At 31.7% G+C, this 93,608-nt stretch carries 91 protein-coding genes, 2 tRNA genes and 1 pseudogene; 54 read left to right on the top strand and 40 right to left on the bottom strand.

The annotated features are described in order from the left end of the window. Nucleotides 1-110: 110 nt before the first annotated feature. Nucleotides 111-1,094 (bottom strand): thioredoxin-disulfide reductase, encoded by a 984-nt coding sequence (trxB, locus tag ASC44_RS14485; protein WP_055448341.1) that lies wholly within the window; start codon nt 1,092-1,094, stop codon nt 111-113. 130 nt (nt 1,095-1,224) lie between these two features. Next, the gene (locus ASC44_RS14480) at nt 1,225-1,887 is read right to left on the bottom strand and encodes a MopE-related protein (RefSeq protein ID WP_055448340.1); all 663 of its coding nucleotides are present in this window, start codon (nt 1,885-1,887) and stop codon (nt 1,225-1,227) included. Nucleotides 1,888-2,199: 312 nt separating this feature from the next. Here ASC44_RS14480 and ASC44_RS14475 point away from each other — a divergent pair, with 312 nt between their 5' ends. Together ASC44_RS14475 and ASC44_RS14470 are read left to right on the top strand one after the other, a co-directional pair. Continuing rightward, a complete protein-coding gene (locus ASC44_RS14475; RefSeq protein ID WP_055448339.1) occupies nt 2,200-3,231 on the top strand; it encodes a helix-turn-helix domain-containing protein in 1,032 nt (343 codons plus the stop codon). A 185-nt stretch (nt 3,232-3,416) separates the two neighbouring features. Continuing rightward, a complete protein-coding gene (locus ASC44_RS14470; protein WP_055448338.1) occupies nt 3,417-4,457 on the top strand; it encodes a helix-turn-helix domain-containing protein in 1,041 nt (346 codons plus the stop codon). Between the two features lie 76 nt (nt 4,458-4,533). Here ASC44_RS14470 and ASC44_RS14465 read toward each other — a convergent pair whose 3' ends face one another. The 5 genes from ASC44_RS14465 to ASC44_RS14445 form a co-directional block, all read right to left on the bottom strand. Continuing rightward, nucleotides 4,534-4,986, bottom strand: coding sequence for a ferritin-like domain-containing protein (locus ASC44_RS14465; protein WP_055448337.1), 453 nt, complete (start codon nt 4,984-4,986; stop codon nt 4,534-4,536). Nucleotides 4,987-5,255: 269 nt separating this feature from the next. Continuing rightward, complete coding sequence (locus tag ASC44_RS14460) at nt 5,256-5,690, bottom strand: hemerythrin domain-containing protein (RefSeq protein ID WP_055448336.1); 435 nt, start codon at nt 5,688-5,690, stop codon at nt 5,256-5,258. 148 nt (nt 5,691-5,838) lie between these two features. Further along, a complete protein-coding gene (locus tag ASC44_RS14455; RefSeq protein ID WP_055448335.1) occupies nt 5,839-6,045 on the bottom strand; it encodes a hypothetical protein in 207 nt (68 codons plus the stop codon). After that, nucleotides 6,045-6,392 (bottom strand): hypothetical protein, encoded by a 348-nt coding sequence (locus tag ASC44_RS14450; RefSeq protein ID WP_055448334.1) that lies wholly within the window; start codon nt 6,390-6,392, stop codon nt 6,045-6,047. The genes ASC44_RS14455 and ASC44_RS14450 overlap by 1 nt, the downstream gene beginning before the upstream one ends. A gap of 3 nt (nt 6,393-6,395) precedes the next feature. After that, nucleotides 6,396-6,728, bottom strand: coding sequence for a YtxH domain-containing protein (locus ASC44_RS14445; protein ID WP_055448333.1), 333 nt, complete (start codon nt 6,726-6,728; stop codon nt 6,396-6,398). A 198-nt stretch (nt 6,729-6,926) separates the two neighbouring features. Between ASC44_RS14445 and ASC44_RS14440 the strand changes: the two genes are divergently transcribed. Both ASC44_RS14440 and ASC44_RS18205 read left to right on the top strand, forming a co-directional pair. Continuing rightward, nucleotides 6,927-8,291 (top strand): NAD-dependent succinate-semialdehyde dehydrogenase, encoded by a 1,365-nt coding sequence (locus ASC44_RS14440; protein ID WP_055448332.1) that lies wholly within the window; start codon nt 6,927-6,929, stop codon nt 8,289-8,291. 16 nt (nt 8,292-8,307) lie between these two features. Further along, nucleotides 8,308-8,460, top strand: coding sequence for a hypothetical protein (locus tag ASC44_RS18205; RefSeq protein WP_169787494.1), 153 nt, complete (start codon nt 8,308-8,310; stop codon nt 8,458-8,460). A gap of 319 nt (nt 8,461-8,779) precedes the next feature. Here ASC44_RS18205 and ASC44_RS14435 read toward each other — a convergent pair whose 3' ends face one another. Both ASC44_RS14435 and ASC44_RS14430 read right to left on the bottom strand, forming a co-directional pair. Next, a complete protein-coding gene (locus ASC44_RS14435; RefSeq protein ID WP_055448331.1) occupies nt 8,780-10,159 on the bottom strand; it encodes a hypothetical protein in 1,380 nt (459 codons plus the stop codon). A gap of 18 nt (nt 10,160-10,177) precedes the next feature. Next, entirely contained in the window at nt 10,178-12,625 is a 2,448-nt protein-coding gene (locus tag ASC44_RS14430; RefSeq protein WP_055448330.1) for a TonB-dependent receptor, read from the bottom strand. Between the two features lie 105 nt (nt 12,626-12,730). Between ASC44_RS14430 and ASC44_RS14425 the strand changes: the two genes are divergently transcribed. After that, nucleotides 12,731-13,714: a helix-turn-helix domain-containing protein gene (locus ASC44_RS14425; RefSeq protein WP_055448329.1), complete on the top strand. Its 984-nt coding sequence runs from the start codon at nt 12,731-12,733 to the stop codon at nt 13,712-13,714. 188 nt (nt 13,715-13,902) lie between these two features. On the opposite strand, the gene ASC44_RS14420 is transcribed toward ASC44_RS14425, so the two are convergent. Next, nucleotides 13,903-13,977, bottom strand: a tRNA-Pro gene (locus ASC44_RS14420). Nucleotides 13,978-14,086: 109 nt separating this feature from the next. Between ASC44_RS14420 and ASC44_RS14415 the strand changes: the two genes are divergently transcribed. The 14 genes from ASC44_RS14415 (at nt 14,087) to ASC44_RS14355 (ending at nt 28,008) form a co-directional block, all read left to right on the top strand. Then, nucleotides 14,087-15,190 (top strand): PQQ-dependent sugar dehydrogenase, encoded by a 1,104-nt coding sequence (locus ASC44_RS14415; protein WP_055448328.1) that lies wholly within the window; start codon nt 14,087-14,089, stop codon nt 15,188-15,190. A 7-nt stretch (nt 15,191-15,197) separates the two neighbouring features. Beyond that, the gene (locus tag ASC44_RS14410) at nt 15,198-15,617 is read left to right on the top strand and encodes a c-type cytochrome (RefSeq protein ID WP_083476318.1); all 420 of its coding nucleotides are present in this window, start codon (nt 15,198-15,200) and stop codon (nt 15,615-15,617) included. A 51-nt stretch (nt 15,618-15,668) separates the two neighbouring features. Next, nucleotides 15,669-16,277: a uridine kinase gene (udk, locus tag ASC44_RS14405; protein ID WP_055448326.1), complete on the top strand. Its 609-nt coding sequence runs from the start codon at nt 15,669-15,671 to the stop codon at nt 16,275-16,277. Further along, entirely contained in the window at nt 16,277-16,579 is a 303-nt protein-coding gene (locus tag ASC44_RS14400; protein WP_055448325.1) for an FtsB family cell division protein, read from the top strand. Before udk ends, ASC44_RS14400 begins: the two co-directional genes overlap by 1 nt. After that, nucleotides 16,572-17,915 carry a methylmalonyl-CoA mutase subunit beta gene (locus ASC44_RS14395; protein ID WP_055448342.1) on the top strand — a complete coding sequence of 448 codons (1,344 nt, stop codon included), beginning with the start codon at nt 16,572-16,574 and terminating at the stop codon, nt 17,913-17,915. The genes ASC44_RS14400 and ASC44_RS14395 overlap by 8 nt, the downstream gene beginning before the upstream one ends. Before the next feature lie 11 nt (nt 17,916-17,926). After that, complete coding sequence (locus ASC44_RS14390) at nt 17,927-18,637, top strand: hypothetical protein (RefSeq protein ID WP_055448324.1); 711 nt, start codon at nt 17,927-17,929, stop codon at nt 18,635-18,637. A 2-nt stretch (nt 18,638-18,639) separates the two neighbouring features. Beyond that, on the top strand, nt 18,640-20,793 hold the full coding sequence (gene scpA / locus ASC44_RS14385) for a methylmalonyl-CoA mutase (RefSeq protein ID WP_055448323.1): 2,154 nt from the start codon (nt 18,640-18,642) through the stop codon (nt 20,791-20,793). Nucleotides 20,794-21,131: 338 nt separating this feature from the next. Beyond that, nucleotides 21,132-21,281, top strand: coding sequence for a hypothetical protein (locus ASC44_RS18125; RefSeq protein WP_161805029.1), 150 nt, complete (start codon nt 21,132-21,134; stop codon nt 21,279-21,281). A 42-nt stretch (nt 21,282-21,323) separates the two neighbouring features. Further along, entirely contained in the window at nt 21,324-21,788 is a 465-nt protein-coding gene (locus ASC44_RS14380; protein WP_055448322.1) for a GNAT family N-acetyltransferase, read from the top strand. A gap of 156 nt (nt 21,789-21,944) precedes the next feature. Beyond that, nucleotides 21,945-23,174: a hypothetical protein gene (locus tag ASC44_RS14375; RefSeq protein ID WP_055448321.1), complete on the top strand. Its 1,230-nt coding sequence runs from the start codon at nt 21,945-21,947 to the stop codon at nt 23,172-23,174. Nucleotides 23,175-23,338: 164 nt separating this feature from the next. Continuing rightward, the gene (locus tag ASC44_RS14370; RefSeq protein WP_055448320.1) at nt 23,339-25,183 is read left to right on the top strand and encodes a hypothetical protein; all 1,845 of its coding nucleotides are present in this window, start codon (nt 23,339-23,341) and stop codon (nt 25,181-25,183) included. Between the two features lie 105 nt (nt 25,184-25,288). Beyond that, nucleotides 25,289-25,795 (top strand): hypothetical protein, encoded by a 507-nt coding sequence (locus tag ASC44_RS14365; protein WP_055448319.1) that lies wholly within the window; start codon nt 25,289-25,291, stop codon nt 25,793-25,795. A gap of 192 nt (nt 25,796-25,987) precedes the next feature. Then, nucleotides 25,988-26,443 carry a DUF2750 domain-containing protein gene (locus ASC44_RS14360; RefSeq protein ID WP_055448318.1) on the top strand — a complete coding sequence of 152 codons (456 nt, stop codon included), beginning with the start codon at nt 25,988-25,990 and terminating at the stop codon, nt 26,441-26,443. Between the two features lie 314 nt (nt 26,444-26,757). Then, complete coding sequence (locus ASC44_RS14355) at nt 26,758-28,008, top strand: metallophosphoesterase (RefSeq protein ID WP_055448317.1); 1,251 nt, start codon at nt 26,758-26,760, stop codon at nt 28,006-28,008. Here the strand turns inward: ASC44_RS14355 and ASC44_RS14350 are convergent. Further along, complete coding sequence (locus ASC44_RS14350; RefSeq protein WP_055448316.1) at nt 27,973-29,427, bottom strand: CotH kinase family protein; 1,455 nt, start codon at nt 29,425-29,427, stop codon at nt 27,973-27,975. The two genes, ASC44_RS14355 and ASC44_RS14350, sit on opposite strands and share 36 nt — an antisense overlap. Before the next feature lie 275 nt (nt 29,428-29,702). Between ASC44_RS14350 and ASC44_RS14345 the strand changes: the two genes are divergently transcribed. The 9 genes from ASC44_RS14345 to ASC44_RS14305 all read left to right on the top strand — a co-directional run bounded on the left by ASC44_RS14345 (nt 29,703) and on the right by ASC44_RS14305 (nt 38,022). Beyond that, nucleotides 29,703-30,467 carry a ParA family protein gene (locus ASC44_RS14345; RefSeq protein WP_055448315.1) on the top strand — a complete coding sequence of 255 codons (765 nt, stop codon included), beginning with the start codon at nt 29,703-29,705 and terminating at the stop codon, nt 30,465-30,467. Nucleotides 30,468-30,470: 3 nt separating this feature from the next. Beyond that, a complete protein-coding gene (locus tag ASC44_RS14340) occupies nt 30,471-31,379 on the top strand; it encodes a ParB/RepB/Spo0J family partition protein (protein ID WP_055448314.1) in 909 nt (302 codons plus the stop codon). Next, on the top strand, nt 31,369-31,983 hold the full coding sequence (locus tag ASC44_RS14335; protein WP_055448313.1) for a DUF5683 domain-containing protein: 615 nt from the start codon (nt 31,369-31,371) through the stop codon (nt 31,981-31,983). The genes ASC44_RS14340 and ASC44_RS14335 overlap by 11 nt, the downstream gene beginning before the upstream one ends. 76 nt (nt 31,984-32,059) lie before the next feature. Then, nucleotides 32,060-32,761, top strand: coding sequence for a 4-hydroxy-tetrahydrodipicolinate reductase (gene dapB / locus ASC44_RS14330; RefSeq protein WP_055448312.1), 702 nt, complete (start codon nt 32,060-32,062; stop codon nt 32,759-32,761). Between the two features lie 77 nt (nt 32,762-32,838). Continuing rightward, a complete protein-coding gene (gene lepB, locus ASC44_RS14325; protein ID WP_055448311.1) occupies nt 32,839-34,560 on the top strand; it encodes a signal peptidase I in 1,722 nt (573 codons plus the stop codon). A 3-nt stretch (nt 34,561-34,563) separates the two neighbouring features. Further along, complete coding sequence (locus ASC44_RS14320; protein WP_055448310.1) at nt 34,564-35,868, top strand: ATP-binding protein; 1,305 nt, start codon at nt 34,564-34,566, stop codon at nt 35,866-35,868. After that, a complete protein-coding gene (locus ASC44_RS14315) occupies nt 35,868-37,097 on the top strand; it encodes a tetratricopeptide repeat protein (RefSeq protein WP_055448309.1) in 1,230 nt (409 codons plus the stop codon). Before ASC44_RS14320 ends, ASC44_RS14315 begins: the two co-directional genes overlap by 1 nt. After that, nucleotides 37,097-37,714, top strand: a complete 618-nt coding sequence (locus ASC44_RS14310) for a WbqC family protein (protein WP_055448308.1) — start codon at nt 37,097-37,099, stop codon at nt 37,712-37,714. Before ASC44_RS14315 ends, ASC44_RS14310 begins: the two co-directional genes overlap by 1 nt. Next, entirely contained in the window at nt 37,714-38,022 is a 309-nt protein-coding gene (locus ASC44_RS14305; protein ID WP_055448307.1) for a DUF6122 family protein, read from the top strand. Before ASC44_RS14310 ends, ASC44_RS14305 begins: the two co-directional genes overlap by 1 nt. A 202-nt stretch (nt 38,023-38,224) precedes the next feature. Here ASC44_RS14305 and ASC44_RS14300 read toward each other — a convergent pair whose 3' ends face one another. The 8 genes from ASC44_RS14300 to ASC44_RS14265 all read right to left on the bottom strand — a co-directional run bounded on the left by ASC44_RS14300 (nt 38,225) and on the right by ASC44_RS14265 (nt 44,738). Beyond that, nucleotides 38,225-39,247 carry an endonuclease/exonuclease/phosphatase family protein gene (locus tag ASC44_RS14300; RefSeq protein ID WP_055448306.1) on the bottom strand — a complete coding sequence of 341 codons (1,023 nt, stop codon included), beginning with the start codon at nt 39,245-39,247 and terminating at the stop codon, nt 38,225-38,227. A gap of 1 nt (nt 39,248) precedes the next feature. Continuing rightward, complete coding sequence (locus ASC44_RS14295) at nt 39,249-40,133, bottom strand: rhomboid family protein (RefSeq protein ID WP_055448305.1); 885 nt, start codon at nt 40,131-40,133, stop codon at nt 39,249-39,251. Then, a complete protein-coding gene (locus ASC44_RS14290; protein ID WP_055448304.1) occupies nt 40,133-40,888 on the bottom strand; it encodes a rhomboid family intramembrane serine protease in 756 nt (251 codons plus the stop codon). The genes ASC44_RS14295 and ASC44_RS14290 overlap by 1 nt, the downstream gene beginning before the upstream one ends. Next, complete coding sequence (gene mutL / locus ASC44_RS14285) at nt 40,888-42,744, bottom strand: DNA mismatch repair endonuclease MutL (RefSeq protein WP_055448303.1); 1,857 nt, start codon at nt 42,742-42,744, stop codon at nt 40,888-40,890. The genes ASC44_RS14290 and mutL overlap by 1 nt, the downstream gene beginning before the upstream one ends. Nucleotides 42,745-42,751: 7 nt before the next feature. Further along, a complete protein-coding gene (locus tag ASC44_RS14280; RefSeq protein ID WP_055448302.1) occupies nt 42,752-43,024 on the bottom strand; it encodes a hypothetical protein in 273 nt (90 codons plus the stop codon). A gap of 5 nt (nt 43,025-43,029) precedes the next feature. Further along, the gene (locus ASC44_RS14275; RefSeq protein WP_055448301.1) at nt 43,030-43,254 is read right to left on the bottom strand and encodes a hypothetical protein; all 225 of its coding nucleotides are present in this window, start codon (nt 43,252-43,254) and stop codon (nt 43,030-43,032) included. 196 nt (nt 43,255-43,450) lie between these two features. Continuing rightward, complete coding sequence (ribH, locus tag ASC44_RS14270; protein WP_055448300.1) at nt 43,451-43,933, bottom strand: 6,7-dimethyl-8-ribityllumazine synthase; 483 nt, start codon at nt 43,931-43,933, stop codon at nt 43,451-43,453. A gap of 28 nt (nt 43,934-43,961) precedes the next feature. Further along, nucleotides 43,962-44,738 (bottom strand): tetratricopeptide repeat protein, encoded by a 777-nt coding sequence (locus ASC44_RS14265; protein WP_055448299.1) that lies wholly within the window; start codon nt 44,736-44,738, stop codon nt 43,962-43,964. Between the two features lie 125 nt (nt 44,739-44,863). Between ASC44_RS14265 and recF the strand changes: the two genes are divergently transcribed. The 4 genes from recF to ASC44_RS14245 all read left to right on the top strand — a co-directional run bounded on the left by recF (nt 44,864) and on the right by ASC44_RS14245 (nt 47,282). After that, entirely contained in the window at nt 44,864-45,943 is a 1,080-nt protein-coding gene (gene recF / locus ASC44_RS14260; RefSeq protein WP_055448298.1) for a DNA replication/repair protein RecF, read from the top strand. Between the two features lie 81 nt (nt 45,944-46,024). Further along, nucleotides 46,025-46,441 (top strand): hypothetical protein, encoded by a 417-nt coding sequence (locus ASC44_RS14255; protein ID WP_055448297.1) that lies wholly within the window; start codon nt 46,025-46,027, stop codon nt 46,439-46,441. 41 nt (nt 46,442-46,482) lie between these two features. Further along, nucleotides 46,483-46,779, top strand: a complete 297-nt coding sequence (locus tag ASC44_RS14250; protein WP_055448296.1) for a DciA family protein — start codon at nt 46,483-46,485, stop codon at nt 46,777-46,779. A gap of 311 nt (nt 46,780-47,090) precedes the next feature. Further along, nucleotides 47,091-47,282 (top strand): cold-shock protein, encoded by a 192-nt coding sequence (locus tag ASC44_RS14245; protein ID WP_055448295.1) that lies wholly within the window; start codon nt 47,091-47,093, stop codon nt 47,280-47,282. A gap of 130 nt (nt 47,283-47,412) precedes the next feature. On the opposite strand, the gene ASC44_RS14240 is transcribed toward ASC44_RS14245, so the two are convergent. Next, nucleotides 47,413-49,983, bottom strand: a complete 2,571-nt coding sequence (locus ASC44_RS14240; RefSeq protein ID WP_055448294.1) for a M4 family metallopeptidase — start codon at nt 49,981-49,983, stop codon at nt 47,413-47,415. Between the two features lie 110 nt (nt 49,984-50,093). Continuing rightward, nucleotides 50,094-50,513, bottom strand: a complete 420-nt coding sequence (locus ASC44_RS14235; RefSeq protein WP_055448293.1) for a nucleoside-diphosphate kinase — start codon at nt 50,511-50,513, stop codon at nt 50,094-50,096. Between the two features lie 250 nt (nt 50,514-50,763). Between ASC44_RS14235 and ASC44_RS14230 the strand changes: the two genes are divergently transcribed. The 4 genes from ASC44_RS14230 (at nt 50,764) to ASC44_RS14215 (ending at nt 54,216) form a co-directional block, all read left to right on the top strand. Then, the gene (locus tag ASC44_RS14230) at nt 50,764-51,783 is read left to right on the top strand and encodes a DHH family phosphoesterase (protein ID WP_055448292.1); all 1,020 of its coding nucleotides are present in this window, start codon (nt 50,764-50,766) and stop codon (nt 51,781-51,783) included. Continuing rightward, nucleotides 51,776-52,318 carry a gliding motility-associated peptidyl-prolyl isomerase GldI gene (gene gldI / locus ASC44_RS14225; RefSeq protein ID WP_055448291.1) on the top strand — a complete coding sequence of 181 codons (543 nt, stop codon included), beginning with the start codon at nt 51,776-51,778 and terminating at the stop codon, nt 52,316-52,318. The genes ASC44_RS14230 and gldI overlap by 8 nt, the downstream gene beginning before the upstream one ends. A gap of 31 nt (nt 52,319-52,349) precedes the next feature. After that, entirely contained in the window at nt 52,350-53,561 is a 1,212-nt protein-coding gene (locus ASC44_RS14220) for a peptidylprolyl isomerase (RefSeq protein ID WP_055448290.1), read from the top strand. Between the two features lie 214 nt (nt 53,562-53,775). Continuing rightward, complete coding sequence (locus ASC44_RS14215; protein WP_055448289.1) at nt 53,776-54,216, top strand: hypothetical protein; 441 nt, start codon at nt 53,776-53,778, stop codon at nt 54,214-54,216. Between the two features lie 434 nt (nt 54,217-54,650). Here the strand turns inward: ASC44_RS14215 and ASC44_RS14210 are convergent, their stop codons facing one another. Together ASC44_RS14210 and ASC44_RS14205 are read right to left on the bottom strand one after the other, a co-directional pair. Beyond that, on the bottom strand, nt 54,651-55,955 hold the full coding sequence (locus ASC44_RS14210) for an amidohydrolase family protein (RefSeq protein ID WP_055448288.1): 1,305 nt from the start codon (nt 55,953-55,955) through the stop codon (nt 54,651-54,653). A gap of 87 nt (nt 55,956-56,042) precedes the next feature. Next, nucleotides 56,043-57,503, bottom strand: coding sequence for an aminoacyl-histidine dipeptidase (locus ASC44_RS14205; protein ID WP_055448287.1), 1,461 nt, complete (start codon nt 57,501-57,503; stop codon nt 56,043-56,045). A 96-nt stretch (nt 57,504-57,599) separates the two neighbouring features. Between ASC44_RS14205 and ASC44_RS14200 the strand changes: the two genes are divergently transcribed. The 5 genes from ASC44_RS14200 to ASC44_RS14180 all read left to right on the top strand — a co-directional run bounded on the left by ASC44_RS14200 (nt 57,600) and on the right by ASC44_RS14180 (nt 63,989). Further along, nucleotides 57,600-58,667, top strand: a complete 1,068-nt coding sequence (locus tag ASC44_RS14200; protein WP_055448286.1) for a DUF3810 domain-containing protein — start codon at nt 57,600-57,602, stop codon at nt 58,665-58,667. 69 nt (nt 58,668-58,736) lie between these two features. After that, a complete protein-coding gene (locus ASC44_RS14195) occupies nt 58,737-61,733 on the top strand; it encodes an amidohydrolase family protein (protein ID WP_055448285.1) in 2,997 nt (998 codons plus the stop codon). 96 nt (nt 61,734-61,829) lie between these two features. Beyond that, nucleotides 61,830-63,128 (top strand): amidohydrolase family protein, encoded by a 1,299-nt coding sequence (locus tag ASC44_RS14190; RefSeq protein WP_055448284.1) that lies wholly within the window; start codon nt 61,830-61,832, stop codon nt 63,126-63,128. A 70-nt stretch (nt 63,129-63,198) separates the two neighbouring features. Further along, nucleotides 63,199-63,513: a GIY-YIG nuclease family protein gene (locus ASC44_RS14185; protein WP_055448283.1), complete on the top strand. Its 315-nt coding sequence runs from the start codon at nt 63,199-63,201 to the stop codon at nt 63,511-63,513. 110 nt (nt 63,514-63,623) lie between these two features. Beyond that, nucleotides 63,624-63,989, top strand: coding sequence for a hypothetical protein (locus ASC44_RS14180; RefSeq protein WP_055448282.1), 366 nt, complete (start codon nt 63,624-63,626; stop codon nt 63,987-63,989). Between the two features lie 63 nt (nt 63,990-64,052). On the opposite strand, the gene ASC44_RS14175 is transcribed toward ASC44_RS14180, so the two are convergent. From ASC44_RS14175 to ASC44_RS14165, 3 genes are all read right to left on the bottom strand, one after another. Continuing rightward, nucleotides 64,053-64,844 (bottom strand): DUF6503 family protein, encoded by a 792-nt coding sequence (locus ASC44_RS14175; RefSeq protein ID WP_055448281.1) that lies wholly within the window; start codon nt 64,842-64,844, stop codon nt 64,053-64,055. 118 nt (nt 64,845-64,962) lie between these two features. After that, nucleotides 64,963-65,772, bottom strand: a complete 810-nt coding sequence (locus ASC44_RS14170) for a DUF6503 family protein (protein ID WP_055448280.1) — start codon at nt 65,770-65,772, stop codon at nt 64,963-64,965. A gap of 99 nt (nt 65,773-65,871) precedes the next feature. Then, nucleotides 65,872-67,350 (bottom strand): T9SS type A sorting domain-containing protein, encoded by a 1,479-nt coding sequence (locus tag ASC44_RS14165; RefSeq protein WP_055448279.1) that lies wholly within the window; start codon nt 67,348-67,350, stop codon nt 65,872-65,874. 192 nt (nt 67,351-67,542) lie between these two features. On the opposite strand from ASC44_RS14165, the gene ASC44_RS14160 reads away from it, so the two are divergent. Beyond that, nucleotides 67,543-68,343 (top strand): TrmH family RNA methyltransferase, encoded by an 801-nt coding sequence (locus ASC44_RS14160; protein WP_055448278.1) that lies wholly within the window; start codon nt 67,543-67,545, stop codon nt 68,341-68,343. A gap of 57 nt (nt 68,344-68,400) precedes the next feature. Here ASC44_RS14160 and ASC44_RS14155 read toward each other — a convergent pair whose 3' ends face one another. After that, nucleotides 68,401-69,783 carry a T9SS type A sorting domain-containing protein gene (locus ASC44_RS14155; protein WP_055448277.1) on the bottom strand — a complete coding sequence of 461 codons (1,383 nt, stop codon included), beginning with the start codon at nt 69,781-69,783 and terminating at the stop codon, nt 68,401-68,403. A gap of 84 nt (nt 69,784-69,867) precedes the next feature. On the opposite strand from ASC44_RS14155, the gene ASC44_RS14150 reads away from it, so the two are divergent. From ASC44_RS14150 to ASC44_RS14130, 6 genes are all read left to right on the top strand, one after another. Next, complete coding sequence (locus tag ASC44_RS14150; RefSeq protein WP_055448276.1) at nt 69,868-71,100, top strand: M48 family metallopeptidase; 1,233 nt, start codon at nt 69,868-69,870, stop codon at nt 71,098-71,100. A gap of 112 nt (nt 71,101-71,212) precedes the next feature. Beyond that, nucleotides 71,213-71,887, top strand: a complete 675-nt coding sequence (locus tag ASC44_RS14145) for a hypothetical protein (protein WP_055448275.1) — start codon at nt 71,213-71,215, stop codon at nt 71,885-71,887. A 267-nt stretch (nt 71,888-72,154) separates the two neighbouring features. Further along, a complete protein-coding gene (locus ASC44_RS14140) occupies nt 72,155-72,532 on the top strand; it encodes a hypothetical protein (protein WP_055448274.1) in 378 nt (125 codons plus the stop codon). A gap of 190 nt (nt 72,533-72,722) precedes the next feature. Further along, entirely contained in the window at nt 72,723-72,914 is a 192-nt protein-coding gene (locus ASC44_RS18385) for a hypothetical protein (protein WP_241491437.1), read from the top strand. A gap of 60 nt (nt 72,915-72,974) precedes the next feature. Continuing rightward, nucleotides 72,975-73,397, top strand: a complete 423-nt coding sequence (locus ASC44_RS14135; RefSeq protein ID WP_055448273.1) for a DsrE family protein — start codon at nt 72,975-72,977, stop codon at nt 73,395-73,397. Between the two features lie 4 nt (nt 73,398-73,401). Continuing rightward, the gene (locus tag ASC44_RS14130; RefSeq protein ID WP_055448272.1) at nt 73,402-74,418 is read left to right on the top strand and encodes a TQO small subunit DoxD; all 1,017 of its coding nucleotides are present in this window, start codon (nt 73,402-73,404) and stop codon (nt 74,416-74,418) included. A gap of 166 nt (nt 74,419-74,584) precedes the next feature. Here ASC44_RS14130 and ASC44_RS14125 read toward each other — a convergent pair whose 3' ends face one another. Continuing rightward, a complete protein-coding gene (locus ASC44_RS14125; protein WP_055448271.1) occupies nt 74,585-75,250 on the bottom strand; it encodes a M15 family metallopeptidase in 666 nt (221 codons plus the stop codon). Nucleotides 75,251-75,294: 44 nt separating this feature from the next. Here ASC44_RS14125 and ASC44_RS14120 point away from each other — a divergent pair, with 44 nt between their 5' ends. The 5 genes from ASC44_RS14120 to ASC44_RS14100 all read left to right on the top strand — a co-directional run bounded on the left by ASC44_RS14120 (nt 75,295) and on the right by ASC44_RS14100 (nt 81,225). Next, nucleotides 75,295-75,657 carry a DoxX family protein gene (locus tag ASC44_RS14120; protein ID WP_055448270.1) on the top strand — a complete coding sequence of 121 codons (363 nt, stop codon included), beginning with the start codon at nt 75,295-75,297 and terminating at the stop codon, nt 75,655-75,657. A gap of 4 nt (nt 75,658-75,661) precedes the next feature. Continuing rightward, on the top strand, nt 75,662-76,255 hold the full coding sequence (locus tag ASC44_RS14115; RefSeq protein ID WP_055448269.1) for an alpha-ketoglutarate-dependent dioxygenase AlkB family protein: 594 nt from the start codon (nt 75,662-75,664) through the stop codon (nt 76,253-76,255). Between the two features lie 383 nt (nt 76,256-76,638). Next, the gene (locus ASC44_RS14110) at nt 76,639-77,562 is read left to right on the top strand and encodes an alpha/beta hydrolase family protein (protein ID WP_055448268.1); all 924 of its coding nucleotides are present in this window, start codon (nt 76,639-76,641) and stop codon (nt 77,560-77,562) included. A 1,641-nt stretch (nt 77,563-79,203) separates the two neighbouring features. Beyond that, complete coding sequence (locus ASC44_RS14105) at nt 79,204-80,469, top strand: DUF819 family protein (RefSeq protein ID WP_055448267.1); 1,266 nt, start codon at nt 79,204-79,206, stop codon at nt 80,467-80,469. A 54-nt stretch (nt 80,470-80,523) separates the two neighbouring features. Further along, entirely contained in the window at nt 80,524-81,225 is a 702-nt protein-coding gene (locus tag ASC44_RS14100; RefSeq protein ID WP_055448266.1) for a DUF4369 domain-containing protein, read from the top strand. A 637-nt stretch (nt 81,226-81,862) separates the two neighbouring features. Here the strand turns inward: ASC44_RS14100 and ASC44_RS14095 are convergent. From ASC44_RS14095 to ASC44_RS14050, 10 genes are all read right to left on the bottom strand, one after another. Continuing rightward, nucleotides 81,863-82,816, bottom strand: a complete 954-nt coding sequence (locus ASC44_RS14095) for an ISAon1 family transposase (protein ID WP_055448265.1) — start codon at nt 82,814-82,816, stop codon at nt 81,863-81,865. Nucleotides 82,817-82,841: 25 nt separating this feature from the next. Next, a complete protein-coding gene (locus ASC44_RS14090) occupies nt 82,842-83,195 on the bottom strand; it encodes an ISAon1 family transposase N-terminal region protein (protein ID WP_055448112.1) in 354 nt (117 codons plus the stop codon). A gap of 171 nt (nt 83,196-83,366) precedes the next feature. Beyond that, nucleotides 83,367-83,440, bottom strand: a tRNA-Thr gene (locus tag ASC44_RS14085). Nucleotides 83,441-83,497: 57 nt separating this feature from the next. Beyond that, on the bottom strand, nt 83,498-83,764 hold the full coding sequence (locus tag ASC44_RS14080; protein ID WP_055448264.1) for a hypothetical protein: 267 nt from the start codon (nt 83,762-83,764) through the stop codon (nt 83,498-83,500). 86 nt (nt 83,765-83,850) lie between these two features. Then, nucleotides 83,851-84,828: a type I phosphomannose isomerase catalytic subunit gene (locus ASC44_RS14075; protein ID WP_055448263.1), complete on the bottom strand. Its 978-nt coding sequence runs from the start codon at nt 84,826-84,828 to the stop codon at nt 83,851-83,853. Nucleotides 84,829-84,830: 2 nt separating this feature from the next. After that, the gene (locus tag ASC44_RS14070; RefSeq protein WP_055448262.1) at nt 84,831-85,238 is read right to left on the bottom strand and encodes a 6-pyruvoyl trahydropterin synthase family protein; all 408 of its coding nucleotides are present in this window, start codon (nt 85,236-85,238) and stop codon (nt 84,831-84,833) included. After that, nucleotides 85,222-85,758, bottom strand: a complete 537-nt coding sequence (gene idi, locus ASC44_RS14065; protein ID WP_055448261.1) for an isopentenyl-diphosphate Delta-isomerase — start codon at nt 85,756-85,758, stop codon at nt 85,222-85,224. The genes ASC44_RS14070 and idi overlap by 17 nt, the downstream gene beginning before the upstream one ends. Before the next feature lie 156 nt (nt 85,759-85,914). After that, a complete protein-coding gene (locus ASC44_RS14060; RefSeq protein ID WP_055448260.1) occupies nt 85,915-87,837 on the bottom strand; it encodes an OmpA family protein in 1,923 nt (640 codons plus the stop codon). Between the two features lie 17 nt (nt 87,838-87,854). Further along, complete coding sequence (locus tag ASC44_RS14055; RefSeq protein ID WP_055448259.1) at nt 87,855-88,787, bottom strand: PorP/SprF family type IX secretion system membrane protein; 933 nt, start codon at nt 88,785-88,787, stop codon at nt 87,855-87,857. Between the two features lie 60 nt (nt 88,788-88,847). Next, nucleotides 88,848-89,699: a gliding motility-associated C-terminal domain-containing protein gene (locus ASC44_RS14050; RefSeq protein WP_083476315.1), complete on the bottom strand. Its 852-nt coding sequence runs from the start codon at nt 89,697-89,699 to the stop codon at nt 88,848-88,850. A 118-nt stretch (nt 89,700-89,817) separates the two neighbouring features. On the opposite strand from ASC44_RS14050, the gene ASC44_RS18120 reads away from it, so the two are divergent. Beyond that, complete coding sequence (locus ASC44_RS18120; protein ID WP_055448257.1) at nt 89,818-90,120, top strand: hypothetical protein; 303 nt, start codon at nt 89,818-89,820, stop codon at nt 90,118-90,120. On the opposite strand, the pseudogene ASC44_RS18515 reads toward ASC44_RS18120, so the two are convergent. Together ASC44_RS18515 and ASC44_RS18510 are read right to left on the bottom strand one after the other, a co-directional pair. Next, nucleotides 90,060-91,760 (bottom strand): annotated as a pseudogene (locus ASC44_RS18515) (beta strand repeat-containing protein); the annotation flags it as partial. The gene ASC44_RS18120 and the pseudogene ASC44_RS18515 sit on opposite strands and share 61 nt — an antisense overlap. A gap of 5 nt (nt 91,761-91,765) precedes the next feature. Continuing rightward, nucleotides 91,766-93,400: a beta strand repeat-containing protein gene (locus ASC44_RS18510; protein WP_420835945.1), complete on the bottom strand. Its 1,635-nt coding sequence runs from the start codon at nt 93,398-93,400 to the stop codon at nt 91,766-91,768. Nucleotides 93,401-93,608: the final 208 nt, after the last annotated feature.

Below are 93,608 nucleotides of genomic sequence, written 5' to 3'. Positions count from 1 at the left end.
TTTTTTTGTTATTAAAATATTGCTTTTCAACTTTTGAGTTCCAACCTGCGTTAGAATAAATTTGACTAACACTAAGTCTATGTACTAAGCCTTAGATTATAAAGTCTTATTTAATTATAATTAGAAGTGCTAACCTCAAACGTAGAATCCTTAGCTGCTAAATAACGTTCTGCATCTAAAGCTGCCATACAACCTGTTCCTGCAGCTGTAATCGCTTGTCTGTACACGTGATCTGCTGCATCACCACTTACAAAAACACCATCTACATTAGTTTTAGATGTTCCTGGCTTTGCATACTTAATATATCCAGTTTCATCTAAATCTATAAAACCTTTAAAAATATCGGTATTTGGCTTATGCCCAATAGCTACAAAAAATCCTGTTGCAGGAATATCATGCGCTTCATTTGTTTTATTATTTTTTACACGTACACCAGTTACTACTTGTCCGTCTCCTAAAACTTCTTCGGTTTCAGTATTAAATAGTATTTCTATATTCTCTGTGTTTTTAACTCTTGCTGCCATGATTTTAGAAGCTCTAAACTCATCACGTCTTACTAACATTGTTACTTTTTTACAAAGCTTAGATAAGTAGTGCGCTTCTTCACAAGCACTATCTCCTGCTCCAACTAAAACAACTTCGTGATTTCTATAAAAGAAACCATCGCAAACTGCACATGCCGAAACGCCTCCACCAAGTTTTAAATATTTTTGTTCAGACTCTAAACCTAAGTATTTAGCACTTGCTCCTGTAGAAATAATTACAGTCTCAGCGTGTATCTCTTTCTCTTCGTTTACCCATACTTTATGTACATCTCCTGAGAAATCTACTTTAGTAATCCAACCATCTCTTACATCTGTTTCAAAACGTTCTGCCTGCGCTTGAAGCTCCATCATCATTGCAGGTCCAGTAATTCCTTCTGGATAACCAGGGAAATTTTCTACTTCGTTAGTTGTAGTTAACTGTCCTCCAGGTTGTGTTCCTTGGTATAATACCGGTTTCATGTTCGCTCTGGCAGCATAAATGGCAGCAGTATATCCTGCTGGTCCAGATCCTATTATTAGGCATTTTACTTTTTCTATTGTATCAGACATGTTCTTTAATTTATACTACAAAAGTAGTTTTTTTGATAGAAACCTTACAGTTAAGTTATCAACAGTTATTATCGAAAAATAAGAATAACTTATACAAGAAAATAGTAGCTTAAATTGACGTTTAAAATCTCTAATTTCTAGTCATTAAGCTCCAACTAAAACCACCGCAACCAGTATCTAAATCACCAGGATTTGTAGTATCTGTAGCATTTTCAATAAATGCTTGCGATGGACTGTCGTAAAATGATTGACAAAGATTAAACATGTTAGTTGAAATATTAGTAAAAACAAATTTACTATACAAGCCAGCATTAAAAGGATTATTTAAATCATTTAAACAAATAACATAGTTACTCTCAGTTTCCAAAATATGATAAAGATAAATTGCATTACTGTTTGTACTAGTTGTTATACTTGTATTAGTAATGGTATGTACTCCGTTAAAATTATCTATCCAACTCCCTGATATTTGATTAAGCAAACTGCACTCGTCAATTTCTCCATTCCCGTTATTATCTATAAAATCATTACATATTTCTTCTGCTCCTGGATAAGTTGTTGCATCGTTATCATCAAAATCACTATTATTTAGAATATAACCGACTGGTTGTGTACACGATTGCTCAAAACTGTTAGGGTTTCCAAAACCATCTTGATCTAAATCTTGATACCAAATTTGTTCTGTACAATTATCAATAGCTTCATCGACGGCATCATCTTCACTACAAGAGTTAAATGCACAAATCCCAATTGTAAATACTATTACTAAGCATCTATTTTTATTCTGTTTCATAATTTTTGGTTATTATATATTAATAGTTTCTACTTAACGTTAATATGTTTAAAGCTTATTAACACTACCTCTTTATGTGAGCATTCCTAAAAGGTTAACATGACTACATAAAAAAAACACCATATAGCCATTCTTCCATCTAAAAGAAGACTTGAGCTATTATAAAAAAGAACGAAAACAGCATTTAATTAATAACAATCACGTGTTTTCCTCTTGTGTATAAACCAAAAAAAAAATAAAAAAAATAAAATCTAATTAGGTCAATAGTGTTAACTTTGATAGTCTAATGATTAAGTATATATACTATTAATTATGCCTATAAAAACCACACTCGTTCACGATTCTATAAAATCTATAGTTCTAGAGTTATCTAAAGCAGTTAAAGCTAAACACGATGAAGATAATAATGAGCTATGTTTTGATTTCCCTAAAGAAGTAGGTGATGGTTACATTAAGGCAATAGAGTTTGATTTTGGTATAGGTATTATTATAGCAGACTTTCTACTAAAAGAAAACCTTTCTATTACTTTTAAGAAGGAGAAAATAAACCCTCTAAAGTTCTTTTTCAACCTAGATTCTAAAATAGAATTTATAGGAAGTGAAAACCAATTAAAATTAAATAGGCTCGAAAGCTTAATGCTAGGGCCGGGAACCAATGAGTCTCAAACCTTTAATTTTTTCAAAAATAAGCCAACAACTTTTCTATACATACAGGTAAACCGTAAACGCTTTGAAGAAAAAATAGAACAGTTTATAAATGATATGAGCGAAGATCTAGAAACGCTATTTCGAGATCTAAATGGTATTAATAAATTTTATCATAAAGGATATTATTCTTTAGAGATAGCATCAATAATAGAGGACTTTAAATCTTGCGAGCTTACAGACTTTATGCAATCTATCTATTTAGAAGGTAAAACTTATGAAATTATCACCCAATACCTTCAGCTTTATACCAATAAAAATAACAGGCCCGACAACCACAAGCTTTTAAGAAAATCGACTGTCACTAAAATAGAAGAAGCTGTTAGTATTATTAAAAAGGAATTAGATGTTAGAATAAGCGTAAATACTCTAGCTAAGCGTGTCGGCTTAAACCAAAACACTTTACAATGTGGTTTTAAACAATTATTCTCTACCTCCGTAAACGAGTATATTCGAGATCATAAAATAGAATATGCAAAAAACCTTTTAGAGAATTCTGAATTAAACATCACAGAAATAACCTATAAAATAGGCATAAATTCTAGAAGTTATTTTTCGAAATTATTTAAAACAAAATACGGCATAACACCAAAACAATACATTGCCCAATCTAGAAAAGAAGATAACAAATCAGCATAAAAAAAAAAAAGATTTAAAAAAAATAAATATTAACTCAAAAAAGCATAAAAATAACACTATCAATTTTTTAAAATGCACTTAATAGTGTTATTCATAATTTCAATTTTGTTAATCGATAAAGCATAAAAAAAGTTCTTTTGTAACATAATCTTAAATCATAATTTAATTTAAAAGATTGTAACGTTATGAAAAAATCAAAAATTATGGATTCTTTACCTAAAGCAATGCTTAGGTTAAATGAAAAATTAGGAGGTATTCTTATCGAGAAATATGGCATCTACACCCTAAAGTTCGATAACGCTTTTGGAAAAGGAATTATTAAACAGTATACTTTAATTAATAATATAACAGTAACGGATTTTGAAATTGTTTTAAATCAAGATCTCGTATACAACATTGGAGATAAAGAAAACAATTTATTATATTTTATCTACTGCACAGAAGGTCTCGGCTATTTTAAATCTAAAACAAACGAAAAATACAATAGAATAGAAGAGCTTAGGCCCGGAATTATTGGCTGTAACCGTAATTCTAAAAATCAAATAAATATAAAAAAAGACGTTCCTTTTATCCTTAATTTAATCTCAATAAATAGAGACTCATACTTTAAACGATTCTCTAAAAGTGTGTTTGATACTAATTTGGAATTAGAGAAGTTATTAAACTCTTTTGACTCTTTAGAATCTAAGTTGTATTTGAGTACTTTTAATTTAAAAATTTCTAATAAATTAAGGGAAGTAAAAGAAGAATTGATGGTACTCCCTCTTTCTGGTCTTTTAAAGATGGAAAGCTCCTATGCGTTAATCTTAGCATTACATCTTGAACAATTTTATAAAGAAATTTATGAAGAAAGACCTATTGCTTCTTTAACAAAGTCGGAACTTCAAAAAATAAGACGTCTTACAGAGTATATAATTGAAAGTCCAGAAATACAGCATTCTATTAATAGTTTATGCACAAAAATCACAATGTCTCCTGCCAAATTACAGGAAGGTTTTAAAGGTATGCACAATACAACCGTCGCAGATTTTGTGAGAAACATTCGTATTGAAAAATCTGAAAAACTCCTTGTAGAAACCGACTTAAACATTTCGGAAATAGTATATACAATAGGCCTAACTAGTAGAAGCTATTTTTGTAAAATTTTTAAAAGCAAATACGATTGCAGTCCTAAACGTTACAGAAAAATAATTCGAACCAAACCAATTAGCAGTATTACAACTTAACAATTAAACTAAAAAAAAAGGATATCTACATAGATATCCTTTTTTGTTTATAATTATTTAACCAACAAAAAAATAATTAATCAACAATGTCCTCTAAGCCTTTAATGGTATTTAAACCCACTTCAATTTTAGATTTTTGATTTTGTAAGACTGATTTTGTAGAAGATGGTAAATTTACATCTCCCAAAACATCACTATATTCTTCAACTGCCGCTTTTTCTCCTCTAATGGATTCCTCAAGCATACTTTCTTCGTTATTACTTGAGAACAAAGCCTTGGTATCCATCCATGCACGATGTAATGTACCAGCTACGCTTCCTCCTTTATCTACTTCTTGACCAAAAGCTTTTATTTCTGTTTTTAATTCATGACCAAAATCGTAACGTTGTTGTGCTTTGGTGTTGAAATAATTTTTTAAACCAGAATGATCAACATTCTCTGCCGCTTTTTTATATCCTTTTTCGGCATCATATGTTCTTTCAATTAAATCATTTAATTTTTTTCCTACTTCTTCTGTGTAAGTTCCCATAATAGTCTGTTTTTAAATTAATATTATTCTAACAAAGACAACAAATACTGTTACCTTCAAAGTAAATTTATAACAAAAAAAGCGACTAAATTTGCTTCATTAAATACATTTTTAATCTAAAAAATTACTAATGTTTTTAACATAATTAAACGTTAAACAAGCGTGTTATATGTATTGTTATCATTCTCTTAAGACTCTCGATAACAAAAGTAAATTCAATACATTATATTCTGTACAATAATGAATGCGAATGCTATTTATAAAAGCTACTATCTTTGCTCTTTAATATAATTTTGATATTCTAAAGCCAAGGACATTTTAAGCTTATCTGTTAATACCTTACCAGCCATTTGAAAGATTTTATGCTCTTCCTCCTCTAAATGGTGCTCTACTTCATGCTTTAGCTTCTTTGCAATCTTTAACCAACCAGACGAATCGTAATCCATTTCTTCTAACTCTGCAAGAAGTTCGTCGATTTCATGATGCTCCGCGATACCATGTCTAGCTAATTCTTGAGTTAAGTCATCTTCTATAAGCGGAATGTAAAAGAAGCGTTCTTCTGCATCCTCATGGATTACTAATTCGTGCTTAACCGCTTTAAATATTTCATCTCTCCTTTTGGTATCTCCAGAAGTCTCTACTAGTTTGTTTAATAAGTCTCTCTGTATTTCGTGATCCTTTCTAAGTGCTTCAAATATATTCATGATCGTTTTGTTTTTTAAAATTAAAATCTACTTATAAAAGTAAAATAACAGCCTGTTTTATAATTGCTGCATCGCATTAAATAGTAATGTTTTTAAATAAAAAAATCGGCATATAGCCGATTCTTAATTAATTTAATATTGTTATTATCTACTTCCTAAAAAGCTTCTTAAGTAAAACCATAGAGCCTATTTTACCTGCTACTTTAACACCTGTTTGCATCCATTGAGCTGGTTGTAAACTCTCCTTCAAATCTTCTCTTACAGATTTCACTTCTTCTTTAGCAATTTGACGCTCTAGGTCTAATCGCATAAGATCATCTTCTATCTCCTTAAAATTTCTGTAACCTTGCTTCATTATTTAAAAAATGTTTTAGACAGTTTCTGGATAACCTTTGTATCGATGTAGCTTCTAAATAAAAACATTAGTAATGCACATATTGAGAATAATAAACCCACTATAACAAAACCTAAGGTGTAACTATTTAAAAGAGCACCTATGTAAAATGCTAATGAAATAGACAAAAACACTAATCCAATAAGAAATAAGCCGCCAATAGCAACTGCTTTAAATATCATACTTACAGATATAGAAAGCTGTTGAAAAATCTTTAGCTTATAAAAGTCATGAGATTTCTGCAAATATTCTTCGGACTGGTCTAGAGCTTTATTTGAAGCTTCATTTAGCGAATCTATTACAGACATATATTATGATGTTTTCTGTAACTTCTTATTTCTGGCTTTCAATATCTCTAACTTCTTTTCTAAAGTTGAAATAACATCATCTGCTTTATAACTTGCATTTTGCACTACACTCTCTAACTGAGACTCTAGAGTTGCTTTTCCAGATACTACGTCGTGTGTAAATTGATCTTTAAGTTCTATTGCTGTAGACGCCACTTTCTCTTTCGCTGAAATAGCTTCGTCAGTTAATTTTTTTCTTGTGTTACTACCTTTATCTGGTGCAAATAAAATCCCTAAAGTTGCTCCTATAGCAGAGCCTAATAATAAACCTAATGCTGCGTTTCCGTTGTTGTTCATGATAGTTTGTTTTAATTGTTAATATTACATTTTTTGAGAGTTAACTAATATGACGCTAACTCCTACACAAAGTTACAACACAACTTCTAAAACTCTCTTAAATTTAACTTAAATGAATTGTAAAAAATTGTTAATATAATAATATAAGCCTTTTTTTTAAGAAATTTTATATAAATTCATCAAAGAAAACATTGATTTATGAATAATACTATAACAACAACTAATCCATTTAATGGTGCTGAATTAAATAAATATGAGCTCTTTTCGGATAATAAAACACAACAAGCTTTAAATACCGCTGAGAAAACCTTCCAAGACTGGAAATTAACGCCTTTAAAAAAGCGTTCAAAATTACTTAGAAAACTTGGCGATGTTTTAAACGATAATATCGAAAAGTACAGCGAATTAATTACTCTTGAAATGGGTAAGCCTATAAAAGAAAGTCGCGCTGAAATAAAAAAATGTATTTCATTATGCGATTTCTATGAAAAAAATGCAAAACATTTTCTTGCAGAGCAAATAATAGAAACCGAAGCTCATGAAAGTTTTATTAGTTACGATCCATTAGGTGTTATACTTGCAGTAATGCCATGGAATTACCCATTTTGGCAAGTTTTTAGATTTGCAGTCCCAACACTAACTGCCGGAAATACAGCATTACTTAAGCATTCGTCCAACGTTACGGGCTGTGCTTTAATTATTCAAGACTGTTTTGAAAAAGCAGGATACCCAATAGGTTGCTTTCAAACCGTATTGGCAGATCACGATGCTATTGAAAACTTAATTCAAAATGAAAAAATTAAAGCAATATCCCTAACAGGTAGTGAGAAAGCAGGAATAAGCATAGCAAAAACAGCTAGTAGCGTTTTAAAGAAATCTGTTTTAGAGTTAGGTGGAAATAACGCCTGTATTGTATTAGATGATGCAGACTTAGATAAATACTTAGACGTCATGGTAAAGGCAAGGTTTCAAAACTCTGGACAAAGCTGTATTGCGGCAAAACGCTTTATAGTAACCGCAGGTATTTACGATAAGTTTGTAAAACGTTTTAAAGATAAAGTCGAAAATCTAAAATATGGGGATCCATTAAAAGAATCAACCGACATTGCCACACTTGCAAGAACAGATTTAGCTAAAGATTTAGAGAAACAAGTTGAAGACTCTATAAAAAAAGGCGCTAAAGTTTTAATTGGAAACAAAACCGATAAAACGTATTACGCTCCCACAATCCTTACCGACGTTACAGAAGACATGGCCGTTTTTAAAGAAGAAACCTTTGGACCAGTTGCTCCCATTATTAAAGCCAAAGACTTAGACCATGCTATTCAATTAGCATCTAATAGTAGGTTTGGATTAGGGACTATGCTTTTTACTAAAGATGTAGAAAAAGCAAAACAAAAAATAATACACATTCCAGATGGCGCTTTTTTTATTAATGAATTAGTAAAATCGGATCCAAGATTACCATTTGGAGGCACGAAAGCTTCTGGGTACGGAAGAGAATTATCAAAAGAAGGTATTCACGAGTTCGTGAATATAAAGACAGTATTTATTAACAAATAAAAACAAACAAAAAATCATGAGTTTAATTAAAGAAGAGAACGAAGAAAGAAAAGACTACCTATTACAAAAAGATAAAACAACAAAAAAGGTCACTACCATTGTAGTTATTGCGTTAGTAATCTTAGTAGCAGCAGTCGTTGCGTCAGGTTTCTTTTTTAAATGGTTTTAAACACAACTACACATTAAACACTAACTTTTAGGCCTAAAAAAAAGCTCAGTAAAACTGAGCTTTAAAAGTCGGGGTGGCAGGATTAATTATAATTATCAATCACTTATACAAACCGCTCTGTTATAATGCTTACCTCTTTTTACTCCTCATTGCTCTTTGCAAATTAAAAAGAACAAATTATTACTTTAATAACCATTAATACACAAGTTTAATTAATTAATTAATTGACTCTCTATTAAACCCTTGAAAAAAAGTTCTCTTTATAAAAGAGAAAAATAAAGCAGGTCATAATAAATTATGCCTGCTTTAAATAGTATTATTAATAGGCTCCTATATAATAACTACCTGAAATAGTTTTTAATTTAGCACCTTTTGTAATTTCTTTTGTTAAGGTATTAATAACATAAATAGATCCGTCTTGACCAGAAGGTGATAATGGAACATATGCTTTATCTCCAACAAGTCCAATATTTTGGTACTGACCAAATGTAGTTGACAAATCTGCATTAGCCTCAACATCTGTAGGTAATTGAACAGAGTTTGACGGTGTGTTTAAATCGATTAAAGCAACATATCCTCCTTCTGTATCTGCTAATGTGTACAAAACAACACCTATTCCATTTTTAACATACCTCCAAGCTTTAATTGATGCTCCCGTAACACCTATTGCCGAGTTTAAATCGAAATGAAAACTTTGGTCGTACTCATTAGTTGTACTATTAATACGAAGAATATCTGCACCCGACGTAGCTGTCGCTTGGTAAATATGTCCATCTGTACCAAGATATTGTGTCATTGTACGGTATGAGTTGTTAACTGCTATTGAATTTGTAGAAGTAATAACGCTTGGATTATTGAATGAAGGGTAATCTAACACTAACGTTTTTGTACCTTCTATTTCATCACTAGGCCATTCTGGAATACCATCTTCATCTAGAACAGGTGTTCCTGTAGGATCTATTTTTCTTGTTCTACAACCAATAAAAACTTTGGTTTGCGCAGCGTTTAAGATAGGCACATCTACACGACCTACATTATATCCAGCTGCTCTTTCTTCGTCTGACCAAGGAAAATCGAATATTGCTGTGTTAGTAATTCCTGTATTCACTAAATCTATTAAAGCTACTTTTATTTCACTATCACTACCCACAAATGTAAAATTTGGAGCCTCTCCTTCATATGCTACATCATATGAACTTGCATAAACACCAATACCAATACCTTCTGCTGCTTTCATCCAACGTGGTGCTGTTCCTAAAATTGCAGCTGTGTTTAATTCTGGTCCTTCTTCTTGAAAATTAAGTCCGCCACCAACAGTGTATTTATTGTACACACCACCTTCTGTACCTGTATATTGTATGTTATACAACAGTTTACCATCTTCTGAACCTTGTACACGAGCAGTACGGCTAGATTTTAAAGCAAAACCATTAACAAATGTTGCATTTTCTATTTTAAAAATATCTACTTCATAATTTGGGTTAGCCGCATCCGCTTCTGTTAAAGCGTAGGCAAGTGTACCTCCATTCCCTCCTGTTCCAGCATCATCAGGAAAAGATCCTGTTAGTGTAATCCAACGTGTCGAATCTACCGGATCAGTAGTTCCTGGATCAGTTGCTCCTATTGTATCATCATCACTACAGCTTCCTAAAGCTAAAACGATGCTTAATAATCCTATTTTAAATAGATTTTTTTTCATGGTATTCCTTTATTTGATTTATAAAATATTCTTAATTGTGTAATTTAATTTGAAATAGATACCTCTTCCTGGTTTTTGGATATTAAAATTATCATAGACTTCGGCATTAAACATGTTTTTTACGTCTATACTAGCTACCCATTTTTGGGAAGGAAAGCGATAGCTCACTCCAATATCATGCGGCATTTGACTAGGCGTTTTAGACCATTCTGGCTGTCCCCAAACCGTGTAGTATTCGCCCACATACCCAACAGAGTAATAAGCGTTTAAGATGGATTTCTTTTGAAATACATCATTAAATCGATACTGTAAATTGGCGTTAACGGTAAAAAAAGGTTCATTAGGTATTTGCATACCATAAAGCGAATGCTGACCTCCATTTTCGTCTAGTTGCTTAAAAACATTGTTGAATTTTGAAAAATTTAAAGATGCATTTAGTCTATTATTATAATTATAGATAACCTCTGCTTCAAAACCTCGTGATTGTGTTTTACCAAGATTTACGTATTTAGTTACTGCTATATCGGCATCTGCTTCTACTTCAATTTCTGATTCGTCAACCGCTTGTTTATTAATTTTATCGATACCATTACGCCAAAAAGCATTAGCATAAACCGATATCCTGTGTTTATCAAACTCTAATGCTCCCAAACGGAAACCTAAATTGTAATTAATATTTTTTTCAGCTGTTAATTCTGGATTCGCGAGAATATTACTTTCAGCATCTCCAAATAATTGATATTCACTAGGCGAAACATACGAACTCTCTGTAGAGGCTAGAATATATAAATCGGGAACTACATTATAGGATAAAGTACCTCCATAACCAAAATTAGAATTGGTTGAAAGTGTATCGGTTTTTACTATGGAGTTAACACCATCTGTCTCAACAATGTCATAGATTATTTGGCTCGTGCGATTATGTGTGTATTTACCTAAAAAATTTGTTTTTAATTTCTTATTAAAAGTTTCAGCTTCATAATTCATAGAAATTATGTTTTGAGAAATTGTACTTACAGTCGCTAAATCGCCATAGCTAGTATCTAATAAGTCTGTATCTTCTCTATCTGTAGCTTCGTATTTATGATTTAAAGATACACGATGCCTATCGGCGATCATATAAGCCAAATTGGAACGTATATTAGTAATTTTCCTATCGGTATTAGACATTACTTTTTCACCTTGTTGCCCTCCTAGGAGAGTTTCAAGAGGAATGGTTTCAAAATTTTGAATAACTTCTCTTGGATTCCCATCCCAATTGTATGCAATTCCGACAGTATCTTGTAAAAAAGTTCTACGGTAACTTCTTGCTCCATTAACTTTTAGTGCTAAGTTTTTTGCGAAAAAATTATTCTTACTATAGTTAAGTAAAATCACACGCGCTTCGGTTTCACTAAATCTTCCCACATAAGGTGTAGACATTGTTATGCCATGAGGAATTTCTTTATAAGCACTAGAGCCATTATAGCCAATAAAGAACTGGTCGGCCCATTTTTTGTCGGTAAATCCAAGTTCAAAACGCCCACCTAAGGACTTATACTTATTATTAAAACGTTTAGCACGATAATACCTTTCAATAACCTGTGTAGGCGTTACGAAAGTTGATGAATAGCCCCAAGTTTTATAACTATTATCTGTATACGTATAAAAAGCGGAGCCTCTAAAAGCGAGTCCCGTTTTCTTTTCGCGAAGCGTTACACTAATATCAGATTGTGATGTATTAAACGACCCATAAGATGTAGCTATATTAGCATTATTTTGAGATACATCTTTTTTTAACACCACATTAATGGCGCCTCCGGCATAACCACCTGTGAGGTGAGATGGCAAAACGCCTTTATAAACCTCTATACGCTCAATCATAGAAGTTGGTATATTATTAAGATTAAAAGACTGACCATAAGTTGAAACTTCTAAGCCATCCAGAAATATTCCAATGGTACTTCCTGACATCCCATTAAGGTTATATTCTACATCAGAGCCTATACCTCCAGTTTGTCTTATGCGCACACCAACAGCCCTGTCTAACAAATCATTAGTCGATAAACTTCTTAAAGAGGCGTCTTTTGTATCTATTATAGCTACAGCAAAACCACCTTCTTCAATTTTTTTCTTAGCTGTTTTTCCTTCAATAGTTACTTTCTCTAAACTTTCAATATTTTCAGTTAAAGAGAAATTTAAAGTACGCTTTTTGTTCGCTTCGTTTCCATTGAAACTTACCTCCTTTGCCATAGTATTAAAACCGATATAAGACGTTCTAACACTATGCTTTCCTTGAGGTATATTTTTAATACTATATGTACCATTTTCGTTGGTAATTGCAGCTCGCAAATTTTTACCAACAACAACAGTAGCTCCCAATAATGGTTGTCCTAAATCATCAATTACTGTACCCGACAAAGTATTTGAATTGCTTTGGGAATACACTGAAAGACCAATAAAAAAGGTTAATAAAAATAATTTCAAATTCGCTTATTTAGACTTAATAAAAATAATATATTTGCAAATATATCTTCTTTAGATTAATTCTTAATAACGCAAAAAGAATTTTAAACAACGTAAAAGGAATAAATGGAAATTAGATTTAAAAGCTCAGAGTTTGGTGGAGTAGAAATAGTAAAAGCTTTTAATAAAGACTTTAAAACTTCGACTTTAGTCGAAGACAATAATTCTGAGTTTAAAGACGGAGTTACTGGTACTGTAAAGCATATACATATAAACAATGCTTATATTCTTTTTCAAGATTACAGTAATAAAAAATTAGAAAATTACACCGTAGAAATCACTCAAAATAAGCCTGTTTTTTTACTTCAGTTTATTCTTAATGGCGCCGTAACATTTTCTTTAAACAAGACATTAAGTACTACATTTAGTTTAAATAAAAACATGTATAATTTATTTTTTATTCCAGCTTCAAAACATATACTCAAGCATCTTAATCCTGAAAAAAAAGTTTTAAACATCTATTTTACAGAGTCTTTTGTTTCTAGTAAAATGGGCGCATGCTTTATTATAAATTCAAAAAAGTACCAACAAGCTAAAAGAGACAATGAAATTTATTCCTTTTTTAATACAGGTTTAATGATCAATGGTCAACTAAGAACCATTGTAAATGAATTCCTTAATTGTTCTTTTGAGGGCATTACAAAGCATTCCTATTTAGAATCAAAATTAACCGAATTAACCTTAATTGCTCTCGCATCGAACCAGTCTGAATCTACAACAAACACATTAAAGGAAGACGAAAAAAAATGTCTAGCAAGTATAGAAAAACATATTAGAACGCATTTAAAAGAAGACTTAACTATAGAAAAACTCTCTGTTTTAGCAGGTTTTAATACTTCAAAATTTAAAAGTATTTTTAAACAGGTTTACGGAATGCCAGTATTTAAATACATAACTTCTTTAAGAATTGAAAAAGCAATCCATTTGATTTCAAATCATGATTATACCATTGCACAAGCCTCATACGAAGTCGGTTATAAAAACCCTCAACATTTTACAGTAGCTTTTAAAAAGAAATTAGGGTATTTACCTAGCCAATTAATCAACTAATTACCAACTACTTAAAGCGTATTATTGTTAATTATTATATTTTTGGAGACAATCCTTTTTGGTTACACCAATAGAACCTATACTTCACTGAAACAGCCTCATAAATAATGGCTTTTATTATCAAATAACATTTAGCAACATTATATAAAATAAAAAAACCTGATAAAATAAATTATCAGGTCTTTTTGTCGGGGTGGCAGGATTCGAACCTGCGGCCTCCACGTCCCAAACGTGGCGCGATAACCGGGCTACGCTACACCCCGAATAGTTATCAAACTAAAACCGTTTGATTTTAGAAGTGCAAATATACTCTACTTATTTAAATAACAAACTATTTTTATTGTAAATTGTAGAAAACATTTCAAAAAAATAATGAGAATAAAAAAAATATACTGCTATATACTGCTATTGCTCACTTTTTCGGCTTGTGCTCAAGACAAAAATCCAGTAAATAATAAAAATTCTCACGAAATTATAGTCCCAGAACTAATAAATCCTTGGGGATTTGTATTCTTACCAGACAGTTCTATGCTAATTACAGAGAAAGAAGGCAAAATAATTCACTTTAAAAACAAGATTAAAAAAGAAATTAAAGGCTTGCCTGAAATCTATGTTCGTGGTCAAGGTGGTTTACTAGATATTAATATTCATCCAGATTATAAAAATAATGGTTGGATCTATTTCTCTTATGCTTCACCAAAAGGAGAAGAAAAAGGAGGAAACACGGCTATAATGAGAGCTAAAATTAAAAACGACTCTCTAATTAACAAAGATCTACTCTACAAAGCAGAACCAAATACTACTAAAGGTCAGCATTTTGGATCACGAATAGTCTTCGACAAGCAAGGTTACCTTTATTTTTCTATTGGAGAACGTGGTAATCGTGATGAGAATCCACAAGATATAACACGAGATGGTGGAAAAATATACAGATTAAACGCTGATGGCACAATACCAATAGACAATCCTTTTACAAATTCTAAAGGCGCTAAAAAAGCAATTTGGTCTTATGGCCATCGCAATCCGCAAGGCATGGAATTACATCCAGAAACTCAAGACATTTGGACACATGAGCATGGTCCAAAAGGAGGAGATGAAATTAATATTATTAAAAAAGGAAAAAATTACGGTTGGCCAGTAATAACTTATGGTAAAAATTATTCTGGCACTTCAATTACAGACGAAACTAAAAAAGAAGGCATGGAACAACCTCTGCATTATTGGGATCCCTCTATTGCACCAAGTGGCATGTCGTTTATTTCGTCTAACAACTATGGCGATTGGAAAGGCAGCTTATTGGTTGGCTCTTTAAAATTTAGCTATTTAGACCGTTGCGAATTAAAAAACGGTAAAGTAATTAAAGAAGAAAGACTTTTGGACGGCATTGGCAGAGTACGCTCTATCGAACAAGGTCCAGATGGCTTTATTTATGTTGGTGTAGAACATTTAGGAATTGTTAAATTGATAAGAAATTAAATCTATTATGAGAATTTTAAGCTTAAACCTATGTCTTCTTTTTATTCTATGTGCCTGTAATTCTTCCGATAAAAGAATGGCTCAAAACACTACTCCAATGCATCAGGATTTTTCCGAAGGCAAAGAAATATATAACGGTTTTTGCATGCAATGTCATATGCCAAATGGCGAAGGCGTACCTAAAGCTATTCCGCCATTAGCGAAATCAGACTATTTAATAAACAACAGATTAGAGAGTATAAAAGCTATTAAATACGGGCTTTCTGGAGAAATTACCGTTAATGGTAAAACGTATAATTCTGCAATGGCAGCACAAGGACTAGACAACCAAGAAATTGCTAATGTAATGAACTATATCACAAATAGTTGGGGAAATAAAAACACAACGTTAATAAGTGAAGAAGAAGTTTCGAAGGTTGAACGCTAATATTTTGTTTCAAATTCCTAAATTTGTTCAATTAAATTTAATAAATAAAAGATGCTTATAATAGGAATTGCTGGTGGTACGGGTTGTGGAAAAACAACTGTAGTAGAGCAAATAATGAATGAATTACCAGAAGGCGAAGTGGGTATAATCTCTCAAGATTCATACTACAAAGAAACGTCTAACTTATCTTATGATGAGCGTACTAAAATAAATTTCGATCACCCAAAATCGATCGATTTTAAATTATTAAGAGAACATTTAACAACTTTAAAAGCAGGACATAGCATTGAGCAGCCTGTCTATTCTTTTGTAGACCACAATAGAACAAAAGAAACGGTTACAACGCACCCTAAACATGTAATGATTGTGGAAGGTATTTTAATTCTTAGTAAGCCAAAAATTCGTGACATGTTCGATATTAAAATATTTGTACATGCAGATAGCGACGAGCGTTTAATTAGACGTGTAAAACGAGATATAGCAGAACGTGGCAGAGATATAAATGAAGTGTTAACACGTTACCAAACAACGCTTAAACCAATGCATCAACAATTTATTGAACCAATGAAAGAGTATGCAGATTTAATTATACCAAACAATAAATATAATACAGTTGCAGTTGATATTGTACGTACAATAATTAACGAAAAACTAACTTAATGCTTAAATATTTCAAGAACATATTCTTTATTATTCTTCTTGCATTCGTTATATGGATGTTGTTTTTTGATGGCAATTCTTTAATAATTCATAACGAGTTAAATAATGACATTCAAAAACTTGAAAAAGAAAAAGAGTATTATAGAAAAGAAATAATTAAGGATAACAAAGCGATAAAAGAGTTAAAAAAAGAAGAAGGATTAGAGAAGTTTGCGCGCGAAGAATATTATATGAAACGCGATAATGAAGACATTTACATTATTGAATATCAAGACAGTTTAAAAGTTAAAAATGATGAGTAAGAAACTATTTAGCGATTTTGAAAGTGTTTCTGCAAAAGCATGGAAACAAAAAATTCAAGCAGATCTTAAAGGCGCAGATTATAACGAGACTTTAATCTGGAATACTACCGAAGACATTAATGTTAAGCCTTTTTATAACAAAGAAGATCTTGAAAACAATGCGTTATTGAACGTTTCGGCTAACTCATGGTCTATTTGTCAATCCATTTTTGTTTTTGATGTTGAGAAATCTAATGCAAAAGCAGTAAATGCAATTGAGCGCGGTGCAGAAAACATTACGTTTATTGTCCCAAACAACGACGTTTCAATAGCCGTTTTATTACGTAATATTGATGCCACTTCTACTCCACTCTATTTCGAACTACAATTTTTAGATGCAGATTACGCAAAGCAATTATCGACTATTGCTGGAGTTTCAATTTTAACAGATACTATTGGAAACCTTGCCCGTTCTGGTAATTGGTTTAGCACTTTAAAAAGTGACAACGAAACCTTAGAAAAAATTATTTCTGCTAATAACAAAACACTTAGCGTAGATTTAAGCTTATATCAAAATGCTGGCGCAAGCATTGTACAGCAACTAGCTTATAGTTTAGCACATGCTAACGAGTATTTAAATCTTCTACAAAACGATTTAAAATCTCAAATCATATTTAAAGTATCTGTTGGTACTAATTATTTTTTCGAAATAGCCAAGCTTCGTGCTTTAAGAGTCCTTTGGAAAACCTTAGCTTCAGAATATAATGTTATAGAAGACTGCCATATTATAGCAACACCAACAAAACGTAATAAAACAATTTACGATTACAACACAAACATGTTACGCACCACTACAGAATGCATGAGTGCTATTTTGGGTGGAGCAAACACTGTTTGCAATCTTGCTTACGACGCTATTTACCATAAAGATAACGAGTTTGGAGAGCGTATTTCTAGAAATCAGTTATTGGTTTTAAAACATGAAAGTTATTTTGATGCTGTCGAAAATGCTTCGGATGGTGCTTATTATATTGAAAGCTTAACACAGCAACTTGCCGAAAAAGCATTAATTTTATTTAAAGACATTGAAGCAAAAGGTGGTTTTCTAAAACTTTTAAAGGAAGGGTTAATTCAGAAAAAAACGAAAGAAAGCGCTACTAAAGAACAAGCAAGTTTCGATACTGGAGCTATTACCTTACTAGGCACAAACAAACACCCAAATACAGAGGATAGAATGAAAGAAGATTTAGAACTCTATCCCTTTTTAAAAATGAATGCAAGAAAAACGCTAATTGAACCAATTTTAGAAAGGCGTTTAGCTGAAACTAGTGAACAAAACCGATTAAAAACTGAATAAATAATTTACAAATGAAAACAACTTTTAAACTCTTATCCTTAGTTCTTTTAGTTACATTTTCTAGCTGTGATAACGCTAAAAAAACAGAATACAAATATGCTGAAAGCCCAAAATTATTAGCTTGCGACTTTCCAAATGGTGATTTATTAAAAGAGGCTGTGTATTCTTTCGAGAACGATCTTAGTACCACATACAGTTTTCCAAAAACTAATCTTGCAAAATCGTATTCTACTTTTATATTACAAAGACAAAGAGGTAAATTAAATGCAAAAGAGATTGCAAGCGAGCACAGTTTAAATTTAGCAAAAGCTTTAAAAAAAGAGGCTCATTTATGGTCTACAGTAAATACAACACCTACTCTTAACAGCTCAGATCCTTTAATGGATTGTATTGTTAACAACATAATAAATGACGATATAAAAAGAACTTACAACGCGTTACTATCTACAAACAGTTTAAACCCTAAATTAGTGTTACCGCTTTTAAATGGTACTTCTAGATTTGTTCAAGCAGATGGTAGTTTAAGAACGTATGTGGCTTTAGAGTTGTTTTATTCTCAACTATTAGACACTAAATTAGAAGAGCTAAAAAATCCTAATCCGCAGGTACAACCTGAACCAGCAAAGCCGAGTGTTAATAGTGTAAATTTAAATAATACACCTAAACAGGTCGCACCTGTAAAACTAGAAGAAAAAGCTCCTCACGCTGGACATAATCACTAATAATGAGCAGAAAAGACCTTCAACATATCGTCATTAAATCTGAAGCTAAAAGCCAGAATTCTAAAAAAGTTAATAGTTCTATTACAGCCGAAGACATTCCTGTAAAATCTATTTACGCTAAGTCCGATTTAGAACACTTAGAACATTTAGACTTCGTAGCAGGAATTGCTCCAAATTTACGTGGACCATACTCAACAATGTATGTGCGTAGACCTTGGACTATTAGGCAATATGCAGGTTTTTCTACTGCCGAAGAAAGTAATGCGTTCTACCGTAGAAATTTAGCCGCAGGACAAAAGGGACTCTCTGTTGCTTTCGATTTAGCCACACACAGAGGTTACGATTCTGATCACGAACGCGTCGTTGGAGATGTCGGTAAAGCCGGTGTTGCCATAGACAGTGTTGAAGACATGAAAGTGCTTTTCGACCAGATTCCGCTAGATAAAATGAGCGTTTCTATGACCATGAATGGTGCTGTATTACCAATCTTAGCCTTTTACATTGTTGCTGCCCAAGAGCAAGGCGTAGCACTTACAGATTTAGCAGGAACCATACAAAACGATATATTAAAGGAGTTTATGGTACGTAACACGTACATCTATCCTCCTACACCATCCATGCAAATTATCTCGGATATTTTTGAATACACGAGTAAAAACATGCCAAAATTTAATAGCATTAGTATTTCTGGTTACCACATGCAAGAAGCAGGTGCCACTTGCGATATTGAGTTGGCTTACACTTTAGCCGATGGTCTAGAATACATAAGAAAAGGATTAGCCGCAGGAATGGACATTGATACTTTTGCACCAAGACTCTCTTTCTTTTGGGCCATTGGTATGAATCATTTTATGGAAATCGCCAAAATGCGTGCAGCAAGAATGTTGTGGGCAAAACTGGTAAGTCAGTTTAATCCTAAAAATCAAAAATCGTTGGCTTTACGTACGCATTGCCAAACTAGTGGATGGAGTTTAACAGAACAAGATCCATTTAATAACGTTGCTAGAACAACTATAGAAGCGACTGCTGCTGCTTTTGGTGGCACACAAAGTTTACACACCAACGCACTAGACGAAGCGATTGCATTACCTACAGATTTCTCTGCTAGAATTGCAAGAAACACTCAAATATATTTACAAGAAGAAACCAATATTACAAAAACGGTAGATCCTTGGGCAGGTAGTTATTATGTTGAAAAACTAACCGATGACATCGCACAAAAAGCATGGTCTTTAATCGAGGAAGTTGAAGAACTTGGCGGTATGACTAAAGCTATTGAAGCTGGTATTCCAAAATTAAGAATTGAAGAAGCTGCGGCACGAAAGCAAGCACGAATAGATTCTGGTCAAGATCTTATTATTGGTGTTAATAAATATGTTTTAGCCGAAGAAGATCCACTTCATATTTTAGAAGTCGATAACCAAACCGTACGTTTACAACAAATTGAAGGTTTAGAAAAAATTAAAGCCGAACGTGATACTAAAAAAGTAACCGAAGCTTTACATAATTTAACTGAAGCCGCACGATTATCTAACGAAACTAAAGATTCTAACGTAAGTGCAGAAAATAATTTACTACATTTAGCAGTATTAGCAGCAAAAGAACGTGCTACTTTAGGCGAAATTAGTGATGCTTTAGAAGCTGTTTATGGCAGATATAAAGCACAAATAAAATCATTTTCTGGTGTGTATAGTAAAGAAATAAAAGACGATAAGAGTTTTGCGAAAGCAAAAGCATTAGCAGACCAATTTGCAGAGCAAGATGGTAGGCGACCGCGTATTATGATTGCTAAAATGGGACAAGATGGCCATGATCGTGGTGCAAAAGTAGTCGCTACTGGTTATGCAGATATTGGTTTCGATGTGGATATTGGTCCGTTATTTCAAACACCTCACGAAGCTGCAAAGCAAGCTGTAGAAAACGATGTGCATATTCTTGGTGTGTCTTCTTTAGCTGCTGGACACAAAACATTAGTACCACAAGTTATAGCAGAACTTAAAAACTATGGCAGAGAAGATATTATGGTTATTGTTGGTGGTGTAATACCTAAACAAGATTACCAATATTTATTTGATGCTGGAGCTGTTGCTGTTTTTGGTCCTGGAACTAAAATTAGTGAAGCTGCTATTACTATTTTGGAGGTTTTAATAGATTAAATATTAGAAACCAAATAGTAATTAACTCTAAATAAAATTAGTAATATTTAAAACCACTTAGTGAAAACTTAGTGGTTTTTTTATGCCTTTACGGTTTCCCGTAAAATAGATTTATTCTACTTTAGTAACTTGGCTTTTATTAGAGAAAAATACGTAGTTCTACGTATTTTTTACGCGGCAAATAATGGTTAAATTCGTTGTCTGTATCTTTTAGTTATAAATAATACTAAACTTACTATAACCTGTTATATTTACGGGATATAGTTAATAAAAGTTACTATATAACACGTTGTATGCAATTACGAAAGAAAATAGATTAATAATAAATATAAATAATTATGAGAAATTACAAGTATGAAATGTTCGGACCAGGAGATGACAGTATTGATGACAGATATGATAGAGGTGAATCGGAAGATGATCTTCGAGAAAATCCAGACACACGTGATATTATGAATGATCCTGACAGTGATCGTTATAATGGTTAAAAAAAAAGCACCCTATTGGGTGCTTTTTATTAATAAATTGATATGAAAATTAGAAAAGGAAAAGATTCTGATATAAGTCAAATTATAAATTTATTTAAAATTTTAGATTTAAAACACATTAAAAATCAAAATGATTTTAAACAGTTTATAAATTTAGAAAGATATACTTATCTTATTGATAAATGCCTTAAAGAACAGGATTACTTTCTCATAATAGCAGAAAATAGCGATAAACTAATTGGATTTGGAATCGGTAGATTATTACAAATAGAAAATCATCCTTTTCTTAAGAATAAAAAAATTGGTGAAATCTTATATTTAGTAATTGATGAGGAATTCAAACTAAATGGTTACGGAAAAAATATTTTGAAAACTTTAGAAAATCAATTAAAATTGAAAGGTGCTGAAAGTTTTGAATTAAGAGTTTATAATTTTAACAAAGAGGCGCAACCTGAAAAAGTCAATTATAAAAAGAAATTCACCATTTATGAAAAATCAATTGAATAAAACTGCATACAACACCGTATAAAAATAATTGCGGCTTAGTACTTAATTCAAAGGTCGTTGCGTGTTTGTAACGTCTGATTTTCCTTCGGAAAATCCTCACATACAAACCCGCAACTATTCTTAAACCTAAACGTTAGCAAAAAAAAAAAAAAAAAAATGAAGATAGTTTATTTAACATTAGGATTATTTATAGCAGTTAGTTCTTGTATTTCTAAGAATGATTCTAAAAATTTAGAAAAAGAGCAATTACAAGCTCACAATACGAAACAAGAATCAACAGTTAATGGAAATCGTAAACTCAATGATGAAAAAACAGTTGATAAAGAAAAATCAAAAAAAATAAGAGATTTTACTTTTACTATTTTAAACGTTGACGAAGAAAATCTTGAGGGTTTTTTATTTATCGAAAATAATATTACAAATAATGAAATTAAGGTTCCAATTGAAGTAGTAGAGATTGAATCTGCAAATATTGACTCTTATGTTAAGTTTGAAGATTTTGATTTTGATGGTAAAGACGAATTGCTAATCGAATTAGGAGAACCAGCTCGTATGAAAAGAGGCTTTAGAATACTTGATTATAATACATTAGAACCAAAAGCAATATTTAGAAAAACCAAACAGCATATTTTCATCGGTAGTTCAGATGATAAAAGTGATTTAACCAATATCATTAACGCTGGTTACAGGTCTGGTTATGAAATTGATAAAAATATTAAACTTATACAATTTGGTGGAGCTTGTGGTGCTGATTGTACTAATATAGAAATATATACTTTTAACAATGGCATATATAATTTGAAAACATCAAAGTTTATTGAAAATGGAGTTACAACTATACAACAATCAGATAATGAATTTATAATCGATGATTTGTTAACTTTAAATTCACAAAAAGATATTGAAAAAAGATTTGGCAAAGAAAATGTTGTAACAGATATTGTCTTTCCAAGTAATTTTGATCCTGAGCCAGTAGAAGGTGCTGAAACACCATATGGAACAATTCTTTTCAATCGAACAGATAATATGGTTACATTTTTTTGGAAGGACAAAAAGAACTTAAGAGATTTAGAAAGTATAGTTTTCAGCAAACTGAATTCGAAATGGCAAACCAAAGAAGGAATAAGTATTGGTACAGATATAGAACAACTCGAAAAAATAAATAAAAGTGAGTTTGAATTTTATGGCTTTGAAGAGTTTTTAAGAGGTGGTCTTATATTTGATTGGGGAAAAGGAATTTTAGAAAAGAAAAGCATTAAGATAAGTTTAAAACCATCGAATAACACACCTACAAGATTATTTGAAGACGGAATAAAAATAAAAAGTTCTTCAACAATCGCTAAAAACGGGAATATTTTCGTTGGAGAAATAACAATGTGGAAATAAAAGCCTGCAGGTAACACCATATATAATTTATTGCTGGCTTCTTGCCTACTTACGAAAGTCCTCGCGGACTTCTATTCAGTTAACACTTATTACATTTTGTTCAACCACCCAATATAAAAAAACCTTAGTCACAAGTAAAATAAATATTAGAAAAGAAAAAAGTTATGAAATTAGAAAAGATATTAGATAAACTTGGCTCACTTGAAAAAAACTCATTTATCAAAGTAATTGATAATATCATTTCGAAAAAACCAAAAAACAGCAAGGAAATTGATAAAATTTTAAGTTCATCAGATAAAGGTTTGAAATCTGTAGATAATAGAAATATCGACAAAGTATTTGCTCTTATTTCTAATGAATTTCAAGAACATATAAAATCTGAATTTCAAGAAATAAATACACAATTAGATGTTTTAATTGATATAATTATTAGAGATGGAAACTGTATAATGAAACAAGATTGGTTTTCAAGATTATACGACAATGAAATAAAAAAATTAAAAGGTAAAATTAAAGTTCTAAATACAGATTTTGATAATGATAAATCAGAATTAAGTGAAACAAGAAAAAGGGATTATAAAATATACAAATCTTGTTTACATACTGCGTATTATAACGATGAAGAAAACAATCGCGAAGCTAAAGTTTCATCAGATGAGCTTTCTATAATTTTAACACTCTCAAAACAACTAGGCCTTTCGCAAGAAGAAATTAAATTAATAAACTATTCAATTTTACCAATTAAAAAAATTGATATTCAAGAAGTAATAAAAGGCTTGAAAAATATTGGTGTTATTTTTTACTCGAATAAAGAAAGCACTATTTATGTTGCAGATGAAATGGTTAGACTTTTAAGAAAAACGCGTAAAAAAGAAATAGCAACTAAATATTACCGTAGAACATTAAAACTTTTGAGAGAGCCAATCATAAATCAAATTTCTAAAGAACATAACATAGACCGAAAGCTCTCTTATTCAGAAAAAATAGAAGGAATTATTAAAGAAGGTGTTTCTTATACTGATTTATTATTTTCTGGAATTTATAAAGCTGGAAGTACTCTTACAGAAAAGAAAAAAACCTTAAATGAACTTTATGAAAAAGGACTTGACATTAACAATCTAAAAGGAAGCACTTTAGATGACAAAATAAATAGTTTAATTGAATATTTTGAAAATATTGAACGAGATGAAAAAGTTGGTATTTCTCATGACGGTTTTGATAAACTGCTTTCAGAACTAAATATTACGTTACCTAAACTAAATAAACAAATAAAAGAACAATTTGAATTACAAGACGAATATGTTCTAAAAGCAGACTTTTTACTCGATTATAATATAAAACCAAGAGATATTTTAGATTTAATTATAAAAGAAGATAGAACAACATTTATAAAAGATAACGGAGTTAAACAAAGAGGTGATGATATTTTAAATATTCTTGAACACTACAAAGATGTAGAAAATTTATATTTAGAGAATTTTGAAAATGTTGCTTACAGAAACTTAAATCTATTAAAAGAAAACGGAATTACTATAAAGGAAAGTGAACTCGGTTTAAAATTTGAAGAACTTACAAGTGTAATCTTTAAAGGCATTGGATTTAATGTCGATGATAAATTTAAAAATCAATTAAATACTAAAAAGGATATGATGGATATTCTTTTAAATTTAGGAAACCAAGAAATTATAATTGTTGAGTGCAAAACATGTAAAGAAAGAGGTTATAATAAATTTAGTACAGTTTCAAGACAGTTAAAATCTTATCAAAATTTAGCATTAAAGAATAATTTACGAATTGTAAAAATATTACTTATTGCTCCTGAATTTAGCGATGATTTTGTAACAGATTGTGAAATGGATACAGAAATGAATTTATCCTTAATTACTGCTTCTACTCTATCTAATATCGCAGAAGCTTTTAAAACATCAAAGTACACTGAATTTCCACACGTATTATTCAGGGATATTGTTATAAATGAAGAAAGAATACTAAAAGCAATAAGTAAATAATGCCAGTGCCAAATATCGTATAAAATAATTGCGGTTTTAGAATTTTACTTAAAGTTCGTTGCGTGCATATACATAATCGTCCTAAAACATTCCAAAAAACACACAATGAATAGAAAAATAGTATTAATTATAACCTTATTGATTTTTGTTTCTTGTAAAAAAACATATGATTCTGAAACTGATTTTATGAATTGTATTTATTCAAAAAATGGAGAAACAGATACTATAATAAAAAATGCCCTATTTGAACACGAGGTTTATCTTAAATCTAAAGGACTCATTAAAGGTAATAATGGAGAAGATTATAAGAAATTGATTAAAGATATTACTAACAAAACAATCACTATTGACGAAATAGGAAAAACAATGGCGGTTGATATGAGTGCATTAGATATTGACATTATTGGTTGTGGAAAAAAATATGCTTCACAGAGTCTTAAAGCAAGAAAACTTAGAGCATTATTTAGCGATATCCTCAATAAAAAAAAGAACCTAAGTGAAATTTTTGCATCGTATAATACTATTGTAGATGAAGAAGATTTTGAACAGTCTTTTTATAAAGTATGTACATTTGTAATCATAGATTATTACCTATTGGAATTTAATAAATAAAAACGTTTCACAACACCTTAGCTAATTTATTACTTGGCTCTTGCCTACTTACGAAAATCTTCGCGAATTCTCTATTCAGTTTCTATTTATTATATTATGCACTTAAAGTTGGCTCTAAATATGAAAGCATAAAATCTAAAAAATACTTTGTAGAATTATTTGATAAATCTTTAAATCAAACAAAACAAAAGAATGTTACAAGATTCAATCTTAATTGAGAAACGCCATAAAAGATTCATAAAAACAGTTTGTGAATCTGGAATTGTTTACGGACTTAAAAACAAAGATGGATTTGCTACCTCAACTTCTAATAAATATGAAGGTAATAATGGAAATCCATTAGGGATTATTTGTTTTTGGGCAGAACAATCTCTTGCTAAATCCTGTATTAAAAGCGACTGGATTAAATATAAAGTTTCTAAAATTCCTTTATCTGATTTTATAGAAAATTGGTGTATTGGAATGGAAAATGATGACTTTTTAGTTGGAACAGAATTTGATCAAAATATGTTTGGTTTTGAAACTGAACCTTTAAAACTTATTCTCGACTTATTGAAAGAGTTAAAATCAACAGAAAAAAACTTGAATTTCAAAAAATTCAATGGAATAGTTGATTTAGAAAACCAAGTGAAAGCAATAGTTAAATAAAACACCTAACAACAAAATTAAAAAATAAAAAGTTACCAACTAGAATGATTACTAATTGGCAAGTTTTACGTTTTAAAGCCTCTTAAAATCATTCCATTTTTTATCTTCTTTTTTAATTTCGAAATTCTCGAAATCTCCCGCATTTACAACGGTCCATGCTTCAAAAGTTTTAAAGTGTTTTATTTACAGCTAATTTACTGTTAACAACTTCCGTTTTATAAGCTTATAGTTGTATTTTTGAGATGAGTTGAAGTACAACTTAGCCAAAACTAGGGTTTTCAATTTGTACAAATTAAAAAGCTTTTACAGTAACAATGAAAAACAACATCCTAAAACATACTAATTTAAATTGTATTCTTTTAGGTCTTTGTTTTGTTGTTATTCTGCAAACAAAAGGCTTTGCGCAACACATACCTTTACAAAAAACATTAAAGAAAGACAGTCTTCTTAATGGTGTTCCTAATCAAAAAAAACACAAGAAAACAAAACCTATCCGTTTTAATGGAAGCGATGGCCCATATATAATAAACGATTCTTTATTGTATACCGTTAGCTCAAAAAACAGACTTACGGTCTCTCCTTTTTTTAATAGAGATTCGGTACTAGTAAAAATAGACAATGCCGATAAAAATGAGTTTTACGTGTCTTTAAAAAAGGAGCATACCATACCAGAAACGGTTTACAGTTTACCAGAAAAAATGATTGTTATTTCGGATATTGAAGGTAAATATGATGCTTTTGCAGGTTTCTTATATGCTAATAAAATAATTGACGAAAACCATAATTGGATTTACGGTAACGGCCATTTAGTTTTAGGTGGCGATTTTGTAGATAGAGGTAAAAATGTAACACAAGTACTTTGGTTAATTTACAAACTAGAACAGCAAGCAGAAAAACAGCATGGCGTTGTACACTTTATTTTAGGAAACCATGAGATACTTAACTTTTATGGAGACCATAGATATAACCGTGGTAAATACATAAAAGCTGCGCAAGAAATAAGCTTGGTAGAAGACCAAAAAGAAGCTATAAAACATATTTATTCTAAACATTCTGAATTAGGCAAATGGCTGGCATCTAAAAATGTTATTGAAAAAATAGGTGGTTATATATTTGTACATGCAGGCTTAAGTCCTGAAATTCTGGATTACAAATTAGACCTCGAAGCTATAAACAAACGTGTACGATTACGACTTAATGGCCAACAGACTGAAGACAAAGTAACCGATTTCCTTTTTAGTTTAAAAGGTCCGTTTTGGTACAGAGGTCTTGTTAAAACAAGGTTTCAGTACAATAAAATAACAGCCACAGAACTAGAGGCTATTTTAAAGTATTACAATTCAGAAAAAATAGTTATTGGGCATACGCCTGTTAAAGAAATTTCTACCGGTTTTAATGGTCGCATAATTATAACCGATGTAAACCATGGAAAGACTAAGTTTTCTGGTAAAACAAAAGGACTACTTATAGAAAACAATCAAGAGTTTATTATTGATGACAATGCGGTAAAAGTGCCTTTAGAAATTAAATTACAAAGCCTTGAAATGCCCATCGAGGAAGAGTAATCGCTCTTCTAAAAACGACTTTAAATAGTTGTAATGTTCGGTGTTAGACTTTTCATTTAATTTATTTTGCCACACTAATTGTTCGCGTTCGTAAATTTTTTCTTCGGTAAAATTAGTATACACTTTATCTATTCTAGACTGTAAGGCTTTATTACTAAAATCTGTTGCTCTTAAAGCCATCCATCTGGCTTTTACTTTTTCTTTATAACCATTTGGATTCAATTCTAACAACCTATTTAAAAGACCATTACCTAAAACACTATTAGTAAAGTTTTCGCGTTTTCCGTCTTGAATAATACCTAAAACACCATCTAAATCCCATGGAATGATAAAGAAAGGCTCATTACTATCATACTTTCCTAAATAGTAGTTTTTACCTAAATTATCGGTAGCTCTAACGGTATTTATAAAAATATAATAATCTATTACATTTTCAATTTTAATATGGTTTGCTATCTCTTTAATAAACGCATCATCTGTGCCTTTAACCACCAAATTTTGTAGTGCGAATAGATTTTCGAAGTGCGATTTGTAGTTAAGTAAAGGATACTCTGTTCTCCAACCATTCCAATGCGGAAATAAATTATTGAATTTTTCTGGTGCTTTAGAAAAGTCTGGCCCACCATCGTACGAATTTGCTTTGTACAACTCACCATGTACAACATCTCCTTCGCTCTTTTTCAATTTTAATTGTTTTCTATCTACAGATTCTGAAAACTGATACACACCAAAATATTCGTTATTTCTAAACAATTCTACATATTTTACTTCGAAACCACTTTTAGCTTTTGGTTCTTTTTCTGCATAATATGGTGTATGAATTGTTGTCCATAAATTAGTCGAAATGTGCGAGCGTAAACGCAATGGCTCATTATACATACCGTCAAGAATCCAATCATCGTCGGACCTCATACCTTTAAATTTAAGATCTTTATTTTCGTTTAAAGTACTATCTGCCGAAAACTCAATATCGTAAGATTTTTTTGGGAAGCCCAACGATAAATTCCCACGTTGCCTTACTCCCATGATATTTTCAATATAATCGTGATTATTAAAATATGTAAAATGACCAACAATTCTAGAATCTCGAGTTAATTTATCGCTGTCTAATTTTATATGAATTATTGGTAATTTAGTAATGTATAACGTATATTCATTATTATTTCCAACTGTAAAACCTTCAGAATAAGACAATCTTTTTGAAGTGTTTTTCAATGTAAAATTCTCATCAAATTGAATACTTGTAATATTTTTATTTTCAGTAACAACAGCATCTAGATCTTTTTGATGCCAAACAATAATTTTATTTTTTTTATCAATCCCGTAGCTTCCTTTTTCTGCTTTAATTTCTTGCGCACAACTAGTTAATCCACACAGTAATGTGCAAGTAATAAGTAAAGTATGATATATCTTTTTCATTATAAGTTGGAATTAATTATGGGTTAAAAATAATGATATATTTTTTAACCGTGTGTTCTCTATTTATTTAAGCAATTTCTATGCCTTAAGTTTAAATGCCACCTTTATTAACGCTATAATTTTAAGTAACAACATACTTAATTAGACCACTTTAATAAAGACTGTTTTTAAGTTTAACCAACTGTTAACAACTTCCGTTTTCTAAAACCATAAATAATTGTATTTTTACGTCTAGACTTTTAAACGAAAGTTCCCTAATAAAACCAAATCAATTAATGGGTAAAATAATAGCCATTGCCAATCAAAAAGGAGGTGTTGGAAAAACAACAACTTCAATTAATCTTGCAGCTTCTCTAGGTGTTTTAGAGAAAAGAGTATTGCTTATCGATGCAGATCCACAAGCGAACTCTACCTCTGGATTAGGCATAGATGTAGAAACTGTAGAGATTGGAACTTACCAACTTTTAGAGCATACCAATACTGCAAAAGAAGCCATAGTAACTACCAATACTCCAAATTTAGATATTATTCCTGCTCATATAGATTTAGTTGCTATAGAAATTGAGCTTGTAGATAAAGAGGATAGAGAATATATGCTTAAAAGAGCATTAGAGCCTATAAAAGACGATTACGATTTTATAATAATTGACTGTGCTCCTTCTCTTGGTTTACTAACACTAAACGCTTTAACTGCTGCAGATGCAGTAATGATACCTATACAATGTGAATATTTTGCATTGGAAGGTTTAGGGAAATTACTAAACACTATTAAAAGTGTACAGAAAATACACAATACAGAATTAGACATCGAAGGTTTATTGTTAACCATGTACGATTCGCGTTTACGTCTCTCTAACCAAGTGGTAGAAGAAGTACAAAAGCATTTTAACGATATGGTTTTTAAAACCATAATACAACGAAATGTTAAGCTTAGTGAAGCACCAAGTTTTGGTGAAGACATTATTAATTATGATGCTTCTAGTAAAGGTGCAGCAAATTATTTAAGTTTAGCAAAAGAAGTAATAAATAAAAACTCCTAAGCAATGGCGAAGGCTACAAAAAAACAAGCTTTAGGTAGAGGACTTTCAGCTTTACTAAAAGACCCAAGTAACGACATACAATCTGTACAAGACAAAAATGCAGATAAAGTGATTGGTAATATTGTGGAATTAGAATTGGATTCTATTGAAATGAATCCGTTTCAACCACGTACTAGTTTTAATGAAGAAACGCTACGCGAATTAGCCTCTTCTATTAAAGAACTTGGTGTAATACAACCTATAACGGTTAGAAAGTTAGGTTTCGAAAGTTACCAATTGGTTTCTGGAGAGCGTCGTTTTCGTGCAAGTAAGTCTATAGGTTTAGAGACTATTCCTGCATACATACGTATAGCAAACGATCAAGAGAGTTTAGAAATGGCATTGGTAGAAAATATCCAACGTCAAGATTTAGATCCTATTGAAATTGCAATGTCTTACCAACGTTTAATTGACGAAATTCAATTAACACAAGAACAAATGAGTGAACGTGTTGGTAAAAAACGTTCTACAATTGCTAATTATTTACGTTTATTAAAGTTAGATCCAATTATTCAAACTGGTATGCGTGATGGCTTTTTATCTATGGGCCACGGTCGTGCTATTATTAATATTGAAGACCAAACGGTACAATTAGATATTTACGAGAAAATATTAGCGAATAAACTATCTGTACGTGATACAGAAGCTTTAGTTAAAAATTATAATGCTACTGATGAAGTTGTTGTACCTAAGAAAGAAGCAAAAGAAGAATTACCAAAGTTTCTAAAAAAAGGAATAACAGCATTTTCTGAATACTTTGGACATAAAATAGACGTTAAAGTAGCTAGTAATGGTAAGGGAAAAATAACAATTCCTTTTCATTCTGAAGAAGATTTTAATCGTATTAAAAAGTTAGTCGAAGGTGACAAATAAAATAGTTATATCAATCTTTTGTTTACTGCTTAGTCTTTCCGCTTTAGCGCAAAAAGGAAAAGAAGACAAAACAGAAGATAAAAAAGAGCAGCCTAAAGAAAGCTTAGAAGAATTGGTTATTGTACCTCTCGATTCTGCTTTGGTACGTAAAGAAATCGATCCATTACGTCCCTCTAAAGCAGCTTTTTACTCTGCTGTTTTACCTGGTTTAGGTCAGGCTTATAATAAGAAGTATTGGAAAATTCCTATTATTTATGCTGCACTTGGAACTGGTGTTTATTTTTATATAGACAACAATAACCAATATAAACGTGTTCGAGATGCTTACAAACGTAGACTAGCAGGTTTTGAAGACGATGAGTTTCAAGATCGCTTTACAAGTGATGGTTTAATTGCAGCGCAAAAAACGCTTAAATCTAATAAAGAATTGTCCCTACTTATAACAGTAGGTTTATATGCTTTAAATATTATTGATGCCAATGTAGATGCGCATTTACTGCAATATAATGTAGACGAAAATTTAAGTTTTAAACCACATTATAAAATTGATGAGTTCGAGAAAACAGGAACCGTTGGCTTAACAATGAGTTTAAAGTTAAATTAGCATTAGAATACGTAATGTTAATTATAAAATATTAATAAGATTTCCGACCTCTCGGAAACAAAAATTTTAATTTTTAATGAAAATCGCTTTACTAGGCTATGGTAGAATGGGAAAAACAATTGAAACCATTGCTTTAAGTCGTGGACATGAAATTGTTATTAAAACTTCGGAAACTGTATCTTCAGAAATAACAAAGGCCGATATTGCAATAGACTTTAGTATTCCTAATGCTGCTTTTGGTAATATCTCTAACTGTATTAATAATAACATTCCGGTTATCTCTGGAACCACTGGTTGGCTAGATAGCTACGATGAAATTGTGGCACTTTGTGAACAAAAAAAAGGAGCTTTTATATATGCCTCTAATTTTAGTTTAGGTGTCAACATCTTTTTTGAGTTAAATAAAAACTTAGCTAAAATGATGTCTGCTTTAGAAGATTATAATGTTGATCTTGAAGAAATCCATCACACTCAAAAGCTCGATGCACCAAGTGGAACAGCAATTTCTTTAGCCGAAGACATTATAGAAAACCATAATAGTTTTAACGCATGGCAATTAGATGGTAACGAAGATAAAGTACTGCCTATTACCGCTAAACGTATTGAGAATGTACCAGGAACACACAATATTACTTATAAAAGCGAAGTCGATACTATTAAAATAGAACACATTGCACACAGTCGTCAAGGTTTTGCCTTAGGTGCTGTTGTTGCGGCAGAATGGCTTGTTGGAAAAACGGGCATATTTACCATGAAAGATGTGTTAAATATTGGTTAACTAAAAATAAAAATGTAACATTTGCGAAAGCAAAAACACTAATAGATTTTATTAACTATTAGTACAAAATATAGATTATGAACGGAACACAATGGATTATATTCTTCTTGATTATTCAATTAATTCATGGATTAGCCACCTGGAAATTATACATAAAAGCAGGTCGTAAAGCATGGGAAGCCTTTGTTCCTGTTTACAATTCTGTTATTTTAATGAAAATAATTAACAGAGAATGGTGGTGGACTATCCTACTCTTTTTACCTATTGTAAACCTTATTATGTTTCCAGTTATTTGGGTAGAAACAGCTAGAAGTTTTGGTAAAAACTCTAGATTAGACACCATATTAGCAATAGTAACTTTAGGTTTTTATAACTTTTATTTAAACTATGTTGCAGAGGTTAATTATATTGAAGACAGAAGTTTAAAAGCAAGAACTAGCGCTGGAGACTGGATAAGTTCTATTCTTTTTGCTATAGTAGCAGCAACTATTGTACATACTTATTTTATTCAACCCTTTGTTATTCCTTCATCTTCACTAGAAAAAACCTTGTTGGTTGGTGATTTCCTTTTCGTTAGTAAATTTCATTATGGTGCTAGAGTTCCAATGACTACGGTTGCTTTACCAATGGTACACGATTCTGTGCCGAAGACAAAAATGAAATCTTATATTTTTGATGATAAATATGAAGAACGTAATACCTCATGGAAAAACAAACTACAATTGCCTTATATGCGATTGCCTGGTTTCCAAAAAATAACACGTAATGAGATTGTAGTGTTCAATCAGCCAGCAGATACCTTGTTGGATATGAATGATTTTACACCAGACAGAAATTACTACAAACCTATAGATAAGAAAACGAATTTAGTAAAACGTTGTGTAGGTATCCCTGGAGATCAATTAGAACTTAGAGAAGGTCACGTTTATATTAATGGAGAAAAAAACGTATTACCAGATCGCGCAAGACTGCAGTTCTTTTACAACGTACAAACTAAAGGGAATATTCGTGATTTGTTTAATAAATACGAAATCACCGAAAGTAGTGCAAACGAGACTTATTACATAGAAAACAAATACCTAGACGACCCAAAAATAAAAGATTTTATTAGCGCTAGTCCCGAAGTAAATCTTAATATTATTAAAAGAGATTCTTTAAAAACGGAAGTCTCTGGTAGGTTAAACCAGCGTTTCTTCGATCGTTTAAAAATGTCTGTAGCAAAGACCAATTATATTGGTAACATGACGGAAGAACTTGCTGCTAAAGTAGCCAAAGATCCAAGTGTAATTTCTTTAGAAAAAGTAAACTCTGAAACTCCAGATGCTCGTTTATTTCCTCAGGATTCTGAATACAGTTTTACGGCAGATAATTTTGGACCAATTTATATTCCGAAGAAAGGAGAGTCTTTAGATTTAACAATAGAAAATTTACCGTTATACAAACGTGTTATTGGAGAGTACGAAAGAAACACAATTACTTCTCGAGGAAATCAGATTTTAATAAATGGTGAAGTAGCAACAAACTATACCTTTAAACAAGATTATTATTGGATGATGGGTGATAACAGACAAAACTCTATCGATTCTAGATATTGGGGATTTGTACCTTTCGATCACGTGGTAGGGAAACCTGTTTTAGTATGGATGAGTTTCGATACTATTAAAAATAAAGTACGTTGGGATAGACTATTTACTACTGTTCATGGAACAGGTAAAGCAACCTCTTATTTAATTCCTGTATTGGTTTTAATTGCTGGCTTTATAGGATTTAATCGTTTTAGAAAGCGTAAGAAGAAATAAATTATGGATAATTCTTTATTAGAAAGTTTATTGAAAGCACTTGAATTTTCTCCGGAAAATAACGAGCTACGCTTTCAAATTGCAAAGATTTATCTTAATAGTTTTAATTATACTGAAGCTGAAAAACATCTTATTTCACTATTAGACAGAGATAATAAGAAAGAATACAAGTACTTATTAGCCAAGTGTTATTACAATGAAGAAAAGTATAATTTAACCGAAGTTATACTAGAAGAACTTACAGAGAACAGCAACAATATTGACTACTTAGAATTATATTGTGATGCTTTACTTAAACTTAAGAATCATGCCGAAGCATTATCTGTTTATCAAACCATACTTGATATAGACAATAGCTATTACAATCCAGATTTCGAATCGGTTTTTAAACTTGCGGTTACAAGTGAATCTGACGATTATATTGATGAAGATGCTATCTCTATGTTAAAAAAACCAACGGTCAATTTTAGTGATGTTGGTGGTATGGAGCATATAAAAGAGGAAATAGATTTAAAGATAATTAAGCCACTACTCCACAAAGATTTATATAAAGCTTACGGCAAAAAAATTGGAGGAGGCATTTTGCTTTATGGACCTCCTGGTTGTGGAAAAACACATATTGCTAGAGCAACAGCAGGTGAAATTGATGCCAACTTTATAAATATTGGTATTAATGATATATTAGATATGTGGTTGGGAAATTCTGAAAAGAATCTTCATGAAATTTTTGAAACTGCACGCGAAAATAAACCTTGTGTTATTTTTATAGATGAAATTGATGCTTTAGGTGCCAATAGAAACGACATTAATAAAACTGCAGGAAGAACAGTTATTAACCAGTTTTTATCTGAATTGGATGGTATAGATTCAAACAACGATGGTATTCTTGTTTTAGGAGCTACAAATGCACCTTGGTATATAGATCCAGCCTTTAGAAGACCAGGACGTTTTGATCGTATTATTTTTGTAGCACCTCCAGATGAAAAAGCTAGAGAGTCTATTTTTAAAATTCAGTTAGAAGGAAAACCAACAGAAGCTATAGATTTAAAGCAATTAGCTAAAAAAAGTAAAGAATATTCTGGTGCAGACATTAGCTCTAGTATTGATATTGCCATCGAAAAAAAATTATTAGACTCTTTTAAAGACGGTATTCCTAAACCTTTAAAAACAAAAGATATTATTCAAGCTTTTGGTAAAATGAAACCTTCTACCAAAGAATGGTTTGGTTCGGCTAAAAACTATGCTTTATACTCTAACGACTCTGGATTATACGACGATATTCTTACTTATTTGAACATAAAAAAATAATGGATAGTCCTAACCTACAAAGAGGTCTTCAATTATTTGAACTAGGACGGTTTAAAGAATCTATTCCGTATTTTAAAAATGCGCTAGCAGAGCATGCTGATACGTTTAGTGCTAGATATTTTTTAGCCCAAAGCTATTTTCAGTTAGACGAGATTAGCAAATCTTTAGCTATCATTAAAGATTTAAGAACAGACTATCCTAACGAAGCTGAAATTTACTTTCTATTATCACAAATTTATCTTCACGAAGACAAGATTAAGGATGCCAATGAAAATGTAGATAAAGCATTAGAAATTGATCCAGATAACGAAAATCATTTTGGTCAAAAAGCCTATATACTTATAAATAGTAAGCAATTTGAAAGCGCTTTAGACTTTGCTAACGAAGGTTTAAGAATCAATTCTAAAAACACATTTTGCCTAAACGCAAGAACAACTGCTCTTACAAAATTAAACCGTAAAGAAGAAGCTGCATACTCAATAGAAAACCTTCTTAATGACAATCCTGAAAATGCATACTCACATGCTAATGTTGGTTGGTCTCATTTAGAAAGTAACAAGCCCAAGGAGGCTTTAAAGCATTTTAAGGAAGCGTTAATGCTCGATCCAAATTTAGATTATGCCAGAAGCGGTATGCTTACTGCTATGAAATCTAAAAACAAAATTTACAATCTCTATTTAAGGTATTCTTTTTGGATAAGTAACAAGTCGCAAAAAAACCAATATATTTTTATAATAGGTTTATATATTGCTTACCGCATTTCTTTAAAATTATTATCGGCAAGTGGTCTAACAATTATGGTAATTCCATTAATAATTGCATACTTATTATTTGCATTAGGTAGCTGGATTATGGATCCTTTATCTAACATGATTTTAATGTTCGATAAATTCGGAAAATACCTTTTAGATAAAAAAGACAAGTTAAGCGGACAAATTATGTTTGGTCTTTTAACTAGCGCTTTATTATTTTTCGGAGTTTATTTTATTATTAATAATCCGCTTTACGCACTAATTAGTGCGGCTTGTTTAGGTGCAATTTTGCCTTTAACACGTGCTGCATTATCAGATACTGAAAAGTCTGAAATTATTAACTATATTTATGGCATAGCCATGATATTAATCGCCATTTTTGGAACCTCTTTAGGCTTCGAATTTGGAACGGTTGCAACAGCCGTTGGTGTTCTATTTATTGCCTACACATGGTTAGGTAGCTTTTTAATAAAATAATGACAATACTACTTCACCCAACCTATTTCCCAAGTATAGCAACTTTTGTTGCTATTATAAAAGCAGAGACTACTGTTTTGGAAGTTCATGATAATTACCAAAAGCAAACTTATAGAAACCGATGCTATATTTATGCTGCCAATGGAAAACTTCAATTAAGTGTACCTGTTATTTTTAGTCAGAAAAACAGACAAAAATACAGCGAAGTAAAAATTGCAAACGATTACCAATGGCAAGACAATCATTTTAAATCTTTAGAATCTGCCTATAGAACATCTCCTTTTTACGAATATTATATAGACGAATTACAACCGCTTTTTACTGAAAATTTTGATTCTATTTTAGATTTTAACCTGAAATGTTTTGAGGTTATCTGTGAATGTCTTCAGCTTGAAATAAGCACATCTAAAACTGAGATTTTTGAAAGAGAACCTCAAGATGTAAAAGATTATAGAGGTTTAGTAAATGCTAAAAAAGAAAACATAATTGCATTAGAGCCTTACAATCAGGTTTTCTATACCAAACATGGCTACATAAATAACTTAAGTATATTAGACTTACTTTTTAACGAAGGACCAAATGCTATTAGTTATTTAGAATCTCAGACTATTTTATAATGATGCAGTCCTTTATTCATTACGGTATTCATTTTCTTCTGCCTTTAGCAATAGCTTTATATTTTTTTAAACCACAGTGGAAAAAGGCTTATATAATAATGATTTTAGGTATGTTAATTGACTTAGATCACTTATTAGCAAACCCAATATTTGAAGCCAATCGCTGTAGCATTAATTTTCATCCGCTACATAGTTATTATTTAATTCCGTTGTATTTATTTTTAGTTTTTCCGAAGAAAACAAGATGGATTGGCTTGGGATTATGTGTTCATATTTTAGCTGATGCTGTCGATTGCTCGATGATGTAACCTAAAATACTTACATTAAAATGCACAGCACTTTAGTGAAGATTCCTTGATAATAGATTGAAAATAACTAAACTTAAATTAACCTTTACACTTGTTTGAAATCATTTAAGATAGCCTTTACTAAAAACGATTTCTTAAACGGATTTCATAGATTTTTACGAATTATTCTAGCGAATGCTCAAACTAGCAACCTAAAGATTGCTTATTGAAGACTAACCTTCGTCATTATAGGATAATGATCTGAATATTCTACATCATAGGTTTTGAAACCATTAACGTTAAATGCAGGATCTGCAAATATAAAATCGATTCGCATAGGAAAGAACTTAAAGTTATACGTTCTACCAAAGCCATTTCCAGCGGCTTTAAACGTATCTTGAAAATCTGCTCTAACTTGCTTATAAACATAAGAGAAGGCGGTGTTATTAAAATCTCCACAGATTATTGTTTTATAATTACATTGGTTTTTATGCTTTAAAAACAATGCTGCCTGAGACTGTTGCATTTTAAAAGACTCACCAATGCCATTAAATAACTTTTCCGATTCTTTAGTCGTTAAGTTTTCAACCTTGGGATCAATACGTAATGACTGTAAGTGTAGATTATAAATTCTAATAGTATCCTTCGCTTTAACGATATCAATATAAATAGCATTATTAAACGTATTTGGAAACTCGATTGAACCTGAATTTATTATTGGATAATTTGAAAAAATCGCCTGTCCATAGTTTTTCTTTTTACCAAGTAACTTTTCAAACTTATACTTATAAAAAGACAATTTATTACTTTCTCTTGGATGGTATTCTTGTACAGAAAGAATATCTGGAACCTCTTTTTTTATAAAACTAACGAGTTCTTCTTCAGTATCTTCATTAGGAATCCATTTGTAGAGATTAAACAATCTCACATTATAATTCATAATAGAAATATTGTTTTCGTCTTCGATAGCCTTAGACTCAGAGAATTTATATAAAGAGCCAAAAATAAAGTAGCCAATAGCCAAAACGAACAGTGATAATAATAGTTGTTTTTTTATTTTAACTAACCAATAAACAAAAAATAAGGCATTTAAAAGTATTAAAATTGGCACACCTAAACCTAACACAGATAAAGCTGCAAATGTTTTTGGAGGTAGTAATGGTAGCACATAAGATAGTAGCAGAACAAAAGCTACAACAGAGTTGAAGAAGAACATTACTTTCTCGAAAAACTTTAATTTTCGCATTTTACTTTCCAGCTTTAAATAGAAATTCTTTTTCTGCGGTAGAAAGACTCTCATAACCGCTTTTGCTTATCTTATCTAGAATAATATCTATTTTCTTTTGGTTATTAAACTCACTAAACTCGCCTTTAGTATAACCTCCTACTTTAGATTTATCTTTATAAACTGTTTTAAGATTTCCTTTTTTACTAGCCTTAAACCAACTTAAAATAGCGTTAACGGTGTTACCGAACCAACTACCAATATCATTTCCTTTATCTAATTGCTTGGTATAAATGTACCCAAAAATAGCACCTCCCAAATGAGATAATTCTCCTCCAGCATTTGCATAAGGTATTAGCGCAATAAATGAAATAAGATATAATACTGTTAGCACCCAAAGTTTAAGCTGAAACACTCCAAATAAGTTTAACACATAGTTAGGAGATTTAGTAGTTGCACCCACCAAAACTGAAAAAACAGAAGCAGAAGCACCTAATAATACGGCAGATTCATCGACCAACGCAGGTAAAAGGTTATACGAGATTACAAAAATTAATCCGCCTACCAATCCACCAACAAAGTAATAGTTAATAAACTGCTTTACTGAAAAGAACGTCAAAAATATGCGTCCGAAATAATACAAAGCAATCATATTTCCTAAAAGATGCCAAAAGCTATTATGCATAAACGCATAAGTAAGAAAAGTCCATGGTTTAAATATTAGCTGACTTAAATCTTCCGGAAGTGCTAAATAATCTTGAAATAAAGAAAAATGCGATTTCGTTGCTAGAAAATAAATAGTATTTATAATTGCTATAACTGCAAATACACCAATGTTTACGAAAATAATTTTTTCGTGAATTGGCGCTAAATTATACTTGTATTTTAAATCTGAAAGCAAACTCATTAATTAGCTCTATTTTTTTTGATTAGTTCTCTCTTCCAATACCACATCATAACAAATCCTGTAATTGCTCCTCCAATATGCGCCATATGTCCAACATTTGTAGATCCTAATAACGGAGTACCTGTTAAGACTGCAGAAATAACATCTCCTGCTACATAAGCCATTACCAAATATTTTAATTTTATTGGAATTGGCGGAAACATTAACATAAACTCGACATTAGGAAATAAATAAGCTGTTGCAACCGCAACACCCATTACAGCTCCTGAGGCACCAAGACTAATTTTATTAAAATTAGTCACTAAGTTCTGAAAAGAATTCTCTGTCAAAGCTGACTGCCACGAAGGAGAGTACTTTCCTTGACTTAGTGTAGACATTATATTTGCTTTATCAAACCCATTATTTGTTAATGTATTGATGGCTAATTCTATCTGCACATAATCAACTAAAACACTCAATATTACTGCCCCAAGTCCTGCCGAAAAATATAAAATTAAAAATTTATTTTTACCTATTGCTCTTTCTAATAAAGACCCAATAAAAACAAGCATTAGCATATTAGACAATATATGCATGAAATCAAGATGCATAAAAAGATGCGTTACCACTTGCCAAATATGGAAATCCTTATTTAATGGATAGTGCATAACCATCCATTGATTAAACATAGTTGTATTTCCAAGCGTAATCGATGCTACAAAAAATATAACATTAATGATTACAATATGTTTTATTACCTCTGTTAACTTAATCATTACACAAACTTTTTATCCAACTCGTCCACAGTCATGGTTACAAATGTTGTTCTATTGGTTGGTGAAACATTCGGTTCCTTACAGGCGAAAAGTGAGTTTACCAAATGCTCTTGTTCCATTATTGTTAAACTTTGACCTGTTTTTATAGCTAAACTCTTAGCTAAAGACTTCGCAAGCAAGTCTGTTGGGCTAAAATTACTATCTGGCACTTCATTTTCTACATCATTAATAAGTTGTTCTAAAATAATAGACACTTCACTTTCTGGAACACTTACTGGCACTCCTGAGATTTCAACAAGCTCTCCTTTTATAGTCTGAAAAATAAAACCTGTGTGTTCTAAATCTGTTTTTAACTGATTAATAATTTCAATTTCTTGTGGTGGAAAATGAAGCTGTAAAGGAAACAATAGTTGCTGACTCATTGCTTCTTTAATCGTCATATTCCTCAAAAAATCTTCATACAAAACACGTTGGTGTGCACGATGTTGATCTATTAACAACATACCAGATTTTATAGTACTTACAATATATTTATTATGAAACTGATACGTACTTTGCTTCTTCTCTACTTGATTATCGTTATCAAAAATAGATTCATTTTTAGCTGCACTTTCAAAATGCACCTCGCTAAAATCTTGTTGTGTCTGTGTGCCTTTAGATTCTAGACCTACATATGAACTTTCCCAATTTGAACTTGAAGGTTTTTTATAAGAACCGCTACTTACAGTTCCACTATTACTAGATTGTTTTTCCTCTCTAAACGGATTAAAGCTTCTATCAATTTCTACAGAAGGCTCACCTTTTTGTTGATAGCTATACGGCGTATCTAAATTTGCATCGCGATCAAAATCTAGAACGGGTGCAATATTAAACTGACCTAAACTATGTTTTACTGCTGAACGCAAAATGGCATACAGTGTATGCTCATCATCAAATTTAATCTCCGTTTTGGTTGGATGAATATTTATATCTATAGTTTGTGGATTCACTGTTAAGTTTAGAAAATAAATTGCATGTGCTCCATCTTTTAAAAGCCCTTCAAACGCGGAGCCAATGGCATGGTTTAAATACGCACTTTTAATAAATCTATCGTTAACAAAAAAGAATTGTTCTCCTCTAGATTTCTTTGCAAACTCAGGTTTACCAACAAAACCAGAAATTTTTAGCACCTCGGTATCTTCATCTACAGGAACTAGTTTTTCGTTTGTTTTTGTTCCGAAAATATTTACAATTCGTTGTCTGTAATTACTTTCTGGAAGGTTAAAAGATTCACTACCGTTGTGAAACATAACAAATCCAATATTAGGATGCGCTAATGCTACACGATGAAATTCGTCTATAATATGACGCGTTTCTACAGTATTAGATTTTAAAAAATTACGTCTAGCAGGAATATTATAAAACAAATTCTTTACTGAAATTGATGTGCCTGTTGGTGTTACCACAACCTCTTGGCTGTTTACAGTACTACCTTCAATTTCTATGCAAGTACCAACATCTTCGTTTCCTTGCTTTGTTTTTAATTCTACATGTGCAATTGCTGCGATACTTGCTAATGCTTCTCCTCTAAAACCCTTGGTGTTAAGCTTAAAAAGATCGTCTGCAGTTCTAATTTTAGAAGTCGCATGACGTTCGAAACTTAATCTCGCATCTGTAACGCTCATACCTTTACCATTATCGATAACTTGTACAAGTGTTTTTCCTGCGTCTTTAATTATAAGTTTTATTGAGGATGCTCCAGCATCTATTGCGTTTTCCAGTAATTCTTTGACTACAGAAGCTGGTCGTTGTACAACTTCTCCTGCAGCAATTTGGTTCGCAACATGGTCTGGTAATAATTGTATGATATCTGCCATTTACAGCTTAGAAAAATATAGTGAGATCGAAATCGATTATAAAAAGAAAAACAAGGACTAGAATAGAAATAATAATTAATACACGTCTATTAACTGCTTTGTCAGGTGAGTTTTGAAGTTCATCTACAGCTTTTAAAAATCTATTTTTAACATTACCTGATGCTTCTAAAGTGGAACGTTCTCCGTCAAACTTACCTTTCATGGCAAACGGACTACCGTCTCCTTTATAAAAACGAGGCTTATAATTATAACGCTTATTTTGTTTTAGTTTTAATCCCATAACTATTATAGTTTATATTCTAGATAGTACATGATTGCAATAATAATGCCTAATAACAAAAGTAATAGCGGTAAGCCAATTTTACGTTTTCCAGCACCCGTTTTTCTAGTGCGTTTCCACTCTGAAGTTATCTCCCGTTTAGCATCAAATTCCGTTTTTACATCCTTGATTTCGTCTTTAGAAAACCTAGAATTATAATTAAACGTTTTGTTTTTTCTTTTATCAAACACAGTGTTATATTATACTATTGAAATACACTCAAAAGTACTGAAAATACAGAAGAAATTATATAATGAAATGCTAAAATTGTTAACAGATATATTTCTCGTTTCTACGAGAAGAGGTAAAGTCCACTATTAAAGGTGGTTATTTTTTTTAAAATGAAATCCTAAAATTAAAAACTAAAAGGTTTACTGTATACTAGAATTACAACTTACTAATAACAGCCATTTTAATAGCAGCAACAGCAGCTTCTGTTCCTTTATTTCCATGAATACCACCAGAACGCTCAATACCTTGTTGCTCGTTATTATCTGTTAAAACACAGAAAATCACTGGAACATCATTAAGTATATTTAGATCTTTAATTCCTTGAGAAACACCTTCACAAACAAAATCGAAATGTTTAGTTTCACCTTGAATTACACTTCCAATTGCTATAACAGCATCTACATTATATTGTTGCATTTTTTTACAACCATAGATTAGTTCAAAGCTTCCTGGAACATTCCAACGTGTTATGTTCTCTGGTAATACGTTATGCTCTATTAAGGTTTCGTAAGCACCTTTATATAAGCCTTCCGTTATATTATCATTCCATTCTGAAACAACAATCCCAAACCGAAAATCTTTCGCGTTTGGGATTGATGCTTTATCGTATTCCGATAAATTGTTATTTACTGTTGCCATATTTATTTTCCGCTATCGCGATAAATTACTAGTTTGACATTGCTTTCGCCTTCCCTATAAATACTTCTACAGATGAAGCTTCAGGTGAGCTAGGATACATATCTTTAATCGTATTGAAATAACCTAAAGCTTCAGAAGCTTTTCCTAAGTTTAAAGCTGTTATTCCAGCTTTGTAGTAATATGTAGGAGCAGTTAACTCATTCGTTCTCATTTTTGCAGCTTGTAAGTAATACTTTAAAGCTTGTTCTGGTTGCTCTAATTGCATAAAAGCATCTCCAATAGATCCTTTTGCCATTGGTCCAGCAGCCTGATCTTCACTTTCAAAATTATCTAAATGCGTAATTGCATTTTTATAATCCTTCAAGTTTAAGTAAGCCATTCCAGCATAATAGTTAGCTAAATTAGAAGCAGGTGTTCCGCTATATTCTTTAATAATCTCTAACATACCGTATTTACCTTCACTTCCTTTTAGTGCTACGTTAAAAAGAGAATCGCTAGAAATACCGCTAACAGCATCATTAAATTGCTTTTGTGCGTGGTACATTTCGTTCATTCCTTCTTCATTTGCAGGCTCTTGAACTAATTTTTTATATCCTAAGTATCCTAAAACTAAAGCAGCTACTACTGCTATAATAATAAAAATATATTTCTGGTTAGCAGCAACAAAGTCTTCCGTTTTAGAAGCCGTCTCGTCTAAGGCATCAAATACTTCTGCAGTAGTTGAGTTTTCTCCTAAGTTCTCGTCGATAACTTCTTTTTCTTTTTCTGTTTTTGGTTTGTAACCTCTTTTCTTATAAGTTGCCATGTATCGTTTTATTTATGGTCGCAAAAATAAAATATTTCTTCATATATAAAAGCTTATTTATTTGTTATTTTGCAAGCCACAGATAATTGCAAAAATAACAGCTACTACATTTGTGAAAATAGCCTATGATTTTAAAGTCTCTTTCTTTAATAAATTACAAAAATTTCGAGAGTAAAACACTTACTTTCAACGACACCATAAATTGCTTTGTTGGCAACAATGGCGTAGGAAAAACAAACATATTGGATGCTATTTATCACTTATCTTTTGGTAAGAGTTATTTTAATCCTGTGGCGTCTCAAAACATTAAACATGACGAGGAATTTTTTGTCGTTAATGGTGATTATAATAAGGAAAATAAATCCGAAAAAATTGTAGTTAGCCTAAAACGAGGACAAAAAAAGGTCATTAAACGCAACGGAAAGGCTTATAATAAGTTTAGTGAGCATATTGGCTTCTTGCCTTTGGTTATAATTTCTCCAGCCGATAGAGACCTAATTACAGAAGGTAGCGATACACGAAGAAAGTTTATAGACAGTGTTATTTCGCAAAGCGACAAAACTTATTTAGACGATTTAATTAAATATAATAAAATATTAGCCCAACGCAATAGCTTATTAAAGTATTTCGCGCTTAATAATACTTTTAATATTGATACGCTAGAGGTATATAATAGTCAATTAACAGACTTTGGCACTAAGGTTTTTAATAAAAGAGAAGCCTTTTTAAAAACCTTTATCCCTATTTTTAAATCTAGATATCAAGCCATTAGTAATGGGAACGAAACCGTAGATTTAGTGTACAAGAGTGACTTGTTTGAAACAGATTTAAACACATTGCTAATGCAAGTTATTAATAAAGATAAAATGATACAGTATACAAGTGTTGGTGTACATAAAGACGATTTAATCTTTAATATAGACGACCATCCTATTAAGAAATTTGGAAGTCAAGGGCAGCAAAAATCATTTTTAATAGCTTTAAAATTGGCACAATTTGATTTTATAAAGCAACAAAGTGGTTTTAACCCTATATTACTGTTAGATGATATTTTCGATAAGTTAGATGAAGAACGCGTTACCCAAATAATTAAGCTGGTGGACGACGAAAATTTCGGACAATTATTTATTAGCGACACACACGCAGAAAGAACGGAAAAAGCGATAAAGCAAGTGCATCAATCTTATGAGATATTTAAATTGTAAAACTTAGCCTCACAATTAGACTCTTTATAACGAGAGACTGCACATAAATAACGTATTAATCTTACAATCAAAACTAAATCTATGAAAAGAATTTTATTCATATTAACAATAATCATAACAACCAGCTGCTCTAAAAACCCTGAAACATTAATAGAACATATTGATGGTTACTGGGAGATTGAAAGTGTGTCTTTATCTAATGGCGAGAAAAAAGATTATAAAGTAAACCAAACCATAGATTACATTTCTATTGGAGATAGTTTAAAAGGTTTTAGAAAAAAAATGAATCCTCGTTTTGATGGCAAATATGAAACGTCGAAGGATGCAGAACTGCTTCAATTAAAAATAGAAAATGATAGTTTAAATTTATATTATTCTACCGAATTTTCTAATTGGAAAGAAACCGTTTTAATGGCAAATAAAAGTCACTTAAAAATTGTCAACCAAAATAACGCTGTATATTTATACAAACGCTTTACTCCTATTATAGTAAATTAATTAAAAAAACTTCCAAAATTTCAAAATCTCGATAATTAAACATGGCAAAAAGAAACAATAGCATATTAAATATTCAAGACGCTTTACAAGACTTTGTAGAAAGCAATAAACTAGAAAAAGGTTTAGATAAGGTTAATGTTCGAGATGCATGGGCCAAATTAATGGGAAATGGTGTAAATAATTACACAACTGCTGTAGATTTAAAAAACGAAACGCTTTACATACAATTAAGTTCAAGCGCCCTAAGGGAGGAATTAAGCTACGGGAAAGATAAAATTACAACAATGCTTAACGAAGAATTGGGTAAAAATATAATCAAGAAAATAGTATTGAGATAGTTTGGGCTAAATAAGCACACAAAAAAAACCTACACAATTCGCCTTTATTCATAATTTATTTTCAACATAAAACACATTAAAGCTTCAGTAACAACCAAATCAATAATACTATTTTACTACGTATATTTTTAAAGAACATAATCTAATTACACAATTTACTAAATTGAATTACAGCGGTTATAAAGCTATAATTAAGATAGATACAATTAAAATAGCCAATATTATCAAATTGTAATCAAAAAAAATAAACAGAGATTCCTTAATAAAAAATATTATATTTGTTACTTATTATAAATTAAATTTTTTTTAAAATGGCTCAAGGCACAGTAAAATTTTTCAATGATTCTAAAGGATTCGGTTTTATAACTGAAGATGGATCAGAAAGCGACCATTTCGTACACATTTCTGGATTAATCGACGAAGTTCGTGAAGGAGACGTAGTAGAATTTGACCTTCAAGAAGGTAAAAAAGGTATGAATGCAGTAAACGTAAAAGTAGTATAATTATATATTCAATTTACTTTATTACAAGTTAAGCTCACTATTTATTTAGTGGGCTTTTTTTATGTCATTAAATTCTTTAAACAAAAAAAAGCGCAACTAATAGTTGCGCTTTAATATTCTATACTCTTTTTTATTGCTTCATTAATTTTATAACACCTTTAGCATCTTGAGAAGTAATAGTCATAAAATACAAACCAGAAGCAGCATCCGACAGGTCTATTGCTTTTGTTTCATTCATATTAGACAAATCTATAACTTTAATAAAACGACCGTTAATATCATAAATCTCAGCTTTGACTAAATTTACTGTCCCTGTTCTCTTCAAATTAAAAGTTCCATTCGATGGGTTAGGATATACTTTTACCAAGTTACTTAGCGCATCAAAATCTGAAACAGATAAAGCATTCGAACAGTTATAAACCGTAAATTCGTCTAAATACCAGCCATCAATACCGTTACAACCATCTGTTCCAAAATCGAATCTAAATTGCACTTCACTATTAGCTGTTACTCCAAGAGAAGATAAATCTACAATACTAGTTCCCCAACTGCCTTTATTAGAACCTTCATTAGCTCCTGTAAAAGCCACCTGACTCTCCATAGGATTATCATTTCCTGCTCCTGCTGTATTTATAGCACCATTATACCCATTACTAGTAAAAGCTGCCAAAGGTAAAACTGTCCATACTCCTGTATCTAATTTGTACTTAATATTTCCACCATCCCAATTAAGTTCTGTAGCGACATAATGATTAAAAGCCAATTCGAAAGTACCAGTAGTAACATCGGGCATTGTTATTATTGGACTCTCTAATTGCATACTTCCGTTTTGAAAATCTGTACTACAGTCACCTCCAAAAGTTTCACCAATTTGAGCATTTACTGCATAAATACCATTGCCAGCTCTATCGTTAGGTAAAGTTGCTTCTAATTGCCAATCTCTAGGACTCCATGTAGATGTTGATGCTACTTGTCCAAAAGACCAACCATCTGTACCTGTTTCCCAATCCTCAAAATAGATTGGATTATTCATTCCTGCATCGCAAATTGCTGGTGCATCACCTAAAACGGGCATAAAACCACATTGTACCGGTTCTATACGTAGCTCTACTGCTAATACAGCATTTATAACTTGTTGCACATCGAAAGCAGTAATAATCTCTCCAGATACTCCAGAAGGCGTACTTGTGGTGGATAAACCTTCTAGGTTAGTTCCTATCAAATCATTTGCAGAAGACTCTAAAGCATTTGCTAAATCTGTAAAATCACTTGTAGCGGTTAAATATTGACTCTGTACTCTCCAAAAAATATGTGCTGCTTTTGTAAAACCTATACCAACAATAACTTGTCCATTATAACTCCCTCCGTCTACCAATAAAGCATAAGCATGATTTGGAATACCCGAATTTATGTGCACACCTCCAGAATCATCTGTACTACACCAATACTGCCCATCTGTAACTTTACCAGGATCGCCTTGACACGTAGGGTTCCACATATCTCTAATTGCGCCTGCAAAAGCAGAAGCATCTTCACCAATCGTCCAGCGGTCGCTTGTATTACATCCCGTTCTTAAAGCATTATTATCATCTGCATCTTCATAGTTATTTAAAAGATCTACTGTTTCTCCCCAAATATCTGAAAAAGACTCGTTTATAGCTCCAGACTGCCATTGGTAAATTAAATCACTAGTATACTCTGTGTAAGCGTGTCCCCATTCATGCGAGATTACATCATCGGCTGCTGTTCCATCACAATAGTTAGCAGTTGCTCCATTCCAGTTTGCATTTGGACAATTAATATTTGGATTATTATTTATTGTTCGCATTTGCGCATCTGCTCCATCGTAAGAAACATAACCAAAAGCATTATTAAAAAAGTTATAAGTATGTTCCGAAGCTTCAACCTCGTTTCTCTGCCAAATAGTTAACGCTCCTGGAAAAGCATCTCCTTCTTGCCACACTGGGTTTGATGTATTGCCTTCATAAACCACACGATCTAAAACATGTGCCATACCAGTAAATTGTTCTACAATAGTACCTGTATGCGCATTTACGAATACAAACTCTCTAACATCGTTGTTATTTCTTACCTCAATCTCATAAACCAAATAATTAGCTCCTTTAAAGCCTTGTGCCAATCCTTTTTGGAAAACGTATAATTTACTATCATGTGCAATTAATGCTTCTCCAGAGTTATTAAGGTTTTGATTTTCTATCGTTTCAATAGCAATTGTATTAGCTTCCGTTATAGATAAAGTAGCAATAGGATTCAGTTTTATATCTGTAATATAATTACCGTTTATTGCTGTTAAATTGTTTTCAGTATTAAAATGAAATAATAACTTCCCATCATATATAGGTATACCATTATATTCTTGATTTAAAACAACACGGTGAAAGCCGATATTATCAACCGTTTCTTCTTTTAATTTAAATGCACTATTTACTTCGTCGATATTATAAAGCCCTTTATTAATTTCTAAAAAACTAAAAGCTTTTTCAGTAAGAGAACCACCGCTAAGTTTTAAAGCGTTGTTGTTTGAAAATTTAATAAATTCTGGGACTTTAGAATCTTTGTTAATTGTAATTGACGCATTTGTTTTTTGTTTAAAGTTTTCAATTGCTCTTTCTGTATTTTGCGCTTGAGAAAAAACTGAAAATAAAAAACAAACTAAAAATGCATTTTTAATACTCTTCATAGGACTATTTTTTTTTGTTAAAGTGTTGCTAATTTACTTGATTCTCAGGCACAAAAAAAGCCTAACTTGTTAAAGTTAGGCTTAAACGTATGTTTTTATCGCTTAAATGCTTAAAACATCTCTCTTCCTGAGAAATGAAAAGCACCTTCAATTGCAGCGTTCTCATCACTATCACTTCCGTGTACAGCATTTTCTCCTATTGAAGCAGCATATAATTTACGGATAGTACCTTCTGCAGCATCTGCAGGATTTGTAGCACCAATTAAAGTTCTAAAATCTTCAACAGCGTTATCTTTTTCTAACACAGCAGCAACTATAGGTCCACGAGTCATGTATTCTACTAATTCACCAAAGAAAGGTCTTTCGTTATGAACTGCGTAAAATGCTTCAGCGTCAGCTTTAGTCATTTGTGTTAATTTCATTGCTACGATTCTAAAACCTGAAGCATTAATTTTTTCTAAAATTGCTCCAATATTTCCTTTTTCAACAGAATCAGGCTTAAGCATTGTAAATGTTCTATTTGTTGCCATTGTATTTTTTTTAATTTTGTGCAAAAATAGTATTTTTCTTCATATAAACAATACCATCCATTTTTCGGATTAAAAAAAGCTCCAATTAAATACAATCTCAACTCTATTAATTCTTAGCAGAAAGAATCGGTAGCTATTACTAATACTAACTTTATGTTTTGTTAAATAAATAATAATTGTTTTATTTTAAAGTAATTTACAAAGTAGATATAGTACTTATAAATTTTAAAAAACTGTATATTTGCTACCTATGAACACACAAGATATCGAGGAAATTAAAGCGCTTTTAGCGACTCCTAAAAAAATTGCAATTATACCACACAAAAATCCAGATGGAGATGCTATTGGCTCTACTCTTGGTCTTTTACACTACTTACTGCAACTTAATCATGATGCAAAAATAATTGCACCAAACGATTTTCCTGATTTTTTAAAATGGCTACCAAAAGTAGAAACTGTAGAAATTCATGAAACTGAAAAAGAAACAACCGAAGCTTTTATTAATACCGCTGATATTGTTTTTACTTTAGACTTTAATGCTTTCCATCGCACAGGACATATGGAATCTGTTTTAGCAAACAGTAAAGGTTTAAAAATAATGATAGACCACCACCAACAACCAGACGATTATGCCAAATACATGTTTAGCGATGTAACAATGAGCTCTACTTGCGAAATGGTATATCATTTTTTAGACAAGTTAGATGCTTTAGATAAAGTGAATGCACAACTTGCAACTTGTCTCTATGTTGGTATTATGACAGATACCGGTTCTTTTAGATTTCGATCTACAACAAGTACAACACACCGCATTATTGCCAGTTTAATAGACAAAGGTGCAGATAACACAGAAATACACAACAAAGTTTACGATACAAACAGCTATAATAGACTACAATTATTAGGCTGCGCACTAAGTAATTTAAAAGTATTACCAGAATACAAAGCTGCATACATTACGCTTTCTCAAAAAGAATTACGCGATTTAGATTATAAAAAAGGAGACACCGAAGGTTTTGTAAACTACGCACTATCTTTAAATAACACTGTGTTGGCTGCTATTTTTATAGAAGATAAAAAGCAAGGTATTATTAAAATATCGTTACGCTCTAAAGGTGATTTTTCTGTAAACGAATTGTCTCGTGCTCACTTTGAAGGCGGAGGACACACAAATGCCGCTGGAGGAAAAAGCGACACATCTCTAGAATCTACAATTGAAAAATTTATTAGTATATTACCCGCTTATAGTAAAGCCCTTAATAATGAATAAACTTACAGTTTTACTCTTTACTTTTACTTGCCTATTGGCTTGTAAAACGCCCGAAGCTCGAAAGCCAGAAACTGTAAAAACAGGATCTTTAATCGAAGCCTCTGTAATACGTAACAAAAAACTTTACGAAACCGAAAAAAAAGCTATCGAAGCCTACATTAACGGTCAAGATACTAAGCAATTTACGGCTTCAGAATTTGGTTTTTGGCTTGCTAAAGATTCAATAGTTGGTGAAAGCAATGATTCTAAAGTACCAGAATTTAGTGACATTGTAAATTTCGACTACAACATTTCAGCTCTAAATGGCCAAACAATATACACAGCTTCAGAATTAAAAAACAGAAACTATGCCATGGACCAAGAGGAGCTTTTTACAGGTCTGCGAGAAGGTCTAAAACTAATGAAATCCGGAGAAACCTATACCTTTATATTCCCTTCTCAAAAAGCCTATGGCTATTATGGAGATGAAAATAAAATTGGCAGAAACACACCTTTAATTAGTCGAGTAACAGTAAATTCAATCACAAAAAAATAATACATTAAAAATGAACAACATCAAACACACTATGAAATTTTTTAGCCTTGTTTTAATAGCGCTAGTAAGCATGAGTGCTTCTTCTTGTCAAGATCAAAATCAATATCCAGATTTAGAAGATGGGTTATATGCAGAGATTAACACCAATAAAGGTATAATGGTCGCAAGATTATTTTATAAAAAAGCACCTGTAACTGTTGCCAATTTTGTTGGTTTAGCAGAAGGTACTCACCCAAGCTTGGACGATTCTTTAAAAGGAAAACCTTTTTACGATGGTATTATTTTTCATCGTGTTATGGATCAATTCATGATTCAAGGTGGAGATCCAACTGGAACAGGAACTGGAAGTGCTGGTTTTAAATTTCATAGTGAGTTTGACACAAGTTTAAGTCATGACAAAGCTGGTATTTTATCTATGGCAAATTCTGGAGGCGTAACAACTAACGGTTCTCAGTTTTTTATTACCGAAGTTCCTTTTACAAAGCTAGATGCTTTTACAGCAGATGGTAGCTTAAAAAACTGTAACGGATCACGTGTGAGTTGTCATCCTGTTTTTGGTGAGTTAGTAATAGGTCTAGAGGTACAAGACTCTATTTCTAATGTAGCTGTTTCGAAAGAACGTGGTAAAGTAAATAGACCATTAGAAGACGTCGTTATGAATAAAGTTACAATTATTCGTAAAGGAAAAGATGCAAAAGCTTTTGATGCTGCTAAAGTATTTACAGAATTAGAACCTCTTTTACCTCAACGCTTAAAAGATATGCAAACAAAACAAGAAGAACTTGCTAAAGAAAAATCTATGGCTGCTGCAAAAGATTTTATAGCAGCAAATGCTGAATTAGAAGGTGAAATTTTTGAATCTCCAACTGGAATGGCAATGATTTTAAACAAAGCTAAAAATGGAGCGACTCCAAAGAGTACAGATAATGTACTCGTTAATTGCAGTGCTTACTTTATGAATGACAACTTACTTTACACTACTTATGTAGATGTTGCTAAGAAAATGAACCAATACGACGAGAAACAAGATAAAGGAGGTGCTTACAAGCCATTATCTGTAATTTATAACGAATCTGCTGGTTTAGTTGCTGGATTTAGAGAAGCAATGCTAAGAATGAATGTTGGAGACAAAGCAAGAGTTTTTGTACCTAGTTATTTAGGTTATGGTGCTGGTGGACGTCCACCACGTGTTCCTGGAAATACAGATTTATATTTCGATATTGAAATTTCTGGTATTGAATAATTAAATATTGATTTACCTATAATAGGAAAGCCTTTCAATTTATTTTGAAAGGCTTTTTTTGGTTTTCTTAAATAATAAAAAATGATCGTACACCTTTATTTAAACAACCAATAACCACCTTGACTTTGTAAAAAATAAACACTAGCTTCGTTTAACGTATGATATAAAACATTGAAACGCTTTTATATCAGCTAGACATTATGTGCAAACTGAAATGAGGAACTTTAAACTAACATTTGGATTTATATTTGTAAGCATTCTATGTTTAAATCAGGCATTCGGACAAAATGAAACCTCAAAAGCCGATTGGGACAAATTAATTGTTGGAAAGTGGGTTAAAAAAATAAACAAAACTGAAGACGGAAAAGAGTATTTCGGATTGAAATGCAAAGATACTATTCAATACTTCCAAAACGGAAATTATAAATCTGAACAATGCGTTTGGAATGAAACGGGAAAATGGAAATTTTCTGAAAATAAAGATTTAATTATACATTACGATATTGACAACGAATACTGGAAAAAAGAACTCGGAACTGATGACTTGGGAGAAAGTCACGGAACAATATTGTCATTAACCGAAACTGAATTAGTGACAATAATTTACGCCGAAATCGAAGGAGAAATCCGTTGTTATTATAGTAAACTGAAATAAAAGTCAGCACATAACACCGTATAAAAATAATTGCGGTTTAGTGCTTAATCAAAGGTCGTTGTGTGTTTGTAACGTCTGATTTTCCTCCGGAAAATCCTCGCATACAAACCCGCAACTATTCTTATACATAAACGTTAAACGAACCTTTCCCAAAACACATAAAACAAAAAAAAAGCACAATCCAAAGATTGTGCTTTTCATTTTTATATAAAGAGATTCCTTTTAACAAACTTCCTTCAAAGCCTCTAAAACAAAGTTCTATTATTTTTAGCTGAATAAATACTTACTCTTTCATCTAAAGAATGCGCTCCTTTAATAGTTGGTCTAAAACTAATCTCTATCCATCTTTAAATAATTTCAAAAAAAAAAAAAATCACTTTATAATACAAACTAGCAAGTAATTACCAGAATATTATAATAATTAAAAAGTCTAGTTAATTAGCCAGTATCGCTTTAGATAATTTATTTAAAGCCTTGTCATCTAAATAGTTTTTATTGTAAAAAACACCTTGAATAGACTTTAAAGTTCCAAGGTTCTCTAATGGATTATTATTCAATAGAATAAAATCTGCTTCTTTTCCCTCTTCTATTGTTCCGTAACTTTCATTAAAAAAGCTAGCGAAATTAACGGTCGTCATTTTAAGAATATCATAATTACTTAAGTCGGCATTTTTCAATAATTTCATTTCATCAAGTACTCCAAAACCAGCTACCATATATTTAGAAGAACTATCTGGACTTAAAATCATTTTTACATCTAAGTCATTTAATATTTTAATAACTCGGTATTTATCGTCTAATTTTTTAAGTTCATTAACAACCTCTTCTTTATAAGCTTCTAGTCCAATTTTTGCTCTATACGCTTTCGTTTTTTCAATCCATCCATCAATTTCATCTTTTGAAACATATTCCATTCCCGATTGATTACGTAACTCATCATAAGTATATCTTCCAGACCCAACACTATACCAACTTAACGTTGGACAAATAAAAATTTTATTGTTTTTAATTGCTTGTAATCTACTTTCTACCAACTCTGGATCAGCTGTTAAACCACCTAAATGCTCGAAAGCAGCAAAATTAGATTTAAATAATAAATCGTCTGAAACGTTACTAAGAAAGTGTCCTCCAATTTTAATATTATTAATCTTACACAAGCTATCTAAATCCTTAAACACCGCTTCGTTTCTTATACTTAAAATTTTAATAAAATCGAAGCCTTTAGCTGCTTTTACAAATGCTGATAACTGTTCGCTACTAAAATCGTACCTACTAGATACTGGAGGTGCAGATAAATATAATTTTGGATAAAAAGAATACGCTGTATTATATTTTTTACGCCATTCTAAATGATTCCATTCACCTCGCATAGAACGCAGCTTAGTTACACCATTAATTAAATTTAAGGTTAGCACTTTCTCTAAATCATTTTCATCCTTTGGTAAATGCACGTGAGCATCAGAAAGCGATGGCATTATATATTTATTACTCCCATCTATTACAACACTATTTTTATAGTTTCTTTTACTAGTCTTAGCAATAGTAATTATTTTACCATCTTTAATAACAACATCTTGGTTTTTAATAACCTCATTTGTTTTCATTGTAATAACACCTACATTTTTAATTACTAAATCTGTAATTCTATTTTCTGTTTTGGGAAGCCTTTCTATATCAGTTTGTCCAAAAGAAACAACCGACTGCATAACGATAACTAGTAATAATAAATATTTTTTCATTTTTATATCTGAATTAAAATTAATAATCCTAAGTAATTAATATAAACTACTTAGGATTAAACTTACTGTATTTAACTAATATAAGAATTACTTTTTAGGAATTTCCTTTAGAATCTCTAAAACAAAGTTCCAATATTTTTTAGCTGAAGAAATACTTGCTCTTTCATCAGGAGAATGTGCTCCTTTAATAGTTGGTCCAAAACTAATCATTTCCATCTCTGGATAGTTTTGACCAAGAATACCACATTCTAATCCTGCATGACAAGCAGCAACGTGTGCTTTCTCACCATTTATTTTTTCGTATAAACCACTTAACACTTTTAATATTGAAGACTCCATATTTGGAGTCCAACCAGGATAATCTCCAGACAACTCAACCTCACAACCTGTAAGCTCAAAAGTTGCACGTAAAGTGTTTGCTAAATCGTCTTTAGAACTCTCTACCGAAGAACGTGTTAAACAACCAATTTTAATTGCACCTTCTTTAATAATTACTCTTGCAACATTATTAGACGTTTCTACTAAACCTGGAATATCTGCACTCATTCTAAACACACCATTTAAAGCTGCGTATAAAGCACGAGTAATACCTTCTTGAACACCTAAGTCCATTATTTTTTCTGGAGTATTCACTTTAGAAATAACAACCTCTAAATCTGGCTCCATAGTTTTCATTTCTGTTTGAATGGCTTTTACCAACAAACTCATTTCTACATTAAAAGCCTCTTCATGGATAGCATCTATAGCAACTACAGCATTACTTTCTCTTGGTATTGCGTTACGTAAACTACCGCCATCAATTTCTGAAATTCGTAAACCAAAGTTTTCGAAACCATCAAAAAGCAAACGGTTCATGATCTTGTTTGCATTACCTAAACCTTCATGAATTTGCATTCCTGAGTGTCCGCCTTGTAATCCTTTTACAACAATATGGTATCCTATTTTAAATTCTGGTGTTTCCTCTTCTTCGTACGTTCTTGTAGCAGTAACATCTATTCCTCCTGCACAACCTACTCCAATTTCATCGTCTTCTTCTGTATCTAAATTTAAAAGAATACCACCAGAAAGCAGACCACCTTTTAAACCCATTGCACCTGTCATTCCAGTTTCTTCATCTATAGTAAACAACGCTTCAATTGCAGGATGTTCGATAGTTGTACTTTCTAAAATAGCCATAATAGTTGCTACTCCTAAGCCATTATCTGCACCTAATGTTGTGCCTTTAGCTTTTACCCAATCACCTTCAACATGCATCTCGATACCTTGTGTATCGAAATCGAAAGTAGTATCACCATTTTTTTGGTGTACCATATCTAAATGAGATTGCATAACAATAGTTACACGATCTTCCATTCCTTTTGTCGCTGGCTTTTTAATAATAACGTTTCCAACTTCATCTTCTATCGTTTCAAAACCTAATTTTGCTCCAAAATCCTTCATAAAAGCAATCACACGTTCTTCTTTTTTAGAAGGTCTTGGCACTGCATTTAAATCCGCAAATTTGTTCCACAATTCTTTTGGTTCTAAAGCTCTTATTTCTGAATTCATCTATTATTTTATTTTATGAATTGCAAAAGTACAAAAAAGACTTGTGGTGGTGTTAAAAGGAAAGTCATCTAACAGAAAATTAACTATTTTTGAATTATGCTGAAAAACAAAAAAATATTAATTGCCTTTTCTATAGTTCCTGCTTTTCTATTAGTAAAATTATTAGCTAAATTCCCAGAATGTATTGAAGCTTATTACAGCAAAGGTTTATATCCATTAACATCGAAACTGTTTCGTTATACTTTAGGTTGGTTACCATTTTCTTTTGGCGATTTTATTTATGCCTTTGCTATTATCTATAGTATAAGATGGCTTATTATTAATAGAAAACGCATTGTTAAAGATTTTAGAAATTGGTTGATAGATGTGTTTTCGGCACTATCTATTATTTACATTGCGTTTCATTTGTTTTGGGCAATGAATTATTACCGTTTACCGCTTCATGAAAATCTAAACTTAAAAGCAGATTATACTACTGAAGAACTATTAAAAGTTACAGAAAACCTCATCGCAAAATCTAACGCTATTCATCTTAAGATAGTAAAAAATGATACTATAAAAGTAGCATTTCCTTATTCTAAATCTCAGGTAATGTCTAAAGTACCCGAAGGTTATTCAGCATTACAAAAAACATTTCCGCAGTTAGAATATAAAGGAAAGAGTATAAAAAAATCGTTATTAAGTTTCCCATTAACGTATATGGGTTTTAGTGGATATTTAAATCCGTTATCTAACGAAGCACAAGTAAATAGTATGATTCCTGTGTTTAAATTTCCAACAACAGCATCTCACGAAGTGGCGCATCAATTAGGTTATGCTGCAGAAAACGAAGCTAATTTTATAGGATTCTTGGCGGCTACAAATAATGAAGATCTTTATTTTAAATATTCTGGCTATACTTTTGGATTACGTCATTGTCTTCATGAAATCTATAGAAGAAATCCAGAACAATACGAAACATTGTTACAAACCATTAATCCTGGGATTTTAAAAAACTATCAAGAAGTCCGCGATTTTTGGAATGCACATAAAAACCCAATAGAACCTTTATTTCATTCAACTTATAGTACTTTTTTGGAAGCAAATAATCAAAAAGGAGGCATGAAAAGCTACAGTTACGTTGTTGCTCTTTTAGTAAATTACCTACAAGACAAAACACTTTAACAATAATCATTTGTTTTAAAGGGACTCTAATTATTATATTTAGTGTCTAATCTCTTTTTAAACCTTTTTATGATTAAAAAAACGCTTCTATTTGCTTTTCTAGCATGCAATTTAAATCTATTTGCACAAGAAAACATCCCAAAAAACGATGGTGTAAAGACCATCAGTTCTAATTACACAGCAGTTACCAATGCTAAAATTCACGTCTCTCCTACTCAAGTTATTGAGAATGGAACACTAGTTATTAAAGATGGTAAAATTGTTTCTGTTGGTAGTAATGTATCGATACCTAAAAATGCAGTTGTAACAGATTTATCTGGAAAAAGTATTTATCCTTCGTTTATAGATATCTATTCTACTTTTGGAGTAAAAAAGCCTGAAAGAGCAGAGAGTAATTCGCGTAAACCACAATATGATGCAGCACGTGAAGGTTATTATTGGAACGACCATATTAGAGCAGACCAAAATGCTATCGACCACTTTAAGTACGACGATAAAGAAGCTAAAAAATTAATGGAAGCTGGTTTTGGAGTTGTAAACACACATATTGAAGACGGAATTATTCGTGGAACAGGAACCTTAATTGCTTTAAATTCTGAAGGCAGTGATGCTAATAGAATATTAAAAGAACAGTCTGTACAATATTTAGGTACCGGCAAAAGTGCGACCTCTAGACAAGCGTATCCAACTTCTATTATGGGAGCTTTTGCATTGCTTCGTCAAGTAAATATGGATGCCAAATGGTATGCGTCTGGAGCTGCAAAGGACACTGATAGAACTTTAGAAGCCTTTAACAGAAATAAAAATCAGGTTCAAATTATTGAAGCTGGAAGCAAATTGAATGCTTTACGTTTAGACAACATTGGAGATCAATTTAATACACAATATGTTTTTGTTGGTGGTGGCGATGAGTACGAATATATAAAAGACATAAAAGCCACTAATGGTACTTTTATTCTACCACTTAACTTTCCAGATGCTTACGATATGGAGAATCCGTTTTTAGGAAACTCTGTCGATTTAGCCGAATTGCGCGAATGGAACCAAAAACCATACAACCCAAAAATTCTAGCAGAAAACAATGTTAATTTCGCTTTATCAACTTACAAGTTAAAAGAAGCAAAAGCGTTTATGCCAAACCTTTTAAAAGCGATTGAAGCTGGTTTATCTAAAGAAAAAGCATTGGCTGCATTAACTACTATTCCTGCTCAAATTCTTGGTAAGAGTAACGAAATAGGAAGTTTAAAAACAGGAGCTTATGCTAACTTTTTAGTAACTTCTGGAGATGTATTCGAAAAGAAAACTACAATTTATCAAAATTGGGTTACTGGTGTAAAACATGACTTAAAGCCTATGGATATTACAGATATTCGTGGTGATTACACTTTTAATTTAGGTAATACAGATTACGAATTAACGATTAAAGGCGAACTTGAAAAACTAAAGTCTGAAGTTAAAGCGAACGACAAAAAACTAGGTTCTAAAATTAGTTTTAAAGACGATTGGATGAATTTAACGTTCTCTACGGTAGATACTACTAAACAAGAGTTTATGCGTTTGGTTGCTAACATAGATAATGCTTCTGCTTTTAATGGAAAAGTTATTTTTTCTAACGGAAACGAAACGACTTTCTATGCTAAAAAGAAAACAGACTCTAAAACAGCTGAAGATAAGAAAGATAAAAAAGAGGATGCCAAAGACAAAAAAGATGCGGTTGCTAAAGTTGAAAAGCTATTTCCTGTAACCTATCCTAACATGGCTTATGGTTTTGAAACTTTACCTAAACAAGAAACACTTTTATTTAAAAATGTAACGGTTTGGACAAACGAGAAAGATGGCATTTTAAAAAATACAGATGTACTAATTAAAGATGGTAAAATTTCTAAAATAGGACAAAACCTCAACGCATCGAACGCTCAAGTAATAGATGGAAAAGGCAAGCATTTAACTGCTGGAATTATAGACGAACATACGCATATTGCTACTTCTTCGGTTAATGAAGCTGGACATAACTCTACAGCAGAAGTAACACAAGAAGATGTTATTAATCCAGAAGACATAAATATCTATTATAATCTTTCTGGAGGTGTTACCTCTGCACAAGTGTTACATGGTTCTGCAAACCCAATTGGTGGACGCTCTGCTATTATTAAACTTAAATGGGGAGAAACAGCTAATAACCTTATCTATAAAAATTCGCCAAAATTTATAAAATTTGCTTTAGGCGAAAACGTAAAACAGAGTAATTGGGGAAGTGATAATACTGTTCGTTTTCCGCAAACAAGAATGGGAGTTGAGCAGGTTTATACCGATTATTTTCAGCGTGCTAAAGAATACGATGCTAAAAAGAAAAGTGGACAACCGTATAGAAAAGATGTTGAAATGGAAGTGATTGCCGAAATTTTAAACAAAGAACGTTTTGTTAGTTGCCACTCTTACATACAAAGTGAAATTAATATGTTAATGAAAGTTGCAGAGAAATTCGACTTTAACATTAACACGTTTACACATATTCTTGAAGGTTACAAATTAGCCGACAAAATGAAAGCACATGGTGTTGGAGGTTCTACCTTTAGCGATTGGTGGGCTTATAAATACGAAGTTAATGATGCCATACCGTTTAATGCTGCCATTATGCATAATGCAGGTGTTACTGTAGCTATAAATAGTGATGATGGCGAAATGTCTAGACGTTTAAACCAAGAAGCGGCAAAGTCTGTTAAATATGGTAACGTTAGCGAAGAAGAGGCATGGAAATTTGTAACACTAAATCCTGCAAAATTATTACATATCGATAATCGTGTTGGTAGTATTAAAGTTGGTAAAGATGCCGATGTTGTATTATGGAGCGATCATCCAATGTCTATTTACGCTAAAGCGGAAAAAACCATTATTGAAGGTGTAACGTATTTTGATATAGATCGTGACACACAATTACGAGCATCTATTAAGAAAGAGAAAAATGAATTAACATCGTTAATGCTTCAGGCTAAAAATAAAGGATTAAAAACGAAGCCAATTGAGAAGAAAGAAAAAGCTCATTTTCACTGTGACAGTGAGTTTTAGTATGAATTAGTCTTCAGTTGGCAGTCTTCAATTGGCAGTCATACTCGAATGGTTTACTCATCAATTCAATCAATTTTAAATAAAAATATTTTCAAAATGAAAAAATTAAAATATAACATATTAGCTTTTGCCTTATTACTTTCGGCAATTGCAATAGCACAACAAACACCGGCCTCTAAGCAATCAAACGCTATTTCTATTGAAGGTGCTACAGCACATTTAGGAAATGGAGAAGTGATAGAGAATTCACTTATTATGTTTAACGAAGGTAAAATTACTTTTGTTGGTAGTGCTATGATGAAAATTGCACGTCAAGGCAAAACAATTCAAGCACAAGGCAAGCACATTTATCCAGGTTTTATTGCACCAAACTCTACTTTAGGTTTAGTAGAAGTAGATGCTGTAAGAGCCAGCGACGATGCGGATGAAGTTGGTGCTATGAATCCACACATTAGAAGTTTAATAGCCTATAACACCGAATCTAAAGTTGTGGAATCCATGAGACCTAATGGTGTTTTAATGGGACAAATAACACCTCGTGGTGGACGTATTTCGGGAACCTCATCTGTGGTACAGTTTGATGCTTGGAATTGGGAAGATGCAGTTATTAAGGCAGATGACGGTATTCACATGAATTGGCCAAATCCGTTTTCTCGCGGTCGCTGGTGGAGAGGAGAACCTAAAATGCTTAAAGAAAATAAAGAGTACAAAAAACAAGTTCAAGAATTAACGTCTTACTTTGCTGAAAGTAAAGCCTACCAAGCAAGTAATAAATCTCCAAAGCATTTACCTTTTGAAGCTTTACAAGGTGTCATTAATGGTTCTCAAAAACTATACATACACGTAGATGGAGAAAGAGGTATTACAGATGCTATTAACTTTACAAAAGCAAATAGTATTAAACACCTAGTAATTGTTGGTGGCTATGAAGCTATTAAAGTTAGTCCGTTATTAGTACAAAACAACATTCCTGTGTTATTACAACGTGTACACAGCAGACCAAAAAACGATGATGATGATTACGATTTACCTTTTAAATTAGCCAACGAATTAGTGAAATCTGGTGTTTTAGTAGGTTTAGAAAATGCTGGAGATATGGAACGTATGAATGCTAGAAATCTTCCTTTTTTAGCAGGAACTTGTGCTGCTTACGGTTTAGATAAAGAACAAGCTTTAAGTTTAATTACTTTAAATACTGCAAAAATTTTAGGTGTGGACGATAAAGTAGGTTCTTTAGAAGTTGGAAAAGATGCTACACTTTTTATAAGTGAAGGCGATGCTTTAGACATGAGAACAAATAAGCTAGAAAAAGCGTATATTCAAGGTAGAGATATTAGTTTAGAATCTCACCAGACTGAGTTATATAAGCGTTATAGTAAAAAGTATAAAGAATAGTTACTGGTTTATTGCTATTTCGCATGTCAGTCTGAGCGCAGTCGAAGACCTAATATTCTATAAATAAATTATGTTTTTATATTATGTATACATTTTAGAATGCTCAGATAACTTCTATTATACAGGAATAACAAATACTATAGATCGAAGCATTAATGAGCATCAATACGGAAAACATTCTAATTGCTATACATACAAAAGGAGACCTTTAACACTTATGTTTCAGCAAGAGTTTAATGATGTTTTACAAGCTATCTATTTTGAAAAGAAAATTAAAGGTTGGACTAGAGCTAAGAAAAAAGCTTTGATTAATGATGATTTTGAAATGCTTCAAATTTTATCAGAATGTAGAAATGCAACCCATTTTAAGTACCTTGGTATTTAGAATTAGAAAGCACTTCGACTGCGCTCAGTGTGACATAGAGCTAAAAGTTAAACAATTATTACTATGATATTGAAGACTTAGCAGTATTTAGTAAAATAAACTTAAATATTATGAAAAACTTATTATTTACAATCTCTCTTTTAGTCGTTTCTCTATCTTTTTCTCAAGAAAAGGAAGCACCTGCTAAAACACAGCCTCTATTTTTATCTACCATAAATATAGATGGTTCTTATTTTACGCATACAAATTTAGAAGCTATTTCAGAAAGTATAAAAACAACCTCCTCTACTCTAGTAAAGTTAGACAAGATTGATAATCGTAACCTAGTGTCACTAACAAAAGATATTAATAAAATCTATAAGTATTCAGATTTTAATTCTAAGCCTAATTTAAATGTAGCATTAGATAACGTCATGTTTTCTGGTAATTTTTTCAATCCGGTAGAAACCCATTACTCGGCACTATATAAAGAATAACAAAATGTTACAAACAAAAAAAGCGAGACCAACGCTCGCTTTTTTTTATTCCTTTATATTTTATTACTCAACAGTAACTGCTGGTTTCTTGTAAAAAGAATCTTCTTGAGTCGTTTTTGTTAACTTAACATCTGTAAACAATAGATCGTTTTTCATTTCACCAATTGTGAAACCTTCAGCGTTATACCACTCTAATTTAGATGGTAACGCTATACCATTAACCGTTTGCCAATCTGCATAACGTACAAAGTTAAAACTAGTAGCTTTCTCTTTAGAGAAATAAGTAACTGTGTAACCTAACCAAGCCATTTTGTTTGTATCAGCATCGTAAAATAAAATGTATTCATCGTCTGACGATTGTCCAATACCAGCATCGTAGCTAATTTTTATTCCTGGATACTCTTTACCGTTATAAACTAAAGGCTCTACATCAGAATAAGAGATACCGTTATCTGCAAAAACAAAAGGCATACCATAGAAATAAAACATTAAGTTGTAGTAAAACTCAGGTTTTCCTTCGTATTTATTATCTCCTTTATCTATGACCCAAGCCTCAGTACCATCGAAACCTAACTTAAAAGCATCAGTTTCTATTAAAGAACGTCTGTTTTGTAAATCTACTGTTGTTTTTTCATCACCAGTAGGTTTTTTCATTGTAAACTCTAATGTTTTAAAGCTATTCCAAGCCTCTACACTACCATGTGCATTAAATACTTTAGACACATTTTCTGGATATACAGAAGTTGTAACCTCTAGTGTTTCTTCAGCATAATCGATACTCTCAACTGGTTTTGTTTCTTGCTTACAAGATGCAAATAGGATAGCAACAGCGGCTAACATTAGGTAATTTTTCATAAAATATGTTGTTTAGTTTTTATTGTTTAAGAGTATTTTGTCGTAACCCGAAACTTATCATTACAAAAAAGCTTCAGTAATTTACTGAAGCTTTTTTAAAATTTATTTAAACTTATATTTATTCTACAAATGTTCCTGCTTCTGGCTTTTCAAATACTTTAGAGTCTGTTGCTTTTAAAGACAACTTAACATCTGTAAATACATTTGGAGTTTTTGCTTTATCTGTAGGCTTATCGTTTTTAAAACCATAACCTGTTATCGATTTTGGAAGTTGTAAACCATTTACGTCTTGCCAATCGCCGTATTTTCTAAAATGTAATTCTTTTTTATCTATACCTTCAACAAAAGAAACGGTATAACCTAACCACTCCATTACATATGTTTCTGGATTGTAATACATAACATAACGATCTTCTGGTGTTTCGCCAACTCCTGCGTTATAAGTTACTTGTATTCCTGGATACGTTACACCATCTATAACAAGAGGTTCTGCATCTGCATAATTAATACCATCGTCTGCTAATACAAAAGGCATCGCATAGAAATAAAACATTAAGTTATAACCAAACTTAGGATCATAACCTTTATAATCTCCATCGGTTTTATTTACAAACCAAGGTGTTTCACCATCGAAACCAATTGTTGCATTTGGGCTATCTATTAAAGCTTCTCTTGACTTTAAATTTGTTAAAGTTACTTCTTTACCAGATTCCTTTTCTTGAGTAAAAGAAAGTGATTTCATAGATTCCCAAGCATCTATTCCACCATGTGCATTAAAAACTTTAGTCAGGTTTTCTGGATAAGCAGGTGTTGCTACTTCTGTTTTAGCAGATTCCACAATAGCCTCTTTTTCTAATACCACTTCTTTTTCTTGCTTACATGCAAATACTGTAATTAGTAATGCAAAAAGGAATAATTGATTTTTCATTTGTTGTGTTTATATTTTTGGTTTTATGAAACGTAAATTTAACGCTTACAAAAAAAGCTTCAGCGTTAACTGAAGCTTTTTAACTTAATTTTATAAGTATTATTCTATTATTAGCTTTTTAACAGTTTGAGTATTTTCGTATTTCAGTTTTACAAAGTATAGTCCAGACATTAGGCTTTTTACATCAAGCTGTAATATTTGGTTTATAGTTGTAGTTATTACCGTTTTTCCTTGAATGTCTATAACCTCAACAGTGGCATTTCCGCGTAAAGCGTTATTTAATTTAATATTTAAAATGCTTGTTGCAGGATTTGGGTAAAAAGCAAAATCTATAGTCTTAAATTCTGTTGTACTTAAAGCTACATTTACTTCTAAATAATCTGGTGTTCCGCTTGCATCTGTATCATCGTCTGTTGGATCACCATTAGTATTGTAATCTTCATTTATAGTTAAAACACCATCACCATCGTCGTCATCGTCGAGATAGTTTTCAATTAAATCATTATCTGTATCCACGAAAGTGTGCTGTGCTGTTTTTCCTGAAGCTATGGCAATCTCATCTATTGTAGGTACATTATCACCATCGTCATCATCATCTAAATAATTAGGAATGGTATCCATATCCGTATCATCATCGTCTAAATTCCCGTTTCCATTTATGTCTTCATCTGTATCTGTTACACCATCTGAATCACTATCGACACAACTTACTTCGGTAACTGTAAACGAAGTGAGTCCTGAATAGCATCCGGTATTATTGTCAATCACATATAAATCATAAAAATCTGCCATAACTACAGTAAGCGTTGGTCCAGTTTCTCCTGTCATAATTATACCATTCATATACCAATCAAAAGAATAATTACCTGTTGACCCATCGAAACCAGAATCTATAATAACCGATTCTCCTGCACAAAAACTGTATTCGCTATCTAGTGTCACTGTAGGAGTTGTATTTACAATAAGAGTTAATGCTGCAAAACTAGCACAATTTGCTGTTGAAGTAGCGTCTTCAACTCTAGCATAAACAGTTTGAATACTTGAAATAATATTACTGTACGGGCTAGAAACCGCATTAACACTATTTTGAGCATCTGCCATTGTCTCATAATAAGTAACAGTATAACCAGGTGCTCCTTGTGTTATTTCAATGTCGGCATCCGTTAATATAAACGTTCTAAATCCATCGTTATCATCATCGCAATATTCTAGTGTTGCATTATAGGCAATTGGAGTTGGTTCTACTACTAAATTTAAAGTAGTTGTATCATAACCACCTGAACTCAACTCCTCTACTCTTACATAAACCGTTTGTGGGTTTGATGTATTTGCATATGGACTTGGTAACGGATTCATGTCTGCATCTGCATCCATTTGAGTTCCGTAATACGCTACTGCAAAATCATTAGAATTCTGACTTCCTAAAACCTCAGCATTACTTATAGTTAAATCAAAGTCAACGATACCATCTGACGAAGCATCATCACAAACCTCTAAAGGTGTTGGCATATTTGCTACTTGAGAATAACTTAAAAATGTAAAGAGAAAAGCACTTAATAAAAGTAATTGTTTTTTCATAACGGTTTGGTTTAGTTAATTGGTTAATAGATAGTATGGCGAATAAAAAACAAATATTCTTACTTCCTAGTTTATTAATAGATACTAAAAAACAAAAAAGGTTGCGTGAAAATCGTGAGTAATTTTAGTTACAAACAATAGATTTAGCGTAAATTTGTTTCAATATTAAATATAAGCTTTTCTTTTAGTTAAATGATTAATAAACAAATAAACAGTACTCAAAATGCATTAGTAAAACAAATTGTTTTATTAAAAGAGAAATCTCGCGAGCGTAAAAAAACAGGTTTATTTTTAATAGAAGGTGCTCGTGAAATTGAATTGGCAACAAAAGGAAACTATACATTAAAAACTGTTTTGTTTTATGCTGAATTATTTTCTCATGAAAACCTTAAAGCGCTTAATTTAGATACTACGGAGGTCATTGAAGTTAACAAAGATGTTTACCAAAAAATAGCATATAGAGAAACTACCGAAGGTATTATTGCTATTGCAGAAAGTAAACAAAATACTATTGAAGCGTTAAATTTAAAAAATGATAATCCGTTAATTTTAATTGCCGAAGCTCCCGAAAAACCAGGAAACATTGGTGCTATTTTACGTACCGCAGATGCTGCAAATGTAGATGCTGTAATTATTGCAAATCCTAAAACCGATTTATATAACCCAAACATTATACGTTCTAGCGTTGGTTGTATTTTTACTAACCAAATTGCAACTGGTTCTACCGAAGACATTATTGCGTTTTTAAAGTCTAAAAACATCAATATCTATTCTGCTATTCTTCAAGAATCTCAAGATTACCATAAACAAGACTATACAGAACCAACTGCAATTGTTGTTGGTACAGAAGCTACAGGATTAAGTGATCCTTGGCGCAAGGCTGCTAAACAAAACATTAGTATTCCTATGCAAGGTGCAATAGATTCTATGAATGTATCTGTAGCTGCTGGTATTTTAGTTTTTGAAGCTAAGAGACAGCGTGATTTTAAATAGGAGCAAAAAAAATAGCTTTTAGAACACTAAAGCTATTAATTTTAAAGACTTAAAAATCTATTTAATTATTCTTTTATAGCTAATACCCTCGTTAGAAATTAATTTAACGAGATAAATTCCATCATTATAATTCTTGAAATTTATTTCTAAATTATTACTTTCTTTTTTTGCTTTAGACGTTATCAATTGGCCTTGCATGTTATAAATTTCTACTTTTAAAACACTACTATTACCATCTTCAATAAATAAAATATCTTTTACAGGATTAGGATAAACTTTCACTTCTTTCAACTCAAAATTATCCACACTTAATAATGCGGGATCTGTTGCTATTTTAAAGTTATTAGTTATAAAACTACCTGTAAAACTATTTCTCATATTTACATAAATAGTCTCTGGATCCATTGTATTTGTATACGCTTCTGGATTAGTAACCTCATTAGTTTCGGTTTCAGCATCTGCTAAAGTTAAATAGTATTTAAAATCGAAAGTATAAATCGTGGTATCCACTGCTCCCAACATTTGTGTTTCGTTAACACGTAAATTAAAAACAGATGTTCCGTTATTATCTGTATCATCAATTACTACATCGCCTGGTTCTTGTTCCATAAGTGGCATAGCACCAAAAGAGCTTTTTCTAATAAACAAAGCACTATCGTAAGCGGTATCTCCTGCATCGGCAATAACAATTTTTATAGAATAAATATCTCCAATCACTAAATCTCCTAAAAGCATAAAAGCCTTTGTTTGTCCGTTAAAATTTATTGGCGAATCTTGAGGTAAAACATAATCTGGATTTGCTGTAGCGGCAGATACATCATAATTATATCTATTAAAATACACTTGGTTTGTTGGTGCACAAGAGTCGCTTCCGCCACCGCGAACGTTTAATATAGAAATAGGATCGCTAGTACCTGGCACCAATGCAATATTTTGTGATGTTCCGGTAACAATATTTGTTAAGATAAAAGCAAAAGTATCTGGAAAGTTACACTCAAATGCACCATACTCTTCAGAAGCTAGTATAAAATCCAAACTCACTGTTGGTACTTGCGCTTCAAAATCGAATAGAATAAAAGATGCATTATTTGTACTCGAAACAGCAGTATGAAATTCTAAATCAGTATCTCCTGGCCATGCCGAACTACCAAAGCTCATAGTAGTAGTATTTGGACCTGGAATGGACATAACATTTCCTGTACTTAATACAATACCTTGAGTAAAATCTAAATCGGTACCATTAGAATTAAAAGCTGCAAGTCCATTATTACTCCCAAAATCTAATCCAGAACTTGAAATAAAATTAGAAGCTGGAAAATTAGGGTTTCCTATTAACTCATCTTCAATAAGCTGTTGTGTTGTATAACTTTCGTTTATTGTAATTTGTGCAAAAGAATAATTAAATGCAATTAATATTGCTAAAAGTAGTAGTTTTCTCATATTGTGTGGTTTAGAACATAAATATAAAAAAATCTTATTGATTACCTTTGCTTAGATTTTAAAATTAATATCTAATTCTATTAAATGACCTCAACTACTTTATTCTATATACTTATTGCCATTTTACTTATCAGTTTTTGTGTCGACCAGCTATTAGATTCACTAAATGCAAAACATTATAACGATACTATACCCGAAGTTTTAAACGATGTTTACGATAAAAATGAATATCAGAAATCTCAGGATTATAAGAAAACTAATTATAAGTTTTCCTTATTAACCTCTGCTTTTTCTTTGGCATCAACCTTGGCTTTTTTCTTTTTAGATGGTTTTGCTTTTATAGACGAATTAGCAAGAAGTCTTAGTACTAACGAAATAGTAATTACACTTATATTCTTTGGTATTATTATGCTAGGTAGCGATATATTAACGACACCTTTTAGCTATTACAAAACCTTTGTAATAGAAGAAAAGTTTGGTTTTAACAAGACCACAAAAAAACTTTTTATAGCAGATAAATTAAAAGGTTGGTTAATGATGGTTGTTGTTGGCGGTGCAATATTGGCTTTACTAACATGGTTTTATCAAACTACAGGAAACACATTCTGGATGTATGCTTGGGCATTAATTACGGTATTCACCTTATTTATGAATCTCTTTTACTCAAGACTAATTGTACCTTTATTTAACAAGCAAACACCATTAGAATCTGGAAGTTTACGAGATGCTATTTCTAACTATGCACAAACCGTAGGTTTTAATTTAGACAAAATTTTTGTTATCGATGGCTCTAAACGTAGTACTAAAGCAAATGCTTATTTTTCTGGATTTGGAAGCGAAAAACGCGTAACACTTTACGATACTTTAATTAACGATCTTGAAGAAGAAGAAATAGTTGCCGTGCTAGCTCACGAAGTTGGCCATTATAAAAAGAAACACATTATTTTTAATCTTGTAGCCTCTTTACTATTAACTGGTTTTACTTTATACATTTTATCTCTTTTAATTTCTAATCCATTATTATCTGAAGCTTTAGGAGTCTCGAAACCTAGTTTTCATATTGGCTTAATTGCTTTTGGTATTTTATATTCTCCAATCTCTACAATTACAGGTTTAATTATGAATTGGTTTTCCCGTAAATTTGAATACCAGGCCGATGATTATGCAAAAAACACATTCAAAGCCGAACCTTTAATTACGTCGCTTAAAAAATTATCTAAAAATAGTTTGAGTAATTTAACACCGCATCCTGCTTATGTTTTTATGCATTATTCTCATCCTACGTTGTTAGAGCGTTTTAGTAATTTGAAGAAGTGATATTAACTTGATTTTGTAAAAAATAGTCGAACTTCGTTTACGTAACATGTAAAATATTGAATTGATTTTTTATCAACAAGTCATTTACAATAATTAACCCAAACACAATATAATGATTGATTTTTTAAAGTACTTTTCTCCTTTAGCTATACTAGTTTTTATTTGGGGTATTTATCAATATTTTGATAAAAAAAAGATTGAAAAAACTGAATCTCGTAGAACAGAACGCATAAAATATTTTGACAAACTTCAATCTAAATTAAATGAATTAAGGTATGTCTTGATCGAACCTCATTCAGAGATAACTAAATCCACAAGAATATTAAATACTAAACTGATAGGTTATGAATTAGAGACAAATACAAAAATAAAAGCTTTAGAAGAAATTAGTAAAAAACTTGAAAACTTAAAAGATTCAAGTGTAGAAAAAAAAGCACTTATAAAGAAGCAGAATGAGATTGTTAACTATTTAAGTAAAAAACACATAGAATCAACGAAATTTCTCGACGATGAAATTCAATCTCTTAGAAATAATATCAAACCATTATCAAGTAAAATAGAAACGAAGACCGCTGAACTTAATGAAATACCGATATTGGGTATGTCATCTATAACTTCAGAAATTTTGACACTGACTTTAAAGTTGAAAGAAATTGTTAATATTATTAAAACTAACGACACTCACACAAGTGAAGGCGCATTAAGTGAGGAATTTACTGATTCAATATTACAAGCTACAGAAACAATCCATAAAATAGAGTCTACCATAAATAAAGAAATTAAATAACTACTGCCATACCGTACATCAAAAATTGCTGGTGTTAGTCTAAACCAAAGGCCGCTGTGATTTTGCTACATCTGATTTTCCTAAGGAAATTCCTCGCTGACAAAACCGCAACTTTTCATACACAACCACTCAAACAAACCTTTTCAAAATATTACTTTCTGAAAACATCTATTTATTAAGAATAAACACAAGTATTCACTACAACTAAAGATTTCATTAAGAAAACAATAACATATTCTCGTGAAAATTGTATCTATATTTGTAAAGATGAAAGCAAATTTTAAAACAAATAGAATAAACTCAATCTTGTCCATTTTCGGACTTGTATTGTTGCTATTGCTTTCGCCTTGTAAGGTTAGAAATTTTATTCAAGCTGAATTAGAGATTCCTCAAACTACTGTTTTAAACAAGAGTCAAACTACAATTTCTCAAACAAATTGTCAGACTTTAGAGGTTTCAGAAAACATTCAATCTGTTTCAAAGCCAAGTTTTAATCAACCTGTCTTTCTAATTCCGGAAGTTTTTTCTATTCATTTTACAACCTATTTACTTAAGCATTCTTTTAACCTCAATGCGTCAAGAAATCACGAGGTTGCTAATGTTCCTCTGTATATTTTATACCGTAACCTCAAGGTCTACTCGTAATTGATTTTTTAAACAAGAAAGTTTAAAGCAGTTACTATTTCTGCTATATATCAATTACAAATATTAAAAAATGAAATTTCACTAAAAACGCTTGAGGTTAGCTACAAGTCTGTAGTTATACTTCGCATTATGCTTAGCCTAATTGTTATAATAGCGAGCACAAATCATTTATTAAATACTAAAAAAAGCCATGAGTAGAATAGAAAACTCATCAATGGGCTTTATAGTGAATATTCTTGGAACACCAGAAATAGCCGTAATTCTATCTGGAATTGTAATGCTAGTTGCGGGCATTCTATTACTTATTTACTTTAAAAACAAGAGTAGCTTCACTAGTATTAATAGTCATTTTAATTCCTATTACATTAACTATACAGGTTGAAAAAGTAATAACGCTAGCGCTACTTTTTTTTAGTATTAATTCAAACTTAAAATAAAAACAATGAAAAATTCAATCTTATTTATAACAACATTATTCATTTTACTATTTGGGACTTCCCAATTACAAGCTCAAGACATTAACCTTAAAAGCAATAATTATTTAGTGCTTTCAAAAAACATAAAACAACTTAAACCTGTTTTACTAACTGCTAATGAATTGGCAAAAGAGGATGGTAAAAATTATGGAGCGTTTTATGTCATTATCTGTGGTAAAACAGTTAATGATATTGCAAATAATTCCGATTTTAATACGCTTTTAGAAAAGGCTAAATCTCAAAATGTAAAAGTCTTTGTTTGTGGCATATCACTTAACAAATTTAATATAGACCATAACACAATGCCGAAAAATTTAGAAGTAACTCCTAATGGTATATTACACGGTTTCCAATTAACAAAACAAGGCTTTATTGCTTTAACTATTTAAAAAAATGAAGAATATTAGTATAAAAAACGATGCTGGACTATTGGCTTTAGCATTAAGATTAGTGGTAGGTTGGACTTATTTTTCAGCCTTTTGGAGAAGAACTACGTTAGCTAACAAACTTGATCCTGAAGTTGCCGGTTATATTGGCGAAAAATTTAATGCTTTTTTACCTAATGCCTTAGGTATAAAACCAATCATTCAATATCTAGTAGAAAATCCAGATGCACTTTGGATAAATATGGTAATTTTTACTATTGTAGAAGGAATTGTAGGTTTGTTTATTATGTTTGGTTTGTTTACCAGAATAATGAGTATAGGTGTTTTTGGTCTGGCTATGGGAATCCTTTTAGGTTCCGGTTGGATTGGTACAACTTGTCTAGACGAATGGCAAATAGGCGTGCTAGGAATTGCAACAGGTTTTGTATTATTCTTAACTGGTAGCGGAAAATACTCGTTGGATAATTACTTGATAAAAAACAATTTTGCAATTACAAAAAAGAAATGGTTTGCTTGGTTGGCTTCTGGTATTTTACCAATAAAGGAAAGTGTTTTTCCAAAAGTTGTTTTAACAGGTTCTTTATTTATTTTAGGAATAACGTTAATGACAAACCAAGTCTTTCATGGTGGTCTTTGGGGAACACTTCATAATAAATCTATAAGGCCAAAACTAGAAATTAGCGAAGGACAAATAACCAATAACACAGTAAGTTTTAATGTTTTTAGAACCGAAGGTGTTGATGTTTATGGCTCTTGGGTTATTGCTATTGAATTATTAGATAATAACAACAATACCATTTTAGAATATACTCAAGACGATTTGGCTATCTTGAATAAAGAAGATATCTCAAATTACTATGTTGCCAAAATAAAACCAGGCAAACACAGTTTAATTATTCCTTTAGGAGCTAAAGCTAAATTGAGTTTCAAAAATGAAGTTTTATCCACTTTACCTATAGGTGCTTATAATCTAAAAATAACAGATATAAGTGGTGCTTATTGGGAACACAAAATTAAAAAATAGTAAAGATTAATTATTTAAAGAGTAATAGCGGTACGAGTTTTAACTCTAACCGCTATTGTTTTTATAAAAATTATTTGACTATTAAATAGAGGTATAAACCAAAACTACTATTCTAAAAAAATAGTTAAACTTCGTTTACTTATCATATTAAACAAAACGACCTAAATTACTCCACCAAAAAGTCAAAATACTGATTACGATAGGGCTCTCCACGTAAAGTAAAATGCCACCATTCCTTTGGGTAGTTTCTAAAACCATTACTAAGCATTACCGTTTGTAATAATTTACGGTTTTTAGCTTGATCTACTGTTAAATTAGTATTTGCAACCCAAGATTCACTACCAAAAAAATCGAAAGGCGATCCCATATCAAGAGCTTCACCTGTTTTTAAATGTGCCAAAGTAATATCTAATGTACTACCACTACTGTGTCTAGATTTTGAAGCTATGTATCCCGATTTAAACAAATTCTTTTTTCGTACTCTTGGATAAAACTCTTGCTTCATTAAAGTATCGTTAACCACTTTTGCCCAACGCACAAAATGGTTTACAGCACGTTGTGGTCTATAAGAATCGTAAATTTTAATAGATAAATTTTGTTTAGCTAACTCAGCTTGTACCTTTTTTAAAGCAACCGCTGTTTGCTTAGTCATAATAGACACATTAGCATTATAACCGTCTATAATGTCACCAACAAAATTATTGTCTCCACAATATTGTAACTCCACTTGTATGGTTGGAATTTCTATTTTAGCATACACAAAACCTTTAGGTAATTGTGCATAGCCTATAAGAGAATATAATGTTAGTAAAAAGCTAAAGACACATTTCATAGTACAGAATTTATACGCTAATTTAGAGAAATAATAATTTATCTATGGTATTTCCTTGGCATCTTTATGCAATGGCTTTTATGTATATTTTTGCCGGCCTCATGCATTTTATAAAACCTAAAGCATATTTACGTATTATGCCTCGCTATTTGCCACAACATAAATTACTTATAGCACTTAGCGGAGTATCAGAAATTGTATTAGGCATTGGCTTATGCATTCCAATACTTAAAAACACATCCATATATGGCATTATAGTAATGTTATCCCTATTTCTATTAGTTCACTTTTATATGCTAAGTGGAGAAAAAGCTGCTGTTGGAATTCCTAAATGGATTTTATTATTACGTATTCCATTGCAATTAGGATTAGTATATTGGGCCTATTGGTACCTTCAAATAAATTAAAATTATGTTTTCTTCTGAAGAAATAAAACTTAATCTACCAGACTCAGACATTAGTTATTTTCCAAATTTCTTATCTGATGTAGATGCGCTTGCGTTTTACAATTCAATTCTAAATGACACCAATTGGAAACAAGACAATATTACAGTCTATGGAAAAACTTACGAGCAACCACGGTTAACATGCCTTTTTGGGAATAACAATAAACCGTACAGTTATTCAAATATTACAATATATCCAGAATTTTTTACTGATATTTTATTAAAAATTAAATCTAAAATTGAAACAAAAACAGACACAAAATTTACAACTTGTTTAGCTAATTTATACCGAGATGGCAATGATAGTAATGGTTGGCATGCAGATAACGAAAAAGAGTTAGGTGAAAATCCTGTTATAGCCTCTATAACTCTGGGAGCAGCACGTTATTTTAATTTAAAGCATAAAAATGACAAGACTTTAAAGCAAAAACTTTTACTTGAAAATGGCAGTCTATTATTAATGCAAGGTGAAACACAACACCATTGGCTACACCAAATAGCAAAGACAAAAAAAGAGGTAAAACCTAGAATTAACCTAACCTTTAGAGTTATTCGCTAAATTTAGGGCACAAAAAAACCAAAGTCCCTCAACTTTGGTTTTCTGTATTTGCGTTTTATTCTTTGGTTAGATTTAGGGTTACTATATCAATTTAAAGTGATATGCAAATATTAATTAATTAATCCATTGACTAAAAATTATGTCTCTTAGTACAACACAAATGTAGGGTAGTTATTTCTTTTCGGACGTTTAAAGGCGTCATATTTCGACGAAATACATTAAATTTTAACATTTAACGATGAAATAAAACATAAAATCGATGAAACGCATCTTTTGCTGACACTAAAAAATCAATTTTTGTTCAAAATTAAACAGTAAATTTGCTTTGTAAATATTATAAATGGCATTCGTTTTGTAATACCATAGATTTAAATAATTATATCATGAAAATAAAAGTTCTTATTGTTTTATTATTTGTCGGGAGTTTTGGTTATGCTCAAGAAAAAAACTACACAATGCAAGACATTGCGGTAAATAAATTAATTGATGGTACTCTATTACTTCCCACTACAATAGAAAAACCTAATTTAGTTATTATTATTGCTGGTTCTGGACCTACTGATCGCGATGGGAATCAAAATTTTTTAAAAGGAAATTCGCTTAAAAAATTAGCAATAGGACTGTCTAACCAAAACATAGCAACCTTTCGTTTCGATAAACGTATAGTAAAGCAAATAAGAAAAGGAAACGTAGATAAAGACATGATGTTTGATGATTTTGTAGTAGATGCAAAATCTGTGCTCACTTATTTTAAAAACACTAAAAGTTATAACAAAATATACATTGCAGGACACAGTCAAGGTAGTTTGGTTGGCATGTTAGCAGCACAAAATAACGCCGATGGTTTTATATCTCTTGCTGGAGCAGGACAATCTATAGATATGGTTATTACTGAACAAGTGGAAAAAACAGCACCAATGTTTCTAGAAGATACTAAACGTGTATTTAATGTTTTAAAAGAAGGAAAAACAACAGCAGACTTTCCTCCTGCTCTAGCCTCTATATTTAATCTAGATGTACAACCTTTTATTGCTAATTGGATGTCTTACAATCCTCAAGATGAAATTAAAAAATTAAATATGCCAATACTTATTATTAATGGCACAAAAGATTTACAAGTCTCTGAGGCTGAAGCGAGACTTTTAAATGAAGCAGCGCCGAAAGCTGAATTAAAAATTATAGATAAAATGAATCATATTCTAGTTCCTATAGAAGGTGATGATTTGGAAAATTCTAAATCTTATAATGAAACATCCAGAAAACTAGCTCCAGAGCTACTTGAAGTAATTATTGAATTTATAAAATAGCTATTGAATGTTTACGGAATAGAAAAGACTCACAAATTAGTGAGTCTTTTTTTTTAGTATAAGTTATACAAATAGAAAAAGCGTCTTATAAAAGACGCTTTTTCATACTAACCAACCAAAAATATGGTAATTACTACTCTTAATTTAAAGTAACCACACTCTAAAATAGTCGCTGTAGTAATTACTATTTATATTTCAATTAACGTGCCAATCTTATTATGTAGTATTTATGGCATCTTATTTTATGAAACATTTCACATTTACCCTACTTAATTATAAATACTCTTTCTCTGCTTAACTTATTTGCAACAAAACATGTCTCATTAAACTGACACTTTGTTAAATAGAAAAAGCGTCTTATAAAAGACGCTTTTTCATACTAACCAACCAAAAATATGGTAATTACCACTCTTAATTTAAAGTAACCACACTCTAAAATAGTCGCTGTAGTAATTACTATTTGTATTTCAATTAGCGTGCCAATATTCTTTTGTAGTATTTATGATATCTTATTTTATGAAACATTTCACATTTACCTTACTTAATTATAAATGCTCTTTCTCTGCTTAGTTTATTTACTGCAAAACATGTCTCACTAAACTGACACTTTGTTAAATAGAAAAAGCGTCTTATAAAAGACGCTTTTTCATACTAACCAACCAAAAATATGGTAATTACCACTCTTAATTTAAAGTAACCACACTCTAAAATAGTCGCTGTAGTAATTACTATTTACATTTCAATTAACGTGCCAATCGTGTTACGTAGTATTTATGGTATCTTATTTTATGAAACATTTCACATTTACCTTACTTAATTATAAATACTCTTTCTCTACTTAACTTATTTTCCGCAAAATATGTCTCATTAAACTGACACTTTGTTAAATAGAAAAAGCGTCTTATAAAAGACGCTTTTTCATACTAACCAACCAAAAATATGGTAATTACCACTCTTAATTTAAAGTAACCACACTCTAAAATAGTCGCTGTAGTAATTACTATTTATATCTCAATTAACGTGCCAATCTTATTATGTAGCATTTATGGTATCTTATTTTATGAAACATTTCACATTTACCTGACTTAATTATAAATGCTCTTTCTCTGCTTAACTTATTTTCCGCAAAATATGTCTCATTAAACTGACACTTTGTTAAATAGAAAAAGCGTCTTATAAAAGACGCTTTTTCATACTAACCAACCAAAAATATGGTAATTACCACTCTTAATTTAAAGTAACCACACTCTAAAATAGTCGCTGTAGTAATTACTATTTACATTTCAATTAACGTGCCAATCTTATTATGTAGTATTTATGGTATCTTATTTTATGAAACATTTCACATTTACCTGACTTAATTATAAATGCTCTTTTTCTGCTTAGCTTATTTGCTGCACAATATGTCTCATTAAACTGACACTTTGTTAAATAGAAAAAGCGTCTTATAAAAGACGCTTTTTCATACTAACCAACCAAAAATATGATAACTACTTACTCTTAATCTAAAGTAACCACACTTTAAATTAGTCTCTGTAAGCAATCTCTATTTCCGTATTTCAATTTACATGCCAAAGTTTATTTTTTACTTTTTTTATCCTGTTTTTATTTGGTATTTTGCGATAACTAATTAAACTAAATATGGATATTACGTTACCTTTTACAAATGACGCCATTGTTTTTGGCTTATTATTTCTAGCCTTGGGCTTTGTGTTCTATACAGAAAATAAAAAAACTGGATTTTGGAAAACGTTTTACAAGTTTGTACCAGCACTACTTATGTGCTACTTTATTCCTTCATTATTTAGTCTATTTGGTTGGGTAGATCCTGCCACATCTCAAGCATACTTTGTTGCCAGCCGTTATTTTCTTCCAGCTTCATTAGTTTTATTTACATTAAGTATAGATTTAAAAGCTGTTTTTAATTTAGGCCCAAAAGCACTTATAATGTTTTTAACTGGAACCGTAGGTATAATTATTGGTGGACCGTTAGCCATTTTATTAATATCAATTTTCTCTCCAGAAACTGTTGGAGGAGCCGATTTTGATGCCGTTTGGCGAGGCTTATCTACTTTAGCAGGTAGTTGGATTGGTGGTGGTGCAAACCAGGCAGCAATGCTAGAAATATACCAATACAATCCAGAGAAATATGGAGGAATGGTTATAGTAGATATTTTTGTAGCCAATGTTTGGATGGCTATTTTATTATTAGGAATTGGAAAAAGAGAAAAGATAGATAAGTGGTTAAAAGCAGATAATACTGCCATAGATGCGCTTCAAGCAAAAATGGAAAATTTTGCTAATAAAACAGTAAGAAATCCAACTTTAAACGATTATATGGTAATACTTATGATTGCATTTACAGCTGTTGGTGCCGCCCATTTTGGATCTGAACAAATTACTGCCTTTCTTAAGAATAACTTTGAAGCCGTTAGCGATCCTAAAAGTGCATTATCTTCTTTTGGTAGTGGTTTCTTTTGGTTAATCTCAATCTCTACTTTAATTGGTGTTTTACTTTCGTTTACAAAAGCAAAAAAATATGAAGGTGCTGGAGCAAGTAAAATAGGAAGTATTTTTATTTACATTTTAGTGGCTACAATAGGTATGAAAATGGATTTAGGAGGTATTCTAGAAAAACCCGGATTAATAATGATTGGTCTTGTTTGGATGACAATACACGCTGGATTATTAGTATTAGTTGCTAAACTAATTCGAGCTCCTTATTTCTTCTTAGCTGTAGGAAGTCAAGCTAATGTTGGTGGAGCTGCTTCTGCTCCAATAGTTGCTGCTGCCTTTCATCCGTCTTTAGCTACAGTAGGAGCCCTTTTAGCAGTCTTTGGTTATGTAGTGGGAACTTATGGTGCTATACTATGTGCAGAATTAATGAGAATAGCTGCCGTTGGTTAGTATTTAATTATTTTTTATATCATATTTGCCCTCTTAAAAACCAAAAAATCACACATGCAAAAATTATTAATTATATTAAGTTTATGTTTTTTATTTTCTTGCGGAGATAATGCTTCTGATAAGTTAATTGTAAAAGGAAATATTAAAGGTCTAAAAAAAGGTACGGTCTACTTAAAAAAAGCAAGTGACTCTACTTTTATAACTGTAGACTCTATGGTTGTTAATGGTAGTTCTAATTTCCAATTACAAAGTCCAATAGAGAGTCCTGAACTTTTCTATTTGTATCTTGATAAAAATGATACTAAAGAAAATATAATTACATTTTTTGGAGATAAAGGAACTACTGAAATTAATACCTCAAGAAAACGATTTAGTTACGATGCAAAAATTAATGGTTCTAAACAACAAGAGGTTTTTGAAGCCTATTTAGATATGGCATCAAAATTTAATAATAAAAATTTAGAATTAATAAAAGAAAATTTTGATGCTATTAAAGAGAATGACACTGCTCTAATTAATGCAACTGAAAAAAATTACAAAAATCTTGAAAAGCGCAAGTATCTCTACACTGTAAATTTCTCAATTACGAATAGAGATAGTGAGGTTGCTCCATATTTAGCATTAACAGAATTATATAATGCAAATATTAAGTTATTAGATATGGTAAACGATACATTAACGACTAGTGTTAAAGCCTCTAATTACGGAAAAGAGTTACAACGCTTTATTGATAAGATAAAGAAGGGCGAAGAATAGCAGACATATATTCCACTTTAAAAAACATCTAAACAGGTTACAGTAATTCTATTATTACTGTAACCTGTTTTTATTAGAAGTAATATCTAGTAAAAACAATTACTTATGATAACCAATTTATAGCCCTATTTAGATGCTAACTTTTTAATAAAAATACAAAGGTTAATCTAGAAGAAAAAAAAGTCACCATCCTTAAAATTATTTATCACCGAAACAAAAGATAAAGTTACTATTGAAAATGAAGAAATAGGCTTAGCGCAGTCTATCAAAAATATTAAAATATCCCAAGGCTTTAAAAGTGTTATTTAACCGCTAAAGATGACACTATATGCTCTTTATCTTAGTAAATGGACTAGAGCCTTAACTTTAGACATATTTACGTAATAGAAGACTAAGTTAAGACGTTGATTGCATAATGCATAAATTATTAACTTCGTATCCTTTATGGTTTATCTCTGTTCTACCTATCCTCAATAAATTAAATTTAGTTTTATACACATTGATTATTCTTAGCTCATACCTTATTTCTTTTACATGATAGTATATCTGAATAAAAAGAAACGATTTGAGCGCTTAATAAGAGCTTTTACCTAGTATCTAAATTGGGATCAATACCAAAAGTTGTGGGATTTAAAAATTAAGCAAAAATAGTTGTTAGTCTAAATAAGAAGAATTCTACGTTTCTAACACCTCTAAATTGTGCTCTAAAGGCTTTTATTTTAGCATTGAAAGATTCAGCAGAAGCGTTAGTACTTCTGTTATTAAAATAGTTGAGTATATTTTTATAGTGTATTGACATTGTTCTAGCAATGGTATTGAAGCTTTTAAATGCTGCTTGTCTTACTTTTTCATCCCATTTAGCTAAACGTATTAAAGCAGAAGTTTTTCCTTTAGTATTATTAAATATCCAAGATAAGTTTTGACACAGCTTATATGCTTTTTCTAAATCTGGATAATGTTCAAAAAGTATTTTTGCTCTTTTTTGCTGATTTTTAGTCCATTTACTATTTGATTTGTATAGCAAGTAGCGGCTTCTAGCCAATAATTGTTTTAGTGTATCTCCATTACTAAACAGTATTGGAGTATATTTTTCATTATTATTTCTTGCCTTTTCTATAGCACTGTTCTCAGCATCAAGTGCATCCCATCTATGCTTAATTCTAATGTCTTGTAATGCATCTAACGCAAGCTTTTGAACATGAAATCTATCAATAACTAATGTTGCTTCTATAAATGATTTTTTAACTATTAATCCCATGTTTCCAGCCATATCTAAGGTCACTTCTTTTACTTTTCGTCTTTGTTTTAATGGAATTTTACTGAGTATTTCTATAACAGTATCAGCTTTAGTTCCTTTAACAATACACACTATAGCTCCTTTTTTACCTTTTGCTTTTTTATTAGTTAGTATAGTGTATAAATCGCCATTTGAAAAAGCTGTTTCATCTAACGAAAGATAGCTTCCTATATTCTTTGGAAATAGTAGCCATTGCTTTGCATGTACTTTTTGATTCCACTGCTTGAAATCACTTAAATAATCTTTGTATTGCCTTTGTAAATTTCTCGAATTTACACCGTAGAATTTAGCTATAACTGTTGTGTTAGAAGCGTTATTACTAATAGAGTTCTTTTAAAAAAGCAGCAAAATCACTAGTTATTCTAGTTCCTTTTGCTACTAATTGCCAATCTCTTGTAACTACTTTTCCTGTAGCTTTGTTCAGCCATCTACGCCTTGTTATGTGTAGAAATACATTCTTTCCACGTATAGGAAAATCTTGAACAGTGGCTTCGGGAAAGAAGCCTTTAGAATGAAGAGTAATACTTTTAAATTCTTCTGGAGTTTCATTTAATTCGGTAAAGTAAAAATCAATATCTTCACCTTTAGTATAATGTTTAGTCATCTCAAAATACTTTACAAGTACTTCTGGAAGTAATAAATTCGCTATAGCTAAGAATCTTTCTGAGGACATCGAAATTTTTAATCCAAAGTTCACTTATTTTTTGCTATCCCACAACTTTTGGTATTGATCCTATTTTACCTTGTATCTCAATTTAAGGAAGTCTAACATCAATTATGGTCTTCTAAAATACTCTTAAAAAATAAAAAACCTCAATCATAAAAATGATTGAGGTTTACAAAGAGCCGATGGAGGGACTCGAACCCACGACCTGCTGATTACAAATCAGCTGCTCTAGCCAGCTGAGCTACATCGGCCAAACGGTTGCAAATATATATTGGTATTTTGTATCTGCAAAGCTTTTTTTAAACTTTTTACAGTTTATTTATTCTCTCTATTAATTCAAGACCTTTAGTCTCTAATTCTGAACTAATTGACTTAAAGTGTGCTTTTTTATTTTCTACATCTTTAGCATTAACTCTTGCTATTAAATCATCAAAAATCTTGATTGCATCATCAATAACTGCTTCACTTTGCTTTGTGTCCTTGCTAGAGTTACTATATTCCCAAACATAAACTGCTTCAATAATGTCACCTAAGACGTAATTAATGTCTTTTTTTAGGTCTCTTTTATTTGCCATAATTTTAAATTTATTTAAGCGACAAAAGTAAAGAATTAATTTGGAATAACTGATTGAAAAGAATGAACTGTTTTAGATAAAAAAAATTAAATGTAAATTTCTAAGAGTTCTACCGATTCAGCTTTAATTTGAAAAGACTTAATGACAGCAGGTATAAGTAGTGTTTCTCCTTTTTTTAGTGCCTCAGGAATACCATCTACAAGTATTGTAGCTTCTCCTCCAACACACATATAGATAATAAAAGAATCGAAAGTATTTATTTTCTGAAGTGTTTTAGATTTAATAGTTAGATAATTGGTTGTAAAATAAGCACAGTCTACCAGGTTATTTGAAATGTTCTGTTTTTTAGAATAGTCTATCCTGAAATCATCTTTCAAATTAAAATTAATAGCATCGATTGCTAAATCATTATGTAATTCACGAGAATTACCATTGCCATCTACTCTATCCCAATCGTAAACTCTATAGGTAATATCACTGGTTTGTTGTATTTCGGCAATCATTACTCCTGCACCAATAGCATGAATACGTCCAACATCTATAAAATAAGCATCTCCTGCTTTTACCTTATCAAAATTTAATATATTCGGAAGTGTTTTGTTATCTAAATGTTTAAGGTATTTTTCTGAATTAATAACTTGATTAAAACCTATAATTAAATTAGCATCATCTTCCGCTTGCATTACATACCACATTTCCGTTTTACCAAAAGAATTATGTCGTTTTGCCGCTAATTCATTATTAGGATGCAACTGAATCGATAAATCTTTCTTTGCATCTATAAATTTTATTAATAGTGGAAATTTTAATCCGAAGCTCTCATAGTTTTTAATCCCTATTAAATCTGACTTATATTCTTTTAAAAGACTTTGAAGTGATTGGCCTTTTAATTCTCCATTTATTACGATCGAAACATCGCTATCTACGTCGCTTATTTCCCAACTTTCTCCTATATTATTAAGTTCTGTTTCTTTATTTAAAACAGATTTTAATTTATTTCCTCCCCAAATTTTTTCTTTAAATATGGGTTGAAACTTAATTGGATAGTGCTTTTTTAATACCATTCTTAACCTGAATAACTTACGAAGTTCCTAGGTGTTTCGTATAAAATAATTTCTAAATCTAAATGTGGTTCTAGCTTAGCTTTGATTTTTTTATGAATCACCACAACAATATTCTCGGCTGTAGGATTCAAATCTTGAAATTCGGGAACATCTAAGTTTAGATTTTTATGATCGAAGGCATCTTCGACTTCGTTTTTAATAATATCTTTCAAAATTTTCATGTCTATAACAAATCCTGTTTCTTCATCAATTTCTCCAGTCACACTTGCTATCAATTCATAATTATGTCCATGAAAGTTAGGATTATTACACTTTCCAAAAATAGAATCATTTTTTTCATTGCTCCAATCTTTTCGATACAGTCTATGTGCTGCATTAAAATGCGCTCGCCTACTAACTGTTACTTTCATGAGTTATATTTATGTATTTATAGAATTTATCAAAAATAATTTTAAACCAAGCTGTATATAGTTGTGGCTGCTCTTTTATATCTTCTTTTACGCTTTCTAAAGGCATCCATTTCCACGCTTCAACTTCATCTGGATTAATCTTAGGTAGGTCGTTAAAAGAACCAACCATGATATGGTCTAATTCATGTTCGGTTAAACCATTATCGAAAGGCGCTTTATAGATAAAAGACATTTTCTCATCTAATGGTGCAACGAATCCCATTTCTTCTTCTAAACGTCTTGCTCCTGCTTCTAGATTGCTCTCTCCATCTCTTTGATGACTACAACACGTGTTAGTCCATAGACCTGGAGAATGATATTTGCTTAAAGCTCGTTGCTGAAGCATTAATTCATTTTTACTATTAAAAATAAAAACTGAAAAGGCCCGATGTAAAACACCTTTTTCATGTGCTTCCATTTTAGGCATTAAGCCTATTTGCTCGTCTTTTTCGTTTACTAAAATTACTTTTTCTTCAGCCATATTTTTGATAGAGGAGAACAAATTTACAAAATAGACTGTATAACTTAAGGCTTTTTAGTTTATTTTAATATTGACTATACAGCATAAAAAAGTGCCATATCTCTATGGCACTCATTTTAATTGACAATCTTTATAAATTATAGAGATTAAAAAATTCTAATTTTTAGTCACAATAAACATACTACGTCTATTCTGTTGGTGTTCCTCTTCACTACATTTTACGCCATCTGAACAACCATTTACAAGTTGTGTTTCACCATAGCCTCTACCTGTTAGACGACTTGCTGAAATTCCTCCTTTTTTAATTATCCAGTTTTTAGTTGAAACGTTTCTACGTTGAGACAATGCTTCATTGTATGAATAAGTAGCTCGAGAATCTGTATGAGATTGTACATCAATATTAACAGACGGATATTGCTTTAAGTAATTAATAACTTTCTGCAACTCTATTTGTGCGTCTGGTCTTATGTTAGACTTATCAAAGTTAAAATAGATTGGATCTAAATCTAGTAGTACAAATAAATCTTCTCCAATTGATGCGGGTTCTTCAATAGTAGTTTTTGGTGTTAAATTAAGTTTAAGTGCTAAATCTAATTTAATTTCAGGATCAATAGTATAAGTTAACTCCTCTGGTTCGTATCCTTCTTTACTAGCAACAGCTTTAAAAGTTCCTTTTTTACAATCTGTATTATAGCTAAATGCACCATTAACATCTGTAGTAAAACGATATACTTTCTCCTTACTATCATTATAAACAATTACATTAGCTTCTGATATTACAATATTTGTATTCTTATCTACAACTGTACCTGCAACTAATTGATTACAAATTTCACGTTGGAATTTATAAATATCATCATCTCCTTTACCATTATATCTATTAGATGTAAGATATCCTGTGTTCGTGAATTCGTCAATGATAAATTCAAAATCATCACGAGGACTGTTAATTGGTTTACCTAAATTTTCTATCTTTTCTATATTCTCATTAAGATTTGCGTAGAAAATATCTAAACCACCTAGACCTTGATGCCCATTTGAAGAAAAGTATAATGTTCCATTATTACTTACATAAGGAAAATTTTCACGTCCCTCTGTATTTACTACATCTCCAAGATTAGTAGGTTCTCCATAATTTCCATCTTCTAGGATATCTACTACAAAAATATCAGACTGTCCTCTTGTTCCTGGCATATCCGAAGCAAAGTAAAGCTTCTTATTGTCTAGACTTAATGCTGGATGTGCAACGTTATACTCATCATTATTAAAAGGCATTGAAGTTAAGTTATCCCATTCACCATCATCATTTAATGTTGCTTTATATATTTTTAATCCAACAACTTTATCACTACTCTTTCTTTTTTTACCATTGTAATAGTTATTACGAGTAAAGTAAATAGTCTTTCCATCATCTGTGAATGAGGTAGATGATTCATGAAATTTCGTATTTAATTTACTTGAAAACTTTGTAGGTTCCTCTCCTTCTTTTACAAAAAACAAATCAAGAAAAGGCTGCTCGTTCCATTTATACAATCTCCCTTCACCTCTAGACGAAGCAAATACAATTCCGTCTTTATAGAAAGAAGTCCCAAAGTCTGAAAATCTTGAATTAGAATCTAAATTTTCAATTGTAAAATTCCCTGATAGTCTATCGATTGTTGTCAAATAATCTGGTGACTCTAAATATTTTATTGATCTTGAATCGTTAGGTTTAAGAACTGCAAATTTCTTTAAATACTTATTAGCAACTTCATATTTACCTGTAGCTTTAAGAGCCATTGCATATCTGTAATAATACTCAAAATCTAATGGTGCATCTTGGGCTATAAGCTCTCCGTACCATTTAGCAGCTTCCTCCATTTCAACATTAAAATAGTAAGCATTTGCAAGCTTTGTTAAAACCTCTGGACTATTATTCCCTGATTTAACTAACTTATTGAGATCTCTAATAACCTCTTTGTATTTTAACGTCTTATACTCTTTATCTACACCAGTATTTACCTTACCGTCTTCTTGTGAAAAAGCAGTATTAAAGGTAATAGCCAAAATGGAAAGTATTATATATATTTTGTTTTTCATAATTACTATTTTCTATATTAGAAGAATCTTGGTGATAATATTTTTTGCTCGTTGAAAATCTCAAATCTCATAAATACTTCATATGAACCTTGCTCATATTGTGTCTTTCCTAAATCTGTTGTTTCTCTGTCGTATGCAAGACCTAACATAAGCCTATCTGATAATTGGTAACCAACTAAAGCACTTACTGCTGCACTCCATCTATAAGCTAAACCTAATGTCAATTTATCTCTTAAAAGAGCATTAACAGTTAAATCTGCTTGTAATGGCGCTCCTGCGACTCCTTTAACTAAAACAGCTGGTTTTAGTTTTAAATCTTCATTAATGTCAAACACATATCCACCAATAAGATAAAGATTAACTTTCTCTTTTGCTACTGATAAAGAAGATTCATCAAAATGTTTAGTTTCTAATAGATTTGGTGCAGATAGCCCAACATACCATCTATCTCCTTTTGTATAATAAAGACCTGCTCCTATGTTTGGAGAAAATTTATTTTCGATATCAGATTGTAATAATTGATCTCCTCCGTTAAACTGACTTAATTCAGAATAAGCAACATCCAATAAGTGACCTCCCGCCTTTAAACCGAAAGCTAACTTTCCTTCTTCCGACGTATTAATCGAATATGAGAAATCTATATCAAAATAAGTTTCGTGAGTTGGACCTATGTTATCATTAATAATAGATAAACCTAAACCAACTTTTTCATTGTCACCAATTGGAGAATGAATATTAAAGGTTTGTGTATCTGGAGCACCATCTAATCCTACCCATTGTGTTCTATACAGTCCTGTCATGCTAATACCTTGTCTAGATCCTGCATAAGCCGGATTTACACTCATTGTATTATACATATACTGTGTGTATTGAGCGTCCTGTTGCGCAGTACTTTCTACGGCAAAGATAGAACTGATAAGGATTACTAAAATTAATATTCTATTTTTCATTATAAAAGGTATAATTTAATTTTGAAGGCAGAACTGCTCTGCCTTCATTATTGATTTTGATTAACGTTGAATGTATAAGTAACCAGCTTTAGATTTGGTTTCATTTCCTTTTTTGTATTTAACAATATAGTAATATGTTCCAACTGGTAATTGTTCGTCCTGCTTAATAGTTACTCTACCATTAGATTCACCTTTAAAGTACTTACCATTTTGTCCGTAACCTTCAGTTTCATAAACAATAACTCCCCATCTGTTATAAATCTCTACAGTATTCTCTGGGAATAACTCAATATTTTTAATAACAAATACATCATTATCATTATCTCCGTTTGGTGTTACCGCTTGGAAAACTTCTAAATCATCACCAGGAAGTATTCCATTATCAACCTCTAAGTAATCAGGAAGACCATCTCCATCACTGTCAAAAGCATCATCTCCAAATCCAACACCATCTCCATTTGGATCTGCGTTTTCATGAATAGTTAATATACCATCATTATCATCATCGTCATCTAAGTAATCTGGTGTTCCATCTCCATCAGTATCATTATCCGTTGGATCATCATTTCCAGTAGGATCAACTTCTCCGTCAGAAACATCAACATCTGCATAATCTTCATTAATAGTATCAACACCATCATTATCATCGTCACTATCTAACCAGTTTGGAACTCCGTCTCCATCTGTATCTCCTAAAGGAAATTCAATACCATTTGGCACATTATCGTTATCACAATCTCCCATGAACCAAGCTGCAGATTGCGCTGTATCTAATGGTAACATAAAATCACAAGGGCTTAATGGATCTGTACCTACAGAAACTTCAGTTCCATTTGTTACTCCATCACCATCACAATCTGCTGCCAACCAATCCATAGATGGTGTTACTGAAAAGTCATCAGAAATAAACATACATTGATCATTAGGATCTGTTGCCTCTTCACCATCTGGAGGTGTTAACTCATCTCCATTTGTTACACCATCTCCATCACAATCTGATTCTAACCAACTAGTGTTAGGTGTTACTGTGATGTCATCAGTATTAAAATCACATGGCTCAGTAGGATCCGTTGGATCTTCACCATCTGGAGGTGTTAACTCATCTCCGTTTGATACACCATCACCATCACAATCTGCTGTTAAATCAGATAAACAATCTGTAATTGTTATAGTACCACTTGGATCTGTGTTTGTTGTATTACCACTTGTTACTGTGCCATCAACTGTAAATACTTCGTCTCCTTCAGCTTCAGTATCAATTGATATTGGTATAACAACATCAACACTCGTTTCTCCTGCCGGGATTATTACTGTTATTATTGTTTCAGTGTAATCTGATGTTCCTGCTGTTCCTGTTGTTGTTACAATATCTATTACTGTATCTACTGAACTTGGTGTATCGATTGTTACTGGAACTGTTACTGTTCCGTCTCCTTCGTCTACTGTTACATCTGCGATGGTTACTGTTACTGGATCGTTATCAGTGATTGTTACTGTTCCATCTACTGGATCAGTTGCATTACCACTTGTTACCGTTCCTTCAACTGTAAACGTTTCTGTTGGTTCTCCTATCGTGTCATCTGTAATTGGAATAATTACATCTACACTAGTCTGTCCTGCTGGAATTGTTACTGTAGTCGTTGTTGTTGTGTAATCTGATGTTCCTGCTGTTCCAGTTGTTGTTACGATATCTACTATAATATCTTCTGTACTTGGTGTATCGATTGTTACTGGAACTGTTACTGTTCCGGCCCCTTCATCTACTGTTACATCTGCGATTGTTACCGTTGGTACATCATTATCTGTAATTGTTACTGTTCCATCTACTGGATCAGTTGCATTTCCACTCGTTACCGTTCCTTCTACTGTAAACTCTTCATTCCCTTCAACTTCTGTATCTTCTAAGATTGGGATGATAACATCTACTGATGTTGATCCTGCTGGAATTGTTACTGTAATCGTTGTTGTTGTGTAATCTGATGTTCCTGCTGTTCCAGTTGTTGTTACAATATCTATTACTGTATCTTCTGTACTTGGCGTATCGATTGTTACTGGAACTGTTACTGTTCCGGCTCCTTCGTCTACTGTTACATCTTCGATTGTTACAACTGGTACATCGTTATCTGTAATTGTTACTGTTCCATCTACTGGATCAGTTGCATTTCCACTCGTTACCGTTCCTTCTACTGTAAACTCTTCATTCCCTTCAACCTCTGTATCTTCTAAGATTGGGATGATAACATCTACTGATGTTGATCCTGCTGGAATTGTTACTGTAGTCGTTGTTGTTGTATAATCTGATGTTCCTGCTGTTCCAGTTGTTGTTACGATATCTACTATGATATCTTCTGTACTTGGTGTATCGATTGTTACTGGAACTGTTACTGTTCCGGCTCCTTCGTCTACTGTTACATCGGCGATGGTTGTCGCTACTGGATCGTTATCTGTGATTGTTACTGTTCCATCTGCTGGATCAGTGGCATTTCCACTTGTTACCGTTCCTTCTACTGTAAACGTTTCTGTTGGCTCTCCTATTGTGTCATCTGTAATTGGAATAATTACATCTACACTAGTCTGTCCTGCTGGAATTGTTACTGTAGTCGTTGTTGTTGTGTAATCTGATGTTCCTGCTGTTCCAGTTGTTGTTACGATATCAACTATGATATCTTCTGTACTTGGCGTATCGATTGTTACTGGAACTGTTACTGTTCCGGCTCCTTCATCTACTGTTACATCTGCGATTGTTACAACTGGTACATCGTTATCGGTAATTGTTACTGTTCCATCTACTGGATCAGTTGCATTACCACTTGTTACCGTTCCTTCTACTGTAAACTCTTCATTCCCTTCAACCTCTGTATCTTCTAAGATTGGGATGATAACATCTACACTTGTTGTTCCTGCTGGAATTGTTACTGTAGTCGTTGTTGTTGTGTAATCTGATGTTCCTGCTGTTCCAGTTGTTGTTACGATATCTATTATGTATCTACTGAACTTGGTGTATCGATTGTTACTGGAACTGTTACTGTTCCGGCTCCTTCGTCTACTGTTACATCGGCGATGGTTGTTGCTACTGGATCGTTATCTGTGATTGTTACTGTTCCATCTGCTGGATCAGTGGCATTTCCACTTGTTACCGTTCCTTCTACTGTAAACGTTTCTGTTGGCTCTCCTATTGTGTCATCTGTAATTGGAATAATTACATCTACACTAGTCTGTCCTGCTGGAATTGTTACTGTAGTCGTTGTTGTTGTGTAATCTGATGTTCCTGCTGTTCCAGTTGTTGTTACGATATCAACTATGATATCTTCTGTACTTGGCGTATCGATTGTTACTGGAACTGTTACTGTTCCGGCTCCTTCATCTACTGTTACATCTGCGATTGTTACAACTGGTACATCGTTATCGGTAATTGTTACTGTTCCATCTACTGGATCAGTTGCATTTCCACTTGTTACCGTTCCTTCTACTGTAAACTCTTCATTCCCTTCAACCTCTGTATCTTCTATGATTGGAATAATTACATCTACACTAGTCTGTCCTGCTGGAATTGTTACTGTAGTCGTTGTTGTGGTGTAATCTGATGTTCCTGCTGTTCCAGTTGTTGTTACGATATCAACTATGATATCTTCTGTACTTGGCGTATCGATTGTTACTGGAACTGTTACTGTTCCGGCGCCTTCATCTACTGTTACATCTGCGATTGTTACCGTTGGTACATCGTTATCTGTAATTGTTACTGTTCCATCTACTGGATCAGTTGCATTTCCACTTGTTACCGTTCCTTCTACTGTAAACTCTTCATTCCCTTCAACCTCTGTATCTTCTAAGATTGGAATGATAACATCTACACTTGTTGTTCCTGCTGGAATTGTTACTGTAGTCGTTGTTGTTGTGTAATCTGATGTTCCTGCTGTTCCAGTTGTTGTTACAATATCTATTACTGTATCTACTGAACTTGGTGTATCGATTGTTACTGGAACTGTTACTGTTCCGGCTCCTTCGTCTACTGTTACATCGGCGATGGTTGTCGCTACTGGATCGTTATCTGTGATTGTTACTGTTCCATCTGCTGGATCAGTGGCATTTCCACTTGTTACCGTTCCTTCTACTGTAAACGTTTCTGTTGGCTCTCCTATTGTGTCATCTGTAATTGGAATAATTACATCTACACTAGTCTGTCCTGCTGGAATTGTTACTGTAGTCGTTGTTGTTGTGTAATCTGATGTTCCTGCTGTTCCAGTTGTTGTTACAATATCTATTACTGTATCTACTGAACTTGGTGTATCGATTGTTACTGGAACTGTTACTGTTCCCGCTCCTTCGTCTACTGTTACATCGGCGATGGTTGTCGCTACTGGATCGTTATCTGTGATTGTTACTGTTCCATCTGCTGGATCAGTGGCATTTCCACTTGTTACCGTTCCTTCTACTGTAAACGTTTCTGTTGGCTCTCCTATTGTGTCATCTGTAATTGGAATAATTACATCTACACTAGTCTGTCCTGCTGGAATTGTTACTGTAGTCGTTGTTGTTGTGTAATCTGATGTTCCTGCTGTTCCAGTTGTTGTTACAATATCTATTACTGTATCTACTGAACTTGGTGTATCGATTGTTACTGGAACTGTTACTGTTCCCGCTCCTTCGTCTACTGTTACATCGGCGATGGTTGTCGCTACTGGATCGTTATCTGTGATTGTTACTGTTCCATCTGCTGGATCAGTGGCATTTCCACTTGTTACCGTTCCTTCTACTGTAAACGTTTCTAGTCTACTCTCCTATTGTGTCATCTGTAATTGGAATAATTACATCTACACTAGT

The organism is Lacinutrix mariniflava, from assembly GCF_001418015.1.
GTDB classification, from domain to species: Bacteria; Bacteroidota; Bacteroidia; order Flavobacteriales; family Flavobacteriaceae; genus Lacinutrix; species Lacinutrix mariniflava.
The sequence above is the reverse complement of the archived record's forward strand: the minus strand, read 5'-3'. Positions and strand labels throughout refer to the sequence as shown.

Bases quoted from the DNA above. Each gene is read 5' to 3' on its own strand.
- trxB (WP_055448341.1), bottom strand. From the start codon at position 1,094: ATGTCTGATACAATAGAAAAAGTAAAATGCCTAATAATAGGATCTGGA.
- ASC44_RS14480 (WP_055448340.1), bottom strand. From the start codon at position 1,887: ATGAAACAGAATAAAAATAGATGCTTAGTAATAGTATTTACAATTGGG.
- ASC44_RS14475 (WP_055448339.1), top strand. From the start codon at position 2,200: ATGCCTATAAAAACCACACTCGTTCACGATTCTATAAAATCTATAGTT.
- ASC44_RS14470 (WP_055448338.1), top strand. From the start codon at position 3,417: ATGAAAAAATCAAAAATTATGGATTCTTTACCTAAAGCAATGCTTAGG.
- ASC44_RS14465 (WP_055448337.1), bottom strand. From the start codon at position 4,986: ATGGGAACTTACACAGAAGAAGTAGGAAAAAAATTAAATGATTTAATT.
- ASC44_RS14460 (WP_055448336.1), bottom strand. From the start codon at position 5,690: ATGAATATATTTGAAGCACTTAGAAAGGATCACGAAATACAGAGAGAC.
- ASC44_RS14455 (WP_055448335.1), bottom strand. From the start codon at position 6,045: ATGAAGCAAGGTTACAGAAATTTTAAGGAGATAGAAGATGATCTTATG.
- ASC44_RS14450 (WP_055448334.1), bottom strand. From the start codon at position 6,392: ATGTCTGTAATAGATTCGCTAAATGAAGCTTCAAATAAAGCTCTAGAC.
- ASC44_RS14445 (WP_055448333.1), bottom strand. From the start codon at position 6,728: ATGAACAACAACGGAAACGCAGCATTAGGTTTATTATTAGGCTCTGCT.
- ASC44_RS14440 (WP_055448332.1), top strand. From the start codon at position 6,927: ATGAATAATACTATAACAACAACTAATCCATTTAATGGTGCTGAATTA.
- ASC44_RS18205 (WP_169787494.1), top strand. From the start codon at position 8,308: ATGAGTTTAATTAAAGAAGAGAACGAAGAAAGAAAAGACTACCTATTA.
- ASC44_RS14435 (WP_055448331.1), bottom strand. From the start codon at position 10,159: ATGAAAAAAAATCTATTTAAAATAGGATTATTAAGCATCGTTTTAGCT.
- ASC44_RS14425 (WP_055448329.1), top strand. From the start codon at position 12,731: ATGGAAATTAGATTTAAAAGCTCAGAGTTTGGTGGAGTAGAAATAGTA.
- ASC44_RS14415 (WP_055448328.1), top strand. From the start codon at position 14,087: ATGAGAATAAAAAAAATATACTGCTATATACTGCTATTGCTCACTTTT.
- ASC44_RS14410 (WP_083476318.1), top strand. From the start codon at position 15,198: ATGAGAATTTTAAGCTTAAACCTATGTCTTCTTTTTATTCTATGTGCC.
- udk (WP_055448326.1), top strand. From the start codon at position 15,669: ATGCTTATAATAGGAATTGCTGGTGGTACGGGTTGTGGAAAAACAACT.
- ASC44_RS14400 (WP_055448325.1), top strand. From the start codon at position 16,277: ATGCTTAAATATTTCAAGAACATATTCTTTATTATTCTTCTTGCATTC.
- ASC44_RS14395 (WP_055448342.1), top strand. From the start codon at position 16,572: ATGAGTAAGAAACTATTTAGCGATTTTGAAAGTGTTTCTGCAAAAGCA.
- ASC44_RS14390 (WP_055448324.1), top strand. From the start codon at position 17,927: ATGAAAACAACTTTTAAACTCTTATCCTTAGTTCTTTTAGTTACATTT.
- scpA (WP_055448323.1), top strand. From the start codon at position 18,640: ATGAGCAGAAAAGACCTTCAACATATCGTCATTAAATCTGAAGCTAAA.
- ASC44_RS18125 (WP_161805029.1), top strand. From the start codon at position 21,132: ATGAGAAATTACAAGTATGAAATGTTCGGACCAGGAGATGACAGTATT.
- ASC44_RS14380 (WP_055448322.1), top strand. From the start codon at position 21,324: ATGAAAATTAGAAAAGGAAAAGATTCTGATATAAGTCAAATTATAAAT.
- ASC44_RS14375 (WP_055448321.1), top strand. From the start codon at position 21,945: ATGAAGATAGTTTATTTAACATTAGGATTATTTATAGCAGTTAGTTCT.
- ASC44_RS14370 (WP_055448320.1), top strand. From the start codon at position 23,339: ATGAAATTAGAAAAGATATTAGATAAACTTGGCTCACTTGAAAAAAAC.
- ASC44_RS14365 (WP_055448319.1), top strand. From the start codon at position 25,289: ATGAATAGAAAAATAGTATTAATTATAACCTTATTGATTTTTGTTTCT.
- ASC44_RS14360 (WP_055448318.1), top strand. From the start codon at position 25,988: ATGTTACAAGATTCAATCTTAATTGAGAAACGCCATAAAAGATTCATA.
- ASC44_RS14355 (WP_055448317.1), top strand. From the start codon at position 26,758: ATGAAAAACAACATCCTAAAACATACTAATTTAAATTGTATTCTTTTA.
- ASC44_RS14350 (WP_055448316.1), bottom strand. From the start codon at position 29,427: ATGAAAAAGATATATCATACTTTACTTATTACTTGCACATTACTGTGT.
- ASC44_RS14345 (WP_055448315.1), top strand. From the start codon at position 29,703: ATGGGTAAAATAATAGCCATTGCCAATCAAAAAGGAGGTGTTGGAAAA.
- ASC44_RS14340 (WP_055448314.1), top strand. From the start codon at position 30,471: ATGGCGAAGGCTACAAAAAAACAAGCTTTAGGTAGAGGACTTTCAGCT.
- dapB (WP_055448312.1), top strand. From the start codon at position 32,060: ATGAAAATCGCTTTACTAGGCTATGGTAGAATGGGAAAAACAATTGAA.
- lepB (WP_055448311.1), top strand. From the start codon at position 32,839: ATGAACGGAACACAATGGATTATATTCTTCTTGATTATTCAATTAATT.
- ASC44_RS14320 (WP_055448310.1), top strand. From the start codon at position 34,564: ATGGATAATTCTTTATTAGAAAGTTTATTGAAAGCACTTGAATTTTCT.
- ASC44_RS14315 (WP_055448309.1), top strand. From the start codon at position 35,868: ATGGATAGTCCTAACCTACAAAGAGGTCTTCAATTATTTGAACTAGGA.
- ASC44_RS14310 (WP_055448308.1), top strand. From the start codon at position 37,097: ATGACAATACTACTTCACCCAACCTATTTCCCAAGTATAGCAACTTTT.
- ASC44_RS14305 (WP_055448307.1), top strand. From the start codon at position 37,714: ATGATGCAGTCCTTTATTCATTACGGTATTCATTTTCTTCTGCCTTTA.
- ASC44_RS14300 (WP_055448306.1), bottom strand. From the start codon at position 39,247: ATGCGAAAATTAAAGTTTTTCGAGAAAGTAATGTTCTTCTTCAACTCT.
- ASC44_RS14295 (WP_055448305.1), bottom strand. From the start codon at position 40,133: ATGAGTTTGCTTTCAGATTTAAAATACAAGTATAATTTAGCGCCAATT.
- ASC44_RS14290 (WP_055448304.1), bottom strand. From the start codon at position 40,888: ATGATTAAGTTAACAGAGGTAATAAAACATATTGTAATCATTAATGTT.
- mutL (WP_055448303.1), bottom strand. From the start codon at position 42,744: ATGGCAGATATCATACAATTATTACCAGACCATGTTGCGAACCAAATT.
- ASC44_RS14280 (WP_055448302.1), bottom strand. From the start codon at position 43,024: ATGGGATTAAAACTAAAACAAAATAAGCGTTATAATTATAAGCCTCGT.
- ribH (WP_055448300.1), bottom strand. From the start codon at position 43,933: ATGGCAACAGTAAATAACAATTTATCGGAATACGATAAAGCATCAATC.
- ASC44_RS14265 (WP_055448299.1), bottom strand. From the start codon at position 44,738: ATGGCAACTTATAAGAAAAGAGGTTACAAACCAAAAACAGAAAAAGAA.
- recF (WP_055448298.1), top strand. From the start codon at position 44,864: ATGATTTTAAAGTCTCTTTCTTTAATAAATTACAAAAATTTCGAGAGT.
- ASC44_RS14255 (WP_055448297.1), top strand. From the start codon at position 46,025: ATGAAAAGAATTTTATTCATATTAACAATAATCATAACAACCAGCTGC.
- ASC44_RS14250 (WP_055448296.1), top strand. From the start codon at position 46,483: ATGGCAAAAAGAAACAATAGCATATTAAATATTCAAGACGCTTTACAA.
- ASC44_RS14245 (WP_055448295.1), top strand. From the start codon at position 47,091: ATGGCTCAAGGCACAGTAAAATTTTTCAATGATTCTAAAGGATTCGGT.
- ASC44_RS14240 (WP_055448294.1), bottom strand. From the start codon at position 49,983: ATGAAGAGTATTAAAAATGCATTTTTAGTTTGTTTTTTATTTTCAGTT.
- ASC44_RS14235 (WP_055448293.1), bottom strand. From the start codon at position 50,513: ATGGCAACAAATAGAACATTTACAATGCTTAAGCCTGATTCTGTTGAA.
- ASC44_RS14230 (WP_055448292.1), top strand. From the start codon at position 50,764: ATGAACACACAAGATATCGAGGAAATTAAAGCGCTTTTAGCGACTCCT.
- gldI (WP_055448291.1), top strand. From the start codon at position 51,776: ATGAATAAACTTACAGTTTTACTCTTTACTTTTACTTGCCTATTGGCT.
- ASC44_RS14220 (WP_055448290.1), top strand. From the start codon at position 52,350: ATGAAATTTTTTAGCCTTGTTTTAATAGCGCTAGTAAGCATGAGTGCT.
- ASC44_RS14215 (WP_055448289.1), top strand. From the start codon at position 53,776: ATGAGGAACTTTAAACTAACATTTGGATTTATATTTGTAAGCATTCTA.
- ASC44_RS14210 (WP_055448288.1), bottom strand. From the start codon at position 55,955: ATGAAAAAATATTTATTATTACTAGTTATCGTTATGCAGTCGGTTGTT.
- ASC44_RS14205 (WP_055448287.1), bottom strand. From the start codon at position 57,503: ATGAATTCAGAAATAAGAGCTTTAGAACCAAAAGAATTGTGGAACAAA.
- ASC44_RS14200 (WP_055448286.1), top strand. From the start codon at position 57,600: ATGCTGAAAAACAAAAAAATATTAATTGCCTTTTCTATAGTTCCTGCT.
- ASC44_RS14195 (WP_055448285.1), top strand. From the start codon at position 58,737: ATGATTAAAAAAACGCTTCTATTTGCTTTTCTAGCATGCAATTTAAAT.
- ASC44_RS14190 (WP_055448284.1), top strand. From the start codon at position 61,830: ATGAAAAAATTAAAATATAACATATTAGCTTTTGCCTTATTACTTTCG.
- ASC44_RS14185 (WP_055448283.1), top strand. From the start codon at position 63,199: ATGTTTTTATATTATGTATACATTTTAGAATGCTCAGATAACTTCTAT.
- ASC44_RS14180 (WP_055448282.1), top strand. From the start codon at position 63,624: ATGAAAAACTTATTATTTACAATCTCTCTTTTAGTCGTTTCTCTATCT.
- ASC44_RS14175 (WP_055448281.1), bottom strand. From the start codon at position 64,844: ATGAAAAATTACCTAATGTTAGCCGCTGTTGCTATCCTATTTGCATCT.
- ASC44_RS14170 (WP_055448280.1), bottom strand. From the start codon at position 65,772: ATGAAAAATCAATTATTCCTTTTTGCATTACTAATTACAGTATTTGCA.
- ASC44_RS14165 (WP_055448279.1), bottom strand. From the start codon at position 67,350: ATGAAAAAACAATTACTTTTATTAAGTGCTTTTCTCTTTACATTTTTA.
- ASC44_RS14160 (WP_055448278.1), top strand. From the start codon at position 67,543: ATGATTAATAAACAAATAAACAGTACTCAAAATGCATTAGTAAAACAA.
- ASC44_RS14155 (WP_055448277.1), bottom strand. From the start codon at position 69,783: ATGAGAAAACTACTACTTTTAGCAATATTAATTGCATTTAATTATTCT.
- ASC44_RS14150 (WP_055448276.1), top strand. From the start codon at position 69,868: ATGACCTCAACTACTTTATTCTATATACTTATTGCCATTTTACTTATC.
- ASC44_RS14145 (WP_055448275.1), top strand. From the start codon at position 71,213: ATGATTGATTTTTTAAAGTACTTTTCTCCTTTAGCTATACTAGTTTTT.
- ASC44_RS14140 (WP_055448274.1), top strand. From the start codon at position 72,155: ATGAAAGCAAATTTTAAAACAAATAGAATAAACTCAATCTTGTCCATT.
- ASC44_RS18385 (WP_241491437.1), top strand. From the start codon at position 72,723: ATGAGTAGAATAGAAAACTCATCAATGGGCTTTATAGTGAATATTCTT.
- ASC44_RS14135 (WP_055448273.1), top strand. From the start codon at position 72,975: ATGAAAAATTCAATCTTATTTATAACAACATTATTCATTTTACTATTT.
- ASC44_RS14130 (WP_055448272.1), top strand. From the start codon at position 73,402: ATGAAGAATATTAGTATAAAAAACGATGCTGGACTATTGGCTTTAGCA.
- ASC44_RS14125 (WP_055448271.1), bottom strand. From the start codon at position 75,250: ATGAAATGTGTCTTTAGCTTTTTACTAACATTATATTCTCTTATAGGC.
- ASC44_RS14120 (WP_055448270.1), top strand. From the start codon at position 75,295: ATGGTATTTCCTTGGCATCTTTATGCAATGGCTTTTATGTATATTTTT.
- ASC44_RS14115 (WP_055448269.1), top strand. From the start codon at position 75,662: ATGTTTTCTTCTGAAGAAATAAAACTTAATCTACCAGACTCAGACATT.
- ASC44_RS14110 (WP_055448268.1), top strand. From the start codon at position 76,639: ATGAAAATAAAAGTTCTTATTGTTTTATTATTTGTCGGGAGTTTTGGT.
- ASC44_RS14105 (WP_055448267.1), top strand. From the start codon at position 79,204: ATGGATATTACGTTACCTTTTACAAATGACGCCATTGTTTTTGGCTTA.
- ASC44_RS14100 (WP_055448266.1), top strand. From the start codon at position 80,524: ATGCAAAAATTATTAATTATATTAAGTTTATGTTTTTTATTTTCTTGC.
- ASC44_RS14090 (WP_055448112.1), bottom strand. From the start codon at position 83,195: ATGTCCTCAGAAAGATTCTTAGCTATAGCGAATTTATTACTTCCAGAA.
- ASC44_RS14080 (WP_055448264.1), bottom strand. From the start codon at position 83,764: ATGGCAAATAAAAGAGACCTAAAAAAAGACATTAATTACGTCTTAGGT.
- ASC44_RS14075 (WP_055448263.1), bottom strand. From the start codon at position 84,828: ATGGTATTAAAAAAGCACTATCCAATTAAGTTTCAACCCATATTTAAA.
- ASC44_RS14070 (WP_055448262.1), bottom strand. From the start codon at position 85,238: ATGAAAGTAACAGTTAGTAGGCGAGCGCATTTTAATGCAGCACATAGA.
- idi (WP_055448261.1), bottom strand. From the start codon at position 85,758: ATGGCTGAAGAAAAAGTAATTTTAGTAAACGAAAAAGACGAGCAAATA.
- ASC44_RS14060 (WP_055448260.1), bottom strand. From the start codon at position 87,837: ATGAAAAACAAAATATATATAATACTTTCCATTTTGGCTATTACCTTT.
- ASC44_RS14055 (WP_055448259.1), bottom strand. From the start codon at position 88,787: ATGAAAAATAGAATATTAATTTTAGTAATCCTTATCAGTTCTATCTTT.
- ASC44_RS14050 (WP_083476315.1), bottom strand. From the start codon at position 89,699: ATGTTTATTTCTGATGACTTTTCAGTAACACCATCTATGGATTGGTTG.
- ASC44_RS18120 (WP_055448257.1), top strand. From the start codon at position 89,818: ATGTCATCAGTATTAAAATCACATGGCTCAGTAGGATCCGTTGGATCT.